Annotated in this window: 105 protein-coding genes and 1 tRNA gene (2 of these 106 only partly in view); 42 read left to right on the top strand and 64 right to left on the bottom strand. The window is 71.6% G+C overall.

The window, feature by feature from the left end; all coding sequences use genetic code 11:
• Together ACIBCJ_RS17295 and ACIBCJ_RS17290 are read right to left on the bottom strand one after the other, a co-directional pair.
• Positions 1-625, bottom strand: partial view of an FtsK/SpoIIIE domain-containing protein gene (locus tag ACIBCJ_RS17295; protein WP_365980243.1) — the start only. It extends 731 nt beyond the left edge of the window; only the first 625 of its 1,356 coding nucleotides appear in the window; its start codon is at positions 623-625; its stop codon lies off the left edge, out of view.
• A 2-nt stretch (positions 626-627) separates the two neighbouring features.
• Positions 628-984 (bottom strand): hypothetical protein, encoded by a 357-nt coding sequence (locus tag ACIBCJ_RS17290; RefSeq protein ID WP_365980242.1) that lies wholly within the window; start codon positions 982-984, stop codon positions 628-630.
• A gap of 152 nt (positions 985-1,136) precedes the next feature.
• On the opposite strand from ACIBCJ_RS17290, the gene ACIBCJ_RS17285 reads away from it, so the two are divergent.
• Positions 1,137-1,868 (top strand): XRE family transcriptional regulator, encoded by a 732-nt coding sequence (locus ACIBCJ_RS17285; protein ID WP_365980241.1) that lies wholly within the window; start codon positions 1,137-1,139, stop codon positions 1,866-1,868.
• Between the two features lie 51 nt (positions 1,869-1,919).
• Complete coding sequence (locus ACIBCJ_RS17280; RefSeq protein ID WP_365980240.1) at positions 1,920-2,390, top strand: NUDIX domain-containing protein; 471 nt, start codon at positions 1,920-1,922, stop codon at positions 2,388-2,390.
• On the opposite strand, the gene ACIBCJ_RS17275 is transcribed toward ACIBCJ_RS17280, so the two are convergent.
• From ACIBCJ_RS17275 to ACIBCJ_RS17215, 13 genes are all read right to left on the bottom strand, one after another.
• Positions 2,387-2,938, bottom strand: a complete 552-nt coding sequence (locus ACIBCJ_RS17275) for an HD domain-containing protein (RefSeq protein WP_319217972.1) — start codon at positions 2,936-2,938, stop codon at positions 2,387-2,389. The genes ACIBCJ_RS17280 and ACIBCJ_RS17275 overlap by 4 nt on opposite strands.
• 397 nt (positions 2,939-3,335) lie before the next feature.
• The gene (locus tag ACIBCJ_RS17270; protein WP_365980239.1) at positions 3,336-4,127 is read right to left on the bottom strand and encodes a hypothetical protein; all 792 of its coding nucleotides are present in this window, start codon (positions 4,125-4,127) and stop codon (positions 3,336-3,338) included.
• Positions 4,128-4,411: 284 nt separating this feature from the next.
• The gene (gene dapD, locus ACIBCJ_RS17265; protein WP_362107793.1) at positions 4,412-5,401 is read right to left on the bottom strand and encodes a 2,3,4,5-tetrahydropyridine-2,6-dicarboxylate N-succinyltransferase; all 990 of its coding nucleotides are present in this window, start codon (positions 5,399-5,401) and stop codon (positions 4,412-4,414) included.
• 9 nt (positions 5,402-5,410) lie between these two features.
• Entirely contained in the window at positions 5,411-6,004 is a 594-nt protein-coding gene (locus ACIBCJ_RS17260) for a TetR family transcriptional regulator (protein WP_362107790.1), read from the bottom strand.
• Positions 6,004-6,324 carry a multidrug efflux SMR transporter gene (locus ACIBCJ_RS17255; RefSeq protein ID WP_362107787.1) on the bottom strand — a complete coding sequence of 107 codons (321 nt, stop codon included), beginning with the start codon at positions 6,322-6,324 and terminating at the stop codon, positions 6,004-6,006. Before ACIBCJ_RS17255 ends, ACIBCJ_RS17260 begins: the two co-directional genes overlap by 1 nt.
• Before the next feature lie 94 nt (positions 6,325-6,418).
• The gene (locus ACIBCJ_RS17250) at positions 6,419-6,751 is read right to left on the bottom strand and encodes a metal-sulfur cluster assembly factor (RefSeq protein ID WP_059301801.1); all 333 of its coding nucleotides are present in this window, start codon (positions 6,749-6,751) and stop codon (positions 6,419-6,421) included.
• A complete protein-coding gene (gene sufU, locus ACIBCJ_RS17245; protein ID WP_362107783.1) occupies positions 6,748-7,218 on the bottom strand; it encodes a Fe-S cluster assembly sulfur transfer protein SufU in 471 nt (156 codons plus the stop codon). Before sufU ends, ACIBCJ_RS17250 begins: the two co-directional genes overlap by 4 nt.
• A gap of 17 nt (positions 7,219-7,235) precedes the next feature.
• The gene (locus tag ACIBCJ_RS17240; RefSeq protein WP_133890493.1) at positions 7,236-8,492 is read right to left on the bottom strand and encodes a cysteine desulfurase; all 1,257 of its coding nucleotides are present in this window, start codon (positions 8,490-8,492) and stop codon (positions 7,236-7,238) included.
• Positions 8,489-9,253, bottom strand: a complete 765-nt coding sequence (sufC, locus tag ACIBCJ_RS17235; RefSeq protein WP_362107778.1) for a Fe-S cluster assembly ATPase SufC — start codon at positions 9,251-9,253, stop codon at positions 8,489-8,491. The genes ACIBCJ_RS17240 and sufC overlap by 4 nt, the downstream gene beginning before the upstream one ends.
• Before the next feature lie 7 nt (positions 9,254-9,260).
• Complete coding sequence (locus tag ACIBCJ_RS17230) at positions 9,261-9,578, bottom strand: non-heme iron oxygenase ferredoxin subunit (RefSeq protein WP_019329250.1); 318 nt, start codon at positions 9,576-9,578, stop codon at positions 9,261-9,263.
• A complete protein-coding gene (sufD, locus tag ACIBCJ_RS17225) occupies positions 9,575-10,759 on the bottom strand; it encodes a Fe-S cluster assembly protein SufD (protein WP_362107773.1) in 1,185 nt (394 codons plus the stop codon). Before sufD ends, ACIBCJ_RS17230 begins: the two co-directional genes overlap by 4 nt.
• Before the next feature lie 60 nt (positions 10,760-10,819).
• Positions 10,820-12,241, bottom strand: a complete 1,422-nt coding sequence (gene sufB / locus ACIBCJ_RS17220) for a Fe-S cluster assembly protein SufB (protein WP_003976894.1) — start codon at positions 12,239-12,241, stop codon at positions 10,820-10,822.
• Positions 12,238-12,996: a metalloregulator ArsR/SmtB family transcription factor gene (locus ACIBCJ_RS17215; RefSeq protein ID WP_362513710.1), complete on the bottom strand. Its 759-nt coding sequence runs from the start codon at positions 12,994-12,996 to the stop codon at positions 12,238-12,240. The genes sufB and ACIBCJ_RS17215 overlap by 4 nt, the downstream gene beginning before the upstream one ends.
• Before the next feature lie 171 nt (positions 12,997-13,167).
• Between ACIBCJ_RS17215 and ACIBCJ_RS17210 the strand changes: the two genes are divergently transcribed.
• The 4 genes from ACIBCJ_RS17210 (at position 13,168) to ACIBCJ_RS17195 (ending at position 16,931) form a co-directional block, all read left to right on the top strand.
• The gene (locus ACIBCJ_RS17210) at positions 13,168-13,956 is read left to right on the top strand and encodes an AAC(3) family N-acetyltransferase (RefSeq protein WP_365980238.1); all 789 of its coding nucleotides are present in this window, start codon (positions 13,168-13,170) and stop codon (positions 13,954-13,956) included.
• 76 nt (positions 13,957-14,032) lie between these two features.
• Positions 14,033-14,956, top strand: a complete 924-nt coding sequence (locus ACIBCJ_RS17205; RefSeq protein WP_362107763.1) for an ABC transporter ATP-binding protein — start codon at positions 14,033-14,035, stop codon at positions 14,954-14,956.
• A gap of 88 nt (positions 14,957-15,044) precedes the next feature.
• Positions 15,045-15,854 (top strand): ABC transporter permease, encoded by an 810-nt coding sequence (locus tag ACIBCJ_RS17200; protein WP_365980237.1) that lies wholly within the window; start codon positions 15,045-15,047, stop codon positions 15,852-15,854.
• Between the two features lie 54 nt (positions 15,855-15,908).
• Complete coding sequence (locus ACIBCJ_RS17195; protein ID WP_365980236.1) at positions 15,909-16,931, top strand: COX15/CtaA family protein; 1,023 nt, start codon at positions 15,909-15,911, stop codon at positions 16,929-16,931.
• Positions 16,932-17,039: 108 nt separating this feature from the next.
• Here ACIBCJ_RS17195 and ACIBCJ_RS17190 read toward each other — a convergent pair whose 3' ends face one another.
• The 3 genes from ACIBCJ_RS17190 to ACIBCJ_RS17180 form a co-directional block, all read right to left on the bottom strand.
• On the bottom strand, positions 17,040-18,146 hold the full coding sequence (locus tag ACIBCJ_RS17190; RefSeq protein WP_365980235.1) for an amidohydrolase family protein: 1,107 nt from the start codon (positions 18,144-18,146) through the stop codon (positions 17,040-17,042).
• 98 nt (positions 18,147-18,244) lie between these two features.
• Complete coding sequence (locus ACIBCJ_RS17185; protein ID WP_393530187.1) at positions 18,245-18,616, bottom strand: hypothetical protein; 372 nt, start codon at positions 18,614-18,616, stop codon at positions 18,245-18,247.
• A gap of 303 nt (positions 18,617-18,919) precedes the next feature.
• Positions 18,920-19,873, bottom strand: coding sequence for a heme o synthase (locus tag ACIBCJ_RS17180; protein WP_362108053.1), 954 nt, complete (start codon positions 19,871-19,873; stop codon positions 18,920-18,922).
• A gap of 371 nt (positions 19,874-20,244) precedes the next feature.
• On the opposite strand from ACIBCJ_RS17180, the gene tkt reads away from it, so the two are divergent.
• Genes tkt through pgl form a run of 5 tightly spaced genes read left to right on the top strand, consistent with a single transcriptional unit; the run spans position 20,245 to position 26,845 of the window.
• On the top strand, positions 20,245-22,332 hold the full coding sequence (tkt, locus tag ACIBCJ_RS17175) for a transketolase (protein WP_362108050.1): 2,088 nt from the start codon (positions 20,245-20,247) through the stop codon (positions 22,330-22,332).
• Between the two features lie 33 nt (positions 22,333-22,365).
• Entirely contained in the window at positions 22,366-23,484 is a 1,119-nt protein-coding gene (gene tal, locus ACIBCJ_RS17170; protein WP_362108047.1) for a transaldolase, read from the top strand.
• A 3-nt stretch (positions 23,485-23,487) separates the two neighbouring features.
• Positions 23,488-25,011: a glucose-6-phosphate dehydrogenase gene (gene zwf / locus ACIBCJ_RS17165; protein ID WP_133890507.1), complete on the top strand. Its 1,524-nt coding sequence runs from the start codon at positions 23,488-23,490 to the stop codon at positions 25,009-25,011.
• Positions 25,008-26,063, top strand: coding sequence for a glucose-6-phosphate dehydrogenase assembly protein OpcA (opcA, locus tag ACIBCJ_RS17160; RefSeq protein ID WP_362108043.1), 1,056 nt, complete (start codon positions 25,008-25,010; stop codon positions 26,061-26,063). Before zwf ends, opcA begins: the two co-directional genes overlap by 4 nt.
• Positions 26,060-26,845, top strand: coding sequence for a 6-phosphogluconolactonase (gene pgl, locus ACIBCJ_RS17155; RefSeq protein WP_362108040.1), 786 nt, complete (start codon positions 26,060-26,062; stop codon positions 26,843-26,845). Before opcA ends, pgl begins: the two co-directional genes overlap by 4 nt.
• Positions 26,846-26,950: 105 nt before the next feature.
• On the opposite strand, the gene ACIBCJ_RS17150 is transcribed toward pgl, so the two are convergent.
• The 12 genes from ACIBCJ_RS17150 to uvrC form a co-directional block, all read right to left on the bottom strand.
• Positions 26,951-27,919: a proline-rich domain-containing protein gene (locus tag ACIBCJ_RS17150; protein WP_365980234.1), complete on the bottom strand. Its 969-nt coding sequence runs from the start codon at positions 27,917-27,919 to the stop codon at positions 26,951-26,953.
• 124 nt (positions 27,920-28,043) lie between these two features.
• Positions 28,044-29,699, bottom strand: a complete 1,656-nt coding sequence (gene pgi / locus ACIBCJ_RS17145) for a glucose-6-phosphate isomerase (protein WP_365980233.1) — start codon at positions 29,697-29,699, stop codon at positions 28,044-28,046.
• A gap of 100 nt (positions 29,700-29,799) precedes the next feature.
• Positions 29,800-30,135 (bottom strand): RNA polymerase-binding protein RbpA, encoded by a 336-nt coding sequence (locus ACIBCJ_RS17140; protein ID WP_003976875.1) that lies wholly within the window; start codon positions 30,133-30,135, stop codon positions 29,800-29,802.
• 213 nt (positions 30,136-30,348) lie between these two features.
• Complete coding sequence (gene secG, locus ACIBCJ_RS17135; protein ID WP_133888543.1) at positions 30,349-30,585, bottom strand: preprotein translocase subunit SecG; 237 nt, start codon at positions 30,583-30,585, stop codon at positions 30,349-30,351.
• Positions 30,586-30,720: 135 nt separating this feature from the next.
• Positions 30,721-31,497 (bottom strand): triose-phosphate isomerase, encoded by a 777-nt coding sequence (gene tpiA, locus ACIBCJ_RS17130; protein WP_362106301.1) that lies wholly within the window; start codon positions 31,495-31,497, stop codon positions 30,721-30,723.
• A 5-nt stretch (positions 31,498-31,502) separates the two neighbouring features.
• The gene (locus tag ACIBCJ_RS17125; protein ID WP_365980230.1) at positions 31,503-32,714 is read right to left on the bottom strand and encodes a phosphoglycerate kinase; all 1,212 of its coding nucleotides are present in this window, start codon (positions 32,712-32,714) and stop codon (positions 31,503-31,505) included.
• Between the two features lie 134 nt (positions 32,715-32,848).
• A complete protein-coding gene (gene gap, locus ACIBCJ_RS17120; protein WP_362106295.1) occupies positions 32,849-33,859 on the bottom strand; it encodes a type I glyceraldehyde-3-phosphate dehydrogenase in 1,011 nt (336 codons plus the stop codon).
• A 227-nt stretch (positions 33,860-34,086) separates the two neighbouring features.
• Complete coding sequence (locus ACIBCJ_RS17115) at positions 34,087-37,056, bottom strand: M14 family zinc carboxypeptidase (protein ID WP_365980229.1); 2,970 nt, start codon at positions 37,054-37,056, stop codon at positions 34,087-34,089.
• Positions 37,057-37,249: 193 nt separating this feature from the next.
• Complete coding sequence (gene whiA / locus ACIBCJ_RS17110; protein ID WP_003976869.1) at positions 37,250-38,242, bottom strand: DNA-binding protein WhiA; 993 nt, start codon at positions 38,240-38,242, stop codon at positions 37,250-37,252.
• Positions 38,233-39,324 carry a uridine diphosphate-N-acetylglucosamine-binding protein YvcK gene (yvcK, locus tag ACIBCJ_RS17105; RefSeq protein ID WP_133888538.1) on the bottom strand — a complete coding sequence of 364 codons (1,092 nt, stop codon included), beginning with the start codon at positions 39,322-39,324 and terminating at the stop codon, positions 38,233-38,235. The genes whiA and yvcK overlap by 10 nt, the downstream gene beginning before the upstream one ends.
• On the bottom strand, positions 39,321-40,391 hold the full coding sequence (rapZ, locus tag ACIBCJ_RS17100; RefSeq protein WP_362106287.1) for an RNase adapter RapZ: 1,071 nt from the start codon (positions 40,389-40,391) through the stop codon (positions 39,321-39,323). The genes yvcK and rapZ overlap by 4 nt, the downstream gene beginning before the upstream one ends.
• On the bottom strand, positions 40,388-42,520 hold the full coding sequence (gene uvrC / locus ACIBCJ_RS17095) for an excinuclease ABC subunit UvrC (RefSeq protein ID WP_365980228.1): 2,133 nt from the start codon (positions 42,518-42,520) through the stop codon (positions 40,388-40,390). The genes rapZ and uvrC overlap by 4 nt, the downstream gene beginning before the upstream one ends.
• 346 nt (positions 42,521-42,866) lie before the next feature.
• On the opposite strand from uvrC, the gene ACIBCJ_RS17090 reads away from it, so the two are divergent.
• Positions 42,867-43,817, top strand: a complete 951-nt coding sequence (locus ACIBCJ_RS17090; protein WP_362106281.1) for a hypothetical protein — start codon at positions 42,867-42,869, stop codon at positions 43,815-43,817.
• An 18-nt stretch (positions 43,818-43,835) separates the two neighbouring features.
• Here the strand turns inward: ACIBCJ_RS17090 and ACIBCJ_RS17085 are convergent, their stop codons facing one another.
• Complete coding sequence (locus tag ACIBCJ_RS17085) at positions 43,836-44,261, bottom strand: Rieske 2Fe-2S domain-containing protein (protein WP_365980227.1); 426 nt, start codon at positions 44,259-44,261, stop codon at positions 43,836-43,838.
• 351 nt (positions 44,262-44,612) lie between these two features.
• Here ACIBCJ_RS17085 and ACIBCJ_RS17080 point away from each other — a divergent pair, with 351 nt between their 5' ends.
• Complete coding sequence (locus ACIBCJ_RS17080; protein ID WP_365980226.1) at positions 44,613-45,731, top strand: LacI family DNA-binding transcriptional regulator; 1,119 nt, start codon at positions 44,613-44,615, stop codon at positions 45,729-45,731.
• Positions 45,728-46,636, top strand: coding sequence for a carbohydrate kinase (locus tag ACIBCJ_RS17075; RefSeq protein WP_362106272.1), 909 nt, complete (start codon positions 45,728-45,730; stop codon positions 46,634-46,636). The genes ACIBCJ_RS17080 and ACIBCJ_RS17075 overlap by 4 nt, the downstream gene beginning before the upstream one ends.
• A 101-nt stretch (positions 46,637-46,737) precedes the next feature.
• Here ACIBCJ_RS17075 and uvrA read toward each other — a convergent pair whose 3' ends face one another.
• Positions 46,738-49,779: an excinuclease ABC subunit UvrA gene (gene uvrA, locus ACIBCJ_RS17070; RefSeq protein ID WP_365980225.1), complete on the bottom strand. Its 3,042-nt coding sequence runs from the start codon at positions 49,777-49,779 to the stop codon at positions 46,738-46,740.
• Between the two features lie 223 nt (positions 49,780-50,002).
• Between uvrA and ACIBCJ_RS17065 the strand changes: the two genes are divergently transcribed.
• Together ACIBCJ_RS17065 and ACIBCJ_RS17060 are read left to right on the top strand one after the other, a co-directional pair.
• Positions 50,003-50,689, top strand: a complete 687-nt coding sequence (locus ACIBCJ_RS17065; RefSeq protein WP_365980224.1) for a maleylpyruvate isomerase family mycothiol-dependent enzyme — start codon at positions 50,003-50,005, stop codon at positions 50,687-50,689.
• Between the two features lie 78 nt (positions 50,690-50,767).
• A complete protein-coding gene (locus tag ACIBCJ_RS17060) occupies positions 50,768-51,424 on the top strand; it encodes an MBL fold metallo-hydrolase (RefSeq protein ID WP_365980223.1) in 657 nt (218 codons plus the stop codon).
• Between the two features lie 412 nt (positions 51,425-51,836).
• Here the strand turns inward: ACIBCJ_RS17060 and aroQ are convergent, their stop codons facing one another.
• From aroQ to ACIBCJ_RS17025, 7 genes are all read right to left on the bottom strand, one after another.
• On the bottom strand, positions 51,837-52,310 hold the full coding sequence (gene aroQ, locus ACIBCJ_RS17055; RefSeq protein ID WP_365980222.1) for a type II 3-dehydroquinate dehydratase: 474 nt from the start codon (positions 52,308-52,310) through the stop codon (positions 51,837-51,839).
• A 212-nt stretch (positions 52,311-52,522) separates the two neighbouring features.
• Positions 52,523-53,623 (bottom strand): ionic transporter y4hA, encoded by a 1,101-nt coding sequence (locus ACIBCJ_RS17050; protein ID WP_362506790.1) that lies wholly within the window; start codon positions 53,621-53,623, stop codon positions 52,523-52,525.
• 183 nt (positions 53,624-53,806) lie between these two features.
• On the bottom strand, positions 53,807-54,808 hold the full coding sequence (locus ACIBCJ_RS17045; RefSeq protein WP_362506793.1) for a TerC family protein: 1,002 nt from the start codon (positions 54,806-54,808) through the stop codon (positions 53,807-53,809).
• Between the two features lie 249 nt (positions 54,809-55,057).
• Positions 55,058-57,073 carry a TerD family protein gene (locus ACIBCJ_RS17040; protein WP_365980221.1) on the bottom strand — a complete coding sequence of 672 codons (2,016 nt, stop codon included), beginning with the start codon at positions 57,071-57,073 and terminating at the stop codon, positions 55,058-55,060.
• A gap of 222 nt (positions 57,074-57,295) precedes the next feature.
• Positions 57,296-57,874 carry a TerD family protein gene (locus ACIBCJ_RS17035; RefSeq protein ID WP_030185838.1) on the bottom strand — a complete coding sequence of 193 codons (579 nt, stop codon included), beginning with the start codon at positions 57,872-57,874 and terminating at the stop codon, positions 57,296-57,298.
• Positions 57,875-58,027: 153 nt separating this feature from the next.
• Positions 58,028-60,166 carry an excinuclease ABC subunit UvrB gene (gene uvrB, locus ACIBCJ_RS17030; RefSeq protein WP_365980219.1) on the bottom strand — a complete coding sequence of 713 codons (2,139 nt, stop codon included), beginning with the start codon at positions 60,164-60,166 and terminating at the stop codon, positions 58,028-58,030.
• Between the two features lie 40 nt (positions 60,167-60,206).
• Positions 60,207-61,085: an MHYT domain-containing protein gene (locus ACIBCJ_RS17025; RefSeq protein WP_362106244.1), complete on the bottom strand. Its 879-nt coding sequence runs from the start codon at positions 61,083-61,085 to the stop codon at positions 60,207-60,209.
• A gap of 290 nt (positions 61,086-61,375) precedes the next feature.
• Between ACIBCJ_RS17025 and ACIBCJ_RS17020 the strand changes: the two genes are divergently transcribed.
• Both ACIBCJ_RS17020 and ACIBCJ_RS17015 read left to right on the top strand, forming a co-directional pair.
• Positions 61,376-62,245, top strand: coding sequence for a glycerophosphodiester phosphodiesterase family protein (locus tag ACIBCJ_RS17020; protein ID WP_365980218.1), 870 nt, complete (start codon positions 61,376-61,378; stop codon positions 62,243-62,245).
• 48 nt (positions 62,246-62,293) lie between these two features.
• On the top strand, positions 62,294-62,848 hold the full coding sequence (locus ACIBCJ_RS17015; protein ID WP_365980217.1) for a methylated-DNA--[protein]-cysteine S-methyltransferase: 555 nt from the start codon (positions 62,294-62,296) through the stop codon (positions 62,846-62,848).
• Between the two features lie 18 nt (positions 62,849-62,866).
• Here the strand turns inward: ACIBCJ_RS17015 and ACIBCJ_RS17010 are convergent, their stop codons facing one another.
• Positions 62,867-63,295 carry a VOC family protein gene (locus ACIBCJ_RS17010; RefSeq protein ID WP_362106235.1) on the bottom strand — a complete coding sequence of 143 codons (429 nt, stop codon included), beginning with the start codon at positions 63,293-63,295 and terminating at the stop codon, positions 62,867-62,869.
• A 136-nt stretch (positions 63,296-63,431) separates the two neighbouring features.
• Between ACIBCJ_RS17010 and ACIBCJ_RS17005 the strand changes: the two genes are divergently transcribed.
• Complete coding sequence (locus ACIBCJ_RS17005; RefSeq protein WP_362106232.1) at positions 63,432-64,340, top strand: pseudouridine-5'-phosphate glycosidase; 909 nt, start codon at positions 63,432-63,434, stop codon at positions 64,338-64,340.
• On the top strand, positions 64,337-65,272 hold the full coding sequence (locus ACIBCJ_RS17000; protein ID WP_365980215.1) for a PfkB family carbohydrate kinase: 936 nt from the start codon (positions 64,337-64,339) through the stop codon (positions 65,270-65,272). Before ACIBCJ_RS17005 ends, ACIBCJ_RS17000 begins: the two co-directional genes overlap by 4 nt.
• 6 nt (positions 65,273-65,278) lie before the next feature.
• Here the strand turns inward: ACIBCJ_RS17000 and ACIBCJ_RS16995 are convergent, their stop codons facing one another.
• From ACIBCJ_RS16995 to ACIBCJ_RS16980, 4 genes are all read right to left on the bottom strand, one after another.
• Positions 65,279-66,073 carry a methyltransferase domain-containing protein gene (locus tag ACIBCJ_RS16995; protein WP_365980214.1) on the bottom strand — a complete coding sequence of 265 codons (795 nt, stop codon included), beginning with the start codon at positions 66,071-66,073 and terminating at the stop codon, positions 65,279-65,281.
• 81 nt (positions 66,074-66,154) lie between these two features.
• Positions 66,155-66,787 carry a uridine kinase gene (locus ACIBCJ_RS16990; RefSeq protein WP_365980213.1) on the bottom strand — a complete coding sequence of 211 codons (633 nt, stop codon included), beginning with the start codon at positions 66,785-66,787 and terminating at the stop codon, positions 66,155-66,157.
• A gap of 248 nt (positions 66,788-67,035) precedes the next feature.
• Positions 67,036-67,311: a DUF397 domain-containing protein gene (locus ACIBCJ_RS16985; protein WP_362106220.1), complete on the bottom strand. Its 276-nt coding sequence runs from the start codon at positions 67,309-67,311 to the stop codon at positions 67,036-67,038.
• Complete coding sequence (locus ACIBCJ_RS16980; RefSeq protein WP_362106217.1) at positions 67,312-68,172, bottom strand: helix-turn-helix transcriptional regulator; 861 nt, start codon at positions 68,170-68,172, stop codon at positions 67,312-67,314.
• Between the two features lie 268 nt (positions 68,173-68,440).
• Between ACIBCJ_RS16980 and ACIBCJ_RS16975 the strand changes: the two genes are divergently transcribed.
• On the top strand, positions 68,441-69,088 hold the full coding sequence (locus ACIBCJ_RS16975; protein ID WP_362106214.1) for an ATP-binding protein: 648 nt from the start codon (positions 68,441-68,443) through the stop codon (positions 69,086-69,088).
• Entirely contained in the window at positions 69,079-69,519 is a 441-nt protein-coding gene (locus ACIBCJ_RS16970; protein ID WP_362106211.1) for a hypothetical protein, read from the top strand. Before ACIBCJ_RS16975 ends, ACIBCJ_RS16970 begins: the two co-directional genes overlap by 10 nt.
• Positions 69,520-69,534: 15 nt before the next feature.
• On the opposite strand, the gene ACIBCJ_RS16965 is transcribed toward ACIBCJ_RS16970, so the two are convergent.
• The 4 genes from ACIBCJ_RS16965 to ACIBCJ_RS16950 form a co-directional block, all read right to left on the bottom strand.
• On the bottom strand, positions 69,535-69,720 hold the full coding sequence (locus ACIBCJ_RS16965; protein WP_362106208.1) for a hypothetical protein: 186 nt from the start codon (positions 69,718-69,720) through the stop codon (positions 69,535-69,537).
• A 155-nt stretch (positions 69,721-69,875) separates the two neighbouring features.
• Positions 69,876-70,565 carry a DUF899 domain-containing protein gene (locus tag ACIBCJ_RS16960; protein ID WP_362506807.1) on the bottom strand — a complete coding sequence of 230 codons (690 nt, stop codon included), beginning with the start codon at positions 70,563-70,565 and terminating at the stop codon, positions 69,876-69,878.
• A 179-nt stretch (positions 70,566-70,744) separates the two neighbouring features.
• Positions 70,745-72,607 (bottom strand): FUSC family protein, encoded by a 1,863-nt coding sequence (locus tag ACIBCJ_RS16955; protein WP_365980212.1) that lies wholly within the window; start codon positions 72,605-72,607, stop codon positions 70,745-70,747.
• A 223-nt stretch (positions 72,608-72,830) separates the two neighbouring features.
• Positions 72,831-73,613 (bottom strand): nucleotidyltransferase domain-containing protein, encoded by a 783-nt coding sequence (locus ACIBCJ_RS16950; RefSeq protein WP_362106199.1) that lies wholly within the window; start codon positions 73,611-73,613, stop codon positions 72,831-72,833.
• Between the two features lie 147 nt (positions 73,614-73,760).
• On the opposite strand from ACIBCJ_RS16950, the gene ACIBCJ_RS16945 reads away from it, so the two are divergent.
• Both ACIBCJ_RS16945 and ACIBCJ_RS16940 read left to right on the top strand, forming a co-directional pair.
• Positions 73,761-74,174 carry a RidA family protein gene (locus ACIBCJ_RS16945; RefSeq protein ID WP_365980211.1) on the top strand — a complete coding sequence of 138 codons (414 nt, stop codon included), beginning with the start codon at positions 73,761-73,763 and terminating at the stop codon, positions 74,172-74,174.
• The gene (locus ACIBCJ_RS16940) at positions 74,171-74,653 is read left to right on the top strand and encodes a GNAT family N-acetyltransferase (protein WP_365980210.1); all 483 of its coding nucleotides are present in this window, start codon (positions 74,171-74,173) and stop codon (positions 74,651-74,653) included. The genes ACIBCJ_RS16945 and ACIBCJ_RS16940 overlap by 4 nt, the downstream gene beginning before the upstream one ends.
• Before the next feature lie 4 nt (positions 74,654-74,657).
• Here the strand turns inward: ACIBCJ_RS16940 and pip are convergent, their stop codons facing one another.
• Positions 74,658-75,629 (bottom strand): prolyl aminopeptidase, encoded by a 972-nt coding sequence (gene pip / locus ACIBCJ_RS16935; protein ID WP_365980209.1) that lies wholly within the window; start codon positions 75,627-75,629, stop codon positions 74,658-74,660.
• A gap of 53 nt (positions 75,630-75,682) precedes the next feature.
• Entirely contained in the window at positions 75,683-76,396 is a 714-nt protein-coding gene (locus ACIBCJ_RS16930) for a uracil-DNA glycosylase (RefSeq protein WP_362106187.1), read from the bottom strand.
• A 153-nt stretch (positions 76,397-76,549) separates the two neighbouring features.
• On the opposite strand from ACIBCJ_RS16930, the gene ACIBCJ_RS16925 reads away from it, so the two are divergent.
• Positions 76,550-77,119 (top strand): RNA-binding S4 domain-containing protein, encoded by a 570-nt coding sequence (locus tag ACIBCJ_RS16925; RefSeq protein WP_362106184.1) that lies wholly within the window; start codon positions 76,550-76,552, stop codon positions 77,117-77,119.
• Positions 77,120-77,145: 26 nt separating this feature from the next.
• On the opposite strand, the gene ACIBCJ_RS16920 is transcribed toward ACIBCJ_RS16925, so the two are convergent.
• Entirely contained in the window at positions 77,146-77,598 is a 453-nt protein-coding gene (locus tag ACIBCJ_RS16920) for a DoxX family protein (RefSeq protein WP_365980207.1), read from the bottom strand.
• 205 nt (positions 77,599-77,803) lie between these two features.
• On the opposite strand from ACIBCJ_RS16920, the gene ACIBCJ_RS16915 reads away from it, so the two are divergent.
• The gene (locus ACIBCJ_RS16915) at positions 77,804-78,061 is read left to right on the top strand and encodes a DUF6343 family protein (protein ID WP_362106178.1); all 258 of its coding nucleotides are present in this window, start codon (positions 77,804-77,806) and stop codon (positions 78,059-78,061) included.
• Positions 78,062-78,063: 2 nt separating this feature from the next.
• Here the strand turns inward: ACIBCJ_RS16915 and ACIBCJ_RS16910 are convergent, their stop codons facing one another.
• From ACIBCJ_RS16910 to rpsA, 4 genes are all read right to left on the bottom strand, one after another.
• Positions 78,064-78,444, bottom strand: a complete 381-nt coding sequence (locus ACIBCJ_RS16910; protein WP_362106175.1) for a tetratricopeptide repeat protein — start codon at positions 78,442-78,444, stop codon at positions 78,064-78,066.
• 49 nt (positions 78,445-78,493) lie between these two features.
• Positions 78,494-79,096, bottom strand: a complete 603-nt coding sequence (gene coaE, locus ACIBCJ_RS16905) for a dephospho-CoA kinase (RefSeq protein WP_365980206.1) — start codon at positions 79,094-79,096, stop codon at positions 78,494-78,496.
• A 32-nt stretch (positions 79,097-79,128) separates the two neighbouring features.
• Entirely contained in the window at positions 79,129-80,067 is a 939-nt protein-coding gene (locus tag ACIBCJ_RS16900) for a PAC2 family protein (RefSeq protein ID WP_362106312.1), read from the bottom strand.
• 159 nt (positions 80,068-80,226) lie between these two features.
• Positions 80,227-81,735, bottom strand: a complete 1,509-nt coding sequence (gene rpsA / locus ACIBCJ_RS16895; RefSeq protein WP_133888498.1) for a 30S ribosomal protein S1 — start codon at positions 81,733-81,735, stop codon at positions 80,227-80,229.
• 558 nt (positions 81,736-82,293) lie between these two features.
• Between rpsA and ACIBCJ_RS16890 the strand changes: the two genes are divergently transcribed.
• Entirely contained in the window at positions 82,294-82,956 is a 663-nt protein-coding gene (locus ACIBCJ_RS16890; RefSeq protein WP_362106168.1) for a class I SAM-dependent methyltransferase, read from the top strand.
• Between the two features lie 66 nt (positions 82,957-83,022).
• Positions 83,023-85,599 carry an ATP-dependent helicase HrpB gene (hrpB, locus tag ACIBCJ_RS16885; RefSeq protein WP_365980205.1) on the top strand — a complete coding sequence of 859 codons (2,577 nt, stop codon included), beginning with the start codon at positions 83,023-83,025 and terminating at the stop codon, positions 85,597-85,599.
• Positions 85,600-85,645: 46 nt separating this feature from the next.
• Here the strand turns inward: hrpB and ACIBCJ_RS16880 are convergent, their stop codons facing one another.
• Positions 85,646-87,430 carry a lytic transglycosylase domain-containing protein gene (locus tag ACIBCJ_RS16880; RefSeq protein ID WP_365980204.1) on the bottom strand — a complete coding sequence of 595 codons (1,785 nt, stop codon included), beginning with the start codon at positions 87,428-87,430 and terminating at the stop codon, positions 85,646-85,648.
• Between the two features lie 258 nt (positions 87,431-87,688).
• Positions 87,689-88,027 (bottom strand): hypothetical protein, encoded by a 339-nt coding sequence (locus ACIBCJ_RS16875; RefSeq protein WP_362106159.1) that lies wholly within the window; start codon positions 88,025-88,027, stop codon positions 87,689-87,691.
• 338 nt (positions 88,028-88,365) lie between these two features.
• Between ACIBCJ_RS16875 and ACIBCJ_RS16870 the strand changes: the two genes are divergently transcribed.
• Both ACIBCJ_RS16870 and ACIBCJ_RS16865 read left to right on the top strand, forming a co-directional pair.
• The gene (locus tag ACIBCJ_RS16870) at positions 88,366-88,692 is read left to right on the top strand and encodes a hypothetical protein (protein WP_365980203.1); all 327 of its coding nucleotides are present in this window, start codon (positions 88,366-88,368) and stop codon (positions 88,690-88,692) included.
• A 106-nt stretch (positions 88,693-88,798) separates the two neighbouring features.
• Complete coding sequence (locus tag ACIBCJ_RS16865) at positions 88,799-88,945, top strand: hypothetical protein (RefSeq protein WP_365980202.1); 147 nt, start codon at positions 88,799-88,801, stop codon at positions 88,943-88,945.
• On the opposite strand, the gene polA is transcribed toward ACIBCJ_RS16865, so the two are convergent.
• The gene (gene polA, locus ACIBCJ_RS16860; RefSeq protein WP_365980201.1) at positions 88,942-91,665 is read right to left on the bottom strand and encodes a DNA polymerase I; all 2,724 of its coding nucleotides are present in this window, start codon (positions 91,663-91,665) and stop codon (positions 88,942-88,944) included. The genes ACIBCJ_RS16865 and polA overlap by 4 nt on opposite strands.
• 202 nt (positions 91,666-91,867) lie before the next feature.
• Here polA and ACIBCJ_RS16855 point away from each other — a divergent pair, with 202 nt between their 5' ends.
• From ACIBCJ_RS16855 to ACIBCJ_RS16815, 9 genes are all read left to right on the top strand, one after another.
• Positions 91,868-94,147, top strand: coding sequence for an FdhF/YdeP family oxidoreductase (locus tag ACIBCJ_RS16855; RefSeq protein WP_365980200.1), 2,280 nt, complete (start codon positions 91,868-91,870; stop codon positions 94,145-94,147).
• Positions 94,148-94,242: 95 nt separating this feature from the next.
• Positions 94,243-94,731 carry a hotdog fold thioesterase gene (locus ACIBCJ_RS16850; protein ID WP_362506837.1) on the top strand — a complete coding sequence of 163 codons (489 nt, stop codon included), beginning with the start codon at positions 94,243-94,245 and terminating at the stop codon, positions 94,729-94,731.
• 91 nt (positions 94,732-94,822) lie between these two features.
• Positions 94,823-95,278 (top strand): hypothetical protein, encoded by a 456-nt coding sequence (locus tag ACIBCJ_RS16845; protein ID WP_365980199.1) that lies wholly within the window; start codon positions 94,823-94,825, stop codon positions 95,276-95,278.
• Positions 95,275-95,862: a Tat pathway signal sequence domain protein gene (locus ACIBCJ_RS16840; protein ID WP_365980198.1), complete on the top strand. Its 588-nt coding sequence runs from the start codon at positions 95,275-95,277 to the stop codon at positions 95,860-95,862. The genes ACIBCJ_RS16845 and ACIBCJ_RS16840 overlap by 4 nt, the downstream gene beginning before the upstream one ends.
• A 287-nt stretch (positions 95,863-96,149) precedes the next feature.
• On the top strand, positions 96,150-97,388 hold the full coding sequence (locus ACIBCJ_RS16835; protein WP_362506846.1) for a branched-chain amino acid ABC transporter substrate-binding protein: 1,239 nt from the start codon (positions 96,150-96,152) through the stop codon (positions 97,386-97,388).
• Positions 97,389-97,503: 115 nt separating this feature from the next.
• Positions 97,504-98,436, top strand: a complete 933-nt coding sequence (locus ACIBCJ_RS16830) for a branched-chain amino acid ABC transporter permease (protein WP_133888487.1) — start codon at positions 97,504-97,506, stop codon at positions 98,434-98,436.
• Positions 98,437-98,441: 5 nt separating this feature from the next.
• Entirely contained in the window at positions 98,442-100,268 is a 1,827-nt protein-coding gene (locus ACIBCJ_RS16825; protein WP_365980197.1) for a branched-chain amino acid ABC transporter permease, read from the top strand.
• Between the two features lie 5 nt (positions 100,269-100,273).
• Positions 100,274-101,188 carry an ABC transporter ATP-binding protein gene (locus ACIBCJ_RS16820; RefSeq protein WP_362102315.1) on the top strand — a complete coding sequence of 305 codons (915 nt, stop codon included), beginning with the start codon at positions 100,274-100,276 and terminating at the stop codon, positions 101,186-101,188.
• Complete coding sequence (locus ACIBCJ_RS16815; RefSeq protein WP_362506852.1) at positions 101,185-101,901, top strand: ABC transporter ATP-binding protein; 717 nt, start codon at positions 101,185-101,187, stop codon at positions 101,899-101,901. Before ACIBCJ_RS16820 ends, ACIBCJ_RS16815 begins: the two co-directional genes overlap by 4 nt.
• A gap of 85 nt (positions 101,902-101,986) precedes the next feature.
• Here ACIBCJ_RS16815 and ACIBCJ_RS16810 read toward each other — a convergent pair whose 3' ends face one another.
• Positions 101,987-102,643, bottom strand: a complete 657-nt coding sequence (locus ACIBCJ_RS16810; protein ID WP_133888483.1) for an ANTAR domain-containing response regulator — start codon at positions 102,641-102,643, stop codon at positions 101,987-101,989.
• 98 nt (positions 102,644-102,741) lie between these two features.
• On the opposite strand from ACIBCJ_RS16810, the gene ACIBCJ_RS16805 reads away from it, so the two are divergent.
• A tRNA-Leu gene (locus ACIBCJ_RS16805) sits at positions 102,742-102,825 on the top strand.
• An 86-nt stretch (positions 102,826-102,911) separates the two neighbouring features.
• Positions 102,912-103,691, top strand: a complete 780-nt coding sequence (locus tag ACIBCJ_RS16800; RefSeq protein WP_399282644.1) for a helix-turn-helix domain-containing protein — start codon at positions 102,912-102,914, stop codon at positions 103,689-103,691.
• On the opposite strand, the gene pyk is transcribed toward ACIBCJ_RS16800, so the two are convergent.
• Positions 103,692-105,128, bottom strand: coding sequence for a pyruvate kinase (gene pyk / locus ACIBCJ_RS16795; protein ID WP_362102310.1), 1,437 nt, complete (start codon positions 105,126-105,128; stop codon positions 103,692-103,694). It lies immediately after the preceding gene.
• Between the two features lie 242 nt (positions 105,129-105,370).
• On the opposite strand from pyk, the gene ACIBCJ_RS16790 reads away from it, so the two are divergent.
• Positions 105,371-107,179, top strand: a complete 1,809-nt coding sequence (locus ACIBCJ_RS16790) for a 5'-nucleotidase C-terminal domain-containing protein (RefSeq protein ID WP_365980195.1) — start codon at positions 105,371-105,373, stop codon at positions 107,177-107,179.
• A 22-nt stretch (positions 107,180-107,201) separates the two neighbouring features.
• Here the strand turns inward: ACIBCJ_RS16790 and ACIBCJ_RS16785 are convergent, their stop codons facing one another.
• From ACIBCJ_RS16785 to ACIBCJ_RS16770, 4 genes are all read right to left on the bottom strand, one after another.
• Positions 107,202-108,614 carry a SidA/IucD/PvdA family monooxygenase gene (locus tag ACIBCJ_RS16785; RefSeq protein WP_362102304.1) on the bottom strand — a complete coding sequence of 471 codons (1,413 nt, stop codon included), beginning with the start codon at positions 108,612-108,614 and terminating at the stop codon, positions 107,202-107,204.
• On the bottom strand, positions 108,611-109,969 hold the full coding sequence (locus ACIBCJ_RS16780; RefSeq protein WP_365980194.1) for an aminotransferase class V-fold PLP-dependent enzyme: 1,359 nt from the start codon (positions 109,967-109,969) through the stop codon (positions 108,611-108,613). The genes ACIBCJ_RS16785 and ACIBCJ_RS16780 overlap by 4 nt, the downstream gene beginning before the upstream one ends.
• Positions 109,970-110,132: 163 nt before the next feature.
• Positions 110,133-112,631, bottom strand: coding sequence for an aminopeptidase N (gene pepN / locus ACIBCJ_RS16775; protein ID WP_365980193.1), 2,499 nt, complete (start codon positions 112,629-112,631; stop codon positions 110,133-110,135).
• 186 nt (positions 112,632-112,817) lie between these two features.
• Positions 112,818-113,065, bottom strand: the 3' portion of a protein-coding gene (locus ACIBCJ_RS16770; protein ID WP_365980192.1) for a chorismate mutase. It continues 103 nt past the right edge of the window; only the last 248 of its 351 coding nucleotides appear in the window; the start codon falls outside the window, past its right edge; it ends in the stop codon at positions 112,818-112,820.

Genomic DNA, 113,065 nt, shown 5'->3' with positions numbered 1-113,065 from the left:
CGATGCCGACCAGGGCGACCCGCTGTGAGGCGAGGGCGGCGACGAGGTTGCGCTGATAGACCGACTTGCCGGACTCTGTGGCGCCGAGCGTCAGCGCGTGCGGAACCGTGCGGTAGTCGCGGAAGTGGACCGAGCCGTCTTCGCGCAGGGCGACCGGAACACGCATCGGACGGGACTCGGTCACGGCGGGCATCTGCACGCGCTTGAGCACGTCATAGCCGGTCATACGCACTTCGACCACGCCGGAGCGCAGCTCACGAGAGGTGACGCCGTACACGGCGAACGAGTGCCGCAGCCGGTCGCACGACGCGGCCACGTCGAAGGCGTCCTGACCGGGCCGGAGCTTGAGCCGGAGCACCAGGCCGGTCCGGGTCGGCCGCACCCGGAGGATGCGCGGGGCGCGAGGGCCGGGGACGGGCCGGTTGGTCATCCGGGCCAGGCCGATGCGCCAGCGGGCGGCGGGGACCGTCAGGCCGCAGGCGTCCATCACCGAGCCGTACCGGACCAGGACCCGGAGGGCCGCGAAGGTGACCCCGAAGGTCAGCCAGAACCAGGCGGGGCGCCGCCACCGCAGGAGTCCCGCAGTGGCGGCGACCAGCACCAGAAGGACGATGAGTGACGTCACGGTCAAGCCGCCTTCGACTTCGACATGTCGGCGGCGAGCGAGGTGACGGCGACCGCGCGGAAGGCGATCCCGTGCCGCTTCTGGCCGTTGAACTCGTTCTCCCACGGTCGGGCGATCAGCCCCGTGAGCACGACCGGCGTGCCCATGGTCAGCTCTCCGGAGACGCCGGTCTCCGGGACGGTGACGCTCAGGATCTCGACGTCGCCGTTGAGGGCGAACATCACGTTCACGGTCATCAGGGTCGCGCCGGTCTCGGCGTCGGTGGCGATCTCACCGGTACGGCGGTCGCGGATCTTCGGTTCGGGGGCCTGAGCCACCATCACGGTGGCGGTGGAGGTCTCGACGGGGATCTGACGCATCGTCTGTTCTCCTGTTCTCAGTTGAGCCGCCATGCGGCGGTGAGATCAGGAGACCGCGAGAGGTAGTGGACGCATCACGGTCCGTATGGACGTTTAGGGACGTCTGAGCTATCGTCAAAACGTCCCTACGGCGTCCCAGGAGAGGACACGTCATGGCGAACGAGCGTCTGCGCGCGGCCATTTCAGCGAAGGGCGAGACGATCCAGTCCGTGGCTCAGCACGTCGGAGTGGACCCCAAGAGCGTGGAACGGTGGATCACGACGGACCGCACGCCGCACCGGGGACACCGCTGGAAGGCTGCGAGCTTCTTGGGCGTCGATGAGGTCTACATCTGGCCCAGCGTGCAGAAGCAGGCGGAGACCGCGAGCACGTCAGAACTGATCACGTACTACCCGCACCGGGGAGCCGTGCCGACCGCCCTGTGGTCGTCGCTGATCGAGAAGGCGAAGGACCAGGTAGACGTCCTCGTGTACGCCGGTCTGTTCCTCTTCGACAGCCATCCGGACCTGCCGGACCAGTTGGCGGAGAAGGCCAAGGCCGGGGCACAGATCCGGATCCTCCTGGGAGACCCCGACTCCGAAATGGTCCGCCAGCGCGGCGAGGAGGAGGGCATTGGCGGCGACCTGGCCGCACGCGCCCGCATCACACGTCGCTACCTCGAACCGGCGATGACGACGCCCGGCGTCGAGGTCCGCTTGCACGACACGATCCTCTACAACTCGATCTACCGCTTCGACGACGACGTGTTGGTGAACCCGCATGTCCTCGGAGCACCGGCCGGACAGAACCCGGTCCTGCACTTCCGGTACATCCCGGGGGCCCGGACGTTCCGGCACTACATGCGCAGCTTCGACTACGCCTGGGAGCTCGGAGGCCCCGCGTAGAGGGATGCCGGCACAACCGCCACCAGCCCCCGGACATGCGAGGCTTGACCCATGGCCCGCATCGACTACTTCAACGCCCCGGACGCCCCGAAGGCGAACAGCATCGTCCCGTCAGTAACCGCGGTGGCGGTCAACGAGGCCGGGGAAGTCCTGCTCATCCACAAGACCGACAACAACCTCTGGGCCCTGCCCGGCGGCGGAGTCGACGTGGGCGAGTCGGCCCCCGACGCCGCCGTACGGGAGACGAAGGAAGAGACGGGCTTCGACGTCGAGGTAACCGGCCTGGTCGGCATCTACACCAACCCAGCTCACGTCATGGCGTACGACGACGGCGAGGTCCGCCAGCAGTTCTCCATCTGCTTCCGGGCCCGCATCGTCGGTGGCGAGCTACGCACGAGCAGTGAGAGCAAGGAGGTGGCGTTCGTGGACCCGAGCCGACTCGACAGCCTGAACATCCACCCGTCGATGCGGATGCGGATCGATCACGGTTTGTCCGACGGGACTAATCCCCACATCGGCTAACCAGCGAGGCGAGCGCGCGTCCGCTCGACGGCGGCCCCGAGGTACGGACGCGCCTTGCTGATCGCGTTGTGCACCTCACTGCCCTCTGCGTACCGCTCCAGGATCTCGTCAATGCGGCGATCGAAGTCGAAGGACTGCCCAGCCGGACCGGTCGTCATGTCTGCGTAGATCAGGGCATCCAGCACCGGGGAGTCTTCCCGCTCGTAGGCGTCCAGCTCCGCAGTCAGCCCACGCTGTTCGGCCTCGTAGACAGCCCCAGAGTGGTGAGCGACCAGGCGCACAAGCCGCTCCGGCGCCCCGAGCGATTCGAGATGCCGCGCACCATCGATCGGGTGGAATCCCGTATCCCGCAGCTCGGGCGCGTAGCCGAGGTCATGCAGCCAGGCCGCAGCGACGAGCAGATCGCGATCCTCCTCGGGCACAGCCGCGGATGCCTCCTGGGCACGAGCCGCGACGGCCTGAGTGTGCAGCCAGCGGTTCCCGAGCGGGGGCAACAGCGACTCGGCCAGTTCGGCCGCGCCTTGGGGCGTGTCCAGTCCAGAGGGCATAGGTCGCACGGTAGCCGAGACGGGCACGTAGCCGACAGCCCGGGAGTGTCCGTTCCGGATCATGGACGCGGTAGAACTTTCCCTACTTCATCAAGGCCCGCGCACGGCGCGGGCGCGCGCCGCCTCAACGGCGCGGCCCGCCTCCTGTCTTCGCCCCGGCTGGCCGCGCCCGGCGGCGCGCTCGGCGGCTGCGGGCATGAAGTGGGGAGACACCCTCTGTGGCTGGGGCGGTCGGCTCCACGGCTTTAGGCAGCCACTTTGGGGCGAGCCTCTAAGATCTTGGCCCCAACGTCGTGCTTTAACGGGCAGGTCCACAGACTGCCCGACTCGCCGGAAGCTTACGGGGCCAAGATCACTCGCCCCAAAGCAGCTCCAGCCCAAAGCCGCTCCGCCGACCTCACTTGCGACGTCGAGGAACGGGCAAGAGATTGTCCGAATCGAAGTACTCGCGAACCTCGTCCACTACCGCTTTCGCGGTAACGCTGAGCGATATTCCCTCATTATGCCTATACCCAACTAGGCGGTTGTGTATCCAATCAAACTTTGACTTAAGGAAGTCGTCAAGTTCAGGATAACGGTCAGGCATTTCTCTGGCGCATTCTTCAAGCACCGGGCCAATTGCGCTGAGATATTCATGCGCAGCCTCCAGGTGGCGCTCTATCAGGTCGGCTATCTTGGCCGGAAGAAGAGGATTCTCCAGCACTGCACGGAAGTCCGCCTCCTTCTCCGTGTATCTTCGAGGGACGGAAATCATCCCGTCCTTAAATTCCCAGTCTTTCGGCTTCGCGGGAAGCTCAACCTTCGCCCCTTCCTCTGCGGGGTCCTCCTTGTCTGCGTCATAGGAGCTGAGATAGTCCGCGTGGACCCAGGCCGTGGGACACAGTTCCGGTCGATACTCGCGCAACTCTTCAGACCTTCTCCTGCCGAAGGCGAATTCCAAGTACGCGTCATACATGCGAAAGATGTTGGCCTTCTCGCCAAAGTCCATATCGAAATCTTCCGCAAGTTCATCACTCCTCTTTCCGACGAATAGCTCAAGCGCCGAAGAGAGTGCTTCGATCTGCTTCTTGAAGATTTCAGTCCTGAGAGGTTGAAAAATAGTCCTCTTGGCGTTGATATAGCCCAGAATTGCCACCATCGAGGTGGCCAGCCAGAAAATCATCTGCACGATCGAGGTCGCTAATTTCACGACGCTTCCCCCTTGACCTGCCTTCGCCTACTGTGCCCCAGAACATATCTCGCATCCATCCTCAGTGGGTCGGCCTTCCCACAGATCCTGTATCGAAGCGTGCGCGGTACCGGGTCGATAAATCTGTGCCTCGCCGCACGCGACTACACGCTGAGCGCCCTCCCGGGCCGTCCTAGGGCCGTGGAAGGGCGCTCAGCGTTGACCAACGTCGACAGCTACCGACAGCTCAGCAGCAGGTCAGGGCGTTGATCGGTAAGGCGGCCGCAGGTCACGGCCGTCGGTGATCAGTTGTGGCTGTGCAGCACGTCGTTCAGGCCGCCCCACACCGCGTTGTTCGGGCGGGCCTCGACCGTGCCGGTGACCGAGTTGCGGCGGAAGAGGATGTTCGAGGCGCCGGAGAGCTCGCGCGCCTTGACGATCTGGCCGTCGGGCATCGTGACGCGGGTGCCGGCGGTGACGTAGAGGCCGGCCTCGACCACGCACTCGTCGCCCAGCGCGATGCCCACGCCCGCCTCGGCGCCGACCAGGCAGCGCTCGCCGATGACGATGCGGACGTTGCCGCCGCCGGAGAGGGTGCCCATGGTGGAGGCACCGCCGCCGATGTCGGAGCCGTCGCCGACGACGACACCCGCGGAGATGCGGCCCTCGACCATCGAGGTGCCCAGCGTGCCGGCGTTGAAGTTGACGAAGCCCTCGTGCATGACGGTGGTGCCCTCGGCGAGGTGCGCGCCGAGCCGGACGCGGTCGGCGTCGGCGATGCGCACGCCCTTGGGGGCGACGTAGTCGGTCATGCGGGGGAACTTGTCGATCGAGGTGACCTGGAGGTGCAGGCCCTCGGCGCGGGCGTTGAGGCGGACCTTCTCGATGTCGTCCACGGCGACCGGGCCGAGCGAGGTCCAGGCGACGTTGGCGAGGTGGGCGAAGATGCCGTCCAGGCTCTGGCCGTGCGGCTTGACCAGGCGGTGGGAGAGCAGGTGCAGGCGCAGGTAGACGTCGTGTGTGTCGACCGGCTTGTCGTCCAGCGAGGAGATGACCGTGCGGACCGCGACCACCTCGACGCCCCGGCGGGCGTCCGGACCGACCGCGGCGGTGGCGCCGCCGCCCAGGAGTTCGGCGGCCTGTTCGGCGGTGAGGCGCTCGGTGCCGGAGGGACCGGGCTCGTCGGACAGCGCGGGGGCCGGGAACCAGGTGTCGAGGACGGTGCCGTCGGCGGCGATCGTGGCGAGGCCGGCGGCCACGGCGCCGGTGGTGCGGGGAGCAGTCGTGTCGGTCATGAGGGCAACCTAACCGGCCGTCGCCGGTGGAAGCGAGCCGGGACCGCGACCGTCTCGGGTGGCGGGCGCGGGGACCAGCCGCGCCAGCACCTCCCGCGCGTACTCCTCGTCGTACGGCGTGTCCGTGAGGAGGACCTGGAGGCAGATGCCGTCCAGTACGGCGACCAGGGCGCGGGCCGTGACGGGGTCGGTGCGGGCGGCGAGCAGGGCGCCCACGCCCTCGGCCCACTCCGCGGCGACCGGGCGCAGGGCGGGACGGCGCAGGGCGGCGAGGTACAGCTCGTACTCCAGCTCCACGCCGGTGCGGTCGCCGCCGAGCCACTCGCCGAGGACGCGGGCCAGTTCCGCGGGCAGGTCGGCCTCGGGGTCCGACAGGGCGGGGTGGGCGGCGACGACCTCGGCGAAGCCCTCGTTGGCCTGGCGCAGGGCGGCGACCAGGAGGTCGTCGAGGGTCGCGAAGTGGTACGTGGTGGAACCGAGCGGCACGTCCGCCTCGGCGGCCACGGTGCGGTGGCTGAGCCCGGCGATGCCCTTCTGCCCGACGACCCGGATCGCGGCGTCGATGATGCGCTGGCGGCGTCCGGGATCGTGGCGGCGGGGCATCAGTGGGCTCCGCCCAGGTTGAGGACGACGACGCCGACGATGATCAGCGCGATCCCGGCGGCCTTGGTGACGCTCATCCCCTCACCCAGGAAGGCGACCCCGATGGTGGCGATGGCGGCCGTGCCCACCCCGGCCCAGATGGCGTACGCCGTGCCGACGGCGAGGAGCTTCAGGGTCTGGGCGAGCAGCGCGAAGGACAGCACGTACGCGAGTGCCGTCAGCAGGGAGGGGCCCAGCCTGCTGAAGCCCTCGCTGTACTTCATGGCGGTGGTGCCGGCGACCTCGGCGGCGATGGCCCCGGCCAGGAGCAGGTATCCCATGTGTACGAGCGTACATAACGAGGGCGGGGCGGACACGGCGAACGGCGGCACCCGAGGGTGCCGCCGTTCTTCGCGACAGTGCCGCCGGTGTGGCTCAGACGTTGAACCCGAGCGCGCGCAGCTGCTCGCGGCCGTCGTCCGTGATCTTGTCGGGGCCCCACGGCGGCATCCAGACCCAGTTGATGCGCAGCTCGCTGACGAGGCCGTCCGTGGCGGACTTGGCCTGGTCCTCGATCACGTCGGTCAGCGGACAGGCCGCCGACGTCAGGGTCATGTCGATGGTGGCGATGTTCGCGTCGTCGACGTGGATGCCGTAGATCAGGCCGAGGTTGACGACGTCGATGCCCAGCTCGGGGTCCACGACGTCCATCAGGGCCTCGCGGAGTTCCTCCTCCGAGGCCGGCTTCATCTCGAGGGTCTCGCTCATGCCGTCGTCTCCTTCTCGGCGTCGGCGCCTTCCAGCGCCTGTGCCGTCGCGTCCTTCCAGGCCATCCAGCTCAGCAGGGCGCACTTGACCCGGGCCGGGTACTTCGAGACCCCGGCGAACGCGACCGCGTCCTCCAGGACCTCCTCCATGGCGTCGTCGGGCTCGACCTTGCCCTTGGACTGCATCAGCTCCAGGAAGGTCTCCTGGATCTGCCGCGCCTGGGCCAGGTCCTTGCCGACCAGCAGGTCGTTCAGCACGGAGGCGCTCGCCTGGCTGATGGAGCAGCCCTGGCCCTCGTAGCTGACGTCGCTGATCGTCGTGCCGTCGTACTTCACGCGGAGGGTGATCTCGTCACCGCAGGTGGGGTTGACGTGGTGGACCTCGGCGTCGCCATCCCGCAAGCCCCGCCCGTGCGGGTTCTTGTAGTGGTCCAGGATGACTTCCTGGTACATGGAGTCCAGCTTCATGCTCTTCGCTCGTCCCGTCAGCCGAAGAAGTTCCGTACGTGCTCCAGGCCGTCGACCAGCGCGTCGATCTCGGCCGGCGTGGAGTACAGATAGAACGACGCTCGCGTGGTCGCAGGAATTCCGTAGCGCAGGCAGACGGGACGGGCGCAGTGGTGGCCGACCCGGACCGCGATGCCCTGCTCGTCGAGGACCTGGCCCACGTCGTGCGGGTGGATGTCGCCCAGCGTGAAGGAGATCGCCGCGCCGCGCTCCTCGGCCGTGGTGGGGCCGATGATGCGCAGGTCGGGGACCTCCAGCAGGCGCTTGACGGCGTACTCGGTCAGCGCGTGCTCGTGGGCGAGGATCTTGTCCATGCCGATCGAGCCGAGGTAGTCGATCGCCGCGCCGAGACCGACCGCCTGGGCGACCGGGGGCGTGCCCGCCTCGAACTTGTGCGGGGCCGGGGCGTAGGTGGAGGAGTGCATCGAGACGGTCTCGATCATCTCGCCGCCGCCCAGGAACGGCGGGAGGTCCTCCAGCAGTTCCTGGCGGCCCCACAGGACGCCGATGCCGGTCGGACCGCACATCTTGTGGCCGGTGAAGGCCACGAAGTCGGCCTGGAGGGCCTGCACGTCCAGCGGCATGTGCGGCGCGGCCTGGGAGGCGTCGACGCACACGAGCGCGCCGACCTCCTGGGCGCGGCGCACGATCGCCTCGACCGGGTTCTGGGTGCCCAGGATGTTGGAGACCAGCACGAAGGAGACGATCTTCGTCTTCTCGGTGATGACCTCGTCGATGTTGGACAGGTCCAGGCGGCCGTCGTCGGTGAGACCGAACCAGCGGAGCTTCGCGCCGGTGCGCTGCGCGAGCAGCTGCCACGGCACGATGTTGGAGTGGTGCTCCATCTCCGTGATGACGATCTCGGTCTCGTGGTCCACGCGGTAGGGGTCGTCGGCCCAGCCCAGCATGTTCGCGACCAGGTTGAGGGACTCCGAGGCGTTCTTGGTGAAGATCACCTCGTCGCGGGAGGGCGCGTTGATGAACTCCGCGACCTTGTCACGCGCGCCCTCGTACAGCGCCGTGGCCTCCTCGGCGAGGACGTGCACGCCACGGTGGACGTTGGCGTTGTAGCGCTCGTAGTACTCGCTGAGCGCGTCCAGCACCTGTCGCGGCTTCTGGCTGGTCGCCGCGTTGTCCAGGTACACGAGCTTGCGCCCGTCGTGGACCTGGCGGTCCAGGATGGGAAAGTCCTTGCGGATCGCCTCGGTGTCGAGGAGGCCCGGCAGCTGTGTCACTCGGATGCGCCGCCCTTCGTGTATGCCTCGTAGCCCTCGGCCTCCAGCTTGTCGGCCAGCTCGGCGCCACCGGACTCGGCGATGCGGCCGTCCGCGAAGACGTGGACGTGGTCGGGCTTGATGTAGCGCAGGATGCGCGTGTAGTGCGTGATCAGCAGGGTGCCGACCTCACCGGTCTCGCGGACGCGGTTGACACCCTCGGAGACGATGCGCAGGGCGTCGACGTCCAGGCCGGAGTCGGTCTCGTCGAGGATCGCGACCTTCGGCTTGAGCAGCTCCAGCTGGAGGATCTCGTGGCGCTTCTTCTCACCGCCGGAGAAGCCCTCGTTGACGTTGCGCTCGGCGAAGGAGGAGTCCATGTTGAGGCGCTCCATGGCCTCCTTGACCTCCTTGACCCAGTGCCGCAGCTTCGGGGCCTCGCCGCGGACGGCGGTGGCGGAGGTGCGCAGGAAGTTGGAGACCGAGACGCCGGGGACCTCGACCGGGTACTGCATGGCGAGGAAGAGGCCGGCGCGGGCGCGCTCGTCGACGGACATCTCCAGGACGTCCTCGCCGTCGAGGGTGACGGTGCCGCCGGTGATCGTGTACTTGGGGTGACCCGCGAGCGAGTAGGCGAGGGTCGACTTGCCGGAGCCGTTGGGGCCCATGATGGCGTGCGTCTCGCCCTGCTTCACGGTGAGGTCGACGCCCTTGAGGATCTCCTTCGTGGCGTTGTCGGCCTCGACGGTGACGTGCAGGTCTCGGATTTCAAGCGTTGCCATGGGTGCCTCAGGACTCCTGGGTGAGGGAGACGAGCACGTCGTCCCCTTCGATCTTTACGGGGTATACGGGGACGGGGCGCGTCGCCGGAAGACTGTCGGGCTTGCCGGAGCGGAGGTCGAAGCGCGAGCCGTGCAGCCAGCACTCGATGTGGCAGTCGTCGACCTCGCCCTCGGCCAGGGAGACGTTCGCGTGCGAGCAGATGTCGTGGATCGCGAAGACCTCGCCCTCGGTCCGCACGACGGAGATCGGCGTGCCGTCGAGTTCCACCCGCTTCGGGGTGTCCTCCTCCAGCTCGTCCGCTCCACAGACGCGTACGAAGGTCATGCGACCGACGCCTCCAGCTCTTCGGCGATCTTGGCGAGGAGCCGCTCCTCGATGTCCGCTACGCCGATCTGCTGGACCAGCTCGGCGAAGAAGCCGTGGACCACCAGGCGACGGGCGTCCAGCTCGGGGATGCCGCGCGCCATCAGGTAGAAGAGCTGCTCGTCGTCGAAGCGGCCGGTGGCGGAGGCGTGGCCGGCGCCGACGATCTCGCCGGTCTCGATCTCCAGGTTCGGCACCGAGTCGACCCGCGCGCCGTCGGTGAGGACGAGGTTGCGGTTCATCTCGTAGGTGTCGGTGCCCTCGGCGGCGGCCTCGATGAGCACGTCGCCGATCCAGACCGCGTGCGCGTCGTCGCCCTGGAGCGCGCCCTTGTAGACGACGTTCGACTTGCAGTGCGGGACGTTGTGGTCGACCAGGAGGCGGTGCTCCTGGTGCTGGCCCTGGTCGGTGAAGTACAGACCGAACAGCTCGGCCTCGCCGCCGGGGCCTGCGTAGGCCACGCGCGGGTGCAGCCGGACCAGGTCGCCGCCGAAGGTGACGACGAAGGACTTGAAGGTCGCGTCCCGGCCGACCAGCGCGTTGTGCTGGCCGACGTGCACGGCCTTGTCGTCCCAGTCCTGGACGGAGACGACGGTCAGCTTGGCGCCGTCGCCCAGGACGTAGTCGACGTTGGCGGCGAGCACGGCGTCGCCGGTGTGGTCGATGACGACCACGGCCTCGGCGAAGGCGCCCAGCTCGACGACCTGGTGGGCGTAGGCGGTGCCGCCCTCGCCGTGCACGGCGATGCGGATCGGCTCGGTGAGGACCGTCTCCTTGGGGACGGTGATCACGCCGGCCTTCTCGAACGCCGAGTAGGCCTGGGCCGCGACCCGGTCCACGGGGGTGCCGGCCCTGCCGATGCGCGCGTCGTCGCGGCCGACGGTCTCGACGACGACGCCCTCGGGCGCGTCGATGTCGACCTTCACGCCGTCACCGGTGGCGACGGCGGTGCCGTCGTGCAGCCCGCGCAGCCGCTCCAGCGGGGTGAACCGCCACTCCTCCTCGCGGCCGTGGGGGACCGGGAAGTCCGCCACGTCGAAGGACGCGGGCGCGCTCATGCGCGTGGCGACGGTCGACTCGGCGGCCACCGCGATCTGGCCCGCGGTGGTGGACCCCACGGGGATGTTCTGAGCCTCAGCCATGGCTGTCGGTCTGCTCTCTTCCTACGTTCCTGGATCTGGTGACTGCGGTGGGGGCGGGGGTCAGCCGACCGCGCCCTCCATCTGCAGCTCGATCAGCCGGTTGAGCTCGAGGGCGTACTCCATGGGGAGCTCCTTGGCGATCGGCTCGACGAAGCCGCGCACGATCATCGCCATCGCCTCGAACTCGCTCAGCCCGCGGCTCATCAGGTAGAAGAGCTGGTCCTCGGAGACCTTGGAGACGGTCGCCTCGTGCCCCATGGACACGTCGTCCTCGCGGACGTCCACGTAGGGGTACGTGTCGGAGCGGGAGATGGTGTCGACCAGCAGCGCGTCGCACAGCACGTTCGACTTGGAGCCGTGGGCGCCCTCGCCGATCTCGACGAGACCGCGGTAGGAGGTGCGGCCGCCGCCGCGCGCCACGGACTTCGAGACGATGTTGGAGGAGGTGTTCGGCGCCATGTGGACCATCTTGGAGCCGGCGTCCTGGTGCTGGCCCTCGCCCGCGAAGGCGATGGACAGGGTCTCGCCCTTGGCGTGCTCGCCCATCAGGTAGACGGCCGGGTACTTCATCGTCACCTTGGAGCCGATGTTGCCGTCGATCCACTCCATGGTCGCGCCCTCGTACGCCACGGCGCGCTTGGTGACCAGGTTGTAGACGTTGTTCGACCAGTTCTGGATGGTCGTGTAGCGGCAGCGGGCGTTCTTCTTGACGATGATCTCGACGACCGCGGAGTGCAGCGAGTCCGACTTGTAGATCGGCGCGGTGCAGCCCTCGACGTAGTGCACGTAGGCGCCCTCGTCGACGATGATCAGGGTCCGCTCGAACTGGCCCATGTTCTCCGTGTTGATGCGGAAGTAGGCCTGCAGCGGGATCTCGACGTGCACGCCCTTCGGCACGTAGATGAAGGAGCCGCCGGACCACACGGCGCTGTTCAGCGAGGCGAACTTGTTGTCACCGACGGGGATGACGGTGCCGAAGTACTCCTTGAAGAGCTCCGGGTGCTCCTTGAGGGCGGTGTCGGTGTCCAGGAAGATGACGCCCTGCTCCTCCAGGTCCTCGCGGATCTGGTGGTAGACGACCTCGGACTCGTACTGGGCCGCGACACCGGCGACGAGGCGCTGCTTCTCCGCCTCGGGGATGCCGAGCTTGTCGTACGTGTTCTTGATGTCCTCGGGCAGGTCCTCCCAGGACTCCGCCTGCTTCTCCGTGGAGCGCACGAAGTACTTGATGTTGTCGAAGTCGATGCCCGACAGGTCCGAGCCCCAGTTCGGCATGGGCTTCTTCTCGAAGAGGCGCAGACCCTTGAGGCGGAGCTTGGTCATCCACTCCGGCTCGTTCTTCTTCGCGGAGATGTCGCGGACGACGTCCTCGTTGATGCCGCGCTTGGCAGAGGCGCCGGCCGTGTCGGAGTCGGCCCAGCCGTATTCGTACTTGCCCAGGCCCTCGAGCTCAGGGTGAGCAGTCTCCGTGGGGAGAGTCATGCGGGGTTCCTCCCGGCCGTGCTTGCAGATGCGTGAGCGGTGTTCTCGGGCGCGCGCGCCGCGGGTGGCGCGTGCGAAGTCTTCGGAATGAACGTGGTGCAGACCCCGTCGCCGTGCGCGATGGTCGCGAGCCGCTGTACATGCGTACCGAGCAGCTCGGCGAAAAATTCCGTCTCCGCCTCGCACAGCTGCGGAAACTGCTCCGCGACGTGGGCGACCGGGCAGTGGTGCTGGCACAGCTGCTCGCCCTGCTGGGGGTGGGGTGCGCTCCGCGCGGTAGCAGCGTACCCGTCCTTGGTCAGGGCCTTGGCCAGCGCTTGAGCCCGCTGCTCGGCGGGGACCGACTCGACGGCCTTGCGGTACGCGCCCGACTGGGCGGCGATCCGGGCGCGGGCGAAGGCGGCGATCGCCTGCTCTCCGCCCTCCTGCTCGGCGATCCAGCGCAGGGCGTCGGCGGCCAGCTTGTCGTACGACTGGTCGAAGGCGTCCCGGCCGCAGTCGGTGAGCGCGAAGACCTTGGCGGGCCTCCCGCGCGTGCGCGTGCCGTAGACCCGCTGCTCGCGGGCCTCGACCACGTCGTCGGCGACCAGCGCGTCGAGGTGGCGCCGGACGGCGGCCTGGGTGAGGCCCAGACGTCCGGCGAGCTCGGCGACGGTCGAAGGCCCGTGGTCCAGGATGGAGCGCGCGACACGGTTGCGGGTGGACCGCTCACCGGTCGCGAGTTCCTCCTGCGGAGCCTCGCCAACGTTTTTCACAACGCCATTGTTGCGTAATTCGACGGGGGCGGGCAAGCCGCGTCCGGATCTTCGGACGGTGCCCTGTGTCACTTAGGCATACCTAAGCTGACCTGCGGAAACGATCTTTGATCGATCGCCGGCGGGCCGACGGGCTGGCGTCCGGGACCGGCTTCGGGAACACTCCCCCGCATGCCCACACCCCCTCCGACCGGCCCACTCGTCACCCGCGGCACACTCGCCGCCGGGCTGCGCGGACTGGGCGTGCGGACCGGCGAGACCCTGCTCGTGCACTCCTCCCTCAGATCCCTCGGCTGGGTCTGCGGAGGCCCCGTCGCGGTCGTCCAGGCGCTCCTGGACGTCCTCGGTCCGAGCGGCACCCTGGTCGTCCCGACCCAGACCGGCGACCTCTCGGACCCGGCGCTGTGGACCAGCCCGCCGGTGCCCGAGGAGTGGTGGGACACCGTGCGCGCGGTGACGCCCGCGTACGACCCGCTGATCACGCCCTCGCGAGGCGTCGGGGTGGTCCCTGAGACGGTGCGCACCTGGCCCGGCGCCCGGCGCAGCGCCCACCCGCAGACCTCCTTCGCGGCCCTCGGCGCCCTGGCCGCCGAGGTGGTCGCCGACCACGCGCGGGACTGCCGGCTCGGCGAACGCAGCCCCCTGGCCACCCTGGAACGGCTGGACGCCCGGGTCCTGCTGCTCGGCGCGGGCTACCACGCGTGCACCGCGTTCCACCTCGCCGAGTACCGCATCCCCTCGCCGCTGGTGGAGGTGGGGCGCCCGGGGCCGGTGGGCTGGGAGCGGGTGACCGAGGTGTCGATCACCTCGGAGCGCTTCGCCGAACTGGGCCACGACTTCGAGCGGGACCGGCCCGTCGCACGCGGCCGGGTCGGCACGGCCGACGTACGGCTGTTCCCGCTGCCCGACGCGGTCGCCTACGCCGAGCGGTGGCTGCCGCTGCACCGCCCCCGCGAGTGAGCCCCGTCCCCGGTGCGAGGTGGTTTTCCACACCCCCGCGCCCGGCCGGTCGTCCGCCTACCTAGACTCGTGAACCATGCGAAGCGACCCCGTGGTCCAGGTCCAGGCCCTGGTGAAGCGGTACGGCACGAAGACCGCGGTCGACGGCCTCGACCTGGTGGCCCGTCCGGGCGTCACCGCCGTGCTCGGCCCCAACGGGGCGGGCAAGACGACCACCGTCGAGACCTGCGAGGGATACCGGAAGCCGGACTCCGGGACGGTACGCGTCCTCGGTCTTGACCCGGTGACGCAGGGCGCCCTGCTGCGCCCGCGGATCGGCGTGATGCTCCAGTCCGGCGGCGTCTACTCCGGCGCCCGCGCCGACGAGATGCTGCGGCACGTCGCGAAGCTGCACGCCCACCCGCTGGACGTCGACGCGCTGATCGAGCGGCTCGGTCTCGGCTCCTGCGGCCGCACCACGTACCGCAGGCTCTCGGGCGGGCAGCAGCAGCGGCTCGCCCTCGCCATGGCCGTGGTCGGCCGCCCGGAGCTGGTGTTCCTGGACGAGCCGACCGCCGGCCTCGACCCGCAGGCCCGCCGCGCCACCTGGGACCTGGTCCGAGACCTGCGCGGCGACGGGGTCTCGGTGATCCTCACCACGCACCACATGGACGAGGCCGAGCAGCTGTCCGACGACGTCGCCATCGTGGACGCCGGCCGGGTCGTGGCCCAGGGCTCCCCGGAGGAGCTGTGCCGCGGCGGCGCCGAGAACACCCTGCGCTTCACCGGCCGGCCGGGCCTGGACGTGGCGTCCCTGCTCAAGGCGCTGCCGACGGACTCCTCGGCCGCGGAGCTGACCCCGGGGTCCTACCGGGTGAACGGCAAGGTCGACCCGCAGCTGCTCGCCACGGTGACCTCCTGGTGCGCCCAGCACGGGGTGATGCCGGACCGCATCTCGGTGGAGCGGCACACACTGGAGGACGTCTTTCTGGAGCTGACGGGCAGGGAGTTGCGCTCATGATTTCGGTCGACACCGAGGACGGCCGGGGGTCCGGGGGTAGGCCCCCGGGAGGACACAGCCTGGAGCTGACCGGCAAGGAGCTGCGCGCGTGACCACGACCACAGGGACACCGGGGGACACGGGGGCGCCCGGCACCGCCGGGACGTACGCGCCCAGGCCCGGCGCGGCGCCGCTGGGGCGCATGATCGCGGCGCAGGCCGTGCTCGAGACCAGGATGCTGCTGCGCAACGGCGAGCAGCTGCTGCTGACGGTGATCATCCCGACGCTGCTGCTCGTCCTGTTCAGCTCCGTGGACATCATCGACACCGGGGCCGGAGAGGCGGTGGACTTCCTCACCCCCGGCATCCTCGCGCTCGCCGTGATGTCGACGGCGTTCACGGGGCAGGCCATCGCCACCGGTTTCGAGCGCCGGTACGGGGTGCTGAAGCGGCTGGCCGCCTCCCCGCTGCCGCGCTGGGCCCTGATGACCGCGAAGACGGCGTCGGTCCTGGTCACCGAGGTGCTGCAGATCGTGCTGCTGACGGTGATCGCCTTCGCGCTCGGCTGGTCCCCGCACGGCAACCCGGGTGCCGTGCTGCTGCTCCTGGTCCTCGGCACCGCCGCCTTCTCCGGGCTCGGGCTGCTGATGGCGGGCACGCTGCGGGCGGAGGCCACGCTGGCCGCCGCCAACCTGGTCTTCCTGCTGCTCCTCGTCGGCGGCGGGGTGATCGTGCCCCTGGACAAGTTCCCGGACGCGGCTCAGAGCGTGCTGGGGCTGCTGCCGGTCTCGGCCCTGTCCGACGGGCTGCGGGACGTGCTCCAGCACGGGGCGTCGATGCCCTGGGGCGACCTGGGGATCCTCGCCGCGTGGGCGGTCGTGGGGCTCGCGGCCGCGGGGAAGTTCTTCCGCTGGGAGTAAGAACACATGCCGAACGACGACCCTCGTGAAAGCGTGCACAAGCGGGCCCCTACGATGGACGACGTGCCAAACGTGACCCGTGCCGACGCCGCAGCCGCCGTGCGCAACCCCCTCGCCTTCATCGCCGCACGCTGGACCCCGCACCCCAAGACGGTCCGGCGAGCGGCCCTCGCGCCCCTCGTGATGTCGGTGATCATCGTCGTCACCGGCGGCGCCGTCCGGCTCAGCGGCTCCGGGCTCGGCTGCCCGACCTGGCCCAAGTGCACCGACGACTCGCTCACCACCACGAGCGAGATGGGCTTCCACGGCGTCGTCGAGTTCGGCAACCGCATGCTGACCTACGTGCTCTGTGCCGCGGTCGGCTGGGCGATCATCGCCGCCCGCTCGCAGAAGCCCTACCGGCGCAGCCTCACCCTGCTCGGGTGGGCGCAGTTCTGGGTCGTGATGAGCAACGCGGTGCTCGGCGGCATCGTCGTGCTCGTCGGGCTCAACCCGTACACGGTCGCGGCCCACTTCGTGGCGACGACGGCGCTGCTGACGCTGGCGACCGTGATGTGGCAGCGCACCCGGGAGGGCGACGCGGCACCGCGCCCGCTGGTCGGCGCGTCCGTGCGGCAGCTGGTGTGGGTGATGGTCGTCGTCTCGGCGCTGCTGATCACGGTCGGCACCGTGGTCACCGGCGCCGGCCCGCACGCGGGCGACTCCAGCGACGTGCCGCGGATGCCGGTCGACTGGGAGATGATCAGCAAGGGGCACGCGGTCCTGGCGTGGATCGTGGTGACGCTGACGTTCGCCCTGTGGTTCGTGCTCAAGGCGGTCGACGCGCCCAAGGGCCCGCTGGCCCGCACCCGTGACCTGTTCCTGGTGCTGCTCGCCCAGGGGGTCATCGGGTACGTCCAGTACTTCACCGACCTGCCCGAGGTCCTGGTCGGACTGCACATGTTCGGCTCGTGCCTGGTGTGGATCGCGGTGCTGCGGGTGCTGCTGTCGCTGCGCGAGCGGCCCGAGGAGACGGTGCCCGCGCTGCCCGCTCAGGAGTACGACGCCACCAGCGTGTCGATGGCCGGCCCCAGGTAGCTCCGGGTCGGCGCGGCGGGCGGACCGCTCCCCGGCACGCGACAGCGATCGGGTGACGCGCAGGGCTGCGTGTCGGCGGCTCGGCCGGCTCGGCACATCGGGTACACGTCACTCCAGCCCGTAGACCCGCCCGGCGTTGCCCGAGGCGATCATCCCCGCCACCCGCTGCGCGTCCCCGAGCGACCACGCCCCCTCGGCCACCCAGGTGCCCAGCACCCTGCCGAGGGCCTCGCGGAACAGCCGGGCGGCGACGACGTGCAGCTCGGGCAGGCCCTGGGCGCCGCTGGAGAAGAGGATCTTGCCGAAGGGGGCCAGCTCCAGGATCTCCGCGAGGACCGTCGCCGCCCGGGCGCCGGTCCGCACGAGGGCGGCGCCCGAGTCGGCGTAGACGTGCGGGAAGACGCCGGCCAGGTGGGCGGCGTGCCGGTGGTAGGGGTAGCCGTGCAGCAGGATCAGGTCGGTGCCGAGGCCGGCGGTGGCGCGCACGAAGTCGGTGAGCAGGACCGGGTCGGTGCGGTCGATGCGCAGGCCCGGCTCGCCGAGGCCCGCGTGCAGCTGGAGCGGCAGGCCCGAGGCGACGGCGATCCACAGCAGGTGGCGCAGCAGCACCGGGTCGCTCAGCTCTCCGCCGACCTCGCGCCCGGTCAGCCAGCGGGCGGCGGCCCCGCGCACCTCGCCCGCGCCGGGCGGCTCCGGGGCGAGCGCCAGACCGTGCCGCACCCCGGCGACGGAGGTGAAGGCGACCGCGTTCGCGGCGGCGCCGTGCACGGCCTCGGCGAGGTTGGCGAGGAAGGACTCGACGGTGCCGGAGGTGTCGGCGACCTGCTCGGCGAGGAGCTCGAGGCGCACGGTCTCGTGGGCGTCGGCGTCCGCGGCCGAGGCCATCTCGGCGGGGCCGGTGAGGTCGCCGGGCAGTCCCGCGTCGACCAGGTAGGTGGTGATGCCGCTGCCGCGCAGCAGCCGCCGGTCGGCCTCGATGACGCCCAGTTCGCGACGCCGGGCCAGGTACCGGGCGGGCGGACAGTGCGGTTCCAGACCGAGCAGGGGCGGGCACCAGCGGCGTACGGCGAAGCCGGTCTGGGTGTCGAAGAGGGTGGTGCCCGGTGCCGGCGGGCCCTCGGTGCGGGCGAGCTGGGCCTCGAAGGTGCCGAGGCCCAGCTCCGTTCTCAGGACGCCGTGGCAGTACTGGTCCACCAGGGACGGCGTTTCGATCATCCGGGCTCCCCGTGCTGGGACCGTGCGCCGTGCGGCTCGGGTGCCTCGCGGCCCGTGCGCCCGGCGGCTTCCTACGGTCCTAACGGGTGAACCCGGTCTCAGGTGTTGCTCGGGCCTCCGACCTGGATGCCGGCCATGCGCGACCACTCGTAGCGACCGGTGGTGACCTTGGCCGCGAACTCCCCGTCGAAGTCCTCGTGGACGGTGACGCCGGACCGCTCGACGGCCCGCCGCGCGCTCTCGTGGGTGCGCGCGACCAGGTCGCCCCAGGCACCGTCCTCGCCGACCAGCACGATCCGGGCGCCGCGCTCACCGAGGTAGGCCACCTGGGCCTCGGCGCCGCCGTGGGCCTTGGCGAAGGATTCGATCCGCCCGGCCATCCGGGTCACCCGGCGCTCGGCCCACCGGTCCGACCGGCCGCCGGCCTTCGCGCCGTCCTGCTCCGTGTCCACCTGCTGCGTGTCTGCCATGACCAGGATGCTACCGACGGGTAGATCGAACGGCGACGGGGGGGGGGGGGGGGGGGGGGGGGGGGGGCGCGCCCGGCCGGCGCGGGGCGCGGGGGGGGGGGGGGGCCGGGGGGGGGGCCGGGCCCCCCGCCCCCCCGCGGCCGGGGGGCGGCGGGGGGGGCGGCCGGGGGGGCGGGGGGGCGCCCGCCCCCCGGGGGGGTCGCCGCCGCCGGGCGCGGCGCCCCCCGGGGGGGGGGGGGGCGGCGCCCCCCCCCCCCCCCCCCCCCCCCCCCCCCCCCCGTCGGACGGCTCCGTGCTGTGCGCTCAGCGCAGGAAGGGGTCCACCGCGATCGCCAGGAACAGCACCGACACGTAGGTGATGGACCAGTGGAACAGCCGCATCTCCTTGAGCTTGCCGCCCGTGACCTCCGCCTTGGCCCGGTTCTGCAGCCCGTGCGCCTCCCACAGCCACATGCCGCCGGCCGCCACCGCGACCGCGGTGTAGAACCAGCCGGTGTAGCCGAGCGGTGTCAGCAGCAGCGACACGACGACCATCACCCAGCTGTAGATGACGATCTGCCGGGCGACGACCTTGTTGGACGCGATCACCGGGAGCATCGGCACGCCCACGCGCGCGTAGTCCTCCTTGACCTTCATGGACAGCGGCCAGTAGTGCGGCGGCGTCCAGAAGAACATCACCCCGAAGAGGATGACCGGCGCCCAGGACATCGAGTTGGTCACGGCCGACCAGCCGATGAGCACCGGCAGGCAGCCCGCGATGCCGCCCCAGACGATGTTCTGCGAGGTGCGGCGCTTGAGGATCATCGTGTAGACGACGACGTAGAAGAGGAGCGCGCCGAGCGAGAGCCAGGCCGACAGCCAGTTGACCGTGAGGCCGAACAGCAGCGTCGAGACGATCGCCAACGTGATGCCGAAGGCGAGGCACTCGCGCGGACCGACCATGCCGGTCACCAGCGGGCGCTGCGAGGTCCGGTCCATCAACGCGTCGATGTCGCGGTCGATGTACATGTTCAGCGCGTTGGCGCCGCCGGCCGACAGATAACCGCCGACGCAGGTCAGCAGCACCAGCTTCAGATCCGGAACACCCTGCTCGGCGAGGAACATCACCGGAACGGTGGTGATCAGCAGTAGCTCGATGATCCGCGGCTTGGTCAATGCCACGAACGCCTTGACACGGGCCCCGAACGGCCGGTGACTCGGGCCCTGGCTCGTCCCGATAACCCCCGCAGGACGGGATTCAACGGCCGTCACGCACACCCCTGACAGAGACTCCCAGCGAACCCTCCCCGCGTGAAGTGGCGGTAAAGGCTCGCGCGTACCACGCCACTTTAGACGTTGCCCATACCTCGGTCTTCGCGGGGGTGGGCCCGTGTTGGCGAGGGCGCTCCGACGTGCGTTCGGACGGTCGATTGAGCAGTCAGATGAGCGGCTCCGTATTCACTTGCCGAATGCGGTTTCGCCCAGTCGACAGGCGGATCCACAAGAGTCCCGGCAGTCTGGTTTCCAGCGGAAAAACGCACGTACTTACGGGGGTAGGCTCGGCCATGGCCGGCCGACTCACGGACGCGCCGGCAGCCCGTGCACCCGTGCACCGGCAACCGACATGTGGAGAGGAGCCCTGACTCAGGGTGAGCACCAAGCCGACCACCACAGACCTCGAGTGGACCGAACTGGACCAGCGGGCCGTGGACACCGCCCGCGTCCTGGCCGCCGATGCCGTACAGAAGGTTGGCAACGGCCATCCGGGTACGGCGATGAGCCTGGCGCCCGCCGCCTACACCCTCTTCCAGAAGGTGATGCGGCACGACCCCGCCGACGCGAACTGGGTCGGGCGCGACCGTTTCGTGCTGTCCGCGGGCCACTCGTCCCTGACCCTCTACACCCAGCTGTACCTGGCCGGCTTCGGCCTGGAGCTGGCGGACCTCGAGTCCTTCCGCACCTGGGGCTCCAAGACCCCCGGCCACCCGGAGTACGGCCACACCACGGGCGTGGAGACCACGACCGGCCCGCTGGGCCAGGGCGTGGCCAACGCGGTGGGCATGGCGATGGCCGCCCGCTACGAGCGCGGCCTGTTCGACCCGGAGGCCGCCGAGGGCACCTCCCCGTTCGACCACTTCGTCTACTGCATCGCCGGTGACGGCTGCCTCCAGGAGGGCATCTCCTCCGAGGCGTCCTCGATGGCCGGCCACCAGAAGCTCGGCAACCTCGTGCTGTTGTGGGACGACAACCACATCTCCATCGAGGGCGACACCGAGACCGCCGTCTCCGAGGACACCTGCAAGCGCTACGAGGCCTACGGCTGGCACGTGCAGCGCGTGGCCCCGAAGCCGGACGGCGACCTGGACCCGAACGCGATCTACGACGCGATCGAGGCGGCGAAGAAGGTCACCGACCGGCCGTCCTTCATCGCCATGCGCTCGATCATCGCCTGGCCCGCCCCGAACGCGCAGAACACCGAGGCCGCGCACGGCTCGGCACTCGGCGACGACGAGGTCGCGGCGACCAAGCGGGTCCTGGGCTTCGACCCGGAGAAGTCCTTCGAGGTCTCCGACGAGGTCATCGAGCACACCCGCAAGGCCCTGGAGAAGGGGCAGGCGGCCCGCGCGGTGTGGGACAAGTCCTTCCAGCAGTGGCGGGACAACAACCCGGAGCGCGCCGCCGAGTACGACCGCGTCGCCAAGGGCGAGCTGCCCAAGGGCTGGGAGGAGAAGATCCCGGTCTTCGAGGCGGGCAAGGGCCTCGCGACCCGTGCCGCGTCCGGCAAGGTGCTCCAGGCGCTCGGCGCCGTGATCCCGGAGCTGTGGGGCGGCTCGGCCGACCTGGCCGGCTCCAACAACACGACGATCGACAAGACGTCGTCCTTCCTCCCGGCGGGCAACCCGCTGCCCGAGGCGGACCCGTACGGCCGCACCGTCCACTTCGGCATCCGCGAGCACGCGATGGCCGCGGAGATGAACGGCATCGCGCTGCACGGCAACACCCGCATCTACGGCGGAACGTTCCTGGTCTTCTCCGACTACATGCGCAACGCGGTGCGGCTGTCGGCCCTGATGCACCTGCCGGTGACGTACGTGTGGACGCACGACTCCATCGGTCTGGGCGAGGACGGCCCGACCCACCAGCCGGTCGAGCACCTGGCCTCGCTGCGCGCCATCCCGGGTCTGAACGTGGTCCGTCCGGCCGACGCCAACGAGACGGCGATCGCCTGGCGCGAGATCCTGCGCCGCTGGACGAAGGAGTTCGGCAAGGGCCAGCCGCACGGTCTGGCGCTGACCCGCCAGGGCGTGCCGACCTACGAGCCGAACGAGGACGCGGCCAAGGGCGGCTACGTGCTGTTCGAGGCGGACGGCGGCGACGCCGAGGTGGTTCTGATCGCGACCGGTTCCGAGGTGCACGTCGCCGTCGAGGCGCGCGAGCGGCTCCAGGCCGACGGCGTTCCGACCCGTGTGGTGTCCATGCCGTCGGTCGAGTGGTTCGAGCAGCAGGACCAGGGGTACCGGGACAGCGTCCTGCCCCCGTCCGTGAAGGCCCGGGTCGCGGTCGAGGCCGGGATCGGACTGACCTGGCACAAGTACGTGGGGGACGCCGGCCGCATCGTCTCCCTGGAGCACTTCGGTGCTTCGGCGGACGCCAAGGTGCTGTTCAAGGAGTTCGGCTTCACCGCCGAGAACGTGGCCTCCGCCGCCCGGGAATCGATCGCCGCAGCCCAGCGCTGACGCTCATACACGACAGTAGGAGATGCATTTTCCATGACAGACGCACTCAAGCGCCTCTCCGACGAAGGCGTCGCGATCTGGCTGGACGACCTGTCCCGCAAGCGGATCACGTCCGGCAACCTCGCCGAGCTGATCGACCAGCAGCACGTCGTGGGCGTCACCACCAACCCGTCGATCTTCCAGAAGGCGATCTCGCAGGGCGACGGCTACGACACGCAGCTGACCGACCTCGCCGCCCGCGAGGTGACGGTGGAAGAGGCGATCCGCATGATCACCACGGCGGACGTCCGTGACGCCGCCGACATCCTGCGCCCGGTGTTCGACAACACCGGCGGCAAGGACGGCCGGGTCTCCATCGAGGTCGACCCGCGTCTCGCCCACAACACCCGGGCGACGGTCGCCGAGGCCAAGCAGCTGGCCTGGCTGGTGGACCGGCCCAACACGCTGATCAAGATCCCGGCCACCGAGGCGGGCATCCCGGCGATCGCCGAGACCATCGGCCTGGGCATCAGCGTCAACGTCACGCTGATCTTCTCGCTGGAGCGCTACCGCAAGGTCATGGACGCCTTCCTGACCGGCCTGGAGAAGGCCAAGGAGCGCGGCCTGGACCTCTCGCAGATCCACTCGGTGGCGTCCTTCTTCGTCTCCCGCGTGGACACCGAGATCGACAAGCGGATCGACGCGCTCGGCACCGACGAGGCCAAGGCGCAGCGCGGCAAGGCCGCCGTCGCCAACGCCCGCCTCGCCTACCAGGCGTACGAGGAGGTCTTCGGCTCCGACCGCTGGGCGGCCCTGGAGAAGGCCGGCGCCAACAAGCAGCGTCCGCTGTGGGCGTCGACCGGCGTGAAGGACAAGGCGTACAGCGACACCATGTACGTCACCGATCTGGTCGCGCCCAACACGGTGAACACCATGCCGGAGGCGACCCTGTTCGCCACCGAGGACCACGGCGAGATCACCGGCGACACCGTCTCCGGGACGTACGAGCAGGCCCGCGCGGACCTCGACGCGGTCGAGAAGCTCGGGATCTCCTACGACGAGGTGGTCCAGCTGCTGGAGAAGGAGGGCGTCGACAAGTTCGAGGACGCCTGGAACGACCTGCTGAAGTCCACGGAGGCGGAGCTCAAGCGCCTCGCTCCCTCGAAGGGCTGAGAATTGTCGAGCAGCAACCCGCTGCGTGACCCCGCAGACCGACGGCTCCCGCGTATCGCGGGGCCGTCGGGTCTGGTCATTTTCGGCGTCACCGGCGATCTGTCCCGCAAGAAGCTCATGCCCGCCGTGTACGACCTCGCCAACCGGGGTCTGCTGCCGCCGGGCTTCTCTCTCGTCGGGTTCGCCCGCCGCGACTGGGAGCACGAGGACTTCGCCCAGGTCGTGCACGACGCCGTCAAGGAGCACTCCCGCACTCCGTTCCGCGAGGAGGTCTGGCAGCAGCTCATCCAGGGGATGCGCTTCGTCCAGGGCACCTTCGACGACGACGACGCCTTCGAGCGGCTGCGCGCCACCATCGAGGAGCTGGACAAGGCACAGGGCACGGGCGGCAACTTCGCCTTCTACCTGTCGGTGCCGCCCAAGTCCTTCCCGGTGGTCATCCAGCAGCTGAAGAAGCACCACCTCGCCGACCAGACGGGAGGCTCCTGGCGGCGCGCGGTGATCGAGAAGCCGTTCGGCCACGACCTGAGGTCGGCCGAGGAGCTGAACGCGATCGTCCACGAGGTCTTCGGTTCCGACCAGGTCTTCCGCATCGACCACTACCTGGGCAAGGAGACCGTCCAGAACATCCTCGCGCTGCGCTTCGCCAACACGATGTTCGAGCCGATCTGGAACCGGTCCTACGTGGACCACGTGCAGATCACGATGGCCGAGGACATCGGCATCGGCGGCCGGGCCGGTTACTACGACGGCATCGGCGCGGCGCGCGACGTCATCCAGAACCACCTGCTCCAGCTGCTCGCCCTGACCGCGATGGAGGAGCCCGCCTCCTTCGACGCGGACGCGCTGGCGGCGGAGAAGACCAAGGTGCTCGGGGCGGTCCGCCTCCCCAAGGACCTGGGCCGGGACACCGTGCGCGGCCAGTACGCGGCCGGGTGGCAGGGCGGCGCCAAGGCCGTGGGCTATCTCGAAGAGGACGGCATCGACCCCAAGTCGAAGACCGACACCTACGCCGCGATCAAGGTCGGCATCGACAACCGCCGCTGGGCGGGCGTCCCCTTCTACCTGCGCACCGGCAAGCGCCTGGGCCGCCGGGTCACCGAGATCGCGGTGGTCTTCCAGCGGGCCCCGCACTCCCCCTTCGACACGACGGCCACCGAGGAACTCGGCTCGAACGCGATCGTCATCCGCGTCCAGCCCGACGAGGGCGTCACCGTCCGCTTCGGCTCCAAGGTGCCGGGCACGTCGATGGAGATCCGGGACGTGTCCATGGACTTCGCCTACGGCGAGTCGTTCACGGAGTCCAGCCCGGAGGCGTACGAGCGGCTGATCCTCGACGTGCTGCTCGGCGACGCCAACCTCTTCCCGCGCACCGAGGAGGTCGAGCTGTCCTGGAAGATCCTCGACCCGATCGAGCAGTACTGGGACGAGCACGGCACCCCGGCCCAGTACCCGGCCGGCACCTGGGGGCCCGTCGAGGCGGACGACATGCTGGAGCGAGACGGACGGAGCTGGCGCCGGCCATGAAGACAGACCTCACGGACACCACGGCCAGCAAGATCAACAAGGCGCTGGTGCTGGGCCGTCGGGCCATCGGCACCCCCGCCGTCGGCATGGTGCTCACCCTGGTCATCGTCACCGACGAGGAGAACGCCTACGACGCGCTGAAGGCCGCGAGCGACGCCGCGCACGAGCACCCCTCGCGCACCCTCGTCGTCATCAAGCGCGTCTCCCGCTCACCTCGGGACCGCACCAAGTCCCGGCTGGACGCGGAGGTACGCCTCGGGGCCGACGCGGGCACCGGCGAGACCGTCGTGCTGCGGCTGTACGGCGACGTGGTCGACCACGCCCAGTCGGTGGTCCTGCCGCTGCTGCTGCCGGACGCGCCGGTGGTGGTCTGGTGGCCGGTGAACGCGCCGCTCGACCCGGCGAAGGACCCGCTCGGGGCGCTGGCCCAGCGCCGGGTCACCGACACCTACGCCTCCGAGGAGCCGGTACGGGAGCTGTCGGCCCGGGCCGACGCCTACGCGCCGGGCGACACCGACCTGTCGTGGACCCGCATCACGCCGTGGCGTTCGATGCTGGCGGCGGCCCTGGACCAGGTCGACTGCCAGGTGCAGGCGGTCGAGGTGGAGGGCGAGGAGCACAACCCGAGCTGCGAGCTGCTCGCGATGTGGCTCGCGGACCGGCTGGACGTGCCGGTGAAGCGTTCGGCGTCGAACGGTCCGGGTCTGACGGCGGTCCGGATGGACACCGACTGCGGTCCGGTCGTGCTGGACCGGGCCGACGGTTCGCTCGCGAACCTGTCGATCCAGGGTCAGCCGTCCCGAGCGGTGGCGCTCAAGCGTCGTGACACGGCCGAGCTGATCGCGGAGGAGCTGCGGCGCCTCGACCCGGACGACACGTACGCCTCGGCGCTGCGCTACGGGGTGGAGCGGCTGAACGCTCCGGCCGGTGATGGCCGGGCCGACGGTGAGGGCGCCCGCGCGGTCGCCGCTCCCGTCGAGGCGGTCGCGAAGGCCCGGGCGAAGGACGCGGCGCAGGAGAAGACACCGGTGAGGAAGGCGGCGGCGAAATGAGCGACACCCCGCAGCTGGTCGTGCACCGCGACAAGGAGCTGATGGCCGAGGCCGCCGCGGCCCGCCTGATCACGAAGATCGTGGACGCACAGGCCTCCCGGGGCAGCGCGTCCGTGGTCCTCACCGGCGGTCGCAACGGCAACGGTCTGCTCGCGGCACTCGCCGCGTCCCCGGCCCGCGACGCGATCGACTGGGGCCGGCTCGACCTGTGGTGGGGGGACGAGCGCTTCCTGCCGGAGGGCGACCCGGAGCGCAACGTCACCCAGGCGCGCCAGGCGCTGCTCGACGCGGTGCCGCTGGACCCGAAGCGGGTGCACGCGATGGCACCGTCCGACGGCCCGCACGGTTCGGACGTGGAGGCGGCGGCCGCCGCGTACGCGCAGGAACTGGCCACGGCGTCCGTCCCCGAGAACCACGCGGCGGTGCCGTCCTTCGACGTCCTGCTTCTCGGCGTCGGCCCGGACACCCACGTGGCCTCGCTCTTCCCGGAGCACCCGGGCGTCCGGGAGACCGAGCGCACGGTGATCGGCGTCCACGGCTCCCCCAAGCCGCCGCCCGTCCGCATCTCCCTGACCCTGCCCGCGATCCGCGCCGCCCGTGAGGTGTGGCTGCTGGCGGCGGGCGAGGACAAGGCGAACGCGGTGGCGATGGCCCTGTCGGGCGCGGGCGAGATCCAGGCCCCGGCCGCGGGCGCCCGGGGTCGGGCCCGCACCCTGTGGCTCCTGGACTCGGCTGCGGCATCCCGGCTGCCGAGGTCGCTGTACCCACCGGCGTCCGCCTAGATCACGGCATGACAGAGCGCCGGGCCCCGCACGTGCGGGGCCCGGCGCTCTGTCATGGTGCGCCCCGGGACCATCCGGCACCTCGGCGCCGGCGGGGCGGTGGCGTCAGGACCCGCCCGGGCCCGGCGCGTAGGGGTTGGGGCGACCGCCGTGGTGCGGCGCGTACGGCGGCGGAGGCGGCGTGTGCGGCCGGTGCGGTCCGGGGGCGTACGGGTGGCCGGGCCCCGCGGGCGGATACGGGTGCCCTGAGGGGTTGCCGGGCGGCGGCACGTGCGGCAGCCCGGTCGGCGGCAGGTGGCCGGGGGCCGGCGGGACGTGCCCGGGAACCGGCGGGAGGGTCGCCGGGTGGGCCGTCAGACGGATGCCGTAGCGCCGCTTGAGGCGTCCCGTCTCCAGCAGCGCGATCACGGTGACCGTCACGGGCGCGCCCAGGATGAACACGATGCCGAGGGTGAGGCTGAGCCCGTGCAGGTCGCCCGTGACCAGGTCCGGCAGGGCCATCAGCCAGCTCGTCACCGTGGCCAGCAGCGCCGGGAGGCAGCGGTGGACGGCGGCGGTGCCGAAGAAGTTGCCGGAGACCCGCACGGCACCCCAGGCCACGAAGCCCAGCATCCAGAGCATCGTCATGCCGCCGACGATGATCACCAGGGGGTTGCCCGTGGTGTTGATCGTCGTCACCAGCACCACCGTGGCGGCGACGCAGCCGACGAACAGCAGCAGCAGCTTGAGGGCGTTCGTCAGCGGTACGCGCAACTGGCGGACGGTGCCGGTGCGCCGCCAGACGAAGAGCATCGCCCCGACCACCAGCGGGGTGATGAACAGCAGGACGACGGAGGCCGTCAGCGCGTTCTCCATCAGCTGGGCCGCGTCGAAGCCGCCCTCGAAGAGGGTGTAGACGCCGATCGAGGCGACCGCGCCCCCGATGACCCTGATCCGCTTGAGCCGCTCGATCGACGGATCGAGCGACGGCGGGATCCACCTGGGGTGGAACACCGCCGTCGCGGCCTGCTTGGGATTGAGCAGGGACCGGGCGCCCAGCCCGCCTCCGGTCCAGCTTCCGCGCGTTCGCGCCACCTTGTTCCCCCGAACACTCGCTGTGATGATCGCCGGGGGATTCTACGACAGTCGGCGGGGTCGGTGGACGGGATGCCGCCGCGCCACCGGCCGCCCACGCCGGTCACCCCGTCGACCACGTCGGTCACTGCCTTCCGCGCAGCTCCCGGTAGGCGGCGACCAGCGCCCCGGTGGAGGCGTCCAGCCCCGCCACCCGCGCGCCCTCGGTCAGCGCGGGCTCGATCCGCTTGGCGAGCACCTTGCCGAGCTCGACGCCCCACTGGTCGAAGGAGTCGATGTTCCAGACCGCGCCCTGGACGAACACCTTGTGCTCGTACAGCGCGATCAGCTGGCCGAGGACGGAGGGGGTCAGCTCGGCGGCGAGGATCGTCGTGGTGGGGTGGTTGCCGCGGAACGTCTTGTGCGGGACCAGGTCCTCCGGCACTCCCTCGGCGCGTACCTCGTCGGGGGTCTTGCCGAAGGCGAGGGCCTGGGTCTGGGCGAAGAAGTTGGCCATCAGCAGGTCGTGCTGGGCCTTCAGCCCGTCGCTCAGCTCGGCCACGGGCCGGGCGAAGCCGATGAAGTCCGCCGGGATCAGCTTGGTGCCCTGGTGGATCAGCTGGTAGTAGGCGTGCTGCCCGTTGGTGCCCGGCGTGCCCCAGACCACCGGGCCGGTCTGCCACTGCACCGGGTTGCCGTCGCGGTCGACGGACTTGCCGTTGGACTCCATGTCCAGCTGCTGGAGGTAGGCGGTGAACTTCGACAGGTAGTGCGAGTACGGCAGCACCGCGTGCGACTGCGCACCCAGGAAGTCGCCGTACCAGACGCCCAACAGGCCCAGCAGCAAAGGCACGTTGGACTCGGCGGGCGCGGTGCGGAAGTGCTCGTCGACGATGCGGAAGCCGTCGAGCATCTCCCGGAAGCGGTCCGGGCCGATGGCGATCATCAGGGACAGGCCGATGGCCGAGTCGAAGGAGTAGCGGCCGCCGACCCAGTCCCAGAACTCGAACATGTTCGCCGTGTCGATGCCGAATGCGGAGACCTTCTCGGCGTTGGTCGACAGCGCCACGAAGTGCTTGGCCACCGCCTTCTCGTCGCCTCCCAGACCGTCGAGCAGCCACGAGCGCGCCGAGGTGGCGTTGGTGATCGTCTCGATGGTGGTGAAGGTCTTGGAGGCGATGACGAACAGCGTCTCGGCCGGGTCCAGGTCGCGGACCGCCTCGTGCAGGTCGGCGCCGTCCACGTTGGAGACGAAGCGGAGGGTGAGCGAGCGGTCGGTGAACGCGCGCAGCGCCTCGTAGGCCATCGCCGGGCCCAGGTCGGAGCCGCCGATACCGATGTTGACGACGTTCTTGATCCGCCTGCCGGTGTGGCCGGTCCACTCGCCGCCGCGGACCCGGTCGGCGAAGCCGGCCATCTTGTCCAGGACGGCGTGCACCTTGGGGACGACGTTCTCCCCGTCGACCTCGACCACCGCGTCCCGGGGAGCGCGCAGCGCGGTGTGCAGCACCGCCCGGTCCTCGGTGATGTTGATCCGCTCACCGCGGAACATCGCGTCCCGCAGCCCGAACACACCGGTCGCGGCGGCCAGTTGGCGCAGCAGGCGCAGGGTCTCGTCGGTGGCGAGGTGCTTGGAGTGGTCGACGTACAGGTCCCCCACCCGGAGCGTCCAGCCGGTGCCGCGCCCCGGGTCGGCGGCGAACAGCTCGCGCAGCCGCACGTCGCCGAGCTGCTCGCGGTGCTCGGCCAACGCGGCCCATTCGGGCGTCTGGTGGAGCCTGGTGCGGCCGTCTGCGTTCATGTCGGACGTCAGCCTTCTTCCTCGGGTGTCCCAGCTGTCCGTGCTGTACAGCTGTTCCAACCTAGATGATCAAAGGTGACGGCGTCCGACGGAGAACGGACTAGATCTCGCCGCGCAGTTTGGCCAGTGCTTCGGCGAGGATGGCCTCGCCGTCCGCGTCGCTGCGGCGCTCGCGCACGTAGGCGAGGTGGGTCTTGTAGGGCTCGGTGCGCGGCGGGTCCGGCGGGTTGTCCCGGTCCTGTCCGGCGGGGAAGCCGCAGCGCGGGCAGTCCCAGGTCTCCGGGACCTGGGCGTCGCTCGCGAAGCTCGGCTGTGTCTCGTGTCCGTTGGAGCACCAGAAGGAGATGCGCAGACGCGGCGCGGACTCGCCGCGCTCGGCCTCGCCCATCGGCCCCGCCCCGACCCGGCTCCCCCGGATCGCGTTGCCACTTGCCACGGTCGTAACTCCCTGCGTGATGGTGCCGCAAAGCGAGTCGGCGTTTCGCTTCACTGCGAGCGCCTCAGTCTACGTAAGGCCCAACGCGCGTCCAGTGATTGGAGTTACAAGCTCCGATGCGCAGACGCAAGCCCCATGATAGGCGGCGCCGTGAGGCGCGTACCGAACATGGGGCTTTACGTGCACAAGTGTGTGGCGGGGCGGTGCGACCGGTCAGTTGTTGGCCTTCATGAGCAGGCCGAGCACCATGATGCACGCGAACCAGCACAGACCGACCACGACGGTGATCCGGTCGAGGTTGCGCTCGGCGACCGAGGAGCCGCCGACGGAGGACTGCATGCCGCCACCGAACATGTCGGAGAGGCCGCCGCCCTTCCCCTTGTGCATCAGCACCAGCAGCATCAGCAACGCGCTGAAGACGATCAGGGCGATCGAGAACCCCAAAACCACGGCTGGACCAACTTCCTCGGATTCGGATGGACGACGGGGGCACGGTGACAGCGGGCCACCATGCCCCCGCAAGGGTACGACGTATCGCCGCTAGCGCATACTCACTGGTCGATCTGCCTCCCGACCAGGTGTCGGCTACTGGTCGCGGAAGCGGACGATCTTGACGAACTCGTCCGCGTCCAGCGAGGCGCCGCCGACCAGGGCGCCGTCGATGTCGGGCTTCGCCATGATCTCGGCGACGTTGCCGGACTTGACGGAGCCGCCGTACTGGATGCGGACCCGGTCGGCCAGCTCCTGGGAGTACAGCTCGGCGAGCTTGCCGCGGATCGCCGCGCAGACCTCCTGGGCGTCGTCGGCGCCGCAGACCTTGCCGGTGCCGATGGCCCACACGGGCTCGTAGGCGATCACGACGGTCTCGGCCTGTTCGGCCGGGAGGTCCTTCAGGCCGCCCTCGACCTGGGCGAGGGTGTGGGCGACGTGGTTGCCCGCCTCACGGACGTCCAGCTCCTCGCCGACGCACAGGATCGGGGTCAGGCCGTGCTTGTAGGCCGCCTTGACCTTGGCGTTGACGATCTCGTCGGTCTCGGCGTGGTACTGCCGGCGCTCGGAGTGGCCGACGGCCACGAAGGCGCACTTCAGCTTGGCCAGCATCGGGCCCGAGATCTCGCCGGTGTAGGCGCCGCCGTCGTGCGCGGAGATGTCCTGGGCGCCGTACTTGATCTTGAGCTTGTCCCCGTCGACCAGGGTCTGCACGGAGCGCAGGTCGGTGAAGGGGGCGAGGACGGCGACCTCGACGGCGTCGTAGTCCTTGTCCGCGAGGGCGAAGGCGAGCTTCTGGACGTGGGCGATGGCCTCGAGGTGGTTGAGGTTCATCTTCCAGTTGCCCGCCATCAGCGGCGTGCGGGTGGTCATCGGGGTCAGTCCTCCAGTGCGGCGAGGCCGGGGAGCGTCTTGCCCTCGAGGTATTCGAGGGAGGCGCCACCGCCGGTCGAGATGTGGCCGAATGCGTTCTCGTCGAAACCGAGCGTGCGCACGGCCGCGGCGGAGTCGCCGCCGCCGACCACGGTGAAGCCCGGGGCGTCGACGAGGGCCTGGGCGACCGCTTTGGTGCCCTCGGCGTAGTCGGGGTGCTCGAAGACGCCCATGGGGCCGTTCCAGAAGACGGTGGCGGCGTCGGCGAGCTTCGATGCGTACAGCTTGCGGGTCTCGGGACCGATGTCCAGACCCTCCTGGTCGGCCGGGATGGCGTCCGCGGCGACGGTGGTGGGGTTGGCCGGGGCCTTCGTCTTCAGGTCCGGGAACTCGGAGGCGACCAGGACGTCGACCGGCAGGACCAGCTCGACGCCGTTCTTCTCGGCGCGCTCGATGTACTCCTTGACCGCCGGGACCTGGTCCTCCTGGAGCAGGGAGATGCCGACCTCGTACCCCTTGGCCTTGAGGAAGGTGTACGCCATGCCGCCGCCGATGAGGAGCCGGTCGGCCTTGCCGAGCAGCTGGTCGATGACGGCGAGCTTGTCGGAGACCTTGGCGCCGCCGAGGGCGACCACGTACGGGCGCCGCACGTCGTCGGTCAGCTTCCTGAGGACGCCGACCTCGGTGGCGATGAGGTACCCGGCGTAGTGCGGCAGCCGCTTCGGCAGGTCGTACACCGAGGCGTGCTTGCGGTGCACCGCGCCGAAGCCGTCACCGACGTAGACGTCCGCGAGGCCGGCCAGCCTGTCGGCGAAGGCGGCGCGCTCGGCGTCGTCCTTGCTGGTCTCGCCGGTGTTGAAGCGCAGGTTCTCGATGACGGCGACCCGGCCGTCGGCGAGGCCGGAGACGACGGTCTCGGCGGAGGTGCCGACCGTGTCCTCGGCGAAGGCGACGTCGGCGCCGAGCAGTTCACCGAGACGGGCGGCGGCCGGCGCGAGGGAGAAGGCGGGGTCCGGGGCGCCCTTGGGGCGGCCCAGGTGCGAGGCGACGATCACGCGGGCGCCCGCGTCGGCCAGGGCCTTGACGGTGGGCACCACGGCGCGGATGCGGCCGTCGTCGGTGATGGTGGTGCCGTCCAGCGGGACGTTCAGGTCGGCGCGGACGAAGACGCGCTTGCCCGCGACGCCTTCGGAGAGCAGTTCGTCGATCGTCTTCAAGAGGGCTCCTGGGTTCTCGGATCGCTCGTGATCCTACGAGGGCTGGTGGCGGCGGACGCGACGCAGGGCCCGGACAGCGCGACCTTGCGCTGCCCGAGCCCTGCTACCGCATCGAGGTGCCTTGCTGAAGTCGATCAGAGCTGGTTGCCGACGAAGACCGTGAGGTCGACGAGGCGGTTCGAGTAGCCCCACTCGTTGTCGTACCAGCCGAGGATCTTCACCGACTTGCCGTCCTGGACCATCGTCATGGACGAGTCGAAGGTGCAGGACGCCGGGTCGCCGACGATGTCCGAGGACACGATCGGGTCCTCGGTGTAGAACAGGAAGCCCTTCAGGTCGCCGCCGTCGGCGGCCTTCTTGAACGCGGCGTTGACCTCGTCCTTGGTGACCTCGCGCTGGAGCTCCACGACCAGGTCGGTGGCCGAGCCGGTCGGGACCGGGACGCGCATCGCGATGCCGTCGAGCTTGCCCTTGAGCTGCGGCAGGACCAGCGCGGTGGCCTTGGCGGCACCCGTGGTGGTCGGGATGATGTTCTCCGCGGCGGCACGGGCGCGGCGCAGGTCCTTGTGCGGGAAGTCCAGGATGCGCTGGTCGTTCGTGTACGCGTGCACCGTCGTCATCAGGCCCTTGACGATGCCGAAGTTCTCGTCGAGGACCTTGGCCATCGGCGCCACACAGTTGGTGGTGCAGGAGGCGTTGGAGATGACGTGGTGGTTCGCGGCGTCGTACTTGTCCTGGTTGACGCCCATCACGATGGTGATGTCCTCGTCCTTGGCCGGGGCCGAGATGAGGACCTTCTTCGCACCGCCCGCGATGTGCTTCTCCGCGTCGGCCTTCTTCGTGAAGATGCCGGTCGACTCGATCACGATGTCGACGCCCAGCTCGCCCCACGGGATGTCGGCCGGGTTGCGCTCGGAGAGGACCTTGATGGTCCTGCCGTCGACGGTGATGGTGTCCTCGGTGTGGGTGACCTCCTGCTTGAGGCGGCCGAGGATGGTGTCGTACTTCAGCAGGTGGGCGGTGGTCGCGGTGTCACCCAGGTCGTTGACAGCCACGATCTCGATGTCCGCACCCTGCTCCAGCAGCGCGCGGAAGTAGTTGCGACCGATGCGGCCAAAGCCGTTGATGCCTACGCGGATCGTCACGAACCGATCTCCTCGTTGGTACGCCGGCCCGATGTGCCGGCGAGCTGTATTTGGGATGTCCCCGACCACCTCCGACCCTACCTCTCCACGGGGGCGGGGGTGACATCGAGACGGCCCATACCCGGCAGGGCGGTCCGTACCCGCCAGTAGGGGTACGGACCGCCCTGGGCGACGGGGACCGATCACCCGATTTCGCTACACCGTGTCAGTCCCCCGTACACCGGAATTCACTCGTCCAGGGCACGCAGCGCCTGCCGGACCAGCGCCGCGCGGGCGGCCGGTTCGGCGAGGTGCTCCAGGCCGAAGCCCAGCAGCACGGTGTCGTCCGTGGTGACGGCACCGTAGGTCTGGAAGAGCGTCCCGGTGCGGGCCCAGTCCTTCAGGACGGCGGGGCTGCCCTCCGGGGGGCCGGAGACCTGCCAGGCGCCCAGCCCGGTCTCGAAGCCCTCGGTCTCCGCCGTGCCCCCGACCACCAGCGAGGCCTCGTCGGCGAGGACACCCCGGCCGCCGGTGCCGGGGTCGGTGACGTAGGCGATCGACAGCTCGACGGACTTCCCGGCGTAGGCGCTCAGGTCGAACTCGACCTGCTTCCAGCCGCCGGAGGAGCCGGTGAGGCTGTTCCACTGCCCGGTCGTGCCGGCCGCGGCGCAGCCGTCGTCGGACTGGGTCAGGTAGTGCCCGAGCCAGGGGTGCTCGCCCATGTAGAAGCCGGCCGCGCACTCCGCGGGTACGGCGGTGCCGGTGGCGCCGTTCGCCTCGGGCAGCGTGGTCCAGTCGTCCGCGCCGGTGACGTGCGCCTCGACCAGGGCGTGGTCGTAGCCGCGCTCGGTCTCCCACAGCAGCTGGGTGCGGAGCGTGGGGCGATCGGAGGCGGTGACACCGGTGAGGTCGACCGTGCGGGTGAGGCGCTTGTAGGCGTCGTCGGTGTGCACGGCGGCGGCCATCCACTCCCCCGCGTACGGCCCGTACGGGTTGACCGTCCCGGCGAACTTCCCGGCGCCCTCGCTCGCGAACTGCGGGTAGGTGCCGGGGTCCAGCTCGTCGGAGGTCACGCTGTAGGTCCCGGCAGCGTCCAGCGGGTTGCCGGGGGCGTCGCCGAGGGTTCCTCCGGTCCGGTCGAGCTTGCCGGAGCCGGTGAAGCCGGTGGCGCCGGAGGTGGAGGTGCGGGTGTAGGCGCCCAGGTAGTACTGGCTGAAGTCGTCGGAGAGGGTGCCGCCGCCGAGGTCGACGTCGCCGCCGGCCTGCTCGCCGGCCTCGATGAGCTTGCCGCCCTCGTTGAGGAAGGCGCGCAGCTGGAGCTGGGTGGCGTTGCCGGGCAGCGCGGCGCCCGTGTAGTGGGCGACGGTGCCGAAGTGACCGAGGACGCCGAGCGCGTCGGGGGCGCCCTGCGTGGCGACGTCCCAGACGGCCGCGCGCCGGCCGTTGGCCTTGAGCGCGTCCACGTACGCCTGTGTCTGCGTGGCCTTCGCGCCCTCCTCGGCGACGACGAGGACGTCGGCGCGGGGCCGCTCGGCGACCCGGTACGTGAAGTGCTCGCTCTCGGTGCGCTTGCCGTGCCGGTCGTGGCCGCCCCGCGGCTTCTCGCCGGTGAACCAGACCTCGACGCGGTCGCCGGGGCCGGCGCCCCTGACCTTGGCCCGGTACTCGTCGAAGTACAGGTTGTCCTCGCCGCCGTAGGTCTCGCCGCCCCGCCAGGGCCGCAGGGCCGTGTCGTGCGTGCGTCCGCCGTTGACGCGGTACCTCAGCTCCTTGTCGCGCACGGACTTGCGGACGACGACGGAGACCTCCTGGTCGGCGCCGCGGGCGTAGGAGGTGGTGAAGGGGGCCGGGGTGAAGTCGGCGGCGTCCAGGCCGACCGAGGAGGACGGCCGGTCGGGGTGGGCGGCGGTCTCGGCGACGGAGAGCGCGAAGGGGACGTTCTTGGCGAACTCCTGCTGGATCAGCTTCTCGTCGTCGGGGAAGTTGAAGCCCGACTGGCAGTCCCGCGCGTTCCACTGGTCGTCGGGGTCCACGTCGGAGGCCGTCTGGCAGGTCGACATCTCCGGGGTGAACATCCCCATGCCGTTGACGTTGGCCGCGTGCCCGTCGGCCTCGCCGTTGGTGGTGTACAGCTCCGAGGAGACCTGCGGGTGATAACCGGGGATGGCGGAGTTGTCGGGCGTGCCGGCCAGCGCCTTGTAGAGGACGTCGTCCGGGGTGTTCGTGGCCACCTGCCAGCCGACGCCGTACAGGAGGAGCTCGGCCGCGGAGTGGTAGTTGATGCCGAACGTGAAGCCGATCCGCTTCTGGAAGGCGTCCAGGGCCTTGGTCTCGGGCTCGGAGCCGGGGCTCGCGCCGCGGTAGGTCTCGCTGGTGGGGTTGGGGGACGAGCCCTCGTCGTCGTAGCCCCACTTGTAGGCGAAGTTGCGGTTGAGGTCGACGCCGTCGCCGGTGCTGACGGTTCCGTCGCCGTTGACGTCGCGCAGGTTCTTGCGCCAGAGGCGGTTGTCGGTGTTCTCGAAGGTGTAGTCGTAGCCGTCGGGGTTGGCCGACAGGACGAACCACAGCTCGGTGGAGTCGACGATCTCCCTGATCCGCCGGTCCTTCTGGTAGTTGTCCAGGTAGTGGTGCATCAGCCGCCGGGTCATCTCCGGGGTGATCCACTCGCGCGCGTGCTGGTTGGACATGTAGAGGACGGACGGCTTGGAGCCGTCCCGCGTCTTCTTGGCGTGCTTGGTGAGCTTGAGCGCCAGGATGTCCTGGCCCCGCACGGTCTTCCCGATGGAGACGACCTTGGTCAGGCCGGGGTTCTCCTGGGCGGTCCGCAGGATCTCCTCGCGCAGTCCGCCGCTGCCGCTGTAGGGGCGGAAGACCCCGTCGGCGGCGCTCTCGACACGCTTCTCGGCCTGGCTGGACAGGGTGTGCTCGGTGAGGTCGAGGCCCTGCTTCTCCAGCGTGCCGGCCTGTTTCCCGGTGAGGTAGAGCTCGACGGCGGCCGTACCGCGGTCGGGTACCCGCTCGCCGAGTTCGTGGCCGTCCTGGCCGGCGGCGAGGAGCAGGGGTACCTGCTCCCTGGTGACGTCGGCGCGGTAGACCTTCACTTCGTTCGCGTCCGGGGTCGCCGGGTCCGCGGGTTGTGCCTGGGCGACGGGTGCGAAGCCCGCTCCGCCGATCAGGAGCGCGCCGACGGCGAGGATCGATCTCGCTCTTCGTCTCATGAACCCCCCTAGATGGGGCCTGTCCGACAGGCCTGGGTCCGCCACAGTGGCGAACAGGTGCCAGGCTCATGACAGCTCATGATCGAGTCAAGAGTGCGACAGGGACACGCGAACGCCGGTACCGGTCACCCAAGTGGGCGCCGGCACCGGCGGTTTGTCGCGTTCCGACCGCTCGGACGGCGGGGGTGCGGGGTCAGCCGACGAGGTTGTCGGCCAGCTCCTCCTCGCCGAGATTGGCGTCCGTGCCGGCGATGCCGAGGTCCGAGGCCCGCTTGTCGGCCATCGCCAGCAGGCGGCGGATGCGGCCGGCCACGGCGTCCTTGGTCAGCGGCGGGTCGGCGAGGGCGCCCAGCTCCTCCAGGGAGGCCTGCTTGTGCTCCATGCGCAGCCGTCCCGCGGCGGCGAGGTGCTCGGGCACGTCGTCGGCGAGGATCTCCAGGGCGCGCTGGACCCGGGCACCGGCGGCGACGGCCGCGCGGGCCGAGCGGCGCAGGTTGGCGTCGTCGAAGTTGGCGAGCCGGTTGGCGGTGGCGCGGACCTCGCGCCGCAGCCTGCGCTCCTCCCAGGCCAGCACCGAGTCGTGGGCACCGAGCCGGGTGAGCAGCGCGCCGATCGCGTCGCCGTCGCGGACCACGACCCGGTCCACGCCGCGCACCTCGCGGGCCTTGGCCGGGATCGACAGCCTGCGCGCGGCGCCGACCAGGGCGAGCGCCGCCTCGGGACCGGGGCAGGTCACCTCCAGGGAGGAGGAACGGCCGGGCTCGGTGAGCGAGCCGTGCGCCAGGAAGGCTCCGCGCCAGGCGGCCTCGGCGTCGCAGGTGGCCCCCGAGACCACCTGCGGCGGCAGGCCCCGGATCGGGCGGCCCCGGCCGTCCACCAGCCCGGTCTGCCGGGCCAGCTGGTCACCGCCCGCGACCACCCGGACGACGAAGCGCGAACCGCGTCGCAGTCCGCCCGGCGCCATCACGATCAGCTCCGAGCTGTGCCCGAAGATCTCCAGGATGTCCCGCTTGAGCCGCCGCGCCGCGTTCCCGGTGTCCAGCTCCGCCTCGATCACGATGCGTCCGCTCACCAGGTGGAGGCCGCCGGCGAACCGCAAGACGGCGGAGACCTCCGCCTTTCTGCAGCAGGTCCGGGTGACGGGGAGCTGGGAGATCTCGCTCTTCACCGCTGCCGTCATCGCCATGGGCCGATCCTTCCATGCATCCGAAAAATACGGTCGTACGCGGCGGCCAGCAGCTCCGGGTCGTGCCTCGGGGTCCCGTCGGTCCGGGCGACCGGAGCCAGTTCGACCGCGGCGCCGAACCGTTTCGCGGCGTCGGTGAGCGAGTCACGGTCGGGCACGGCGGCCTCGTCGGCCAGCACCACGTCCAGGGCGAGTTTAGGGGCGTGTCGTCCCAAAACCTCCAAATGACGCTGCGGGGAGAAGCCCTCAGTTTCTCCGGGCTGCGGGGCGAGGTTCAGCGAGAGCACCCGGCGCGCCTTCGTCTCGGCCAGCGCGTCCAGCAGATCCGGCACCAGCAGGTGCGGGATGACCGAGGAGAACCAGGACCCGGGGCCCAGCACCACCCAGTCGGCGTCCAGGACGGCGTCGACCGCCTCGGGAACGGCCGGTGGGTCGCTGGGCACCAGGTGCACGGACTGCACCTCGCCCGGCGTGAGCGCCACGGTGGCCTGCCCCCGTACGGTGTCCACCGCGTCGGGCCGCGCCGGGTCGTGGCCCCTGACCAGGGCCTGGAGCTCCAGCGGGACGGCTGACATGGGCAGCACCCGGCCGTGCGCGCCGAGCAGCTTGCCCACCAGGTCCAGCGCCTGGACGTGGTCGCCGAGCTGCTCCCACAGGGCGACGATCAGCAGGTTGCCGACCGCGTGTTCGTGCAGGTCGCCCTGGGACTGGAAGCGGTGCTGGATGACGCGGGCCCAGGTCTGGCCCCAGTCGTCGTCGCCGCACAGCGCGGCCAGCGCCTTGCGCAGGTCGCCCGGCGGCAGGACGCCCAGCTCGTCGCGCAGACGTCCGCTGGAGCCGCCGTCGTCGGCGACGGTGACCACGGCGGTGAGGTCGCCGGTGATCCGGCGCAGTGCGGCGAGCGAGGCGGACAGGCCCATGCCGCCGCCGAGGGCGACGACCTTGGGCTGGGCGCCCCGGCGGCGCGGCTTGCCGCCGCGCGCCTGTTCGGGCCGGGCGGCGCGTGCGGCGGCGGGTCTGCCGCCGCGCCCCTCGGGCACCACCCGGCGCAGCCTGCTCAGCCGCGGAGTACGTCCTGTCATTCCCGTCCCATGTCCCGGTGGACGACCACCGTCTCCACGCCCTCGGCGGCGAGCCGGGCGGCGAGCTTCTCCGACATGGCCACGGACCGGTGCTTGCCGCCGGTGCAGCCGACGGCGACGGTCACATAGCGCTTGCCCTCCCGACGGTAGCCCGCGGCGATCAACTGGAGCAGCTCGGCGTAGCGGTCCAGGAACTCCTTGGCACCGGGCTGGTTGAGGACGTAGCTCGACACCTCCTCGTTGAGGCCGGTGAAGGGGCGCAGCTCCGGGACCCAGTGCGGGTTGGGCAGGAAGCGCATGTCGACGACGAGGTCGGCGTCGACCGGGAGTCCGTACTTGAAGCCGAAGGACATCACCGTGGCCCGCAGCTCGGGCTCCTCCTCGCCGGCGAACTGGGCGTCCATCTTGGCGCGCAGCTCGTGCACGTTGAGGCTGGAGGTGTCGATCACCAGGTCGGCGTCGCCGCGCAGCTCGCGCAGCAGCTCGCGCTCGGCGGCGATGCCGTCGACGATGCGGCCGTCGCCCTGGAGGGGGTGCGGGCGGCGCACCGACTCGAAGCGGCGCACCAGGGCGTCGTCGGAGGACTCCAGGAAGACGATCCGCCGGGTGACCGCGCGCGCCTCGAGGTCGGCGAGGGACTCGCGCAGGTTGTCGAAGAAGCGCCGGCCGCGGACGTCGACGACCACCGCGATACGGGCCACGTTGCCCTGGGAGCGGGCGCCGAGCTCCACCATGGTGGGGATCAGCGCGGGCGGCAGGTTGTCCACGACGAACCAGCCCAGGTCCTCCAGGCACTTGGCGGCCGTCGAGCGGCCGGCCCCGGACATGCCGGAGATGATCACCAGCTCGGGGATGGCCGCCTCGTGCGCCCCGGCCTTTTCCTTGCCCGTACTCACCTGTGCTCCGTCGTCGCGGGTCTGTTCCCGTTCCACTGCCTGCTGCGCCTGATCCCGCTCCGCCGCCTGCGGCGCCTGTTCTCGTCCGGCCGCCTGCGGGGCCTGTTCTCGCTCCGCCGCGGGCTGCGCCTGTTCTCGTTCCGGTGCGGGCTGCGCCTCGTGCTCGGTCATCTCTCCTGCCCCCGTCGTTCGTCCGGGGTGCCCGCGGACACGGGCTCCCCCGGGGCATCCACCGTCGTCCCGGGTGCCCCGTCGTCGTCCTCCATGATCTCTCCGGTCGCCGTGTTCACGGCGGGCGCGGCCGGGGCGGCCCGGGCGAGGGCCACGGCCACGGTCTCGGCGGTCTTGCGGCCTATGCCGGGCACCTCGCAGATCTGGTCGATCGTCGCCGACCGCAGCTTCTTCACGGAACCGAAGTGCTTGATCAGCGCCTGCTTGCGGGTCTCCCCCAGGCCCGGCACGTCGTCCAGCGGACTGGAGCGGAAGCGCTTGGCGCGCTTGGCCCGCTGGTACGTGATCGCGAAGCGGTGGGCCTCGTCGCGGACCCGCTGCAGCAGGTAGAGGCCCTCGCTGGTGCGGGGCAGGACGACCGGGTCGTCCTCGCGGGGCAGCCAGACCTCCTCCAGCCGCTTGGCGAGACCGCACACGGCGATGTCGTCGATGCCCAGCTCGTCCAGTGCCCGCTGGGCGGCCGCCACCTGGGGCTGCCCCCCGTCGACGACGACGAGCTGCGGCGGGTACGCGAACCGCTTGGGCCGTCCGTCCTCGTCCTTGAGCGCCGGGGTCTCGATGAGGTCCGCGCCGTCCGTGCGGGCCGCGTCGTCGGTCACGGCGGCCTCGCCCCCGGTGTGCCGACCCCCGTCGGCCGGTCCGTCGCCGTCCGCCCACTCGCCGGTCTTCTCCTTCTCGGCGAGATAACGGCGGAAGCGGCGGGTGATGACCTCGTGCATGGAACGGACGTCGTCCTGTCCCTCGAAGCCCTTGATCTGGAACCGCCGGTATTCGCTCTTCCGGGCCAGTCCGTCCTCGAAGACGACCATGGAGGCCACCACGTCGTCGCCCTGGAGGTGCGAGATGTCGTAGCACTCGACCCGCAGCGGGGCACTGTCCAGGTCCAGGGCCTCGGCGATCTCCTCCAGCGCGCGCGAGCGGGTCGTCAGGTCGGAGGCGCGCTTGGTCTTGTGCAGGACGAGTGCCTGCTGGGCGTTGCGCTGGACGGTCTCCATCAGCGCCTTCTTGTCGCCGCGCTGCGGGATGCGCAGCGACACGCCCGAGCCGCGGCGCTCGGTCAGCCACTGCTGGACGGGCTCCACCGGGTCGGGCAGCGCGGGGACCAGGACCTCCTTGGGGACCGCGTCACCGCTCTCCTCGCCGTAGAGCTGCTGGAGCGCGTGTTCGACGAGGGCGCCGGTGGTGATCTCCTCCACCTTGTCGGTGACCCAGCCGCGCTGGCCGCGCACGCGTCCGCCGCGTACGTGGAAGATCTGGACGGCGGCCTCCAGCTCGTCCTCGGCGACCGCGATCAGGTCGGCGTCGGTGGCGTCGGCGAGCACGACCGCGCTCTTCTCCATGGCCTTCTTGAGGGCGCCGATGTCGTCCCGCAGGCGCGCCGCCCGCTCGTACTCCATCTCCTCCGCCGCGTCGGCCATCTGCCGCTCCAGGCGGCGCAGGTAGGTGCCGGTGCGGCCGGTCATGAAGTCGCAGAACTCGTCGGCCAGGTCCCAGTGGTCGTCGGGGGTGATCCGGCCGACGCAGGGCGCGGAGCACTTGCCGATGTAGCCGAGCAGACAGGGACGGCCGGTCCGGGCGGCGTTCTTGAAGACGCCCGCGGAGCAGGTGCGCACCGGGAAGACCCGCAGCAGCAGGTCGACCGTGTCGCGGATCGCCCAGGCGTGCCCGTACGGCCCGAAGTAGCGCACGCCCTTCTTCTTGTGGCCGCGCATCACCTGGACGCGCGGGAACTCCTCGTTCATCGTCACCGCGAGGTAGGGGTAGCTCTTGTCGTCGCGGTACTTGACGTTGAACCGGGGGTCGTACTCCTTGATCCAGGAGTACTCCAGCTGCAGGGCCTCAACCTCCGTGGACACCACCGTCCATTCCACGGACGCCGCCGTGGTGACCATGGTGCGGGTACGGGGGTGCAGGTTCGCCAGGTCCTGGAAGTAGTTCGCCAGGCGCTGGCGCAGGCTCTTCGCCTTTCCGACGTAGATCACCCGGCGGTGCTCGTCTCGGAACCTGTACACCCCCGGGGAGTCCGGGATCTCTCCCGGCCTGGGGCGGTAGCTGGAGGGGTCGGCCATGACTCACACCCTACTGGCGCGGACCGACACTCCGGCGGGGCTGTGGACGACGGGGCCCGACCCCTGTGGACAGCCGAAGGGGGGACGGCGGGGGACGGTGCGGGACCGGTCGGTCACGCCGGGTGGCCGCCCGACGGCGGCCCCGTGCGTTCTCGGCCAGGAGCGCGTGACGGACGGGCTCCAGGTGTTGTCGGGACTAGATCAACACGCTTCAATGCGGGGGGACTCGGGGCCTGAAGCGCGGCGTACGGATGTGAAGACCTCTGTGCCGCGACCGGGGGCGGCTCCGGCCGATCCGTGTCGACGGTCTGACCAGCCGTCGTGAACTTCACAGAAGGGCCCCTGCATGCCGCACGCCACACAGCACGCGGACGCCGCCACCGCGCAACTCGACTCGGCCCTGCGCGGCGGCCCCTTCCACGTCGCGCTGCGCGCGGCGATCGCCGCGCGCGGACTGCCGCTGCAGCGCGTGCAGCACCATCTGTCGCGCCACGGGGTGAAGGTGGGCGTCACGAGCCTGAGCTACTGGCAGCAGGGAGCCCGGCGCCCGCAGCGTCCGGAGTCCCTGCGGGCGGTGCGCGCCCTGGAGGAGATACTCCAGCTCCCCGAGGAGTCGCTGATACGCCTGCTCGCCGAGTCGGACGTCGAGGCCCCGGACCGACGGCCCGCCGGCCGCTCCTACCGCGCCCACCTGGCGGCCTCGGGCATCCTGGACGGGCTGCTGACCGACCTCGGGTGTCCGTCGCCGGACGGCGGGGTGCACGTCCTCGGACACCACGAACAGGTCCGCGTCGGGCCCGGCCGCGAGCTCGCGGGACGGGAGTCGCATCTGATCGTCCGCGCCCACCGCGACGGCGTCGACCGCTTCGTCGCCGTCCACTACGGCGACCCGGGGTGCGTCCCCGCCCGGATGACCGTCCACGCCTCGGAGAACTGCCGCACGGGACGGGTCCGCACCCACCACGAGACCGGGTTGCTCGTGACCGAGCTGCTCTTCGACACGCGGCTGACGGCCGGCGACACGCACCTCTTCCGCTACGGCGTCGAGGACGGCACGGCCGGCGTGTCGCGCGAGTACGTCCGCGGTTTCGGTACGGCCGGCGGGCAGTACGCGCTCCAGGTGCGGTTCGACACCGCGGCCCTTCCGGTGCGCTGCCACCGGTTCACTCAGCACTCCCCGGCGGCGCCGCGCGGCGGCCGGCAGGAGCTGGCGCTCAGCGGGCGGCACCGCTCGGTGCACCTCGTGGAGCCGCGGGTCAGGTCCGGAATGCTGGGCATCGGCTGGGACTGGGAGTAGGGCACCGGCCCCTGCCGGTCAGGTACCCGGGCTCACGACGATCCGGCCCTGCTTCACCTCGACCGGCAGTGCGATCAGGGGCTCGGTCGCCGGGGCGTGCAGCACCTCGCCGGTACGGGCGTCGAACTCGCTGCCGTGGCAGTTGCAGACGAGCTTGGTCCCCTCCAGCTTCTTGATGGGGCAGCCGGCGTGCGTGCAGACCGTGCTGAACGCCTTCAGAGAGCCGTCCTCTGACCGGCTGACCACCACGTTCGGGTCCGGGAAGAGCTTGGTCGCGCCCTTGGCGACCTCTCCGTCGGCGCCGAGGTCCACCGGCGCGGTCGGCCTGGCCGGCGCGGCACCGTCGTCGCCCGGGGAGCAGGCGGCCAGGCCGAGTCCGGCGACGGGCGTGGCAGCCGCCGAGCGCAGGACGGTACGGCGACTCGGGGCGGGACGGCCGGACATGGGATCTCCACGGGTCGAAGCGGTGGTGTGCGGGTGCGGGTGCGGGTGCGGGTGCGGGTGCGGGTGCGGGTGCGGGTGCGGGTGCGGGTCGACGATATCGGGCGACCCGGTTCTTCCGGTCGGCCGGGTGACGCGGGGCGGGAGTCCGCCCCGGCGGCGCGTAAACGCTTGCGCAAGCGTTTACGCGCCCTCCCGCAGCGGGGTAACCTCCGGCCGGAGCGCGCGGAACCGGCCCACGGACGGGCCGGCCGCGGCGGCGCGGCCGTACGTGTCACGGCCGTGCGCGACGCGGCCGTGCGCGACGCGCACGGTACGTGCCGCGGCGGCAGGCGACGTGGAAGGGGTGGACGGGTGGCGACCATGGCCGACGTGGCGCGGAGCGCCGGGGTCTCGGTGGCGACCGTCTCGCACGTGCTCAACGACACCCGCCCGGTGCTGCCGCACACCCGCCGGGCGGTGCTCGACGCCGTCGAGGAGCTGGGCTACACCCCCAACACCCTCGCCCGCTCCCTGGTGACCTCCCGCACCCGCTCCATCGGGCTCGCGGTGTCCGCGATCAGCAACCCGTACTTCACGGAGATCCTCCAAGGCGTCGAGGCCAGTGCCCTGGAGCACGGCTACAGCCTGCTCATCGCCGATCCGCACGACGACCCCCGGCACGAGGGCAAGGCCGTCGGGCTGCTGCACGAGCGGCGCGTGGACGGCATGATCGTCGCGCCCTCCGCCGAGCCCCGCGCTCTCGTCGCCTACCTCGCGCGCCACCGGGTGCCGGCCGTTTTCCTGGACCGGATCGTCGGCGAGGCGGAGGCCGAGGGCGCCTCGCGTTTCGACCAGATCTGTGCCGAGAGCGACGAGCCGACGACCCGGCTCGTGGACCATCTCGCCGGGCTCGGCCACCGCCGGATCGCCCTGGTCGCGGGCCGGCCGGGGCTCAGCACGACCCGTGAACGGATCACCGGGTACCGGCACGGCCTCGCCGCCGCCGGGCTGCCCTACGACGAGCGGCTGCTGGTGCACGGCGACTCCGAGGCGGCCGGCGGCGAGCGGGCCACGGCGGAGCTGCTGTCCCTGGCGGTGCCGCCCACCGCGTTGGTCACCGCCAACAACGCCATGACCATCGGCGCCCTGCGCGCCCTGCGTGAGCGCGGCCTGTCCGTACCCGGCGACCTCGCGCTGTGCTGCTTCGACGACTTCGCCTGGGCGGACCTCTTCTCCCCCCGGCTCACCGCCGTCGCCCAGCCCGGCAGGGACATCGGGGCGCAGGCCGTCCGGCTGTTGCTGGACCGCCTCGCCGTGCCGAACCGGCCCGTGCGGACGGTACGGCTGCCCTGCGCCTTCGTCCACCGCACCTCCTGCGGCTGCGCCGAGCAGGTCTCCGGGCAGCCGGGGCAAGCCTCCGCGCCGTTGGGGCACGCCTCCGGGCGGTCGGGCGAAGCCCATGCCAAGGCCAACGAAAGGACCCTCCCGTGATCGTCGTCGCCGGTGAGGCACTGATCGACCTGGTACCGCAGGGCGCGGGCGCCCTCGCTGCGCTGCGGCCCGCGCTCGGCGGCGGTCCCTACAACACCGCCGTCGCGCTCGGCCGCCTCGGCTCACCCGTCGCGTTCTGCTCACGGGTGTCGTACGACGCCTTCGGCGAGGCGCTCCTGGACCGGCTGCGAGAGACCGGCGTGGACGTCTCGCCGGTGCAGCGCGGGAACGAGCCGACGACCCTCGCCGTGGCCTCGCTCGACGCCGACGGCTCGGCCGCGTACACCTTCTACGTGGAGGGGACGGCCGACCGGCTGTTCACGGTGCCCGCCGGTCTGCCGCCGGGCACCCGGGCCGTCTCCTTCGGGACCTGTTCGCTGGTGCTGGAGCCGGGCGCCGGCGCGTACGAGGAACTGCTGCACACGACGGCCGCGCGGGGGGTCTTCACGGCACTGGACCCCAACATCCGACCCGGGCTGATCCCGGACCCGGACGCCTACCGGGCCCGGTTCAGGAGCTGGCTGCCGTCGGTCTCGCTGCTGAAGCTGTCCGCCGAGGACGCCGAGTGGCTCGGCGGCACGCCCCGGGAGTGGCTCGCGGCGGGCCCGGCCGCGGTCGTGGTCACCCGGGGTGGCGCGGGCCTGACGGCGTACACCCGGGACGGGGGCGAGCACACGGTTCCGGGCGAGCACGTGCCGGTGGTGGACACGATCGGCGCGGGCGACACGGTCAACGCGGCGCTGCTGCACGGCCTCGCCGCGCGGGACGCCCTCGGCGACGGGGCGTTGGCCGGGCTGGGGGCGGAGGGCTGGGCCGGCCTGCTGGGCTTCGCCGCGCGCGCGGCGGCGGTCACATGTTCCCGCGCGGGCGCGGAACCGCCGTACGCCCGTGAGGTCGCCCTCTGACGGGGGCCGGGGCGCACAGCGGCACCGCGGGTCCGGTTAGGGCGCGCACGGACGCGGCCGGCCCCCACGGATGATCCCGTGGGGGCCGGCCGGGTCGGGACTCAGGCCTTGCTCGTCCGCATGCTCTTCTTCGCGGCGGGCGTGGCGGCCTTCTTCGTCGTCTTGGCTGCCTTGGCGGCGGTCGCCTTCTTGGTGGCCGCGGCGGTGACGGCCTTGGTGGCGGTCTTCTTGGCGGCGGTCTTCGCCGCGACCGTCTTCGCCGCCTTGCGCGGCCTGGCCACCGGAGCCGCGTCGCTGACCCGTTCGGCACCGAGGACGTCGCGCAGGAACTTGCCGGTGTGGCTGGTGGGGACGCCCGCGACCTGCTCGGGCGTGCCCTCGGCGACCACCAGGCCGCCGCCGGCGCCACCCTCGGGACCCATGTCGACGACCCAGTCGGCGGTCTTGATCACGTCGAGGTTGTGCTCGATGACGATGACCGTGTTGCCCTTGTCGACCAGGCCGCCGAGGACCGTCAGCAGCTTGCTGATGTCCTCGAAGTGGAGGCCGGTGGTCGGCTCGTCCAGGACGTAGACCGTGCGCCCGGTGGAGCGGCGCTGCAGCTCGCTGGCGAGCTTGACGCGCTGGGCCTCGCCGCCGGACAGGGTGGTCGCGGACTGGCCGAGCCGGACGTAGCCGAGGCCGACGTCCTTCAGGGTCTTCATGTGCCGGGAGATGGCGGGGACCGCCTCGAAGAAGTCGGTCGCCTCCTCGATCGGCATGTTCAGCACGTCGGCGATGGACTTGCCCTTGTAGTGGACCTCCAGCGTCTCCCGGTTGTACCGGGCGCCGTGACAGACCTCGCAGGGGACGTAGACGTCCGGGAGGAAGTTCATCTCGATCTTGATCGTGCCGTCACCCGCACAGTTCTCGCAGCGGCCGCCCTTGACGTTGAAGGAGAACCGGCCGGGCAGGTAGCCGCGGACCTTCGCCTCCGTGGTCTCGGCGAACAGCTTGCGGATGTGGTCGAAGACGCCGGTGTACGTCGCCGGGTTCGACCGCGGGGTGCGGCCGATGGGCGACTGGTCGACGTGCACGACCTTGTCGACGAGGTCGTCGCCCTCCACGCGCGTGTGCCGCCCCGGAACGTTCCTGGCGCCGTTCAGCTCGCGGGCCAGGTGCGTGTACAGGATGTCGTTGACCAGCGTCGACTTGCCGGAGCCTGAGACGCCGGTGACGGCCGTGAACACGCCCAGCGGGAAGGACACGTCGATGTCCTGGAGGTTGTTCTCCCGGGCGCCGTGCACGGTCAGCCGCCGGGCGGGGTCCTGCGGGCGGCGGACGTCGGGCAGCGGGATGGCCTTGCGCCCGGACAGGTACAGGCCGGTCTGCGACTCGGCGTTGTCGAGCAGCTCCTTGACGGAGCCGCTGTGCACGACCTTGCCGCCGTGCTCGCCGGCGCCGGGGCCGATGTCGACGATCCAGTCGGCGACCTTGATGGTGTCCTCGTCGTGCTCGACGACGATCAGGGTGTTGCCCATGTCGCGCAGCCGGACCAGGGTCTCGATCAGCCGGTGGTTGTCGCGCTGGTGCAGACCGATGGACGGCTCGTCGAGGACGTAGAGCACACCGACGAGGCCGGAGCCGATCTGGGTGGCCAGCCTGATGCGCTGGGCCTCGCCGCCGGAGAGGGTGCCCGCCGCTCGGTTCAGCGAGAGGTAGTCCAGGCCGACGTCGACCAGGAACCGCAGCCGTTCGTTGACCTCCTTCAGCACGCGCTCGGCGATCTTCTTGTCCCGGGCGCTGAGCTTCAGCTCGCCCAGGAAGTCCGCGCAGTCGCTGATGGACATCGCCGAGACCTCGGCGATCGACTTGCCCATGACGGTGACGGCGAGGACGAGCGGCTTGAGGCGGGTGCCCTCACAGGTGGGGCAGGGCACCTCGCGCATGTAGCCCTCGAAGCGCTCGCGGCTGGAGTCGCTCTCGGCCTCGCTGTGCCGGCGCTTGACGAACGGGATCGCCCCTTCGAACGCCGTGGTGTACCGGCGCTCGCGGCCGTACCGGTTGCGGTAGCGGACCTCGACCTGGGTCTTGTGGCCGTTCAGCAGGGCCTTTCGGGCGCGCAGCGGCAGGCCCGCGAAGGGGATGTCCGTACGGAAGCCGAGCGCGTCCGCGAGGGCACCGATCAGGCGGCCGAAGTAGTCCTTGGTGTGCCCGTGCGACCAGGGGTGGATGGCGCCCTCGTCGAGGGACTTGTCCTCGTCGGGGACGATCAGCTCCGGGTCGACCTCCATGCGCGTGCCGATGCCGGAGCAGTCCGGACAGGCGCCGAAGGGCGAGTTGAAGGAGAAGGAACGGGGCTCCAGCTCCTCGAAGGACAGGTCGTCGTACGGGCAGTACAGGTGCTCCGAGTACATGCGCTCGCGCTCGGGGTCGTCCTCGGGGAGGTCGACGAAGTCCAGCACGACCATGCCGCCGGACAGGCCGAGCGCGGTCTCCACGGAGTCGGTGAGCCGGCGCTTGGCGGAGTCCTTGACGGTGAGGCGGTCGACGACCACCTCGATGGTGTGCTTCTCCTGCTTCTTCAGCGTCGGCGGGTTGGACAGCTGGACGGTCTCGCCGTCCACCCGCGCCCGGGAGTAGCCCTTGGTCTGGAGGTCGGCGAAGAGGTCGACGAACTCGCCCTTGCGCTCGCGCACCAGCGGCGACAGCACCTGGAAGCGGCTGCCCTCGGGCAGCTCCAGGACCTTGTCCACGATGGCCTGCGGCGACTGGCGCGAGATCGGCCGGCCGCACTCGGGGCAGTGCGGCTTGCCGATGCGGGCGAAGAGCAGGCGCAGGTAGTCGTAGACCTCGGTGATGGTGCCGACCGTGGAGCGCGGGTTGCGCGAGGTCGACTTCTGGTCGATCGAGACCGCCGGGGAGAGGCCCTCGATGAAGTCGACGTCGGGCTTGTCCATCTGGCCGAGGAACTGCCGGGCGTAGGAGGAGAGCGACTCCACGTAGCGCCGCTGGCCCTCGGCGAAGATGGTGTCGAAGGCCAGGGAGGACTTGCCCGACCCGGACAGGCCCGTGAAGACGATGAGCGAGTCACGAGGCAGGTCGAGCGAGACGTTCTTCAGGTTGTGCTCGCGCGCGCCACGGACGATGAGACGGTCGGCCACGCCGGTCCGCACCTTTCTTGAGAGAAGTGACAGGGGCGGGGCCCCCGTCTTTCTCAGACTAGGGGGAGCCACTGACAACGCCGGTCGGATTCACCGGTTGTCAACAAACCCCGACTTCCCAGCATGCCCGACGCCGCCTTCGAGCTTATAGCACGTGCATTCGAATAACGGGGGTCGTCCGCAACCTTCACCCGAAGGTGTGGCGCGGTCTAGGGTCAGCACCATGATTGATCACGCTCATGACCTGGTGTCTGTACGCGACGCTACCGAGCGGCTGCTCACCGCGGTCGGTGAACTGGACAACGCGGCCGTGACGGAACCGTCACGGCTTCCCGGCTGGAGCCGCGGCCACGTCCTGGCCCACCTCGCCCGCAACGCCGACGCCCTCGTGAACGTTCTCGAAGCCCGCCCCATGTACGTCTCGGGCGAGGCCCGCGACGCCGACATCGAGCGGGACGCCCCGCGCCCCCTCGACGTCCAGCTCGCGGACGTGCGCGAGAGCGCGGCCCGCTTCCAGGAGACGGGGGCGGCGCCCGCGGACTGGACGCGCAGGGTGGAACTGCGCAACGGGGTCACCGACTCCGCGTCCCGCGTGCCGTTCCGGCGCTGGGCCGAGGTGGAACTGCACCACGTGGACCTGGGCATCGGGTACGAGCTGGAGGATCTTCCGGCGGAGTTCACAGGGCGGGAGACCGACTTCCTCGCGGCCCGGTTCGCCGGGCATCCGGACGTGCCGCCCACCCGGCTGACCGACGGCACGCGCGTGTGGCACACCGGACGCGAGGCCGACGCCCCCGAGGTGACCGTCAGCGGTCCCCCGGCCGATCTGCTCGGCTGGCTGGCCGGTCGTCGTGAGGGCGTCGCGCTCACCGCGGAGGGCGGCCCGCTGCCGGCCCTGCCGCCGCTGTAGGCGCCGGGCGGGCCGCGCCCGGGCGGGCCGCCCCGGGGCCGCGGTTGCGGGTGCGGTTGCGGGACTAGGCTGGCCGTCATGACGTACAGCGGAGAGGTGACGGTGGGCGGGCCCGCCGACGTGCACGAGCTCAAGGACCTGATGATCACCAAGATTGCGGTCGGCCCGATGAACAACAACGCCTATCTGCTGCGTTGCCGGGCCACCGACGAGCAACTGCTGATCGACGCCGCCAACGACGCGCACGCCCTGCTCGGCACGATCGGTGACGACGGCATCGCGTCCGTCGTCACCACCCACCGGCACGGGGACCACTGGCAGGCGCTCGCCGAGGTCGTCGCGGCCACCGGTGCCCGCACCCACGCCGGACGGCACGACGCCGAGGGCATTCCGGTGCCGACCGACGTCCTGGTCGACGACGGCGACACGATCCGGGTGGGGCAGGTGGAGCTGACCGCGCGCCACCTCGTCGGGCACACCCCGGGCTCCATCGTCCTGGTCTACGACGACCCGCACGGGCACCCGCACCTGTTCACCGGGGACTGCCTCTTCCCGGGCGGCGTGGGCAACACCTTCGAGGACCCGGAGGCGTTCGCGAGCTTGATCCACGACGTGGAGACCAAGATTTTCGACGCCCTCCCGGACGAGACGTGGGTCTACCCGGGGCACGGCGACGACACGACGCTCGGCGCGGAGCGGCCGCACCTGCCGCAGTGGCGGGCACGCGGCTGGTGACCGGCACGCCGACCGCCGCCGCGCGCGTCCCGGGCGCCGGGCGGCGTCCGTCATCCGGCGACGGGCGGCGACGTCCCGGCTCGGTTGGGCACACCCTGACGACGGCGGCACGCCGGCGACGGGCGGGAGCACCCCGGCGACGGGCGGGAGCGCCCCGGCGACGGGCGGGTACGTGCGACGCAAACCCGCAGCGTGTGACGCAAACCCGCGTCGTGCGGCGCGAACCCGCGTCGGCCCGGCGCCGCGCACACCCCGTGTGAAGCGTTCGCACACACCCGCGGCCCGTGCGCGCTCCCCGCGCACCGGGCCGACGCGGTCGACTGGTGGCAGCCCCGCACAGGATCGACGGCTCCTGGGCGGCACGGGCCGCCGGCCTCCCGATCCCCGCCCCCCGGCCGGCGGCCCCGGCGTCTCAGGCCTCGGTCGTGCCCGCCCCGGCCAGCGCCGCGATCCGCTCCACACCGAACACGTACCCCTGCACCCCGCACCCCGCGATGACGCCGTCGGCGCGCTGCGAGACGTACGAGTGGTGCCGGAAGGGCTCGCGCTGGTGGATGTTGGAGATGTGGACCTCCACCACCGGCAGGCCGTCGCAGGTGTTGAGCGCGTCCAGGACGGCGACGGACGTGTGCGAGTACGCGGCGGGGTTGATCACGATCCCGCAGTGGTGCAGCCGGGCCTCGTGGATCCAGTCGACCAGCTCGCCCTCGTGGTTGGACTGCCGGAAGTCCACCGTGCCGCCGTGCGCGGCCGCCGCCTTCACGCACAGAGCCTCGACGTCGGCGAGGGTGTCGGAGCCGTAGATCTCCGGCTGGCGCTGGCCGAGCAGGTTCAGGTTGGGGCCGTTGAGGATCATGATCGGGGCGTTGGCCAGGGTGCGGGGCACGGTTCCTCCGGTACGTGAGGGGTGCGGCGGCCCTTGCGCGACCGCTGCTCGGCCCCCGGTCTATCACGGTGCGCCGACGCCCCGGCGGGCCGCGTCCCCGGAGGCGCCGGGTACCGAAGGGGGTTCCGCACCCTGCGCATCTCGGACGGGCGCGGGCGGCCGGACCGCTGCTCCGCGCCGCTGACGGCGACGCACCGACGCCCGCGTCTCGCCTACGGGTTGACGGCCAGTTCCAGGTACGCCGCGAACAGCACCAGGTGGACGCCGCCCTGCAGAGGCGTGGCCCGGCCCGGCACGACCGTCAGGGAGGCCACCACCACGGTGAGGGCGAGCAGCACCAGGTGGACGGAGCCGAGACCGAGGACCAGCGGTCCGGAGAGCCACACGGAGGCCAGGGCGACCGCGGGGATGGTCAGGCCGATGCTGGCCATGGCCGAGCCGAGCGCCAGGTTCAGGCTGGTCTGCACCCGGTCGCGGCGCGCGGAACGCACGGCGGCGATCGTCTCGGGGAGCAGGACCAGCAGCGCGATGATGACGCCGACCACGGCGTGGTGGAGTCCGGCGGCCGCCACGCCGTCCTCGATGGTCGGCGACACGCCCTTCGCGAGGCCGACGACGCCGATCAGGGCCAGCCCCAGCATCCCCAGGCTGAGCAGCGCCGTACGCGAGGACGGTGCGTGGGCGTGCTCCTCGGCGGTGATCACCTCGCCCTGCCGGGTGATCGGCAGGAAGTAGTCGCGGTGCCGCACGGTGAGGGTCGCGATGAACAGGCCGTAGAGGACGAGCGAGGACAGCGCCGCGAAAGTCAGCTGCAGGGTGGAGAACTCCGGGCCGGGCGCGGTGGTGGTGAACGTCGGCAGGACCAGGCTGAGGGTGGCGAGGGTCGCCACCGTCGCGAGGGCGGCGCCGGTGCCCTCCGGGTTGAACACCGCGATCCCGTGACGCAGGGAGGCGACCAGGAGGCTGATCCCGACCACCCCGTTGCAGGTGATCATGACGGCCGCGAAGACGGTGTCCCTGGCCAGGGTCGCGCTCTTGTCGCCGCCGTCCGCCATCAGGGTCACGATGAGCGCGACCTCGATGACCGTGACGGCGATGGCGAGGACGAGGGAGCCGAAGGGCTCGCCGACCCGGTGGGCGACCACCTCGGCGTGGTGCACGGCGGCCAGGACGGAGACCGCCAGGACGACGGTGAGCAGCGCGACGACCGCGCCGGGCAGCGAGCGGCCCCAGGTCAGGGCCAGCAGCACGACCGCGATCACGGGCGTGACGGTCGTCCACTGTGCGAGGAGCGCCCTGCGGCCGGTGACCATGCGGCGATCGTCGCAGAGGGCGACCGGGCCCGCACGCCGGGCCTGCGGGCCTCTCACCCGGGAAGCACGGCGAGTACAGCGAGCACGGCGGGAGCGCAGCGCAGAGATCGGCGGGAGCGCAGATCGGCGGGAGCGGCGGACGGCTCCGTGCCGTTCGCCGCTCCCGCTCCCGGGCCGGGTGGATCAGGCCTCGACGCTGTCCTTCGACGCGTCGCCGCTCTCCGCGGCCGCCCTTTCCGCCTCCGCCTGCTTCTTGGAGGCGCGCAGGCTGGTGATCGTGGTGACGATCAGGACGGAGCAGATCACGCCGAGCGAGACCGGAATGCTGATCTCGGGCACGTGGACGCCGGACTCGTGCAGGGCGTGCAGCACCAGCTTGACGCCGATGAAGCCAAGGATCACGGACAGGCCGTACGACAGGTGCACCAGCTTCTTCAGCAGACCGCCGATGAGGAAGTACAGCTGGCGCAGGCCCATGAGAGCGAACGCGTTGGCCGTGAACACGATGTACGGGTCCTGGGTCAGACCGAAGATCGCCGGGATGGAGTCGAGCGCGAAGAGCACGTCGGTGGTGCCGATCGCGAGCATCACGACCAGCATCGGGGTCATGATCCGCTTGCCGTTCTCCTCGATCCACAGCTTGGTGCCGTGGTACCGGTCGGCGACGCCGAAGCGGCGCTCGGCGGCCTTGAGGAGCTTGTTCTCCTCGAACTCCTCGTCGTCCTCGTCGGCCCGGGCCTCCTGGATGAGCTTCCAGGCGGTGTAGATGAGGAACGCGCCGAAGATGTAGAAGACCCAGGCGAAGCTCGCGAGGATCGCGGCACCCGCGGCGATGAAGACGGCCCTGAGCACCAGGGCTATGAGGACACCGATGAGCAGGACCCGCTGCTGGTACTGCGAGGGCACCGCGAACTTCGCCATGATCAGGACGAAGACGAAGAGGTTGTCCACGCTCAGCGACTTCTCGGTGATGAAGCCCGCGAAGAACTCGCCGGCCGGCTCACCGCCCCCGAAGAGGAGCAGGCCGAGCCCGAAGAGGCCCGCCAGGGCGATCCATACGCCGGTCCAGATGCCGGCTTCCTTGATCGATACGTCATGCGGCTTGCGGCCGATGAAGAAATCGACCGCGATGAGGGCGGCAAGGCCCACGATGGTCAGGACCCACAGGGTCACGGAAACTTCCACTGCGCCTCCGGCAGTACGTCACACGGCAGATGTCAGCGTCGTCGCTGCCGGAGGTCTCTTCCACCCCGGTCCGGGACGCGTGACGCGCTCGGACCACGGGCCGACGCCCCGGGATCTGGCCTGATCCGTATTGACGGGTACGCCGCACAGACAGGGAGTACTCCCCTCCGTACGGAAGACAGTACCCCAATCACCAAGGGAAGGTAAAGAGATTTGCAAATTAAGCTCAAAAGACCAGCTCGGAGGCGGTCACCGGTCCCATGAGCGGCGGGCGGCGGCGACCTGGTCCAGCACCTTCCGGAGCACCTGGCTGCCGGGGGGCACGACCGGCGGCTCGTACGTCCAGGCATGCCCGACCCACGGGTCGGCGAGGTGGTCGTCGGCCACCGGCGTCAGCCGCAGCAGCGAGCGCCACAGCGGGTCGAGCAGCGGCCCGAACCCGGCGGACTCCTCGCGGTCGGCGACCATCATCAGGTGGACGCCGACGGCCGGCCCCTCGTCGGCGAGGTAGCGCAACTGGTTGACCGCGCGGTCGTCGAAGCCGTGCGGGAAGTCGTTGACGATCAGCAGCTGCTGCGAGGTGTCGAGACCGGGCGGCAGTGCGTCGGGAGCACCGCCGCGCAACGCCATCTGCACCAGGTCGACGCGCTGGGTGAGCCGCGCGAGCACGTCCGCCGCCCCCGCGGCGCCCTGGGCGGGCGGCGCGGCGAGCACCCCGCTCTGCACCAGGGGTGCCAGTGCCCGCGCCCCCGATCCGGCGGGATCGATGACGTGCACGGTGAACTCGCCCGCCGGGTAGACGGCGAGCAGCCGGGCCGCGTGGGCGACGGCCGTCTCCAGGCCCAGGCGCCGCATCTCGTGGGAGTCGGCGAACGCGCCGTCGATCGAGGAGGAGCGCCCGCTGTCGATCCACAGGCCGCGTTCGAGCGGCAGCCGGATCAGCATCGGAACGCGTAGGCGGTCGGCCTCGGGCAGGTGGAGATCGCCCAGCCGCAGGGCCATCGGTATCTCCATGGGGACGCGGTAGGCGTGCCAGACGGGGTTGTCCCAGCGCGCGAACGCCGCAGGCAGGGCGGGCTCGACGACCTCCGCCTCCGCGACGAGCTGGGCGACGTCCCGGTCCAGGACCTCCTTGGCCTGTGACACCAGCAGGCCGTGCCGGGCCCGCGCCGCTTCCCGGGCGGCGTCCCCCTGGCCGCCGATCCGGCTGCGCGGGTCGGACAGCACCTGGTCGAGTTCCTTCTCCATGCGGGAGTCGGCGAAGTCGACGGCGCTGCGGTAGGCGGCCGCGGTGCGGGCCAGGTCCTCGAACATGCCCCACACCTGGTTGTAGAGCCGCTCCTCCATGGACCATCCGGTGGCGTCACCCGCGACGGGCTGAGCGGGCCGGCCGGGCTCGGCCGGGGGCGCGGCCGGCGGAGGCGGGGGCGGTGCCCCGTTCTGCCGGCGGGGATGGCTGTAGTCGATCGGGCCGCCCGCGGCGGACCCGGCCGGCCGGCCGACGGTGGCGGGCTCCCCCGGGCCGTCCGGGTACGGCTGCTGCGTCCCGTGCTGCCCCGGCACCCCGGAGGTCTGCGGGCCGGGGGCGGGCACGCCCTGGGGGTCGTACGGAGACGTCGGCGGCAGGGGGCCACCGGGGCCGGTGCCGGGGGCGGCGCCGTGGTCAGGACCGTGCGCCGGGGCGGCGGCGGGAGGGGCCGGTACCGCTCGGGCCAGCCCGTCCGCCACCGCCTCCTGGATGCTCCCCGCGAGCTGGTGGGCCTGGGCCAGTCTCTGGTCCGCGAACAGCTCGGCGAGGCCGCCCGCGTAGCCCTGGCCGACGGCGCGGACCTTCCAGGCGCCCTGTCGCCGGTACAGCTCCAGGGCGACGACGGCGGACTCGGCCTCCAGGCCGGTGATGGTGTAGCTGGCGACCTCGTCGCCGTCGAGGCCGGTGACGGCGACGAAGGGGGCGGCGACGGCACCGAACCGGGCCGGCCCCCTTCCGCCGGCGGGCAGGGCGAGCAGCACGCTGACGCGGTGCACGGCGTCCGGCACGGCGTCCAGGTCCACCGCGAGGCGGTGGTCGGCGGCGGCCTGACGGGAGACCTCGAGGCCCGGCTGCGTGGGTGCGCCCGGGTGGGCCACCCATTCGACGCCGTGGATGGTGCCGTTCTCGTCGCCGAGTGTCGCACCGGCCACGACCGGCGTGCCGGCCGAGACCCGGATCTCGAGACGGGCCCCGGGAAGCGGGTGGTTCTGTCCCCGCGTCAGCTCGGCCGTCATCGCCTTCTCCCCCTGTGTCGTTCGTGCGTCACCCGCGAGGCGTCGTGCGGGCCCGGCAGGCCCCGCGGGCGGGACCGGCCGGTCGGTGCCAGGATGCCGCGGGCGGACCGTACCCCGACGGACGGAGCCCGCTGCGGACCGGGCCACTGCGGGCCGGCGCTGCTGCGGACCGGGCCGCTGCGGGCCGGACCCCAGCGGCCCCGGCATCCCGCGGATCGGCTGCTACAGGACCGGCAGGATCGCCGGCATCAGGTCCTGGAAGGTGCGGCCGTTGGCCGGGGTGCCGATGGCGGTCATCGCCCAGCCCTGGCCCGCACGGTTCACCTTGGCCATGATCTGGGCCGTGAAGGCCCCGCCGCCGGCCAGCGTGTAGCGGGCCAGCTCCTGGCCGTTGGTCTCGTCGACCAGGCGGCAGAAGGCGTTCTGCACTTCCTGGAAGGTCTGGCCGGTGAAGGAGTTGACCGTGAAGACGATCTGGTCGATGTGGACCGGAACGCGCTGGAGGTCGACGAGGATCGCCTCGTCGTCACCGCCCTGGCCGACACCGCCGACGAGGTTGTCCCCGGTGTGGCGCACCGAGCCGTCGTCGCTCACCAGGTGACGGAAGAAGACGACGTCGACCGGCTGCTTGTCCGCGAAGAGGACCGCGGAGGCGTCCAGGTCGATCTCCCGGGTGCGCGAGCCGAAGAGGCCGCGCCGGGGAGCCGCCTGCCAGCCGAGACCCATGCGCACCGACGTCAGGCTGCCGCCGTCGCTCTTCTGCAGACTGATGGCCTGACCCTTGGTCATGTTGACGGTCACGCGCTGATCCCCTCTCGAACTGTCCCCTGTTGCCGCGTACTCGCGGTTGACCAGAACCCTACGCAGGGGCACTGACAGTGCCCCACCCCGGTCCGTGCTTTGTGTCGGTCTTGCAACACAGCGGCTGCCGCGGTGGGCTGCTCGGACGGGCCGTCAGGCCAGTCCCGCCTCCTTCATCTGGCGCAGTTCCTTCTTCATCTCGGAGACCTCGTCGCGCAGCCTCGCCGCGATCTCGAACTGGAGGTCGGCCGCGGCCGCCCGCATCCGGGTGGTGAGGTCCTCGATCTGCTCGGCGAGCTCCGCAGCCGGCCGGTCGGTCACGGCCGTCTCCCTGGTCCGGCCCCTGGCCGCCTTGGTCCCGCCCGCGGCCTTGCCGCCCAGCGCGGGCACGGGGGCCTTGGCGCCCTTGCCCTCCTTGCCCTGGCGGTAGCCCGAGCCGAGGAGCTGCTCAGTGTCGACGTCCTCGCGGGCGATCTGGGCGACGATGTCGTTGATCTTCTTGCGGAGCGGCTGGGGATCGACACCGTTCGCCGTGTTGTACGCGATCTGCTTCTCGCGGCGGCGGTTGGTCTCGTCGATGGCCTTCTCCATCGCCGGTGTGATCTTGTCCGCGTACATGTGGACCTGGCCGGAGACGTTGCGCGCCGCGCGGCCGATGGTCTGGATCAGGGAGGTGCCGGAGCGCAGGAAGCCCTCCTTGTCGGCGTCGAGGATCGCCACCAGGGACACCTCGGGCAGGTCGAGGCCCTCGCGCAGCAGGTTGATGCCGACCAGGACGTCGTACTCGCCGGCGCGCAGCTCGCGCAGCAGCTCGACCCGGCGCAACGTGTCGACGTCGCTGTGCAGGTAGCGGACCTGGATGCCGAGCTCCACGAAGTAGTCGGTGAGGTCCTCGGCCATCTTCTTGGTGAGGGTGGTGACCAGGACGCGCTCGTCCTTCTCGGTCCGCGTGCGGATCTCGTGCACCAGGTCGTCGATCTGGCCCTCGGTGGGCTTGACGACGACCTCCGGGTCGACGAGGCCGGTGGGGCGGATGATCTGCTCGACGGCGCCGTCGGAGCGGGAGAGCTCGTAGGCGCCCGGGGTCGCCGACAGGTACACGGTCTGGCCGACGCGCTCCTGGAACTCCTCCCACTTCAGCGGACGGTTGTCGAGCGCGGAGGGCAGCCGGAAGCCGTGGTCGACCAGGGTCCGCTTGCGGGAGGCGTCGCCCTCGTACATGGCGCCGATCTGCGGCACCGTGACGTGGGACTCGTCGATGACGAGCAGGAAGTCGTCCGGGAAGTAGTCCAGGAGGGTGTTCGGCGGGGAGCCGGGCGACCGGCCGTCGAAGTGCATCGAGTAGTTCTCCACGCCGGAGCAGGAGCCGATCTGGCGGAGCATCTCGATGTCGTACGTCGTGCGCATCCGCAGCCGCTGGGCCTCCAGGAGCTTGCCCTGCTTCTCCAGCTCGGTCAGGCGCTCGGCCAGTTCCTTCTCGATGTCGTTGACCGCCCGCTCCAGGCGCTCGGGGCCGGCGACGTAGTGGGAGGCCGGGAAGACGTACAGCTGCTGGTCGTCGCTGATGATCTCGCCGGTGACCGGGTGGAGCGTGGACAGGGCCTCGATCTCGTCGCCGAACATCTCGATGCGGACGGCCAGCTCCTCGTAGACCGGGAAGATCTCGATGGTGTCGCCGCGCACCCGGAAGGTGCCGCGGGCGAAGGCCATGTCGTTGCGCGTGTACTGGATGTCGACGAAGCGGCGCAGCAGCTCGTCCCGGTCGTGCTCCTCGCCGACCCGCAGCGGGACCATGCGGTCCACGTACTCCTGCGGGGTGCCGAGGCCGTAGATGCAGGAGACGGAGGCGACCACGACGACGTCGCGGCGGGTGAGCAGCGAGTTGGTGGCGGAGTGGCGCAGGCGCTCCACCTCCTCGTTGATCGAGGAGTCCTTCTCGATGTAGGTGTCCGACTGCGGTACGTACGCCTCGGGCTGGTAGTAGTCGTAGTACGAGACGAAGTACTCGACGGCGTTGTTCGGCAGCAGCTCGCGGAACTCGTTCGCCAGCTGGGCGGCCAGGGTCTTGTTCGGCGCCATCACCAGGGTGGGGCGCTGGACCTGCTCGATCATCCACGCGGTGGTGGCGGACTTGCCGGTGCCGGTCGCGCCGAGCAGGACGACGTCCTTCTCGCCGCCCTGGACGCGCCGGGCCAGCTCGGCGATGGCCGTCGGCTGGTCGCCGCTCGGCTGGTAGGGACTGACGACCTCGAAGGGCGCCACCGTGCGTTCGATCTGGGAAACGGGCCGCATGGGTTCCACGGTACGACCCCGCACTGACAACGGGTCCCGGTCAGCGGTTCTGCGGGGTGCGGGGGCGCCGGTGGACGAGGGGGCGGCGGGTGCGGCGGGCTGGGTGGTGCGCCGAGCGGCGGATCGTGCGCGGGGCTCCGGTGTGGGCGGGGACGCCCGGCTTCTGCTCGGCGGGGGCGGCGGCGGGCTGCCCCATGACCATCTGCGGGTCGAACAGGACGACGACGCCGGCCAGGAGGAGGAAGGCGAGGGGGCCGATCAGCATGGGGGCGAGCAGTTCGGCGGGTGATCCGCCGACGGAGGGCTCGGCCGTGCCGGTGAGGTGGACCTGGACGGCGGCCATGCCCGTGTAGTGCATGCCGGTGACGGCCAGCCCCATGATCAGGGCGGCGCCCACGCTCCACAGGAAGCCCCGCACCTGTCCCGCCGCCCACAGGGCGGCGGTGGCGGCGGCCATGGCTATGACGACCGACACGCCGACGGTGAACGTGTTGTACGTCAGCTGCCCGTCCAGGTGCATCCCGGCCATTCCCAGGTAGTGCATGGAGGCGATGCCCAGTCCGGTGATGGTGCCGCCGGTGAACAGGGCCGTTCCGCGCACCCCCCGGTAGCCCACGATGAAGATCCCGACGCCGACCATGACGATCGCGACGGCCAGGCTGGCGAAGGTCATCAGCCAGTCGTAGCGGATCGGGGTGTGTTCGATCGTGAAGCCCATCATCGCGACGAAGTGCATGGTCCAGATGCCGGAGCCGATCGCCGCCGACCCGAGGGCGAGCCAGCCGGGGCGCCAGGAGCGGGTGACCAGCATGGCCCGGGCGGTGCAGCGGAGGCCGAGGGCTCCGCCGAGGCAGGCCATGAGGTAGGCGACCAGCGGTGTGACGAGTCCGTAGTTGAATCCGTCGACCGTGCTGTGCATGTGCGGCTGCCCTTCCGCCTTCTTACGCCCCGGAGGTGTCCCGGAATTACCTGATGTGCTCCCCCTCCCAGGACCGCGCGAACGATCAGGGCCGAGGCAGAGAGTATGCCTTCCACCGGAATGGTCGAACGATTCTCCGGCAAAGAATCACGGCCTCGCCCCAGTTGTGCCGTCTACGTGAGCGTAGTTGAGCAACTCCATTCAGTCTGTGGCCACTCCGCCACCCTTCTTTATGCACTCTCCGGTGTCACAGTGAAGCTGTCCGTGATCGTTCGACGCGAGGAGTACGCATGCACGTGCGCGCAGTAGCCGTCACGACCACCGCTCTGCTGGGGGTCGCCCTCACGGCTCCCCTCTCGCACGCCCGGGCCGACGAGTCGGGCGGCGACGGGCCCGTGGTCGTCGCCCACCGGGGAGCTTCCGGTTACGCACCCGAGAACACGCTGGCCGCCGTCGACCGGGCGGCCGAGCTGGGCATCAGGTGGGTGGAGAACGACGTCCAGCGCACCCGGGACGGCGAGCTGGTCGTCGTCCACGACGAGAGCCTGGCGCGTACGACCGACGTGGAGCAGGTCTTCCCTGGCCGGTCGCCCTGGAAGGTGAAGGACTTCACCGCCGCGGAGATCGCCCGGCTGGACGCGGGGAGCTGGTTCGGGCCCGAGTACGCGGGCGCGCGCGTGCCGACGCTGGAGCAGTACGTGGACCGCCTGGAGCACAACCACCAGAGGCTGCTCCTGGAGCTGAAGAGCCCCGGACTCTACCCGGGCATCGAGCTGCAGACCCTCAAGGTCCTCGCCAACGAGGGCTGGCTCGACCGGCAGCACGTGACGCGACGGCTGATCGTGCAGAGTTTCGACGCCGACAGCATCCGGACGGTCCACGACCTCAAGCCCTCGGTCAAGACCGGCTTCCTCGGCACCCCGGCCGTGTCGGAGCTGCCTGCGTACGCGGAATTCGCCGACCAGATCAACCCGTCGTACAGCTCGCTCTCCATGAGCTACGTGTCCGCGGTGCACGCGTTCACCGGCCCGCACGGCAGGCCGCTGGAGGTCCTCGCCTGGACGGTGAACGACGCGGCCACCGCGCGCCTGGTCGCCGGGTACGAGGTCGACGGCATCATCACCAACAAACCCGACGTGGTGCGGGACGCCGTGGACTAGACGGTCCTCACCCGGGGCGTTGTCAGTGGCCGGTCGTACTGTGGGCGCATGGACAGCCCCGGGCAGGACGGACAGCGGGTCGTGTGGACGGTCGTCACCACCGGCATCGGTCCGCTGCTGCTGGCCGCGACCGGCGACGGCCTGGTCAACGTCGTGTTCCACGCCGCCGGCGCCGCGCGCGACCGGGCACTCGAAAGGCTCGCGGCCCGGCTGGGCACGGAGCCCGTCGAGGCGCCCGGGTCCCCGCTGCTGGCCGAGGCGACACGCCAGGTGGAGGCGTACTTCGCGGGCGGCAGGCGTGACTTCGACCTGCCGCTGGACTGGTCGCTGATCTCGGGATTCAACCGGCAGGTGCTGCGGGAGCTGGCCGCCGGCGTCCGCTTCGGCCAGGTCGTCGGTTACGGCGACCTGGCCGGCCGGGTGGGCCGGCCGGACGCCGCGCAGGCGGTGGGCATGGCCATGGGGGCCAACCCGTTGCCGGTCGTCGTGCCGTGCCACCGGGTCGTGGAGAGCGACGGCGGCATCGGCGGGTTCGGCGGCGGCGTGGACACCAAGCGGCGGCTGCTGGCGCTGGAGGGCGTGCTGCCCGAGCCGCTGTTCTGAGGGGCGGCACCCCGGGGCCTACTCGTAGTGCCGGGCCTCGACGATGTTGCCGTCCGGGTCGCCGAAGTAGAAGCTCCGCCTGGCCGGGCCGCGGGCGCCGTAGGAGTCGTACGAGAGGTCCGAGACGGGGACGGACTGCTCCCGCAGCCGGGCGCGCAGAGCGTCGAAGTCATGCGCGGGCAGGGACACGCAGACGTGGTTGACGGGATGCCCGGCGCCGGCCTCGGCGCCGGGCAGCATGCGCATCCGGGCCGCCATGGAGTGCGGTGCGAGGTCGAGGATGGTCTCCTCGTTGATCCGCACGGAGGGGAAGCTCACGGTTCCCGCGGCGTACTCGGTGACCCGCAGGGGCTCGAATCCCAGGTTCTTCTCGTAGAAGCCGGCCGCGGCGACCGGGTCGCTCACCCACAGGACGACGTGGTCGAGACGTGCCGTGTTGTCTGTCATGGCCTCAGACTCGTGCCCCCTCCCGGGAGCCGCAACGCTTTTGTTCGCCGCGTCGGCGGGGTTTGGCCCGGTCCCCCGCCCGCCAGGGATGAGGGGGAGCGGAGCCGAGGGAGACCGTAGGACGGGAGGCAGGCGCGTGGTGCTGATGGTGTCGGAAGAGGTGCGGGAGGCGATCGGGGCGCGGCGCCCCGTGGTGGCCCTGGAGTCCACGATCATCGCGCACGGTCTGCCTCGCCCGCGCAATCTGCTGGTGGCGCGTGAGCTGGAGGAGGCGGTGCGGCGGGAGGGCGCCGTACCGGCGACGGTCGCCGTGCTGGACGGACGGCCCCGGGTCGGCCTGGACAAGGAACAGCTGGAGCGGATCGCCAACGAGGACGGCGTCCGCAAGCTCGGGCACCGGGACCTGCCCCTCGCCGTGGCCTGTGGCGCGAGCGGGGCGACCACGGTGTCGGCGACCGCCCGGCTGGCGGCGCTCGCGGGGGTACGGGTGTTCGCGACCGGCGGTCTGGGTGGCGTCCACCGGGAGTGGACGGTGACGCAGGACGAGTCGGCCGACCTGGGCCTGCTGGCCCGCACCCGGATCACGGTGGTCTGCGCGGGTGTGAAGTCCATCCTGGACGTCCCCGCCACCCTGCAACGGCTGGAGACGCTGGGAGTGGCGGTCGCCGGATACCGCACGGACCGCTTCCCCGGCTTCTACCTGTCCGACTCGGGACACCCGGTGGACTGGACGCTGGACGACCCGCGGCAGGTGGCGGCGGTCATGCGGGCGCAGGACACGCTGGACGGGCCGCCGTCCGCGCTCGTGGTCGCCAACCCCGTCCCCGAGGAGGAGCAGCTCGATCCCGCGCTCCACGCGCGGGTGCTCACCGACGCGCTGCACGCGTGCGAGACCGAGGGGATCACGGGCCAGGCGGTCACGCCGTTCCTGCTCGAACGCCTGGTACGGCTCACCGACGGCGCCTCGCTGAGCGCCAACCTGGCGGCGGTGCGGGGGAACGTGCGGCTGGCGGCCCGGATCGCGGCTGCCTGGACCGGGGCGTGACCGTGTCGCCGGGCGGCGCGCTGCTGGTCGTCGGGGACGTGGTCACCGACGTCGTCGCGCGGCACCGGGGACCGCTGGCCGCCGGTACGGACACCGCCGCCTCGGTCCGGCGGCTGCCCGGCGGGGCGGGCGCCAACGTGGCCTGCTGGGCCGCCCACGGGGGATGCGGGGACGTACGGCTGCTGGGCCGGGTGGGAGCCGACGCGTCCGACTGGCACGAGCGGGAGCTGACGGCATGCGGCGTGCGTCCGCTTCTCGTCGTCGACGCGGCGGCACCCACGGGGACGGTGATCTGCCTGGTCGACACCGGTGCCGAGGCCGAGCGGACGTTCCTGACGGACAGTGGGGCGTCGCTGCGGATCGGGCCGGACGACTGGTCGGACGCGCTGCTCGACGGCGTGGGCCGACTGCATCTGTCGGGGTATCTCCTCTTCTCGGAGCCGGGCCGCGCCCTGGTGTCGGCCGCCCTGGCCTCGGCACGCGCGCGTGGGGTGCCGGTCAGCCTGGACCCGGCGTCGGCCGGATTCCTCGCCGAGCTGGGCGTCGGCCGGTTCCTCGGCCTGGTCGAGGGCGTGGACGTCCTGCTGCCCAGCCGTGACGAGGCGTGCCTGCTCACCGGTCTTTCCGACGCGGCGGACGCGGCCGCGAAGCTCAGCCGGTACGTCCCCCTGGTGGTCGCCAAGCTGGGGGCGGACGGAGCGCTGGTGGCCCGGTCCGGCGCCGTGAGCGCCCGGGTCGCCGCCGTCGCGGCGTCACCGCGGGACAGCACGGGCGCCGGTGACGCCTTCACCGGCGCGTTCCTCGCCGCGCTGCTCACGGGCGCGGCGCCCGAGGAGGCGGCGGCGGCCGGATGCCGGGCGGGGGCGCGGGCGGTCGAGAGAGTGGGCGGAAGACCGCCGCGGACGGCCGGCCGGCGGCCGGTCGACGGGTGACCGCGGTCAGCCCTTGCGTCCCCAGGCCGAGATCATCGGCGCCGTCGCGAGGTCCATGCCGCCGGCCGCGACGTTCGCGAGGTGGCGGTCGATGTCGTCGTCGGTGGCCACCCCGGCGGTGACCAGCTGGTCGCGGATCTGCCGTACCGTCGCGGACTCCAGGGCGGCGCACGCGGGCGAGGTGACCGGGAAGTAGGCGTCGGCCTCGACGCGGCGCAGCCCCGCCTCACGGAGCAGCCGGGGCAGCCGGCGGCCGTAGGAGAGGTCGGCGCCGCGGCGGGACAGCAGTTCCCTGAAGCCGTGCCGGAGCCTGTTCGCGAGCTGCTGCTCGGGGCCGTGCTCGTCGGGGCAGAGCAGGGGCTGGAGCGCTGGGTCGGCGTCCTCGACCAGGAGGCGGCCACCGGGACGCAGGGCCTGGATCATCGACCGCAACGCCCGGTCCCGGTCGGGGACGTGGACGAGGACGAGCCGTGCGTGCACGAGGTCGAAGCCGTCCCCGGGCGGTTCCTCCGCGCCCACGTCGTGCACGCGTACCTCCACCGGCGGGCGGCCGGCCGGGGCGACCCGGGAGGTGTCGATGTCCGTCGCGAGGATCCTGCCGGTGGGTCCCACCCGCTTGGCGAGCCACGACACCACGGAGGTGCCTCCGGCCCCGACCTCCCAGCAGCGCCAGCCGGGGCCGACGCCGAGCGCCTGGAGGTGCCGGAACGTGGTGGGGTCGAAGAGGGTTGCGAAGGCGTCGAAGCGCTCCGCCGCCTCGGACTGCCCGTTGTCGAGGAGGTATCCGTCGGTTCGCGTCATGCTGCGATCATCCCAGTTGTCCGGCTTGCCCGAAGGGGGCGACGCTCCGGCGGGAGAGTCCCGCCGGGGCGGCCGTCCGGGTCAGCCGTTCCAGGCGGGGTGCCGCGGATCGTCGGCGCGCACCACGAGGTCGGCGGTGCCGGCCGGGTCGGTCTCCTCGTCGTAGCGCTCGAAGGCGGGCAGGGTCCAGTGCTCGGACTCGGGGGTGCGGCGGCGCAGGGCGCCGGGGGTGAGGAGGAGGTGGACGCTCAGGTCGAACGGGAACCAGTGGCGCAGCAGGAAGGGCCCGTGGACGAGCAGCGCACCGCCGGCGGGGAGCCGGGCGTAGGGGCTGCGGGTGGCGCGGTCGGTGACGGGGTCCCACAGGTCGGGCAGGACCCGCCCGTCCCCGCCGGGCCCCAGGGGGTCGAAGACCTCGCGCCACAGGGCGCCGGTGTCGTACCAGCCGTTGTAGTAGGACTCCGCGTCCCGGTGCCCGTACTCCAGGCGGAGCGAGGCGGGCCGCAGGAAGCCCTCCGTCCCCACCACCAGGGAGGGGCGGCCGCGGACGCGCAGCGCCTCGGAGATCCGTTCCGCGAGGTCGCCGGGGCGGGCGGCCGGGGCACCGTCGAGGGCGACGCGGGTCCAGGCGCTGCCGTCGGCGGGCTCCAGGTCGAGCAGGCGCTCGGCGAGCCGGTCGCCGAGCCGGTCCCAGGTGATCGCTTCCAGTCGCACCCGCCCATGATGCGTCAGTCACCGCGTCGGCCGGCACGTCGGCGGCGAACGTGCCGGCGCTCGCTGCATCAGGGGTCCGGTCCTGCCCGGTCCTGACCCGCCCCCTGGCGGCCGGTCCTCGTCGCGAGGGGTGATCAGCGGTGGGTGATCAGCGGTGGGTGATCGGTGATGGATGATCAACTAGTGCCGAAAAAGCTTAAGAACAACAAGCAACCAGCTTAAGAACAACCAGCAACAGGGCGCACGCCTCAGGACAGCAGGAAGTCCGCCTCTCCCGCCTTCGCTCCCTCGATGAAGGCCGTCATCTCGGCCGAGGTGTAGATCAGCGCCGGCCCGTCCGGGTCGGTGGACTGGCGTACCGCGATCCGGCCGTCGGCGAGCTTCATCGCCTCCAGGCAGTTGCCTCCGTTGCCGCCGCTCCACGGCTTGTGCCAGCCCTCACTGCCCAGTTCACGGGCGGGCATGCCGTTGTAGATCCGCTCCGAGCGGGTCAGGGGCGGGCGCTGGGGTTTGATGCGGTTCATTCACAACTCCTTGCGGAGATCCCGGAGGATCTCCTTCGTGCGATGTGCCGTGGCGGCCTGCGCCGCCATGCGGTCCATGACCTCGAGGTGGGTCGCCACCTCGGCGCGCGCGTCGAGGTAGACGGCGCCGGTCAGGTACTCGCTGTAGACCATGTCCGGGAGTTCCGGCATGGCGAATCGGAACAGCACGAAGGGCCCGTACGTGCCGGGGTGCGGCCCGCTGGAGAACGGGGCCACCTGCAGCGTGACGTTGGGCAGCTTCGTGGCCTCGAGCAGCCGGTCGATCTGGGCACGCATCACCTCCGGGCCCCCGACGGGGCGGCGCAGCGCGGTCTCGTCCATCACGACCCACAGCCGGGGTGCGTCCTCGCGGGTGAGCAGTTCCTGGCGTTGCATGCGCAGGGCGACGTGGCGCTCGATGTCCTCCGGCCGGGTCTGGCCGATGGCGCCCGAACGCAGCACCGCGCGCGCGTAGTCCTCGGTCTGGAGCACCCCGGGGACGAAGTGGGGCTCGTAGGAGCGGATCAGGGCGGCCGCACCCTCCAGGCTGACGTACAGCGAGAACCAGCCCGGCAGGATGTCGTGGAAGCGCTGCCACCACCCCGGCTTGTTGGCGTCCTCGGCCAGCTGGACGAAGGCCTCGGCCTCCTCGTCGCCGACGCCGTAGGCCTTCAGCAGGAGCTGGAGGTACGGGATCTTGAGGGCGACCTCGGCCATCTCCATGCGGCGCACCGTGGCGGGGGCGACGCGCAGGACGCGGGCTGCTTCCTCGCGCTTGAGACCGGCGCGTTCCCGCAGGTCCAGAAGGCGCCGGCCGAGTACGACCTGGCCGACCGTCGGCGCGGACCGCGGCTCGCTCACCGCCCACCTCCTGAAGAGTCCCGAAAGAGTCCTTGCGTCCCTGTTCCGTTGTACGGACAGCCTCGGCGAGCTTCGGTGCGTCCTGGTGCGGACAGCCCGGCGGCGCCATTCGAAGTTCTGTTCGAAAGTCGGGAGCGACTTTCGAACGACCTGAAGTGGCGCCGCTCGACGTGCTGTTGCGAGCAGTGTGCCACGACCGTCCAGACCGTCACACAGCACTCTGCATTTTTCAGAGTGACACTTGCCAAGTGTTCACGGCGGGGCGATAGTGGCAAGCGTGATTCCGTCCGCGCCCTTAGGAACAGACGCCACCGTGGGCTCCCTGGGCCTCGGTGCCGCCATGGGAGCCGGCTCCTCGGGAGCCACCGCCGCCGAGCGCCGGTTCCGTTTCGAGCTGGCCGCCCATCCGGGCTCTCCCTCACAGGCAAGACGCCTGACCCGGGCCCGGCTGAGCGGCTGGGCGGTGTGCGAGGACACCTGTGACACCGCGGCGCTGGTGGTCTCCGAGCTGGTGACCAACGCGATCGTGCACACGGCGAGCAGACACATAGTCTGCGAGCTGCACGACGTCGACGACCTGGTCCGCATAGCCGTACGGGACGAGGGCTGCGCCCCCGGCCAGCCCCACCCCTCGGCCGACCAGCAGCCCGAGGACGAGCACGGCAGGGGCCTGCTCCTCGTCGACGCCCTGTGCGACGCCTGGGGCGCCCACGAGCACGGTCCGGGACTGCTGGTCTGGGCCGAGCTGCCGCGCAGGGCCGACCGTGCGTTCGACGCCCCGGAGCCCCACGACGACCTGGGCTGGGGCGCCCGGCCCAAGCCCGGACCCGCGGACGACACGGGAGACGAGGACGAGGCGGAATCCCACCGTCGGGAGAGCCGCAAGACGCGCGGAACGGGGACCGAATGGCTATGAGGGCTGCGACCGGCATGCGACCGCTCGGCCTCGACACGGTGGTCCGCCTCCAGCGCGGACGGCAGGCCGCCGCCACGCCCCTGCGGCTGCCCGTGCCGGACGGCATGACCGCTCCCCTGGGCTGCGACGCGGTTGCGGTGCCCTCGCTCCTCGCCCAGCAGGTGCTGCCCCGGCTGCCGCGCGTGGGGTGCGTCTACGCCGACGAGACGCACTGGTGGTGGATCGTCCCGTCCGACTCCGACTACGCCCTGGACTGGCCTGCGCCCGCGCGCTACGCGACCGGCGCGGTGGTCCCCGGGGCCGCGGGCCTTCCCCGGCTCCTGCACCGCCCGGACGGCACCGTCCCCTACACGCCGCCCATCCCGCTGTACCTGGCCCTGTGCCGGCTGACCGACACGACGCCCACCTGGTCCCGCCCGGTGAGCGCGTAGGCGCCGGGCGGCGCGTCAGGCCGTCGCGTCACCCGCGGCGTCACCGCGATGCACGACGACCAGGAACATGTCCGAGGCGAGGTCCATGACGACCTCGGCGGGCTGACCCTCAAGACGCCGCGCCTGTGCGAACTCCTCCGCCGGCCAGGACCCTCGCGGTCCGCCTGCGGGAAAGCGTTCGAGCACCGTTCGCCCGTTCACCCCGCACCTCCATGTAGCGCTGTACTCGTAGACCTAAACGCCAACCATGGAGTGAACGCCACGTGCGGTGATCGTACTGAGACACAGTCGACACCCGATCACCGCAAAAGGTGATCCGCGGCTCGGCCGTCCGGCCGTTTCCGCTACGGAGCGTCTCAGCTCTCGTACTCGTCGTGGTAGCGGACCGCGTCGCTGCCCGCGGGCGCGCCGAGAGCCGACGCGCGCCCCTCGGGCCTCTCCCACGCCTCCTGCCGGCCGAGCGCGGTGAGGTCGAGCAGGCTGGTGGTCGAGCCCAGTCCGTCCAGACCGCGCTCGTACGTCGAGTAGGTGTGGAAGACCCGTTCGCGGTCCCTCAGGAAGCAGCTGAGGCCCGGCCGCTCCACCAGCTCGCCGTCGTGTTCGAGCGTCACCTCGAAGTCCGTGTTGAAGTCGCCGGCGTACGACGAGTACCAGGGCAGCGTCCAGCCCATCCGCGCCTTGAACGGCAGGATCCTCGGATACGGCGCCCGGGAGACGGCGGCGAAGGACGTGCCGCGGGCCCGCAGGTGCGCGAGGTGCCCGATCTGGTCCAGGAACGCCGAGCAGCTGCGGCAGCCGGCCTCCCAGTCGGGCGCGAACATGAAGTGGTAGACGACCAGCTGGTCCCGGCCCTCGAAGAGGTCGAGCAGCGTGGCCTTTCCGTCGCCGCCCTCGAAGACGTACTCCTTGTCGAGCTCCACCATGGGCAGCGCCCGCCGTTCGGCGTTGAGGGCGTCACGCGCGCGGGTGGCCGCCTTCTCCTTGGCCAACAGGGCCTCGCGCGCCGCGCGCCAGTCGGCGCGGGTGACGATCTCGGGCAGCGACATGGCTCCAGCCTCCTGTGCGGCGTACGACGTGCGGCTCGCGTCGTGCGGCTCGCGTCGTGCTTCGGTCCGACGGCCGACGGTCCGAAGCGGTCGGGCCGTCCGGGTGGTGACCGAAGGGCGGGGCGGAACTCATCGCTGCCCGGCAAGATTGTTTTGGCGGTGCCGCTGAGCTGGCCTTTTCAGGCGTCGCGCGTCCGGAGGCAGCGCCCGCGCCGCTCGGCGAGTTCGTCGCGCAGGGCGGTGAGCCGCTCGGTGTGGCAGGGGGTGAGCCGCCCGGTGTCGTCCAGGTGCACGGCGCATGCGGTGGTGGTGTCGACGAGCCGTTCGAGGACGGCGGCGATCTCGTCCGTTCCCTCTGAGTGCCGGGCGAGGGCGGGCAGTTCGGCGGCGGCGCGGGCGACGGCGGCACGCGCGGCGGCCAGGGTGCGGTAGGCCTCGCGGCGCAGCGTCCACCGGGTGGCCCGGTCGCCGGACTCGCTCAGTACGTGCCCGAGGTAGGCGTGCGCGGCGGCGTCGGCGGCCTCGAGGCCGGCCCGGATGCCGGCGCCCCGCGGCCCCGGCAGCGGCAGGTGACCGACGACCAGCACGATCGCGCAGGCCAGCAGCGTCTCGCCGATGCGGCCCGCGGAGGCCTGCGGTTCGCCGCCCACCATGACCAGTGCGAGGACGAGGACGGTGACGACGGTGGTCTGGGCGGCGAAGTGCCGCGCGGCGACCGGCACCAGCGCCCCGCAGACGGCGACGAGCGCGACGAGCCCTTCCGGCCGGGGCAGTACGGCCGCGAGCCCGGCGAACAGCAGCGCCCCGAGGACGGTCCCGGCCGCCCGGCACAGCACCCGGGACGCGAGCGGGCCGAGGTCGGGCTTGACGAGGAAGACGGCGGTGGCGGGCAGCCAGTACCAGTGCTGGTGGGAGCCGTACCAGTGGCCGTGGTGCAGTGCCTGGGCGATGGCGGCACTGGCCCCGAAGCACAGTCCGGCCCGCAGCCCGTACTCCCGCCCGCCGGCGCCGAGCACGGCACCCGCCAGGGCGCGGGGCGACCGCCTCCGGGTGTGCAGGTCGACGCCCCGGCCCCGGTCGAAGGCCTCCGCGGCGTGCAGCAGGGCGTCGTCCAGGGCGCGCAGGGCGGGGTCGGTCCGGCTGGGCGCGGGCAGCGGCCCGGCGTGGGTGCCCGCGCGCACGGCGGCGGCGAGCCGCCGGGGTCCTTCGGCGGCCCGCGCGGGCACGGTCCGCCCCGCCCAGGCCAGCGCGGTCGCGGCCTCGCCGAGGGGCAGCGCGGCGGCGTACCGGGCGTGCAGCCGGCGTTCGGCCGCGGTCGAGGCGCGACGCCGCAGCCGGGGTCCGGCGAGCGCGTCCTGCGCGTGGTCGAGGGCGGCGGTGAGCGCGGCGCGGCGCGGCACGGCGTCGCCCGTACCGACGGCGTCGAGCAGTGCGGCGACGGCCTCGTAGACGTCGGCGACGGCGGCCCGCTCCCCGTCGAAGCGGAAGTCGAGCCGGCGGTCGCCGGCCAGGGAGCCGGGCGTGGGCAGGGCGAGCCGCAGCAGGAGCAGCCATCCGGCCCCGGCGAGGAAGGCCGGCACGCTCTGCCACGCCGGTCCCGGCAGCGGCATCCCGGCGCCCACGGCGCTGCCGACCAGCAGCTGCGTGCCGGTCGCCGACGCCACCGGTCCGACGGCACTGACGCCCCCGGCGACCAGCCCCAGCCCGGTGAGGACCAGGGTGAGGACCGGGGCCTCCAGGTGCAGGCCGGCGTACGTCCCGACGAGCAGCCCGGCCGCCCCGGCGAGCGCGGGCAGGCCGATCCTCCCCACCGAGGTACGGCGGCTGCCCGGCCGGTCGTTGATGCCGGCCAGCATGGCGGCGATCGCGGCGACGACCCCGAGGCCGGCCCGTCCGGCGGCCAGGGCCGCGATCAGCAGCGGTCCGGCCGCCAGCGCACCCCGGACCACCGCGCTCCACGGCACGGGGCCGCGCTGGGCGTTCAGGGCGTGGCCGAGCCAGGGCGGGAGGGCGCGGGAGGCGGGGAGGGCGGCGCGGAACACGGGGTGCGGGGCTCCAGTCGTCCGGTGGAGGCGGTGGTGAGCCTGCGGGCGACGGTGACCGGGCCGGGGTGCGTGATTCAACGATAGGGGAGCCGGTCGGCGGACCGGAAACGCGCGTGTTGCGCGGACGTGACGACTCGTGACGATCGCCCCGCCGCTGCTCCCTCCCCCGCTGTTCCCTCCCCCTCGGGTCGTTGCACTCCGGGCCGGGTACCGTCCCGCGTCACGCCCGCCGGGCCGCCTCCACGGCACCCCCGAGCAGCGACTCGCAGTCGCCGACCGCCCGTGCCAGGGTCTCCGGCTCCGTCGTCAGGCCCGCCACCAGTGCGTCGACCCCGTCGAGCCCGGCCCGCCCGAGCATCCCCTTCTCGTTCGTCACCCACTCCCCCCGCGCCGCCAGGACCGCGTGTGCCGTCTGGGTCGCGGCGAGCGCGATCGCGCCGGCGACCTGGGTGAGGGCGCCTCTGGGGGCGTGGCCGGCCCTGGCGTAGGCGAGGGTGGCCGTTGCGGCGCCGTACCAGCGCTCGGGGGCGGTGTCGCGCAGGGCCCGCGGGTAGGCGGGGCGGGGCAGGTCGCCGCGCAGCACCTCGTCGACCGCCAGCTCCGCGACCAGGAGGTACGTCGGAATGCCCGCCAGGTGGAACAGCAGCGGCTCGATGCCGAAGCGGCCCGCCTGGGCCTGCGTCACCTCGCGCTCGACGACGTCGAGGTCGCGGTAGTGCACGTCGACCCGGCGCCCGTCGATCGTCAGCCAGGCGCCCCCGTTGAAGACACCGCCGCCCCAGGCCCCGACCTCCGAGACCTCCCCCGCCCAGCCCACGGCGCGCAGGTCGTCGGGGTCGAAGGCGCCCCGGTAGTAGACCGCCAGGTCCCAGTCGCTGTCGGGTCGGTGCGTGCCCTGGGCCCGGGAACCGCCGAGGGCGACCGCCCGGACCGTGGGCAGGGCGGCGAGCCGGTCGGCGGTGGTGTCGAGGAACGCCCGGTCCGTGAGGGTGGAGGTGGGCACGGGTGCGCACTCCTGAGGGTCGGGCGGGCGCGACGGACGCCGGAAGCCTAGGCGTCCCGGGGGGCCGGCCGCGAGGGATATTCGGGTGCGCGGGGCGGGCGCGGGGCGGACGATCGGCGGGTCGTCCCAGCGTCGTCAGGAGCCCACGTGATCCAGCGCGTCACCGTACCCGGCCTGTTCCCGCCACCCGCCTACTCCCACGCCTCCGTCGTCGAGGCCGGGACCAGGCTCGCCTTCCTCGCCGGTTCCGTCCCGCTCGACGCGGAGGGGAAGCTGGTCGGCGAGGGCGATCCGGTCCGTCAGGCCGAGCAGGTGATCGCGAACCTCACCGAGCAGGTGCGTGCCGTCGGAAGCGAACTGGAGCAGGTGGTGTCGACCGACGTGTACGTCGTCGGCACCGACACGGCCGCGCTGTCCGCCGTCTGGGAGGTCGTCGAGGCGTCCGGACTCGGTGCCGGCCCGCACTCCTCGACACTGCTCGGGGTGGCCTGTCTCGGGTATCCCGGGCAGCTGGTGGAGATCACCGCGACCGCGGTGGTGCCGGAGGGCGGCCGTCCGTGAACGGGGAGACGGGGGCGGGGACGCAGGCAGGTGCGGTGGTCCTGCGGCGTGCCGCGGCCGCCGACGCGCGTGCGGCGGCCGACGTCTGGCTGCGCTCCTTCACCGCCGCACTGCCGACCGTCGTGCGGCCGCACTCCGACACGGAGGTGCGTGCGTACTTCCGGCACGTGGTGGTGGAACGGCACGAGACCTGGGTCGCGGAGGAGGCCGGCGGCGCGGTGGTCGGGGTGATGGCCCTGGAGGGCGGGGAGCTGGCGCAGCTGTACCTCGCCCCCGAGCGGCGCGGACGCGGGATCGGGGACCGTTTCGTCGCCCTGGCCAAGGAGCGCCGCGCGGGTGGGCTGTCGCTGTGGACCTTCCAGGTCAACGAGCCCGCGCGCCGCTTCTACGAGCGGCACGGTTTCACTCCCGTGCAGTGGACGGACGGCGCCCGCAACGAGGAGCGGGAGCCGGACGTGCGCTACGTGTGGCGCCCCTAGGGGGTCATCCCGCGGTGCCACCGCGGGCGTACCTGTCCGTCGCCGCCAGCAGGGCCGCGTCCCCGGTCGCTCCGGCGTCGTGCCCGGCCTCGTCCACCAGCACCAGTTCGCTGTCCGGCCAGGCGTGGTGGAGCCGCCAGACGATGCCGAGGAGGTTGCCGAAGTCGAGGCTGCCCTGGACCAGGGTGCCGGGGATTCCCCTCAGCAGGTGCGCGTCCCTGAGGATTACGCCCTCGTCGTTGCCGTCGCCGAGGAAGTGGTCGTTGCCCCAGTAGTGGGTGACGGTACGGGCGAAGCCCATGCGGAACTCCGGGTCCTGGAACCGGGCGACCGAACCGGGCGGTGCCGGAATGATCGCCGTCTCCCAGTCGGTCCAGGCCCGCGCCGCCCGCTCGCGCACCGACGCGTCCGGTGACTCCAGCAGGCGGTTGTACGCGGCGGCCGGGTTCCCGTCCCGTTCGCCCGGGGGCAGCTCGGCGAGGAACCGCTCGTGGGCCTCCGGGAAGAAGGTCCCCAACCCGCGGGTCAGGAGGGCCACTTCGGCGTTGGAGCCGGTCGCGACCCCGGTCAGCACCAGCTCGGTCACCACTGCGGGGTGCGTCTGCGCGTACCGCAGGCCCAGGACCGAGCCCCACGACGCGCCCCACACCAGCCAGCGCTCGATGCCCAGGTGGGCGCGGAGCTGCTCCAGGTCGGCCATGAGGCGGGCGGTGGTGTTGACGCTCATGTCGGTGTCGTGGGCGCTCGCCCGGGGCCGTGAACGTCCGGCGCCGCGCTGGTCGAGGAGGACGATCCGGTAGGCCTCGGGGTCGAAGTACCGCCTGAGGTTCGGTCCCGCGCTGCTGCCTGGCCCGCCGTGCAGCACCAGCGCGGGCTTGCCGTGCGGGTTGCCGCACGTCTCCCAGTACACGAGGTTGCCGTCGCCGACGTCGAGCATGCCGTGGTCGTACGGTTCGATCTCCGGATACAGGCCCATCGGAGCACCGTAGCCGCGACGGCCCGGGCGCTCATTCCCTTTACGGCGGGGCCTCACCCGGTGGGCAGCCCCGCCGTGTCCGCCGCCGTGCGCAGCACGTCGCGCAGCATGCCGGGGGTGAGCCGGCCGGTGAAGGTGTTGCGCTGGCTGACGTGGAAGCAGCCGAAGAGGTCCAGGCCCGGCCCGTCGGGGGCGTCCAGCCTCACGTGGCTGCCGTGTGCGAAGGCGGGGCGGGGGCGGGGCACGGTCCAGCCCGCCCCGGCGAAGGCGGGCAGCGCGGCCTGCCAGCCGAAGGCGCCGAGCACGACCACCGTGCGCAGCGTCGGCCGCAGCAGTTCGAGCTCCTGGACGAGCCAGGACCGGCAGGTGTCCCGTTCGGCCGGGGTCGGCTTGTTGGCGGGCGGGGCGCAGTGCACCGGGGAGGTGACGCGGACGCCGTACAGCTCCAGGCCGTCGTCCGCCGAGACCGCGGTGGGCTGCGAGGCGAGGCCCACGTCGTACAGCGCCTGGAACAGGACGTCTCCGGAACGGTCACCGGTGAACATCCGGCCGGTGCGGTTGCCGCCGTGGGCGGCGGGGGCCAGGCCGAGGATCAGCACACGGGCGTCCGGCGGGCCGAATCCGGGCACCGGCCTGCCCCAGTACGTCCAGTCGGCGAAGGCCGCCCGCTTGGTACGGGCCACCTCCTCCCGCCACTCGACCAGTCTCGGGCAGGCGCGGCATCCCGCGATGCGCTGGTCGAGTACGGAGAGGCCGCCGGTGTCCATGCGTCCACCGTAGGCCCCTCCACGGGCGCGCCGGGCACGCGGCCTCCCGTGGGGGCCGCGGGCAGGGTTCGGGCGTCGGGCCGGGTCCGTCGGCCGCCGGCCGGCGCGGACATTGCGGTCCGGGCCGCCGTGCCGGGCGGTTAAGGTCGGACCATGGCTTCCGAGCAAGACGAAGGCGGGAGCGGCCGGGTGGCCGCCCCGCAGGACGGCGCCGCCGCCACCGCCGCCGCGCCGGACCCGAAGACCGCCGCCACCGCCGCGCCGGACCCGAAGACCGCCGCGGCGATCGCCGCCGCCGAGGCCGCCGGGCCGCAGAACGGCGAGAGCGTCCGCGTGGACAGCTGGATCTGGGCCGTGCGGCTGATCAAGACCCGTTCCCTGGGCGCCACCGCCTGCCGCGGTGGCCACGTGCGGGTCAACGGCGAGCGGGTGAAGCCCGCGTACTCGCTCCGCGTCGGCGACGAGGTGCGCCTGCGGCAGGAAGGCCGGGAGCGGATCGTCGTCGTGAAGCGGCTGATCCGCAAGCGGGTCGGTGCCCCGGTCGCCGTCCAGTGCTACGTCGACAACTCCCCGCCGCCCCCGCCCCGCGAGGCCGTCGCACCGGCCGGCGTCCGCGACCGGGGCACCGGCCGCCCGACCAAGCGCGACCGCCGTGAGCTGGAGCGGCTGCGCGGGCTCGAGGGCCTGAGCAGCTCCCGCAGGAGCGCCGAGACCCGGCCCTGAGCACGCCTCCGGCGGGGCGCACCCGCTCATGCTCGCCGGGTCCGGGCGCGCACCAGGCGGCGCAGGTCCGCGTTGTGCCCGCGTCGGGCCCGGGCGACGACCAGGAGCGGCACCATCAGGATGAGCGGGGTCGCCGCATTCGCGCCGTCGAAACAGCTGAGCTGGACGACGAACGCCCCCACCATCAGCGCGGCCAGTGCCGTCGCCGCCACCGACTGGAGCACCGGGACCAGCAGGGCGATCGCTCCGGCCAGCTCCAGGACCCCGATGGCGTACATGCCGGCGTCGCCCCAGCCCATCTCGGCGAAGGTGTCGGCCGCCGAGGAGTGCGCGATCAGCTTGGGGAGAGCGCTCGCGACGGCGAAGAACACCGCGAGGAGCACCTGCACCGCGCGCAGGGCGCCACGGGCGCCACGGCCACGGGCCGGCGCGGCGGCGGAGGCGGAGGCGGAGGCGGGCGGAACGGTGGTGTCGGTCATGGTGGTCTCCTGAGCTGAGGAACGGTCCGTGTCCGGTCGGGTTGCAGACCGTTCTCCGCCCCGGAACTCATCGGTCGTCCCGGCCTCTCCCTCCACGTCCGCCCGTGCCCCTCCCCCTGCCCCAGCGGCACCGCCCGCAGGGCTCGTTTCCGCCGTCCGGCCCGCCGCAGTACGTTCGATACAGGAGGACGGGAGTGGTGTACCGATGCGTACGGGCAGTGAACCGGTCACCGCGCGCAGTGCCCTGCGGGCGCGGTTCTGGCTGAGTCTGTGGGGGCTGGTCTGGGCGGTCTTCGGCACGGCCGTCTTCGCGCTCACGGGGCGGTTCGGGTGGGCGCTGGCCTGCGGAGTGCTGTGGCTCGTCGCCACGGTCGACCTGACCGTGATCCTGCGGCACCTCCGCCAGGGCCCGCACTACCAGCCGGGCCGGGACATTCCGCCGTACCTGCCGCCGAGACGCTGACGTCAGGAGTCGAACCGGGCCTGCTGAAGGTACTCCGGGTTCGGGTCCAGGGCGGCCGCCAGCCGGAAGTGGCGCCTGGCCTGGTCGGGACAGCCCCGGCGCTCATAGGTGCGGGCGAGCGCGAAGTGCGCGAAGGCGTTGTCCGGCTCGCGCTCCAGGACGATGGTGAACTCCAGCTCGGCGGGCCGCAGTTGCGCCGCGGCGAAGAAGGCCCGGGCGCGCAGCAGCCGGGCGGCGGTGTTCTCGGGGTGGGCGCCGATGACCCCGTCGAGCAGTTTCACCGCGCCGCGCGGGTCCCGTGCCGCGAGCAGGTGCTCCGCGGCGCGGAAGTCGATGACGTCCGTCTCGGGGGTACGTCCGGTCGGACCGCTTGTCTCGGGCACGGCTGAGTCCTTCCCTCGCTGAAAGGGATCAACGCCCGCGTCGGGACCGCTATTCCGTGCGCGCTCTGCGCACCAGTTCGGCCCAGACCTCTGCCACGCGGCGCCGCAGCTCCTCCAGCGGTACGTCGTTGTCGACGACCACGTCCGCGATCTCCCGGCGCTGCTCACGCGTCGCCTGGGCCGCCATGCGGGCACGCGCGTCGTGCTCGGTCATGCCGCGCAGCCGCACCAGCCGGTCGAGCTGCGTGCCGGGGTCGGCGTCGACGACGACCACGAGGTCGTACAGCGGCGCCAAGCCGTTCTCCGTGAGCAGGGGAACGTCGTGGACGACGACGGCGTCATCGGCGGCGGCTTCTTCCAGGGCGCGGGAGCGCTCACCCACCAGGGGGTGCACGATCCCGTTCAGGACGGCCAGCCTCTCCGGGTCGGCGAACACGATCGAGCCCAGCTTCGGCCGGTCCAGGCTGCCGTCCTCGGCGAGGACCCCCTCGCCGAACGCCTCCACGACCGCGGCAAGTCCCGGGGTCCCCGGCGCGACGACCTCGCGCGCGATCCGGTCGGCGTCAATCAGTACGGCGCCGTGCTCGACGAGGAGCCGGGACACCTCGCTCTTGCCGGCGCCGATCCCGCCGGTCAGACCCACCTTCAGCATGAGCGGAAGCTTAGAGGGTGCCGGTCACGGCGTCAGTTGTCGCCCTCCCGCTCGGCCAGGAACCGCTCGAACTCGAGGCCGATCTCGTCCGCGGAGGGGATCTCCACCGGCTCGGCGAGCATGTTGCCGCGGGTCTCGGCGCCCGCGGCGGCGTCGTACTGGTGCTCCAGGCCCTGGACGAGGGCGGTGAGCTCCTCGTCGCCCTCCTGGATCTGCCGGTCGATCTCCGTCTGGGTGCGGTGGGCCTCGGTGCGCAGGGAGTGTGCGATGCCCGGCAGGACCAGACCGGTCGCCGCGGTGACCGCCTCCAGGACGGTCAGCGCCGCGTCCGGGTACGCGGAGCGTGCGATGTAGTGCGGGACGTGCGCGGCGACGCCGAGCACGTCGTGGCCGGCCTGCGCGAGCCGGTACTCGACGACCGCCTCCGCGCTGCCGGGGACCTGCGCCTCCTCGAAGGGGCTGCGGTGGCCGGGCACGAGGTCGGTGCGGGTGCCGTGCGGGGTGATGCCGACGGGCCGGGTGTGCGGGACGCCCATGGGGATGCCGTGGAAGCTCACCGCCAGGCGGACACCGAGCCGCTCCACGATCTGGCCGACGGCGGCGGCGAAGCGCTCCCACTCGACGTCCGGCTCGGGGCCCGACAGGAGCAGGAAGGGCGCACCGGTGGCGTCCTGGACGAGCCGCACCTCGATGGTGGGTTCCTCGTAGTCGGTCCAGGTGTCCCGCTTGAACGTCAGCAGCGGCCGGCGCGCGCGGTAGTCCACGAGCCGGTCGTGGTCGAAGCGGGCGACGACCTGGTGGGGCAGCGAGTCGAGCACCTGGTCGACGATCTGGTCGCCGGTCTCGCCGGCGTCGATGTAGCCGTCGAAGTGGTACAGCATGACCAGTCCGGCCGACTCCTGGGCGAGTGCCATGTCGACGACGGCAAGGCCCTTCGGCTCCCAGGTGTACAAATCCTGCGGATCAAGCACGGTGACCGCTCCCCTCCTCGTGTTCATGGATCACAACACCCCGGTGGGGTGCGGCATTCCCGTCGGGACACACCGAAGGGGCCGCACCTCGGAAGGTGCGGCCCCTCGGGCAACCGCCGTGCTTCACATGCCGCGGGTCAGCGGCCGGTGCTCAGAGCGTCAGCTCTGGCCGCCGGCCAGCTTCTCGCGCAGCGCGGCCAGCGCCTCGTCCGACGCCAGGGCGCCGGAGTTGTCGCCGCCCTCGGAGGAGTACGAGCCGCCGCCACCGCCGCTGGAGGCGGCCTGGGCCGCACCCGCGGTGTCGACGCCCTCGGCAGCGGCCTTCTCGTCCGCCTCGCGGGACTTGATGACCTGCGCCTGGTGCTGCTCGAAGCGCTGCTGGGCCTCGGCGTACTGCGTCTCCCAGGCCTCGCGCTGGGTCTCGTAGCCCTCGAGCCAGTCGTTGGTCTCGGGGTCGAAGCCCTCGGGGTAGATGTAGTTGCCCTGGTCGTCGTAGGACGCGGCCATGCCGTACAGGGTCGGGTCGAACTCGACCGTGGACGGGTCGGCACCGAAGGCCTCGTTGGCCTGCTTCAGCGAGAGGCTGATGCGGCGGCGCTCGAGGTCGATGTCGATGACCTTGACGAAGATCTCGTCGTTGACCTGGACGACCTGCTCCGGGATCTCCACGTGGCGCTCGGCCAGCTCGGAGATGTGGACCAGACCCTCGATGCCCTCGTCCACGCGGACGAACGCACCGAACGGCACCAGCTTCGTGACCTTGCCGGGCACGACCTGGCCGATCTGGTGGGTGCGGGCGAACTGCTGCCACGGGTCTTCCTGGGTCGCCTTCAGCGACAGGGAGACACGCTCGCGGTCCATGTCCACGTCGAGGACCTCGACGGTGACCTCCTGGCCGACCTCGACGACCTCGGAGGGGTGGTCGATGTGCTTCCAGGACAGCTCGGAGACGTGGACCAGACCGTCGACGCCACCCAGGTCCACGAAGGCACCGAAGTTGACGATCGAGGAGACGACGCCGGAACGCACCTGACCCTTCTGGAGGGTGGTGAGGAACGTCTGGCGGACCTCGGACTGGGTCTGCTCCAGCCAGGCGCGGCGGGACAGGACCACGTTGTTGCGGTTCTTGTCCAGCTCGATGATCTTCGCCTCGAGCTCCTTGCCCACGTAGGGCTGGAGGTCGCGGACGCGGCGCATCTCGACCAGGGAGGCCGGGAGGAAGCCGCGGAGGCCGATGTCGAGGATGAGACCACCCTTGACGACCTCGATGACGGTACCGGTGACGATGCCGTCCTCTTCCTTGATCTTCTCGATGGTGCCCCAGGCACGCTCGTACTGGGCGCGCTTCTTCGAGAGGATCAGGCGGCCTTCCTTGTCCTCCTTCTGGAGGACCAGGGCCTCGATCTCGTCACCGACGGCGACGACCTCGTTGGGGTCGACGTCGTGCTTGATCGAGAGCTCGCGGCTCGGGATGACACCTTCGGTCTTGTAACCGATGTCGAGCAGGACCTCGTCCCGGTCGACCTTCACGATGACGCCGTCGACGATGTCGCCGTCGTTGAAGTACTTGATCGTCTCGTCGATCGCGGCGAGGAAGGCTTCCTCGTTACCGATGTCGTTGACCGCAACCTGCGGGGTGGTGGCGGTGGTCTCGGTGCTGCTCGTCATGTGGGAAAGGGCTCCGGTACGGACATTGAAGTCGTAGGTACTGCTTACGCCGGGAGCCCGTTTCGCTCTGCAGAAGCCGGACAGCCAAGGAAGCGTCACCGAAAACCACTGGTGACGCCTCGAGAACCGAGGGGACATACAACAGATGCGAGCGCGACCTGCTACGTCTGAGGTGCGCAGGCCCGCAGCGCAACTTGTAGCATACGGGGGCAGCCGGGCAGGGTCAATGCGCGAAGCCGCACACCCGGGGCGGATCGTCGCATACCCGGCACAAAAGCCGTCCCCCGAGGCCACGCGGACCCCGGAATGCCCCTTGCGTGACACGCGGGGCCGGCGGCACGGAAGAGCCCGCAGACTAGTACGAGGGAGCCGGTCATCCAAGAGCCCGTCACGCCCGAGGCCGCATCAGGGGCCGAGGGAGCCGAAGGAGTCGAGCCCGAGGCCACCCGGCGTGCCGCCGGGGTCACGGAGAGTTCCCGCGCCAACCGCGGCTGGTGGGACCGGAACGCGGACGAGTACCAGACCGAGCACGGCACCTTCCTCGGCGACGACCGTTTCGTGTGGTGCCCCGAGGGTCTGGACGAGGTGGAGGCCGAGCTGCTCGGCCCGCCGGAGGACCTGAAGGGCAAGGACGTCCTGGAGATCGGCGCCGGCGCCGCCCAGTGCTCGCGCTGGCTGACCGCCCAGGGTGCCCGCCCGGTGGCCCTGGACCTCTCCCACCGCCAGCTCCAGCACGCCCTGCGCATCGGCAGCCCCTTCCCCCTGGTGTGTGCCGACGCGTCGGTCCTGCCCTTCGCCGACGGCTCGTTCGACCTGGCCTGCTCGGCGTACGGGGCGCTGCCGTTCGTCGCCGACCCGCGGCTGGTGCTGCGCGAGGTGCGCCGGGTGCTGCGCCCCGGCGGCCGCTTCGTCTTCTCGGTCACGCACCCGCTGCGCTGGGCCTTCCCCGACGAGCCGGGCCCCGAGGGGCTGTCGGTGTCCGCCTCGTACTTCGACCGCACGCCGTACGTGGAGCAGGACGACGAGGGCCTGGCGGTGTACGTCGAGCACCACAGGACGCTCGGTGACCGGGTGCGGGACGTGGTGACGTCCGGGTTCCGGCTGGTGGACCTCGTGGAGCCGGAGTGGCCGGACTGGAACACCTCGGAGTGGGGCGGCTGGTCGCCCCTGCGCGGTCATCTGATCCCGGGGACGGCGATCTTCGTCTGCGAGCGTGACTGAGCCGTCCCGGGAAGCGGTTGCCCTCGCGCGCGACGGACGCTTTCGCGGACGTACGACACTGGGGGCGTGATCCGTTACGACGCCCTGGAGGCGCTGCCCGTGCGCGGCGCGCTGCCCGCGCTGCACGAAGCCCTGGAGGGGCACGGCACGGCGGTGCTGGTCGCGCCGCCCGGCACCGGCAAGACGACGCTGGTGCCGCTGGCCCTGGCCGGGCTGCTGGGCGGGCAGGCTGCTCCCGCGCGGCGCGTCGTCGTGGCCGAGCCGCGGCGGATCGCGGCCCGGGCGGCGGCGCGGCGGATGGCGTGGCTGCTGGGTGAGAGGCCGGGCGCGAGTGTCGGCCACACCGTGCGCGGCGAGCGGGTCGTCGGGCGCCACACGCGCGTGGAGGTCGTCACGACCGGTGTACTGCTCCAGCGCCTCCAGCGGGACCAGGAGCTGACGGGCGTCGACGTGGTGGTGCTGGACGAGTGCCACGAGCGGCATCTGGACGCGGACACGACGGCGGCGTTCCTGTGGGACGTGCGGCAGGCCCTGCGTCCGGAGCTGCGGCTGGTCGCCGCGTCGGCCACCACCGACGCCGAGGGCTGGTCCGGGCTGCTGGGCGACGCGCCGGTCGTCGAGGCGGCGGGCGTGTCGTACCCCGTCGAGGTCGTGTGGACGCCGCCCGCGCGTCCCGTGCGGCCGCCGCACGGTATGCGGGTGGACCCGGCGCTGCTGGCGCACGTGGCGTCGGTGGTGCGGCGGGCCCTGGCCGAGCGGGACGGCGACGTGTTGTGCTTCCTGCCGGGCGTCGGCGAGATCTCCCGGGTCGCCGGGCAGTTGGGCGGGCTCGCGGGCGTCGACGTGCTCCAGGTGCACGGCCGGGCGCCCGCCGCGGTGCAGGACGCGGTGCTGGCGCCCGGGGCGCGGCGCAGGGTGGTGCTGGCGACCTCGGTGGCCGAGTCGTCGCTGACGGTGCCGGGTGTGCGGGTGGTCGTGGACGCGGGCCTCGCGCGGGAGCCGCGGGTGGACCACGCGCGCGGGCTGAGCGCGCTGACGACGGTCCGGGCCTCGCGGGCGGCGGCGCGGCAGCGGGCGGGCCGGGCCGGCCGGGAGGCGCCCGGGGCGGTGTACCGCTGCTGGGCGGAGGCGGAGGACGCCCGGCTGCCGCGGTTCCCGGCACCGGAGATCAAGGTGGCCGACCTGACGGCGTTCGCGTTGCAGGCGGCCTGCTGGGGCGATCCGGACGCGTCCGGTCTGGCCCTGCTCGATCCGCCGCCGGCCGGGGCGATGCGGGCCGCCCGGTCGGTGCTGGAGGCGGTCGGCGCGGTGGACCCGGCCGGCCGCGCGACGCAGCGGGGTGTGCGCCTGGCCCGCCTCGGCCTGCATCCCCGGCTGGGCCGGGCGCTCCTGGACGCGCGGGCGGCGGGTGCCCGGACGGCGCCCCGGGCGGCCGCCTCCGGTGCCCCGGCTCCAGAGGCGGGCGGCGCGGGGACCGATGCGGTGGCCGAGGTGGTGGGCCTGTTGAGCGAGGAGGCGCCGCGGGAGTACGGGGACGATCTCGCCGCCGCGCTGCGGGCGGCCCGGCGCGCGGGGGACGCCTACGGGGCCCGGTGGCGGGCCGAGGTGCGGCGGCTGCGGGGCGCCGTGGAGGACGGGGACGGCGGGGACGACGGGCGGGGGCAGCTCGGCGACGACGCGCTCGCCGGGCTGGTGGCCGCTCTGGCGTTCCCCGAGCGGGTCGCCAGGAAGGACGGCGGTTCGTACCTGATGGTCTCCGGCACGCGGGCCGAGCTGCCGGAGGCGTCCGCGCTGCGCGGGGCGCCCTGGATCGCCGTCGCCGTGGCCGACCGGCCGGTGGGACGGGGGCACGCGCGTGTGCAGCTCGGCGCCGTCGTCGACGAGGACACCGCCCGGCTGGCGGCGGGGGCGCTGCTGACGGAGCGGGACGAGGTGCACTGGGCCGACGGCGACGTCGTGGCCCGGCGGGTCGAGCGGCTCGGGGCGGTGGAGCTGTCGGCGCGGCCCCTCACCGGTGCCGATCCCGGTCTCGTGCGGGACGCCCTGCTGGAGGGCTTGCGGCGGGAGGGGCTCGGGCTGCTGCGGCGTTCGGCCGAGGCCGGTCTGCTGCGCAAGCGGCTCGCGTTCCTGCGGCGGCACCTGGGCGATCCCTGGCCGGACGTCGGCGACGAGGCGCTCCTCGCCCGCGCGCGGGAGTGGCTGGAGCCCGAGCTGAGCCGGGCCAGGCGCCGGGCCGACCTGGGGCGGATCGACGCCCCGGAGGCGCTGACGCGGCTGCTGCCCTGGGCCTCCGGGGAAGCGGCCCGGTTCGACGAACTGGCCCCCGAACGGATCGCCGTTCCCAGCGGTTCCAGGATCCGCATCGACTACGAAAACCCCGAACAACCCGTGCTCGCGGTGAAGTTGCAGGAGATGTTCGGGCTCCAGCAGTCGCCCCGGATCGCCGGGACACCGCTCCTCGTCCACCTGCTCTCCCCCGCCGGCCGGCCCGCCGCGGTCACAGCCGACCTGGCCTCGTTCTGGAGGGACGGCTACAAGGGCGTACGGGCGGAGCTGCGCGGCCGGTATCCGAAGCACCCCTGGCCCGAGGACCCCGCCACGGCGGAGCCGACCCGGTACACCAAGGCCCGGCTCGGCAGGTGACCGCGGCCCGGCGAGGCCGCGGTCCCCGCCGGGCCGGGAACGGCGCCTACGCCTGCGGTGCGGAGGACGGTGCGGTGGACGGGCTTGCGGACGTGCCGGTGGAGGGCTCCGTTGCCGGGTCGGCCGCCTTGGCCACCTTCAGGGTGACGTCGAGGGCAGCGCCGCCCGGCGTGGTGAGCCGGAGGACGTAGGTGCCCTCGGCGTCGTCGGCGTACAGCTTCGGCAGGCGCAGCAGGCCGTCGGCGTCGGTCCTCAGGCCGGTCAGGGTGCGGACGGCCTTGCCGTCCGCGTCCTTGAAGTAGGGGCCCTTGTCGTTCTCGGCCGGGTCGGTGGCCGAGGTGACGAGGGTCGCGGTGACGGCGACCTTGTCCGCGACGGCGCCCTTCAGCGTGGCCTTCACCTCGACCGGGTCGGCGAACGCGCCGCCCGGCGTGCACGTCAGCTCGGTCCCGGTGGTGCGGGTGAGGGTGTCGGCGACGCGCTCGGTGACGGTGGCCTTGTAGTCCACACCCGGGACGGTGCGTCCGATCACGGTGGCGCGGACGGTGAACCGGCCGGTCCGCTCGCCCGCCACCAGCTTGGGCGCGACGGCCACGCCGGAGGCGTCGGTGAGGACCGCGGCGACCTTCTCGCCGCCGGTGAAGGTCGCGTCCGTGTCGCCCAGGACGGTGAAGCGGACGCGTACCTTGCCGACTGCCTCTCCCTTCTGGGTCTCGGCACGGGCGCCGATCTTCCCGGCGAAGGTGTCGCCGGCGGTCGCGGTGAGCGCCGTGGCGCCGGGGTTCTCCAGGTGGTGGACCGTGTCCGTGGGGGTGGGGCGGGTGGTCCCCGTCGGCGGCTCGGGGTCCTCGGGCGGCTTGGGGCTCGCCGTGCCGGGCGGGGTGGGCTTCTGCGTCGCCGGCGGCTTGCTCGGGGCCGGGTGCGGGCTGGGCGTCGAGGGAGTCCGGGGGCCGCTGGACGACCCCGCCCGGCCCGGTGTGGGACCGATGCCCGTGAAGGGGTCGTCGCTGCGCCCGACCGGGAGGCTGCCGGTGCCGTCCGGGATCTCGTGGGTGCCGCGGCGGTAGTGCTCCAGCCACGACAGGACCGTGTTCAGGTAGTCCTGCGAGTTGTTGTAGCTGAGGATCGCGCGGTTGAGGTCGGCCTGGACGGACAGGTCCCAGCCGTTGCGGCACAGGTAGTGTCCTGCGGCCAGCGCGGCGTCGTAGACGTTGTTGGGGTCGTCCTTGCCGTCGCCGTTGCCGTCCCGGCCGGCCCACGCCCAGGTGGACGGGATGAACTGCATGGGGCCGACGGCGTTGTCGTAACCGCTGTTGCCGTCGTAGACGCCGTTGTCGGTGTCCTTGATGAGGGCGAACCCGTTGCCGTCGAGCTGCGGGCCGATGATCTTGCCGATCGTGGTGCCGTTGGCGTCGACGCGGCCGCCGCGTGCCTGACCCGACTCCACCTTGCCGATGGCGGCGAGCAGTTGCCACGGCAGGTTGCATCCGGGCTTGGCCCGGCGCAGCTCCGACTCGGCCTTCCGGTACGCGTCGAGGACGGTCGCGGGAACGCCGGTCTCGTTGGCGCCCGGGGACGTGGGGGTGCCCGCGGTCGGCGCGGGGTTGGGGCTGTTGAGCGGCGGAAGGTCGGTGTAGTACGGCGAGTTGCCGGTCGCGCTTCCCGCGGCGGGCGAGTCGGACGCCGGGACGTTGTCGGCGGTGGTCCGTCTGCCGTTGCCGTCGGCCGTCACCTCGGGCGCCTGGGACGCGGACAGGGCCGCGACCGCGACCGCCGCCACGGTGGTCGTGACCGCGGCCTTGCGGAGCCTCCTGTCGAAACTCGCCGCCATAGAGTGAAGCCCTCCCCTGGACGCCCGCGCGTCCCTCTCCGTCCGTCTTCTGCTGTCGTACTCGCCCGTCGTACCCGCTGGGTCCGCCCTGTTGTGACGATCGGCCGGCACCCGTGGTTGCACCGCGTTCTCACCAGCACGGCGCTCGTCCGTTCGACCTGCACGGTGCCGCAGGCGACCCTACGGCAACTTGCTTTGCACGGGCACCCGTTCGTGCCCGATATTCACCGGTTGGCCATATGAGGAGTCTCGTTGCCGTCACCTTCGGTCGGCGGTCGCGACGAACACGGTGAAGGTGGGGGCGGGGCGGGAGCGCGGCAGCAGGGTGAGCGCCAGCGCGAGGTACCCGCGGGCCAGGTCGGCCCACAGGTGCCGGGCGGACGTCTCGTGCGGAGCGGCGGTCGCGGGGGCCCGGCGGGTGATTCCGCGGCGGAGGTCCTTCCCCGTGCGGTGCAGGGCCGTCGCGAGGGTGGCGGGGGTGCGGCCGGTACTTGCGCCCGGCGCGAAGACCGGGACCCGGAGGAGCGGCGCGCGGGCGGGTCCGTCGGTGCGTGCCCGTGCCGGGTTCGTCCGGTGGTGGAGCATGCGTATACCCATGCCCGCATCCTCACGGGAGACGAGGGGCGGGGCGTTTCGTCGGGGGCCACCGGAGTGACGGGGCGCACGGGCCCCCGGTACCTGGGCGGGGCGGGGCGGGGACGGCCCGGCCCTCCGCCGGTGGAGCGGGCCGGCGGGCGGCCTCGATCACGGGGCCCCGGCAGTGCCTCGCCGGGTTCCGCACTGTCCGCGGCGGCTTCGTCGGGTGGGCCGCGGCCGCCCGCAGGCGATGCGGCGCGGCGTCGCCGACGAGCGTCACGCCGGGCGTCCCCTCCTGGCCCGGACACCGTCTCGCGCTCCTTCTGCGCCGTGGCGCCCTGGCGGGCAGAATCGGTTCCGTGAAGGCGGACCAGTCACCGGAGCGGACACCTGACGGGCATTTCGTCGTCGTCCGGGGGCGGAAGTGGCGAGCGACCGACCCTTCCGTCCCGGAGGAGGCCGCGGCCCGCCTCCGGCGCCATCTGATGTCGGCTCGGCGTGCGGTGCGCTCCGCCCTCGCCGAGAGCGACGCGAGCGCTGAAGCGACGGCGCGGGCGCGGGTGAACCGGGCGAAGACCGCTCTGGGGGAGCGGGGCACGCCTTGGTGGGAACAGTCCGACAGGGCGCGCAGGGAGCGGTGGGAGGACGGGTTGGCGGAGCTGGACGAGCAGGCGCCACAGGAGTAGGCGACCCCGAAGGCAATGGCGCGGGCGGGCGGGCACGGTCTGTGCCTGTGCCGCAGCCGTCGCCACCGGCGCACGCGGGTATGCGAGGTGCTGGACGTCGCCCTGGGTGCTGAACCACACCCGGCTGCGCACCGCGCTGGAGGCCGGCCGGCTGCCGGACGAGGCGGCCGGGGCCTTCGCCACCCACCTTGCGGCAGGTCGGCGACGGGGCACCGCCGCCCGCAGCCGACCCGAGCGGAGCGACACCCCCTAGTGCGCCGCCGACTCCCAGTCCGGGCCCACGCCCACCGAGACGCCCAGAGGGACGCTGAGCTGTACGGCGTTCGACATTTCGCGGCGGACGAGTTCCTCCGCCGCCGCGCGCTCGCCGGGGGCGATCTCCAGCACGATTTCGTCGTGGACCTGGAGCAGCATGCGGGACGCGAGGCCGGCCTCGCGCAGCGCCCTGTCCACGTTCAGCATGGCGATCTTGACGATGTCGGCCGCCGTGCCCTGGATCGGCGCGTTCAGGGCCATGCGCTCGGCCGCCTCGCGGCGCTGGCGGTTGTCGCTGTTGAGGTCGGGCAGGTAGCGGCGGCGGCCGAAGAGGGTCGCCGTGTATCCCGTGGCCCGCGCCTCGTCGACGACCCGGCGCAGATAGTCGCGCACGCCGCCGAAGCGCTCGAAGTAGGCGTCCATCAGGCCGCGCGCCTCGGCCGCCTCGATGTTCAGCTGCTGGGAGAGGCCGAAGGCCGACAGGCCGTACGCCAGACCGTAGGACATGGCCTTGATCTTGCGGCGCATCTCCGCGTCCACGGCCGACTGCTCGACGGAGAAGACCTGCGCCGCGGCGGTGGTGTGCAGGTCCTCCCCGGACGTGAACGCCTCGGTCAGGCCCGCGTCCTCGGACAGGTGGGCCATCACCCGCAGCTCGATCTGGCTGTAGTCGGCCGTCATCAGGGACTCGAAGCCCTCGCCGACCGCGAAGCCGCGGCGGATGGCGCGGCCCTCGTCGGTGCGCACCGGGATGTTCTGGAGGTTCGGGTCGGTGGAGGAGAGGCGGCCGGTCGCGGCGACCGTCTGGTTGAACGTGGTGTGGATGCGGCCGTCCGCGGCGATCGTCTTGATCAGACCCTCGACCGTGACGCGCAGCTTGGCCTGCTCACGGTGGCGGAGCATGATCACCGGCAGTTCGTTGTCCGTCTGGGCGGCGAGCCAGGCCAGGGCGTCGGCGTCGGTGGTGTAGCCGGTCTTGGTCTTCTTGGTCTTCGGCAGGTTCAGCTCGCCGAAGAGGACTTCCTGGAGCTGCTTGGGCGAGCCGAGGTTGAACTCACGTCCGGCCGCCGCGTGGGCCTCCTTCACCGCCTGCTGGACGGCGCCCGCGAACATCTGCTCCATGGCCTGGAGGTGCTCCCGGTCGGCGGCGATGCCGTGCCGCTCCATGCGGGCGAGCAGCGCGGACGTGGGCAGCTCCATGTCGCGCAGCAGGTCGGCGGCGCCGACGTCCGCCAGGCGGCCCTCGAAGGCCTCGCCCAGGTCGAGGATCGCGCGGGCCTGCACCATCAGCGCCTCGGCCTCGGCCCCCTCGTCCGCGCCGAAGGCGAGCTGCCCGTCCGCCGCGGCGGCGGGGGCCAGCTCGCGGTGCAGGTACTCCAGGGACAGCGCGTCCAGGTCGAAGGAGCGGCGGCCCGGCTTGACCAGGTACGCGGCGAGGGCCGTGTCCATGCCCACGCCCGCGAGGCTCCAGCCGTGCTCGGCGAAGACCCGCATCGCGCCCTTGGCGTTGTGCAGGACCTTCGGCCGGTCCGGGTCCGAGAGCCAGGCCCGCAGCGCCGTCTCGTCGGCCTCGTCGATGTCCGTCGGGTCGAACCAGGCGGCCTTGCCGTCGGCCGCGGCGAGCGCGACCTCGGTGACCGAGCCGGTGCCCAGGGCCCAGGTGTCGACCGTGGCGACGCCGAGCGGCCGCTCGCCGTGCTCGGCGAGCCAGGCGGCGACCTCGCCGGTGCCGAGCACCGTGCCGTCCAGCTCCACGCCGTCCGCGACCACCGGGGCGGCCTCGGCCTCCTCGGCGCCCGGGTCGACGGCGTAGAGCCGCTCGCGCAGGGACGGATTACGGATCTCCAGGGTGTCCAGGATCATGGCGACGCCCTTGCGGTCGTACGCCGTCCGCTCCAGGTCGGTGACGGTCCTCGGCAGCTCGACGCGCCGCTCCAGCTCGGTGAGCCGGCGGTTGAGCTTGACGGACTCCAGGTGGTCGCGCAGGTTCTGCCCGGCCTTGCCCTTGACCTCGTCGACGCGCTCCACCAGCTCCGCGAACGACCCGAACTGGTTGATCCACTTCGCGGCGGTCTTCTCGCCGACGCCCGGGATGCCGGGCAGGTTGTCGGACGGGTCGCCGCGCAGCGCCGCGAAGTCCGGGTACTGGGCGGGGGTCAGCCCGTACTTCTCGAAGACCTTCTCCGGGGTGAAGCGGGTCAGCTCGGAGACGCCCTTGGTCGGGTACAGGACCGTGGTGTGCTCGCTGACCAGCTGGAAGGAGTCCCGGTCGCCGGTGACGATGAGGACGTCGAAGCCCTCGGCCTCGGCCTGGGTGGCGAGGGTGGCGATGACGTCGTCCGCCTCGAAGCCCTCGACGGCGAAGCGGGGGACGTGCATGGAGTCGAGCAGCTCGCCGATCAGCTCGACCTGGCCCCTGAACTCGTCGGGAGTCTTGGAGCGGTTCGCCTTGTACTCGGTGAACTCCTCCGACCGCCAGGTCTTGCGGGAGACGTCGAACGCCACCGCGAAGTGCGTGGGCGCCTCGTCACGCAGGGTGTTGGCCAGCATCGACGCGAAGCCGTAGATCGCGTTGGTCGGCTGGCCCGTCGCGGTCGTGAAGTTCTCCGCGGGCAGCGCGAAGAACGCGCGGTACGCCAGCGAGTGCCCGTCCATGAGCATCAGCCGCGGTCGGTCACCGGAGGTGCTGTCGGTCTTCTTCGATGCTGTCTTCGCCACGACACCGATCCTGCCACGTGCCACTGACACTCGGTCCCGCCCTCGCCGTCCGCGGCCGTTCCGTGCCGGTCGGGCGGCGCCGGCACCGCGGGGTCCGCAAGCTTTGCTCACCCGCTGCGTCCCCTCCCGGACGGCCTCACCGTCACCGGGGCGTGCGAGGATCGGAGACGTACTTCACAACGCGTAAGCGAAGGAGCGCGCGATGGCCACCAAGCCGCCCAAGGGTGATCCGGTCCAGGACGCGCCGGAGGTCTCGGCGCCCCAGCACGCGGCGGCGGGCATCCCGGCCATCGGCCACACCCTGCGGGTCGCGCAGCGGCAGATGGGGGTGCGGCGGACGGCGCTGACGCTGCTGAGCGTCAACCAGAAGAACGGCTTCGACTGCCCGGGCTGCGCCTGGCCCGAGGGCGACCACCGGCACAAGGCGGAGTTCTGCGAGAACGGCGCGAAGGCCGTGGCCGAGGAGGCCACCTTGCGCCGGGTCACGCCGGAGTTCTTCGCCGCGCACTCCGTGGCCGACCTCGCCGGCCGCAGCGGCTACTGGCTGGGCCAGCAGGGCCGGCTGACGCATCCGGTGTACCTGCCGGAGGGCGGGACGCACTACGAGCCGGTCACCTGGGAGCGCGCCTTCGACATCGTCGCCGAGGAGATCGCCGCCCTCGGCTCGCCCGACGAGGCCGTCTTCTACACCTCGGGGCGCACCAGCAACGAGGCGGCGTTCCTCTACCAGCTCTTCGCGCGCGAGCTGGGCACCAACAACCTGCCGGACTGCTCCAACATGTGCCACGAGTCGTCCGGCTCGGCCCTGTCCGAGACCCTCGGCGTCGGCAAGGGCAGCGTCCTGCTGGAGGACCTCCACAAGTCCGACCTGATCATCGTGGCCGGCCAGAACCCGGGCACCAACCACCCGCGGATGCTCTCCGCCCTGGAGCAGGCCAAGGCGAACGGCGCCCGGATCATCAGCGTCAATCCGCTGCCCGAGGCCGGGCTGGAGCGCTTCAAGAACCCGCAGACCCCCAAGGGGCTCACCGCGGGCGCCGCCCTCACCGACCTCTTCCTGCAGATCCGCCTCGGCGGCGACCAGGCCCTGTTCCGGCTCCTCAACAAGCTGATCGTGGAGACCGAGGGTGCGGTCGACGAGACCTTCGTCGAGGAACACACGCACGGATACGAGGAGTTCGCCGCGGCCTCCCGCGCCGCCGACTGGGAGCAGACGCTTGCGGCGACCGGTCTCACGCGCGCGGAGATCGAGGAGGCGCTGCGCATGGTGCTCGCCTCCGAGCGCACCATCGTGTGCTGGGCGATGGGCTTGACCCAGCACAAGCACTCGGTGCCCACCATCCGCGAGGTGGTCAACTTCCTGCTGCTGCGCGGCAACATCGGCCGTCCCGGCGCGGGCGTCTGCCCGGTGCGCGGCCACTCCAACGTGCAGGGCGACCGCACGATGGGCATCTTCGAGCGGCCCGCGCCCGCCTTCCTGGACGCCCTGGAGAAGGAGTTCGGCTTCGCGCCGCCGCGCGAGCACGGCTTCGACGTCGTACGGGCCATCCGCGCGCTGCGCGACGGCGAGGCGAAGGTGTTCTTCGCCATGGGCGGCAACTTCGTCTCCGCCTCCCCCGACACGGAGGTCACCGAGGCGGCCATGCGCCGCGCCCGGCTGACGGTGCACGTGTCGACGAAGCTGAACCGCTCGCACGCGGTGACCGGCGCACGGGCGCTGATCCTGCCGACGCTGGGCCGCACCGAGCGCGACCTCCAGGGCGGCGGCGAGCAGTTCGTGACCGTCGAGGACTCCATGGGCATGGTGCACGCCTCGCGCGGCCGCCTGGAGCCCGCGAGCGCGCAGCTGCTGTCCGAGCCGGCGATCGTGTGCCGGCTGGCGCGCCGGGTGCTGGGCGAGGAAAGCCGCACGCCGTGGGAGGAGTTCGAGAAGGACTACGCGACGATCCGGGACCGCATCGGGCGGGTCGTGCCGGGCTTCGAGGACTTCAACGCGCGCGTGGCGCGTCCCGGGGGCTTCGCCCTCCCGCACGCCCCGCGCGACGAGCGGCGCTTCCCGACGGCCACCGGCAAGGCCAACTTCACCGCCGCGCCGGTCGAGCACCCCGAGCTGCCGGAGGGACGGCTGCTGCTCCAGACGCTGCGCTCGCACGACCAGTACAACACCACCATCTACGGTCTGGACGACCGCTACCGGGGGATCAGGAACGGCCGCCGCGTCGTCCTGGTCAACCCGGAGGACGCCCGGGAGCTGGCCGTCGTGGACGGCGGTTACGTCGACCTGGTGAGCGAGTGGCGGGACGGCGTGGAGCGGCGGGCGCCCGGTTTCCGCGTCGTGCACTACCCGACGGCCCGGGGCTGCGCGGCGGCGTACTACCCGGAGACCAACGTCCTGGTGCCGTTGGACGCCACCGCGGACACCAGCAACACCCCGGCCAGCAAGTCCGTGGTGGTCCGTCTGGAACAATCGGCGACCGACTGAGCGTTTGCTCAGCGAAGCTGAGCGGCCCGCCGGCCCGCCGGTCACCGCGACCGGCGGGAAGGGCCGCAGACGGAACGACGAAACGGAGCCGGGCCATGGGTGAGCAGCAGCAGGTGCAGTTCCCGCAGGAGGTCATCGACGAGTACGCCGCGCTCGGTGTCGACCTGCCCGCCCTGTTCTCCGCCGGGCACCTGGGGACGCGCATGGGCGTCCAGATCGTCGAGGCCTCGGCCGACCGGGTCGTCGGCACCATGCCGGTGGAGGGCAACACCCAGCCGTACGGGCTGCTGCACGGCGGCGCCTCGGCGGTGCTGGCCGAGACGCTCGGGTCGGTCGGCTCGATGCTGCACGGCGGCGCGTCCAAGATCGCCGTCGGCGTCGACCTGAACTGCACCCACCACCGCGGGGCCCGCTCCGGTCTGGTCACCGGGGTGGCCACCCCGGTGCACCGGGGCCGGTCGACGGCGACGTACGAGATCGTGATCAGCGACGAGCAGGAGCGCCGGGTGTGCACGGCCCGGCTGACCTGCCTGCTGCGCGACGTGAACCCCGGCGACGGTGCCCCGGCGGGCGCGGCGGGCTGAGCACCCCCGAGCCGCCCCGGTCCACGGCACCGGCGCCCGGGCCCGCGTCCGCGGCATTGCCCCCGCCCGTCCACCGCCCTACCTTCGGGGCATGGGACGGCGAGGGCTCCCGGGAACGGGAGCGGCGGCACTGGCGCTGCTGACCGCCGTCACGGCGGCCGGGTGCGGCGACTCCGGTGACGGAGTGCGCGGTTCCGCCGGTGATGCGCCCAACCCGCCCACCACGTCCGCCTCGTCCGCCCCGGTCGCCCCGTCCGCGCCGCCCGGCCCCCGACGGCCCCTCTCCGGCGCGGACTTGTGCGTGAGCGCCGTCGAGTACTGGGCGCGCGAGATGCTGGCCGGTGCCGAGCCCTACGGCGACTACCAGTCGATGGGGCTGTCGAACCGACAGTACGACGTCCTGCGGGAGGTCGTGGACGCGGCGCGGGCCATGCGACGGGACCGAGGCACCGAGGCGGCCGGGGAGTTGATCGGTCGCCGGACGCGCACTGCGTGCGCCGAGGGCTACCGCGACGGCGGTCCGACCCGCGGCCCCTGGCAGTCATGAGCGGCGTCGGGCCCGTCGAGCCGGGTGAGGACACCCGCGTCCGGGAGGCACCGCGCCCCCGGCCGCGCGGACGGCTCGCCCGGCACTACGACCGCCACCGCCGGGCCGTCCTCGCGTCCACCGCAGCCGTCGTCGTCCTGGCGGGCGGCGGCTACCTGTGCGCGAGCCGTCCGCAGCCGCGCCCCGCTCCCCCGCCGCCCTATCCGTCCCAGGCGGTCGACCTCGTCTACGTGACCGCCTCGCGGGCCGCACCGGCCGGCGGATTCAGCTTCACGGTGCTGCTCAGCGTGCGGTCCGGGCCGCCGGTCACCGTGACGCGGCTGACCCAGCCCTACCGGGGCCTGTCGGTGGTCTCCTCGCCCGCGGCACCTTTCCAGACAAAGCCGCATTCCGTCCGCAAGATCATTGTCACGCTGCGGGTGACGGAATGTGAAAAAGCGCCCCGGAATCCCGGACTCCCTTTCCTGGATGTAACGCTGCGTAATGCGCGCGCAATAGAGGCTCACAGTTTCATCCTGGGGACGCGCTATGCGCAGGACCTCTCCCAGGCCCTTGAGGTCGCCTGCGGCAACGATTCAAGGTAATCACCAAAACGCCCCAGACGCCTGAACCGCGACCGTCCGTCCTGCGGGTTCTCACCATGCGGACAGGGCGAATCGGCCTGAATTCAGCCCTTCTTCCCAGCCAGTACCGCTCTGCAATACCCGGTGTCATAACAAGAGAGTCACAGCCTGAGTCAGACCCTCCTCCACCTTCCCTACACACGCTTAGAGTCACGGCCAGTCACCGCGCCGTCGGATAGTCATTTCGGCCTCGCGCTCGACTCGACCGCTTCCACGGGGATGCGGCCGTGCCAGGGAAAGGACTGATCGTGCGTCAACGTTCGCTCATCGCCATCACCGCCGCTCTGGCGGCGGGAGCGCTCACCCTCACCGCCTGCGGCTCGCGCGACGACGACGGCGGCGGCTCGGACTCCGGCAACGGCGGCGGTGGCACCACCGTCGTCATCGGTGTCGACGCCCCGCTGACCGGCGACCTGTCCGCGCTGGGCCTCGGCATCAAGAACTCGGTCGACCTCGCGGCCAAGACGGCCAACAAGGACAAGACCGTCGACGGCGTCACCTTCAAGGTCGAGTCCCTCGACGACCAGGGCCAGCCGTCCGTCGGCCAGCAGAACGCGACCAAGCTCGTCGCCAACAAGGACGTCCTCGGCGTCGTCGGCCCGCTGAACTCCTCGGTCGGCGAGTCCATGCAGAAGGTCTTCGACACGGCCAAGCTGGTCGAGGTCTCCCCGGCCAACACCAACCCCTCGCTCACCCAGGGCGTGGACTGGCAGACCAAGAAGGTCCGGCCGTACAAGTCGTACTTCCGCACCGCGACCACGGACGCCATCCAGGGCCCGTTCGCCGCGCAGTACGTCTTCAACGACTCCAAGAAGAAGAAGGTCTTCGTCATCGACGACAAGAAGACCTACGGCGCCGGCCTCGCCGCCACCTTCACCCAGGAGTTCAAGAAGCTCGGCGGCAAGGTCGTCGGCACCGAGCACATCAACCCGGACACCAAGGACTTCAACGCGGTCGCCACCAAGGTCAAGAACTCCGGCGCCGACGTCGTCTACTACGGCGGCGAATACCCGCAGGCCGGCCCCCTCAGCAAGCAGATCAAGGCCGCCGGGGCCAAGATCCCGCTGGTCGGCGGCGACGGCATCTACAGCGCCGACTTCATCAAGCTCTCCGGTGCCAGCGGCAACGGCGACCTCGCGACCTCCGTCGGCGCACCGGTGGAGAAGCTCCCCTCCGCCAAGGAATTCGTCGCCAACTACAAGGCCGAGGGCTACAAGGAGGCCTACGAGGCCTACGGCGGCTACTCCTACGACTCCGCCTGGGCGATCATCGAGGCGGTCAAGAAGGTCGTCGAGGACAACGACGGGAAGCTCCCCGACGACGCCCGCGCCAAGGTCGTGGACGCCATGCAGAGCGTCTCCTTCGACGGTGTGACCGGCAAGGTCTCCTTCGACGAGTTCGGTGACGCCACCAACAAGCAGCTCACCGTGTACGCCGTCGAGAACGGTGCCTGGGGCTCCGTGAAGTCCGGCACCTTCACCGGCTGACACCCCACCCGCACCACAGCCCACGAGCCGCGCGGGGCGCTGTTCCACAGGCGCCCCGCGCGGACTCGCATCCGGCCACATCCGTCGAACGTCCGAAAGTCTCGGAGGACATGCGGTGAACGAACTGCCGCAGCAGCTGGTCAACGGCCTGCTACTGGGATCCATGTACGGGCTGATCGCCATCGGCTACACGATGGTCTACGGCATTGTCCAGCTCATCAACTTCGCCCACGGCGAGATCTTCATGACCGGCGCCTTCGGCGCGCTCACGGTCTACGTGTACATCCTGCCCGACGGCACCTCCATGCTGATCGCCCTTCCCCTGATGCTCCTCGGCGCCATGGTCGTCTCCGTCGCCGTCGCCATCGGGGCGGAACGGTTCGCCTACCGACCCCTGCGCGGCGCCCCCCGCCTCGCGCCCCTCATCACCGCCATCGGCCTCTCCCTCGCGCTCCAGCAGGCGGTGTGGGCCTGGTACCCCGAGGCCAAGTCGGCGCGGACCTTCCCGCAGATCGACGGCGGCCCCTTCCACATCGGCAGCGTCACCCTCCAGACCGGCGACATCTTCCTGTTCGTCGCCGCCCCCGTCAGCATGGCCATCCTCGGCTTCTTCGTGATGCGCACCCGCACCGGACGGGGCATGCAGGCCACCGCCCAGGACCCGGACACCGCCAAGCTGATGGGCATCAACACCGACCGCATCATCGTGGTCGCCTTCGCCCTCGGCGCCGTCTTCGCCGCCGTCGGCGCCGTCGCCAACGGCCTCAAGTACGGCCAGATCGACTTCAAGATGGGCTTCATCCTCGGCCTCAAGGCCTTCACCGCGGCCGTCCTCGGCGGCATCGGCAACATCTACGGCGCCATGATCGGCGGCATCACCCTCGGCGTCGCCGAGACCCTGGCGACCGCCTACATCGCCGACATCCCCGGCCTGGACAAGTTCGGCAGCCAGTCCTGGTCCGACGTCTGGGCCTTCATCCTCCTCATCCTCGTGCTGTTGTTCAGGCCCCAGGGCCTGCTCGGCGAACGCGTTGCGGACAGGGCGTGACACCGATGACCACACAGACCACCGCACCGAAGAACACCGGTGCCCCCGCCCCCGGCGACACCCCCGGCCTCATCGGCATACCCGCACGCATCGGCCGTGCCCTCGCCACCGGCGGCGGCGTCCTCACCGTCGTCTCCACCTTCCTCGCCTGGACCTGGACCGCCGAGTTCCCCGGCGACCTCACCGTCTACGGCTACCCCGGCGGCCTCCAAGTGCTGGTCCTGGTGGCCGGAGCCCTGACCACCCTCATCGGCCTCGCCTCGTACGACGTCAAGGGGCTGCGCTGGCTCGCACCGGCCGGCGCCGACGCCGCCCTCAGGTTCGCCGCGCTCGCCGCCTTCACCACCACCTGGTACACGGTCATCGCGATCAGCGCCCAACTCGGCGGCGTCGTCAACCTGGAACCCGGTGGTTACCTCGCGGCCGCCGTCACCCTGGCAGCCCTGATCGGCTCCCTCGCCCTGCCCGTCGAGCGACCCGAACCCGACCCCTTCGACCCGGACGACACCGGCTGGGAACGGTTCAAACACACCAGCTCCCACAACTGGCAGACCGTCAAGGCCGCCTTCGCCTCCGGCAGCCCGCGCCCCGTGCGCGCCCTGCCCTCCTCCATCGAGATCCTGATCATCGTCGCCGTCCTCGCCGTCGGCCTCTTCGTCTTCACCTACGGCATCGGCACCGAGTACGACGAACTCTTCGTCGGCTTCCTCATCACCGCCGGCTTCGGCTTCGCCGCCCTCAACAAGTCCGGCCTCATCGCCCAGGCCTCGCAGATCACCGCACGCCACCAGAACATCACCGTCTGCGGCGCCTTCGTCGCCGCGGCCTGCTTCCCCTTCACCCAGTCCGACGACCAGTACGCCACCATCGGCGTGTACATCCTCATCTTCGCCACGGTCGCCCTCGGCCTGAACATCGTCGTCGGCCTCGCAGGCCTGCTCGACCTCGGCTACGTCGCCTTCCTCGGCGTCGGCGCCTACGCCGCCTCCATGGTGTCCGGCTCCCCCAGCTCCCCGTTCGACCTGCACCTCCCCTTCTGGGCCGCCGTACTCGTCGGCGCCGCCGCGTCACTCGTCTTCGGCGTCCTCATCGGCGCACCCACCCTGCGACTGCGCGGCGACTACCTCGCCATCGTCACGCTCGGCTTCGGTGAGATCTTCCGGATCACCGCCAACAACCTCGACGGCACCTCGGGCCCGGACGTCACCAACGGGTCCAACGGCATCTCGTCCATCCCCGACCTCAAGATCCTCGGCTTCGACCTCGGGACCCAGCACGACGTCGGCAGCTTCACCATCGGCCGCTTCGCCAACTACTTCTTCCTGATGCTCATCATCACGGCCGTCGTCGTCCTCGTCTTCCGACGCAGCGGCGACTCCCGCATCGGCCGCGCCTGGGTCGCCATCCGCGAGGACGAGACCGCCGCACTCGCCATGGGCATCAACGGCTTCCGGGTCAAGCTCATCGCCTTCGCCGTCGGCGCCTCGCTCGCCGGACTCGCCGGCACCGTCCAGGCACACGTCACCTACACCGTGACCCCCGAGCAGTACCTCTTCGCCGGCACCACCCCGCCCAACTCCGCCTTCCTGCTCGCCGCGGTCGTGCTCGGCGGCATGGGCACCATCGCCGGCCCGCTCATCGGCGCCTCCCTGCTCTTCCTCATCCCCAACAAGCTCCAGTTCCTCGACGACTACCAGCTCTTCGCCTTCGGACTCGCACTCGTCCTGCTGATGCGCTTCCGCCCCGAAGGACTCATCGCCAACCGGCGCCGCAAGCTGGAATTCCACGAAGAGGCCGAAGCGCCCACAGTCCTGAGCAAGACAGGGGCCTGACCACCATGACCACCGACACCACCACCAAGGACACCGCACCGGGCACCCCCGCCCCCGGCACCCCCATCCTCGACGCACGCGGCGTCACCATGCGCTTCGGCGGCCTCACCGCCGTCAACAACGTCGACCTCACCGTCAACAGCGGCGAGATCGTCGGCCTCATCGGCCCCAACGGCGCCGGCAAGACCACCTTCTTCAACTGCCTCACCGGCCTCTACATCCCCACCGAGGGCGAAGTCCGTTACAAGGACCGGGTCCTGCCCGCCAAATCCTTCAAGGTCACCGCCGCCGGCATCGCCCGCACCTTCCAGAACATCCGCCTCTTCTCCAACATGACCGTCCTCGAGAACGTCCTCGTGGGCCGCCACACGCGCACCAAGGAAGGCTTCTGGTCGGCCGTCCTGCGCGGCCCCGGCTTCCACCGGGCGGAGAAGGCGTCCCGGGAACGCGCCCTGGAACTCCTGGAGTTCGTCGGACTCGCCGCCAAGGCCGACCACCTCGCCCGCAACCTGCCCTACGGCGAACAGCGCAAGCTGGAGATCGCCCGCGCACTGGCAAGCGAGCCGGGACTGCTGCTCCTCGACGAGCCGACGGCCGGCATGAACCCCCAGGAGACGCGCGCCACCGAGGAACTGGTCTTCGCCATCCGCGACCAGGGCATCGCCGTCCTCGTCATCGAGCACGACATGCGCTTCATCTTCAACCTCTGCGACCGCGTCGCCGTCCTCGTCCAGGGCGAGAAACTCGTCGAGGGCGACAGCGCCACCGTGCAGGGCGACGAACGCGTCGTCGCCGCCTACCTCGGCGAACCCCTCGCCGACGACCCCGGCGCCGCCGAAGCCGCCGAGGTGGAGGCCGCGGAAGCCGCCCAGGCCGCCACCACCAAGGACACCGCGGCCCGCAAGGAGAACGACCGATGACCGCACTCCTCGAGGTCGAGGACCTCCGCGTCGCCTACGGCAAGATCGAAGCCGTCAAAGGCATCTCCTTCAAGGTCGACGCCGGCGAGGTCGTCACCCTCATCGGCACCAACGGCGCAGGCAAGACCACCACCCTGCGCACCCTCTCCGGCCTCCTCAAGCCGGTCGGCGGCCAGATCAAGTTCGGCGGCAAGTCGCTCAAGAAGGTCCCCGCCCACCAGATCGTCTCGCTGGGGCTCGCCCACTCACCCGAGGGCCGGCACATCTTCCCCCGCATGACCATCGAGGACAATCTCCGCCTCGGCGCCTTCCTGCGCAGCGACAGAGCCGGCATCGACCGGGACATCCAGCGCGCCTACGACCTCTTCCCCATCCTCGGAGAACGCCGCAAGCAAGCCGCGGGCACCCTCTCCGGCGGCGAGCAGCAGATGCTCGCCATGGGCCGCGCCATGATGTCCCAGCCCAAACTGCTCATGCTCGACGAACCCTCCATGGGCCTCTCGCCGATCATGATGCAGAAGATCATGGCGACCATCGCCGAACTGAAGTCCCAGGGCACCACCATCCTGCTCGTCGAGCAGAACGCCCAGGCCGCCCTGTCCCTGGCCGACCACGGCCACGTCATGGAGGTCGGCAACATCGTCCTGTCCGGCAGCGGCCGGGACCTGCTCCACGACGAATCGGTCCGCAAGGCCTACCTCGGCGAGGACTGACACCCCCGCCCACCGCACGGCACGAGTGAGGCCCGCGCCCCCCACCGGGACCGCGGGCCTCACTCGCAACTCCCACGTCGTGGGATCAGCCCTTGGACGCCTTCTTCTCCTCGGCGTCCTGGATGACCGCCTCGGCCACCTGCTGCATCGACATCCGCCGGTCCATCGACGTCTTCTGGATCCACCGGAAGGCGGCAGGCTCGGTCAGGCCGTACTCCGTCTGCAGCACCGACTTCGCACGGTCCACCAGCTTGCGGGTCTCCAGACGCAGGCTGAGGTCGGCGACCTCCTTCTCCAGCGCCTTCAGCTCCGTGAACCGGGACACGGCCATCTCGATCGCCGGCACGACGTCGCTCTTGCTGAACGGCTTCACCAGGTACGCCATGGCCCCCGCGTCCCGGGCCCGCTCCACCAGGTCGCGCTGCGAGAAGGCGGTCAGCATCAGCACCGGCGCGATGCTCTCCTCGGCGATCTTCTCGGCCGCGGAGATGCCGTCCAGCTTGGGCATCTTCACGTCGAGGATCACCAGGTCGGGCCGGTGCTCCCGGGCCAGCTCGACGGCCTGCTCACCGTCACCGGCCTCACCGACGACGGAGTACCCCTCCTCCTCCAGCATCTCTTTGAGATCCAGCCGGATGAGCGCCTCGTCCTCGGCGATGACGACACGGGTCGTCAGCGGAGGCACGTGCGACTGGTCGTCGTCGGTCACGTCGGCGGGCTGGGGCGACTCGGGGGCGGTCACGTGGGCGCTCCTTGTTCCGGGGCAGGCGGTACTGCTTCTGAGAGCCTACCTAGCTGCGGCTGACTGCGGTGAACCGGTACACTCCTCAAGGCTGACCGGCCGGGTTGGCGGAACTGGCATACGCGGATGTCTCAAACACATCTGTTCGAAAGGACATACGGGTTCGAGTCCCGTACCCGGCACGGACACCGAAAAGCGGAAGATCACCTTCGCGTGATCTTCCGCTTTTCCATACCCTGGGTGACCGCGTTTGACTCAATGTGTTCCCATGGAACAACACAGCCCATCGATTCGCGCACACGCAGTCGCGCTCATGAACCAGGGCATTCCCAATCGCGTGGTGGCCGCGCAGCTCAATGTCCCGCGCGGAACCGTCAGCTGGTGGCGCAGCGAGGATCGCAAAGCGCGCGGAGAGTCCTACCGCCAACCAACCGATTGCCCCCGGTGCACAGGTCGCCAGTTCGACGAGGTGTCGTACGCCTACCTGCTGGGTTTGTACCTCGGCGACGGCCACATCGTCTCGAAGCCAAGCCAACATCACCTGTCGATCTTCTGCGATGCCACCCAGACCGGTCTGATCGAAGCGGCGGCCGACGCCATGCGGAAGGTCATGCCCCTACCCAGCGTTCGTCCGCGCCGTAAGACGGGTTGTGTGGAGGTCAAGTCATACACGAAGCACTGGTGCTGCATGTTCCCCCAACACGGCCCCGGCAAGAAGCACGAACGCAAGATCGCCCTCGAGGCGTGGCAACAGGAGATCGTTGAGGCTCACCCTTGGGAGTTCATCCGGGGACTCATCCACTCGGACGGCTGCCGCGTCACCAACTGGACCGCGAAGACCGTCGGGGGCGCGCTCAAGCGGTACGAGTACACGCGCTACTTCTTCAGCAACAAGTCGGACGACATTCGCGGGCTTTTCACCAGCGCCCTCGACATGGTCGGTGTCGAGTGGACGACCCTGGCACGCGGGAGCGACCCCTTCAACATCTCCGTAGCCCGAAAGGCCTCCGTAGCCCTCATGGACGCCCACGTGGGCCCCAAGTACTGATCACTTGGGACTGTCGTCCTCCCCGATGTGGTGGACCCGGACCAGGTTCGTGGTGCCGGAGATTCCCGGGGGCGAGCCGGCCGTGATGACGACGACGTCGCCCTTCTCGCAGCGTCCGTAGCGGGTGAGCAGGTCGTCCACCTGGTCGACCATCGCGTCGGTGGAGTCCACGTGCGGGCCGATGAAGGTCTCCACGCCCCAGGTCAGGCTGAGCTGGGAGCGGGTCGCCGGTTCCGGGGTGAAGGCGAGCAGCGGGATGGGCGAGCGGTAGCGGGAGAGGCGGCGGACGGTGTCGCCGGACTGGGTGAAGGCGACCAGGAACTTGGCGCCGAGGAAGTCGCCCATCTCGGCGGCGGCGCGGGCGACGGCGCCGCCCTGGGTGCGGGGCTTGTTGCGTTCGGTGAGCGGGGGCAGGCCCTTGGCGAGGATGTCCTCCTCCGCCGCTTCGACGATGCGGGCCATGGTGCGCACGGTGTCGGTCGCGTGCTTGCCGACGCTGGTCTCGCCGGAGAGCATCACGGCGTCGGTGCCGTCGATGATCGCGTTGGCGACGTCGGAGGCTTCCGCGCGGGTCGGGCGGGCGTTGTCGATCATGGAGTCGAGCATCTGGGTGGCGACGATGACCGGTTTGGCGTTGCGCTTGGCGAGCTTGACGGCGCGCTTCTGGACGATCGGCACCTGTTCGAGGGGCATTTCGACGCCGAGGTCGCCGCGGGCGACCATGATGCCGTCGAAGGCGGCGACGATGTCCTCGATGTTCTCGACGGCCTGCGGTTTCTCGATCTTGGCGATGACGGGGAGGCGGCGGCCTTCCTCGTCCATGATGCGGTGGACGTCGAGGATGTCGCGTCCGCTGCGGACGAAGGAGAGGGCGACGACGTCGAAGCCGGCCCGCAGCGCCCAGCGCAGGTCGTCCTCGTCCTTCTTCGAGAGGGCGGGCACGGACACGGCGACGCCGGGGAGGTTGAGGCCCTTGTGGTCGGAGACGATGCCGCCTTCGACGACCTCGGTGCGCACGTGGGGTCCGTCGACGCCGGTGACCTCCAGGCAGACCTTGCCGTCGTCGACGAGGACGCGTTCGCCGGGGGTGACGTCGTCGGCGAGGCCGGCGTAGGTGGTGCCGCAGGTGTGGCGGTCGCCTTCGGTGCCTTCCTCGACGGTGATGGTGAAGGTGTCGCCGCGTTCAAGGAGTACGGGTCCTTCTGCGAAGCGGCCGAGGCGGATCTTCGGGCCCTGAAGGTCGGCGAGGGTGCCGACGCTGCGGCCGGTCTCGTCGGACGCCTTGCGGACCCGGCGGTAGCGCTCCTCGTGCTCGGCGTGGGTGCCGTGGCTGAAATTGAAGCGGGCGATGTCCATGCCGGCGTCGACCAGGTCCTTGATCTGGTCGTACGAGTCGGTGGCGGGACCAAGAGTGCAGACGATCTTTGCTCGGCGCATGGGTCGAGCCTATGACTTACTGCCGGGTAGCGAATTGGCCACGCATGACCACTCAACGACCTTTCGGTAAAGGGGTATTGACAAGTGTTGAATTGTGCACCCGGTCGCTCCGATGAGCGTTCTTGGGCCGGTCGGGGGAATTTCGCGTGGGCTGCCACCCCTTGACACGCGGCATGTTCAGGACAGAATCTACGCGCGTTGCCACTGTCTGCACCGCACCGGTCCACCGAGGAGAGTCAGTCATGCCGTTGAACCGCCGCACGTTCCTGAGCAGGTCCGCCGTGACGGGGGCGGGGGTCGCCCTGACCGGCGCGGCGGCGGCTCCGGCGGCCGAGGCGGCGGTCCCCGCGCACCGGGGCCGCCGCAAGCCGAAGCGTTACGCGCTGACCGTGCTCGGCACCACCGACCTGCACGGGCACGTCTTCAACTGGGACTACTTCAAGGACGCCGAGTACACCGACGCGGCGGGCAACGCCCAGGGGCTCGGCCGGATCTCCACGCTGGTGAACCAGGTGCGCGAGGAGAAGGGCCGCCACAACACGCTGCTGGTGGACGCGGGCGACACCATCCAGGGCACCCCGCTGACGTACTACTACGCGAAGGTGGACCCGATCACCGCCAAGGGCGGTCCGGTGCACCCGATGGCGCAGGCGATGAACGCGATCGGCTACGACGCTGTGGCGCTCGGGAACCACGAGTTCAACTACGGCATCGAGACGCTGCGCAAGTTCGAGGAGCAGTGCGATTTCCCGTTGCTCGGTGCGAACGCGGTGGACGCGAAGACGCTGAAGCCGGCTTTCCCGCCGTATTTCATGAAGACGTTCCGGGTGAAGGGCGCGCCGCCGGTGAAGGTGGCGGTGCTGGGGCTGACGAACCCGGGTATCGCGATCTGGGACAAGGCGTACGTGCAGGGGAAGCTGGCGTTCCCGGGGCTCGAGGAGCAGGCGGCCAAGTGGGTGCCGAAGCTGCGTTCGATGGGTGCGGACGTGGTGGTCGTGTCGGCGCACTCCGGTTCGTCGGGCACGTCCTCGTACGGTGACCAGGTGCCGTACGTGGAGAACGCGGCGGCGAACGTGGCGCGGCTGGTGCCGGGGATCGACGCGATCCTGGTGGGGCACGCGCACGAGGAGATCGCCGAGCTGAGGGTCGTCAACGAGGAGACGGGGCGGACGGTCGTGCTGTCGGAGCCGCTGTGCTTCGCCGAGCGGCTCACCCTGTTCGACTTCGAGCTGGTCTTCGAGCGGGGTCGCTGGCAGGTCGAGTCGGTGAGGGCGTCGCTGCGCAACTCCAACGCGGTCGCGGACGACCCGAGGATCACGCGGCTGCTGAAGGACGAGCACGCGAAGGTGGTGGCGTACGTCAACCAGGTCGTGGGCACGGCCACCGAGACGCTGACGACGGTCGAGGCCCGGTACAAGGACGCCCCGATCATCGACCTGATCACGAAGGTGCAGGAGGACGTGGTCAAGGAGGCGCTGGCGGGCACGGAGTACGCCTCGCTGCCGGTGCTCGCGCAGGCGTCGCCGTTCTCGCGGACCTCGCAGATCCCGGCCGGCGAGGTGACGATCCGGGACCTGTCGAGCCTGTACGTGTACGACAACACGCTGGTGGCGAAGTTGCTGACCGGTGCGCAGCTGCGGGCGTACCTGGAGTATCCGGCCGAGTACTACGTGCGGACGGCGGCCGGGGCACCGGTGGACGTGGACAAGCTGACGAACGCCAACGGCCGTCCGGACTACAACTACGACTACGTGTCGGGGCTGGCGTACGAGATCGACGTCGCGCAGGCGGCCGGTTCGCGGATCCGCAACGTCACGTTCGGCGGTGCTCCGCTGGACGACGCCGCGCAGTTCGTGCTGGCGGTGAACAACTACCGGGCCAATGGTGGCGGTGCCTTCCCGCACGTGGCGTCGGCCAAGGAGCTGTGGTCGGAGTCGACGGAGATCCGTACGCGGATCGCGGAGTGGGTGACGGCGAAGGGTGTGCTGGACCCGAAGGACTTCGCGTCCGTGGACTGGTCGCTGACGCGTGACGGGGTGCCCGTGTTCTGATCCGTGCCACGGGAGGCCGGCCTCAGATTCCGTCCGCCAGGGGTGTCAGTGCCCGGTGGTGGCGTGCGGACGGGATCTGGGGCCGGCCGTTTTCCAGGCCGAAGGTGGTGAAGGCGGTGCGGCGGGGCAGCGGGTAGGGCTCCTGTCCGGTGAGGTCGTTGAGGATGGTGGCGCTGCGCCAGGCGGCGAGGCCGAGGTCGGGGGTGCCGACGCCGTGGGTGTGGGTCTCGGCGTTCTGGACGTAGACGGTGCCGGTGACGGAGGGGTCGAGGACGAGGCGGTGGCGGTCGTCGACGCGGGGGCGTTCGCTGCTGTCGCGCCGCATGTAGGGGTCGAGGCCGGCGAGGATGCGGCCGAGGGGGCGTTCGCGGTGGCCGGTGGCGAGGACGACGGCGTCGGTGGTGAGGCGGGAGCGGGTCTTCTGCTGGTCGTGTTCGAGGTGGAGTTCGACCTGGGTGGCGCCGATGCGGCCGGCGGTGCGGACGTGGACGCCGGGGGTGAGGGTGGTGTCGGGCCAGCCGCCGTCGAGGGTGCGGCGGTAGAGCTCGTCGTGGATGGCGGCGGTGGTGTCGGCGTCGATGCCTTTGTGCAGTTGCCACTGGGCGGCGACGAGGCGGTCGCGGACCGGTTCGGCCAGGCCGTGGAAGTAGCGGGTGTAGTCGGGGGTGAAGTGCTCCAGGCCGAGTTTGGAGTACTCCATGGGGGCGAGGGCTTCGGTGCGGCCGAGCCAGTGCAGTCGTTCGCGGCCCGCGGGGCGGTGGCGGAGCAGGTCGAGGAAGACCTCGGCGCCGGACTGTCCGGTGCCGATGACGGTGACGTGTCCGGCGCTGCGCAGGGTGTCGCGGTGGCGCAGGTAGTCGGTGGCGTGCACGACGGGGACGGCGGGGTCCTCGACGAGGGGCCTGAGCGGGTCGGGGACGTGGGGTTCGGTGCCGACGCCGAGGACGACGTTGCGGGTGTGGGTGCGGCCGAGGGCTTCCGCCTCCCCGGCGGCGTCGAGCTGGGTGTAGTCGACTTCGAAGAGGCCGCGTTCGGGGTTCCAGCGGACGGCGTCGACCTGGTGGTGGAAACGGAGGGCGGGCAGGTTCTCGGCGACCCAGCGGCAGTAGGCGTCGTACTCGGCGCGTTCGATGTGGAAGCGTTCGGCGAAGTAGAAGGGGAAGAGGCGTTCTCTGGCCTTGAGGTGGTTGAGGAAGGTCCAGGGGCTGGCCGGGTCGACGAGGGTGACGAGGTCGGCGAGGAAGGGCACCTGGACGCGGGCGCCGTCGATGAGCAGGCCGGGGTGCCAGCGGAAGTCGGGGCGCTGTTCGTAGAAGACGGCGTCGAGGCCGGGCAGGGGGTCGGCGAGGGCCGCGAGGGAGAGGTTGAAGGGGCCGATGCCGATGCCGACGAGGTCGCGGGGGGCGTCGGGGGCGGGGTGCGGGGTGGGGCTCATCGGGGGGTGTGTCCTTCCACCAGGGTCAGGAGTGCGGTGAGGTCGTCCGGTCGGGTGTGGGGGTTGAGGAGGGTGGCCTTGAGCCAGAGGCGGCCGTCGGCGCGGGCGCGGCCGAGGACGGCGCGGCCGGTGGTGAGCAGGGCGCGGCGTACGGCGGCGACGGCTTCGTCGGTGGCGTCGGCGGGCCGGAAGAGGACCGTGCTGATGGTGGGCGGCGCGTGCAGCCGGAACCCCGGGTGGGTGTCGACGAGCCGGGCGAAGTCCTGGGCGAGGGTGCAGACCTGGTCGACGAGGGCGCCCAGGCCGGTGCGGCCGAGGGTTTTGAGGGTGACGGCGGCTTTGAGGATGTCGGGGCGGCGGCTGGTGCGCGGGGAGCGGTGGAGGAGGTCGGGCAGGCCGGCGTCGGTGTCGTCGTCGGCGTTGAGGTAGGGGGCGCGGTGGTGGAGGGCGGCGAGGTCGTCCTGGTCGGTGACGGTGAGGAGTCCGGCGGGGATGGGTTGCCAGCCGAGTTTGTGCAGGTCCAGGGCGACGGTGTCGGCGGTTTCCAGTCCCGTGAGCCGTGCGCGGTGCCGGTCGCTGAAGAGGAGGCCGCCGCCGTAGGAGGCGTCGATGTGGAGGCGGGCGGCGTGGGCGGCGCAGCGGCCGGCGATGTCGGGCAGCGGGTCGATGAGCCCGGCGTCGGTGGTGCCGGCGGTGGCGGCGACGAGGTGCGGGCCGGGGACGCGGGTGAGCGCCTCGTCGAGGGCGGCGGGGTCGAGGGTGCCGGCGGGGGCGGGGACGGCGACGGGGTCGGGCAGGCCGAGGAGCCGGGCGGCGCGGGGCAGGGAGTGGTGGGCGTTCTCGCCGTGGACCAGTCGCAGGCCGGCGCCGTGTCTCTCGCGGGCGAGCAGGACGGCGAGCTGGTTGGACTCGGTGCCGCCGGTGGTGACGAGGGCGTCGGCGGCGCCGGTTTCCCGGGCGAGGGCGCGGGTGACGAGGGTTTCCAGTGCGGTGGCGGCGGGTGCCTGGTCCCAGGAGTCGAGGGAGGGGTTGAGGATGCTCGCGGCGAGGTCGGCGGCGGCCGCGACCGCGAGGGGCGGGGCGTGCAGGTGGGCGGTGCACAGGGGGTGGGCGGGGTCGGCGGCGCCTTCGGCGAGGGCGGTGACCAGGACGCGGAGCGCGTCGGGGTCGCCGCGGTCGGGCAGGATGTCGCCGGCCGCGTCGGCCATCCGGGCGGCGACGGCGTCGGGGCCGCCCGCGGGCAGCGGTCCGCCGCGTGCGGTGGTGCCGGTGCGCAGGGCGTCGAGCACGGTGTCAATCAGGGGCCGCAGGGCGTCGGTGCCGTGCGGGCCCGAGGCGAGGGGCGGTATGCCCATGAGCCGTCCTTGGGGCACGGGGACTGGGGTTCCAGCTTGTACGCCGGGGTGGGTGTTCGCCCGGACAGCTCAGTGAGCGCAACCCGAAAGGGGGATCCCGGTGGGCTTTCCGTGCCGGGCGGCGGCCGGTCCCCCGTGCCCCGGGGACCGGCCGGGGCCGGGGTCAGTCCGCGTGCGCCTCCCGTACCCGCAGTGCGCGGGCGAGGTCGTCGAGCTGGTCGGTGAGTTTGCGGCGCAGGGCGGGGAGGGGGTCGGCGCCGGCGAGGCACTCCCGGCCGAGGCGGAGGGTGTCGGCGTCGACGGCGTGCGCGGGGAAGGCCCAGCGTCCTGCGGCCTCGGCGATGGCGGGGCCGCGGCGGGCGGCGAGGGCGACGGCCTCGGTGTAGTAGCGCGGGACGTAGCCGGCCACGAGGTCGGCCTGTTCGGGCTGCCAGAAACCCTGGGCGGTGGCGGTGAACAGGTAGTTGGAGAGGTCGTCGGTGGTGAACATGGCCTCCCAGGCGCGGGCCTTGGCCTCGGCGTCGGGCAGGGCCGCGCGGCAGCGGGCGGCGCCTTCCTGGCCGGTGGCGCTCGGGTCGTCGTCCAGTTCGGCGGCGATGGCGGCCTCGTCGGTGGCGCCGAGGACGGCGAGCCGGGTGAGGATGCGCCAGCGCAGTTCGGGGTCGAGTTCGGGGCCGCCGGGCACGGTGCCGTCGGCGAGCCAGGCGGCGATGGTGTCGGGGTGGGCGGCGGTGGCGATGCGGTGGCGGACGGCGATCAGGCGGAGGCCGGGGTGGTCGCCGTCCTCGGTGCGGCGCATGAGGTCGCGGCAGAGTTCGGCGAGGGTGGTCAGGGCGGCGGGCCGCTGGGCGGGGGTGACGTAGCGGTCGGCGACCTGGCCGGCGGCGAAGGCGAGGACGCCGTCGACGAGTGCGAGGTCGGTCTCGTGCGGGAGGTGGGCGCGGGCGATGCCGAGGTAGGTGGTGGCGGGGAGTTCGCCGTCGCGGACGGCGTCCCTGAGGGCGTTCCAGGCGACGGCCCGGGTGAGCGGGTCGGGCAGGCCGGAGAGGCTTTCGCTCAGGGTGCGGAAGGAGTCGGCGTCGAAGCGGATCTTGGCGTAGGAGAGGTCGCCGTCGTTGAGGACGACCAGGGCGGGGAGTTTGCCGATGGGCCGGGGTTCGGCCTGGGGGAGGTCGAGGTCGAGGCGGGTGCGCAGGGTGAGCCGGCCCTCGTCGGTGAGGTCGCGGTCGTACAGGCCGACGGCGATGCGGTGGGGCCGTTCGCCCTTGCGCGCGACGTCGAGGGCGCGGCTGCCGTTGTCGCCGGTGACGTCGGGGGTGAGGGTGTCGACGCCGGTGGTGCGCAGCCAGGCGTCGGCCCAGGCGTGGACGTCGCGGTCGGTGGCGGCGGCGAGGGAGTCGATGAAGTCGGCGAGGGAGGCGTTGGCGAACTTGTGCCGTTCGAAGTGGATGTTGATGCCGGCCAGGAAGTCCTTCTCGCCGAGCCAGGTGACGAGCTGGCGCAGGGCGGAGGCGCCCTTGGCGTAGGAGATGCCGTCGAAGTTGAGGAGGGCGGAGGCGGTGTCCTGCACGTCCTCGGGGGCGACGGGGTGGGTGGAGGGGCGTTGGTCGGCGTCGTAGCCCCAGGGTTTGCGGGTGACGCCGAAGTCGGTCCAGGTGTCGGTGAAGCGGGTGGCTTCGGCGGTGGTCTGGTAGCCCATGTACTCGGCGAAGGACTCGTTCAGCCAGATGTCGTCCCACCAGCGCAGGGTGACGAGGTCGCCGAACCACATGTGGGCCATCTCGTGGGCGATGACCATGGCGCGGGTCTGGCGCTGGGTGTCGGTGACGGCGGAGCGGAAGACGAACTCGTCGCGGAAGGTGACGAGGCCGGGGTTCTCCATGGCGCCGGCGTTGAACTCGGGGACGAACGCCTGGTCGTAGGAGTCGAAGGGGTAGGGCTCGGTGAACTTCTCGTGGTAGCGGTCGAAGCAGGAGCGGGTGACGTCGAGGAGTTCGTCGGCGTCGGCGTCGAGGTGGGGGGCGAGGGAGCGGCGGCAGTGGATGCCGAAGGGCAGGCCGCGGTGTTCGGTGCGCACGGAGTGCCAGGGGCCGGCGGCGACGGCGACGAGGTAGGTGGAGATGCGGGGGGTGGTGGCGGCCTTCCAGTGGCCGTCGCCGGTGTGTTCGGTGATGCCGTTGGCGAGGACGGTCCAGCTGTCGGGGGCGGTGACGGTGAGGTCGAAGACGGCCTTGAGGTCGGGCTGGTCGAAGGCGGCGTAGACGCGCTGGACGTCGTCGAGGAAGAGCTGGGTGTAGACGTAGGTCTCGCCGTCGGTGGGGTCGGTGAAGCGGTGCATGCCCTCGCCGGTGCGGGAGTAGCGCATGGCGGCCTCGACGCGCAGTTCGTGCTCGCCGGGGGTGAGGCCCTTCAGGGGCAGCCGGTTCTCGTCGAGGGCGGCCGGGTCGAGGGGATGTCCGTCCAGGGTGGCGGTGCGCAGTTCGGCGGGCTTGACCTCGACGAAGGTGTCCGCGGTGTCCGTGTCGCCGCGGACGGTGAACCGGATGACGGTGCGGGAGTCGAAGGTGTCGTCCCCACGGGTGAGATCGAGGTCGATCGCGTAGTGGTGGACGTCGAGGAGCCGGGAGCGGGTCTGCGCTTCGTCGCGCGTCAGTACGGACATGCACGACATGCTGCCTGATGGGGTGGGCAGGGCGCAGGGGCGGTTCGGTACGCACGGTTTGTCCGGCCCGCCGCGCCGGTCGTCGGGCCGCTGACCGGGCCGGCGACGTGCTGCCCGGACCGCGCCCCCGTGGGCGGGGGCGCGGCCGTCCCTGCCGGTCGCCGAGTCGCTCAGGCGCTCAGTCGTTCAGTCGGAGGAGGGTGCGGTGGCGGCGCCGCTGTCCTCCGCGATGCGTTCGTGGTGGTGGATCACCTCGGCGACGATGAAGTTCAGGAACTTCTCGGCGAACGCCGGGTCGAGCTTGGCGCTTTCGGCGAGGGCGCGGAGCCGGGCGATCTGCTGGGCCTCCCGGGCCGGGTCGGCGGGCGGCAGCCGGTGGCGGGCCTTGAGGTGGCCGACCCGCTGGGTGCACTTGAAGCGCTCGGCGAGCATGT

Origin of the sequence: Streptomyces sp. NPDC051136 (assembly GCF_044455745.1) — a bacterium.
Classification (GTDB): domain Bacteria; phylum Actinomycetota; class Actinomycetes; order Streptomycetales; family Streptomycetaceae; genus Streptomyces.
The sequence above is the reverse complement of the archived record's forward strand: the minus strand, read 5'-3'. Positions and strand labels throughout refer to the sequence as shown.

Coding starts and splice junctions, on each gene's coding strand:
- ACIBCJ_RS16985 (WP_362106220.1), bottom strand. CDS start 67,311: ATGAACCGCATCAAACCCCAGCGCCCGCCCCTGACCCGCTCGGAGCGG.
- ACIBCJ_RS16930 (WP_362106187.1), bottom strand. CDS start 76,396: ATGGACACCGGCGGCCTCTCCGTACTCGACCAGCGCATCGCGGGATGC.
- pepN (WP_365980193.1), bottom strand. CDS start 112,631: ATGTCCGTACTGACGCGCGACGAAGCGCAGACCCGCTCCCGGCTCCTC.
- ACIBCJ_RS17010 (WP_362106235.1), bottom strand. CDS start 63,295: ATGACAGACAACACGGCACGTCTCGACCACGTCGTCCTGTGGGTGAGC.
- pgi (WP_365980233.1), bottom strand. CDS start 29,699: ATGAACGCAGACGGCCGCACCAGGCTCCACCAGACGCCCGAATGGGCC.
- ACIBCJ_RS17050 (WP_362506790.1), bottom strand. CDS start 53,623: ATGGTCACCGGCCGCAGGGCGCTCCTCGCACAGTGGACGACCGTCACG.
- opcA (WP_362108043.1), top strand. CDS start 25,008: ATGAAGACAGACCTCACGGACACCACGGCCAGCAAGATCAACAAGGCG.
- ACIBCJ_RS16785 (WP_362102304.1), bottom strand. CDS start 108,614: ATGAGCCCCACCCCGCACCCCGCCCCCGACGCCCCCCGCGACCTCGTC.
- ACIBCJ_RS16960 (WP_362506807.1), bottom strand. CDS start 70,565: ATGTCGCTGCCCGAGATCGTCACCCGCGCCGACTGGCGCGCGGCGCGC.
- whiA (WP_003976869.1), bottom strand. CDS start 38,242: ATGGCGATGACGGCAGCGGTGAAGAGCGAGATCTCCCAGCTCCCCGTC.
- ACIBCJ_RS16970 (WP_362106211.1), top strand. CDS start 69,079: ATGGCTATGAGGGCTGCGACCGGCATGCGACCGCTCGGCCTCGACACG.
- ACIBCJ_RS16780 (WP_365980194.1), bottom strand. CDS start 109,969: ATGGGCATACCGCCCCTCGCCTCGGGCCCGCACGGCACCGACGCCCTG.
- ACIBCJ_RS16920 (WP_365980207.1), bottom strand. CDS start 77,598: ATGACCGACACCACCGTTCCGCCCGCCTCCGCCTCCGCCTCCGCCGCC.
- pyk (WP_362102310.1), bottom strand. CDS start 105,128: ATGCGCCGAGCAAAGATCGTCTGCACTCTTGGTCCCGCCACCGACTCG.
- ACIBCJ_RS17210 (WP_365980238.1), top strand. CDS start 13,168: ATGCCCACACCCCCTCCGACCGGCCCACTCGTCACCCGCGGCACACTC.
- sufD (WP_362107773.1), bottom strand. CDS start 10,759: ATGGCTGAGGCTCAGAACATCCCCGTGGGGTCCACCACCGCGGGCCAG.
- ACIBCJ_RS16925 (WP_362106184.1), top strand. CDS start 76,550: ATGGCTTCCGAGCAAGACGAAGGCGGGAGCGGCCGGGTGGCCGCCCCG.
- uvrB (WP_365980219.1), bottom strand. CDS start 60,166: ATGCGGCCCGTTTCCCAGATCGAACGCACGGTGGCGCCCTTCGAGGTC.
- ACIBCJ_RS17285 (WP_365980241.1), top strand. CDS start 1,137: ATGGCGAACGAGCGTCTGCGCGCGGCCATTTCAGCGAAGGGCGAGACG.
- ACIBCJ_RS16850 (WP_362506837.1), top strand. CDS start 94,243: ATGGGTGAGCAGCAGCAGGTGCAGTTCCCGCAGGAGGTCATCGACGAG.
- ACIBCJ_RS17115 (WP_365980229.1), bottom strand. CDS start 37,056: ATGAGACGAAGAGCGAGATCGATCCTCGCCGTCGGCGCGCTCCTGATC.
- yvcK (WP_133888538.1), bottom strand. CDS start 39,324: ATGACAGGACGTACTCCGCGGCTGAGCAGGCTGCGCCGGGTGGTGCCC.
- ACIBCJ_RS16855 (WP_365980200.1), top strand. CDS start 91,868: ATGGCCACCAAGCCGCCCAAGGGTGATCCGGTCCAGGACGCGCCGGAG.
- ACIBCJ_RS16800 (WP_399282644.1), top strand. CDS start 102,912: ATGGAACAACACAGCCCATCGATTCGCGCACACGCAGTCGCGCTCATG.
- sufB (WP_003976894.1), bottom strand. CDS start 12,241: ATGACTCTCCCCACGGAGACTGCTCACCCTGAGCTCGAGGGCCTGGGC.
- sufU (WP_362107783.1), bottom strand. CDS start 7,218: ATGAAGCTGGACTCCATGTACCAGGAAGTCATCCTGGACCACTACAAG.
- uvrC (WP_365980228.1), bottom strand. CDS start 42,520: ATGGCCGACCCCTCCAGCTACCGCCCCAGGCCGGGAGAGATCCCGGAC.
- pgl (WP_362108040.1), top strand. CDS start 26,060: ATGAGCGACACCCCGCAGCTGGTCGTGCACCGCGACAAGGAGCTGATG.
- tal (WP_362108047.1), top strand. CDS start 22,366: ATGACAGACGCACTCAAGCGCCTCTCCGACGAAGGCGTCGCGATCTGG.
- ACIBCJ_RS17250 (WP_059301801.1), bottom strand. CDS start 6,751: ATGAGCGAGACCCTCGAGATGAAGCCGGCCTCGGAGGAGGAACTCCGC.
- ACIBCJ_RS16790 (WP_365980195.1), top strand. CDS start 105,371: ATGCCGTTGAACCGCCGCACGTTCCTGAGCAGGTCCGCCGTGACGGGG.
- ACIBCJ_RS17255 (WP_362107787.1), bottom strand. CDS start 6,324: ATGGGATACCTGCTCCTGGCCGGGGCCATCGCCGCCGAGGTCGCCGGC.
- ACIBCJ_RS16845 (WP_365980199.1), top strand. CDS start 94,823: ATGGGACGGCGAGGGCTCCCGGGAACGGGAGCGGCGGCACTGGCGCTG.
- ACIBCJ_RS17205 (WP_362107763.1), top strand. CDS start 14,033: ATGCGAAGCGACCCCGTGGTCCAGGTCCAGGCCCTGGTGAAGCGGTAC.
- ACIBCJ_RS16825 (WP_365980197.1), top strand. CDS start 98,442: ATGACCACACAGACCACCGCACCGAAGAACACCGGTGCCCCCGCCCCC.
- ACIBCJ_RS17230 (WP_019329250.1), bottom strand. CDS start 9,578: ATGACCTTCGTACGCGTCTGTGGAGCGGACGAGCTGGAGGAGGACACC.
- ACIBCJ_RS16915 (WP_362106178.1), top strand. CDS start 77,804: ATGCGTACGGGCAGTGAACCGGTCACCGCGCGCAGTGCCCTGCGGGCG.
- ACIBCJ_RS17020 (WP_365980218.1), top strand. CDS start 61,376: ATGCACGTGCGCGCAGTAGCCGTCACGACCACCGCTCTGCTGGGGGTC.
- ACIBCJ_RS17040 (WP_365980221.1), bottom strand. CDS start 57,073: ATGACGGCCGAGCTGACGCGGGGACAGAACCACCCGCTTCCCGGGGCC.
- rpsA (WP_133888498.1), bottom strand. CDS start 81,735: ATGACGAGCAGCACCGAGACCACCGCCACCACCCCGCAGGTTGCGGTC.
- ACIBCJ_RS16820 (WP_362102315.1), top strand. CDS start 100,274: ATGACCACCGACACCACCACCAAGGACACCGCACCGGGCACCCCCGCC.
- ACIBCJ_RS16995 (WP_365980214.1), bottom strand. CDS start 66,073: ATGACGCGAACCGACGGATACCTCCTCGACAACGGGCAGTCCGAGGCG.
- tpiA (WP_362106301.1), bottom strand. CDS start 31,497: ATGACCACCCGCACGCCGCTGATGGCGGGCAACTGGAAGATGAACCTC.
- ACIBCJ_RS16815 (WP_362506852.1), top strand. CDS start 101,185: ATGACCGCACTCCTCGAGGTCGAGGACCTCCGCGTCGCCTACGGCAAG.
- ACIBCJ_RS17065 (WP_365980224.1), top strand. CDS start 50,003: ATGATTGATCACGCTCATGACCTGGTGTCTGTACGCGACGCTACCGAG.
- ACIBCJ_RS17280 (WP_365980240.1), top strand. CDS start 1,920: ATGGCCCGCATCGACTACTTCAACGCCCCGGACGCCCCGAAGGCGAAC.
- sufC (WP_362107778.1), bottom strand. CDS start 9,253: ATGGCAACGCTTGAAATCCGAGACCTGCACGTCACCGTCGAGGCCGAC.
- ACIBCJ_RS17275 (WP_319217972.1), bottom strand. CDS start 2,938: ATGCCCTCTGGACTGGACACGCCCCAAGGCGCGGCCGAACTGGCCGAG.
- ACIBCJ_RS17190 (WP_365980235.1), bottom strand. CDS start 18,146: ATGATCGAAACGCCGTCCCTGGTGGACCAGTACTGCCACGGCGTCCTG.
- pip (WP_365980209.1), bottom strand. CDS start 75,629: ATGGGCCTGTATCCGGAGATCGAACCGTACGACCACGGCATGCTCGAC.
- rapZ (WP_362106287.1), bottom strand. CDS start 40,391: ATGACCGAGCACGAGGCGCAGCCCGCACCGGAACGAGAACAGGCGCAG.
- ACIBCJ_RS17015 (WP_365980217.1), top strand. CDS start 62,294: ATGGACAGCCCCGGGCAGGACGGACAGCGGGTCGTGTGGACGGTCGTC.
- dapD (WP_362107793.1), bottom strand. CDS start 5,401: ATGACCGACACGACTGCTCCCCGCACCACCGGCGCCGTGGCCGCCGGC.
- ACIBCJ_RS17195 (WP_365980236.1), top strand. CDS start 15,909: ATGGACGACGTGCCAAACGTGACCCGTGCCGACGCCGCAGCCGCCGTG.
- ACIBCJ_RS17025 (WP_362106244.1), bottom strand. CDS start 61,085: ATGCACAGCACGGTCGACGGATTCAACTACGGACTCGTCACACCGCTG.
- coaE (WP_365980206.1), bottom strand. CDS start 79,096: ATGCTGAAGGTGGGTCTGACCGGCGGGATCGGCGCCGGCAAGAGCGAG.
- ACIBCJ_RS17290 (WP_365980242.1), bottom strand. CDS start 984: ATGCGTCAGATCCCCGTCGAGACCTCCACCGCCACCGTGATGGTGGCT.
- ACIBCJ_RS17085 (WP_365980227.1), bottom strand. CDS start 44,261: ATGTCCGGCCGTCCCGCCCCGAGTCGCCGTACCGTCCTGCGCTCGGCG.
- ACIBCJ_RS17090 (WP_362106281.1), top strand. CDS start 42,867: ATGCCGCACGCCACACAGCACGCGGACGCCGCCACCGCGCAACTCGAC.
- ACIBCJ_RS16875 (WP_362106159.1), bottom strand. CDS start 88,027: ATGGGTATACGCATGCTCCACCACCGGACGAACCCGGCACGGGCACGC.
- ACIBCJ_RS17185 (WP_393530187.1), bottom strand. CDS start 18,616: ATGGCAGACACGCAGCAGGTGGACACGGAGCAGGACGGCGCGAAGGCC.
- ACIBCJ_RS17060 (WP_365980223.1), top strand. CDS start 50,768: ATGACGTACAGCGGAGAGGTGACGGTGGGCGGGCCCGCCGACGTGCAC.
- ACIBCJ_RS17260 (WP_362107790.1), bottom strand. CDS start 6,004: ATGCCCCGCCGCCACGATCCCGGACGCCGCCAGCGCATCATCGACGCC.
- ACIBCJ_RS16840 (WP_365980198.1), top strand. CDS start 95,275: ATGAGCGGCGTCGGGCCCGTCGAGCCGGGTGAGGACACCCGCGTCCGG.
- ACIBCJ_RS16880 (WP_365980204.1), bottom strand. CDS start 87,430: ATGGCGGCGAGTTTCGACAGGAGGCTCCGCAAGGCCGCGGTCACGACC.